At 60.5% G+C, this 113,015-nt stretch carries 107 protein-coding genes (2 of these 107 cut by a window edge); 61 read left to right on the top strand and 46 right to left on the bottom strand.

Translation table 11 applies throughout. The features are described from left to right. The 6 genes from EI291_RS09830 to EI291_RS09810 all read right to left on the bottom strand — a co-directional run. Positions 1-424: the 5' portion of a DUF1573 domain-containing protein gene (locus EI291_RS09830; RefSeq protein WP_125419645.1), read on the bottom strand. The gene continues 116 nt to the left of window position 1, outside the view; the window shows 424 of its 540 coding nt (coding positions 1-424); it begins with the start codon at positions 422-424; its stop codon lies beyond the left edge, outside the window. A gap of 190 nt (positions 425-614) precedes the next feature. Next, positions 615-2,039 carry an ATP-dependent DNA helicase gene (locus tag EI291_RS09825; RefSeq protein ID WP_125419644.1) on the bottom strand — a complete coding sequence of 475 codons (1,425 nt, stop codon included), beginning with the start codon at positions 2,037-2,039 and terminating at the stop codon, positions 615-617. Between the two features lie 64 nt (positions 2,040-2,103). Further along, the gene (locus tag EI291_RS22850; protein ID WP_170172589.1) at positions 2,104-2,244 is read right to left on the bottom strand and encodes a hypothetical protein; all 141 of its coding nucleotides are present in this window, start codon (positions 2,242-2,244) and stop codon (positions 2,104-2,106) included. Next, the gene (locus EI291_RS09820) at positions 2,245-2,652 is read right to left on the bottom strand and encodes a hypothetical protein (protein ID WP_125419643.1); all 408 of its coding nucleotides are present in this window, start codon (positions 2,650-2,652) and stop codon (positions 2,245-2,247) included. It lies immediately after the preceding gene. Between the two features lies 1 nt (position 2,653). Continuing rightward, positions 2,654-4,870: an ATP-binding protein gene (locus EI291_RS09815; protein ID WP_125419642.1), complete on the bottom strand. Its 2,217-nt coding sequence runs from the start codon at positions 4,868-4,870 to the stop codon at positions 2,654-2,656. Between the two features lie 84 nt (positions 4,871-4,954). Beyond that, positions 4,955-5,374: a PaaI family thioesterase gene (locus EI291_RS09810; RefSeq protein ID WP_125419641.1), complete on the bottom strand. Its 420-nt coding sequence runs from the start codon at positions 5,372-5,374 to the stop codon at positions 4,955-4,957. Between the two features lie 80 nt (positions 5,375-5,454). On the opposite strand from EI291_RS09810, the gene EI291_RS09805 reads away from it, so the two are divergent. From EI291_RS09805 to coaD, 4 genes are all read left to right on the top strand, one after another. Next, positions 5,455-6,069, top strand: coding sequence for a DUF4126 domain-containing protein (locus tag EI291_RS09805; RefSeq protein WP_125419640.1), 615 nt, complete (start codon positions 5,455-5,457; stop codon positions 6,067-6,069). Positions 6,070-6,119: 50 nt separating this feature from the next. Then, the gene (locus EI291_RS09800) at positions 6,120-6,626 is read left to right on the top strand and encodes an NUDIX domain-containing protein (RefSeq protein WP_125419639.1); all 507 of its coding nucleotides are present in this window, start codon (positions 6,120-6,122) and stop codon (positions 6,624-6,626) included. 89 nt (positions 6,627-6,715) lie between these two features. Beyond that, positions 6,716-7,600 carry a DUF3822 family protein gene (locus EI291_RS09795; RefSeq protein WP_125419638.1) on the top strand — a complete coding sequence of 295 codons (885 nt, stop codon included), beginning with the start codon at positions 6,716-6,718 and terminating at the stop codon, positions 7,598-7,600. A 155-nt stretch (positions 7,601-7,755) separates the two neighbouring features. Then, positions 7,756-8,226: a pantetheine-phosphate adenylyltransferase gene (coaD, locus tag EI291_RS09790; RefSeq protein ID WP_125419637.1), complete on the top strand. Its 471-nt coding sequence runs from the start codon at positions 7,756-7,758 to the stop codon at positions 8,224-8,226. A gap of 97 nt (positions 8,227-8,323) precedes the next feature. On the opposite strand, the gene EI291_RS09785 is transcribed toward coaD, so the two are convergent. Then, positions 8,324-8,806 (bottom strand): hypothetical protein, encoded by a 483-nt coding sequence (locus tag EI291_RS09785; protein ID WP_125419636.1) that lies wholly within the window; start codon positions 8,804-8,806, stop codon positions 8,324-8,326. 31 nt (positions 8,807-8,837) lie between these two features. Beyond that, a complete protein-coding gene (locus tag EI291_RS09780; RefSeq protein ID WP_125419635.1) occupies positions 8,838-9,539 on the bottom strand; it encodes an NUDIX hydrolase in 702 nt (233 codons plus the stop codon). Between the two features lie 246 nt (positions 9,540-9,785). Here EI291_RS09780 and EI291_RS09775 point away from each other — a divergent pair, with 246 nt between their 5' ends. Then, positions 9,786-10,280, top strand: coding sequence for a metallophosphoesterase family protein (locus tag EI291_RS09775; RefSeq protein ID WP_125419634.1), 495 nt, complete (start codon positions 9,786-9,788; stop codon positions 10,278-10,280). Positions 10,281-10,601: 321 nt separating this feature from the next. On the opposite strand, the gene EI291_RS22845 is transcribed toward EI291_RS09775, so the two are convergent. Then, a complete protein-coding gene (locus EI291_RS22845) occupies positions 10,602-10,772 on the bottom strand; it encodes a hypothetical protein (RefSeq protein WP_170172588.1) in 171 nt (56 codons plus the stop codon). 99 nt (positions 10,773-10,871) lie between these two features. Between EI291_RS22845 and EI291_RS09770 the strand changes: the two genes are divergently transcribed. From EI291_RS09770 to EI291_RS09750, 5 genes are all read left to right on the top strand, one after another. Further along, the gene (locus EI291_RS09770; protein WP_125419633.1) at positions 10,872-11,897 is read left to right on the top strand and encodes a threonine aldolase family protein; all 1,026 of its coding nucleotides are present in this window, start codon (positions 10,872-10,874) and stop codon (positions 11,895-11,897) included. A 201-nt stretch (positions 11,898-12,098) separates the two neighbouring features. Next, the gene (locus tag EI291_RS09765) at positions 12,099-13,361 is read left to right on the top strand and encodes a cation:proton antiporter (RefSeq protein WP_125419632.1); all 1,263 of its coding nucleotides are present in this window, start codon (positions 12,099-12,101) and stop codon (positions 13,359-13,361) included. An 89-nt stretch (positions 13,362-13,450) separates the two neighbouring features. Next, a complete protein-coding gene (locus EI291_RS09760) occupies positions 13,451-13,933 on the top strand; it encodes a GNAT family N-acetyltransferase (protein ID WP_125419631.1) in 483 nt (160 codons plus the stop codon). Further along, positions 13,930-14,592, top strand: coding sequence for a metallophosphoesterase (locus EI291_RS09755; protein ID WP_125419630.1), 663 nt, complete (start codon positions 13,930-13,932; stop codon positions 14,590-14,592). The genes EI291_RS09760 and EI291_RS09755 overlap by 4 nt, the downstream gene beginning before the upstream one ends. Before the next feature lie 12 nt (positions 14,593-14,604). Continuing rightward, positions 14,605-15,255, top strand: coding sequence for a DNA-3-methyladenine glycosylase family protein (locus EI291_RS09750; RefSeq protein ID WP_125419629.1), 651 nt, complete (start codon positions 14,605-14,607; stop codon positions 15,253-15,255). Positions 15,256-15,409: 154 nt separating this feature from the next. Here the strand turns inward: EI291_RS09750 and EI291_RS09745 are convergent, their stop codons facing one another. The 3 genes from EI291_RS09745 to EI291_RS09735 form a co-directional block, all read right to left on the bottom strand. Further along, entirely contained in the window at positions 15,410-15,619 is a 210-nt protein-coding gene (locus EI291_RS09745) for a hypothetical protein (protein WP_125419628.1), read from the bottom strand. 11 nt (positions 15,620-15,630) lie between these two features. After that, positions 15,631-15,888: a hypothetical protein gene (locus EI291_RS09740; protein ID WP_125419627.1), complete on the bottom strand. Its 258-nt coding sequence runs from the start codon at positions 15,886-15,888 to the stop codon at positions 15,631-15,633. Between the two features lie 157 nt (positions 15,889-16,045). Then, positions 16,046-16,969: a DUF58 domain-containing protein gene (locus tag EI291_RS09735; protein ID WP_125419626.1), complete on the bottom strand. Its 924-nt coding sequence runs from the start codon at positions 16,967-16,969 to the stop codon at positions 16,046-16,048. Positions 16,970-17,307: 338 nt separating this feature from the next. Between EI291_RS09735 and EI291_RS09730 the strand changes: the two genes are divergently transcribed. From EI291_RS09730 to EI291_RS09715, 4 genes are all read left to right on the top strand, one after another. Beyond that, positions 17,308-17,649 carry a DUF3276 family protein gene (locus tag EI291_RS09730; protein ID WP_125419625.1) on the top strand — a complete coding sequence of 114 codons (342 nt, stop codon included), beginning with the start codon at positions 17,308-17,310 and terminating at the stop codon, positions 17,647-17,649. A gap of 380 nt (positions 17,650-18,029) precedes the next feature. After that, a complete protein-coding gene (gene ychF / locus EI291_RS09725; protein WP_125419624.1) occupies positions 18,030-19,127 on the top strand; it encodes a redox-regulated ATPase YchF in 1,098 nt (365 codons plus the stop codon). A gap of 163 nt (positions 19,128-19,290) precedes the next feature. Beyond that, positions 19,291-19,500 carry an alkylphosphonate utilization protein gene (locus tag EI291_RS09720; RefSeq protein ID WP_125419623.1) on the top strand — a complete coding sequence of 70 codons (210 nt, stop codon included), beginning with the start codon at positions 19,291-19,293 and terminating at the stop codon, positions 19,498-19,500. A gap of 84 nt (positions 19,501-19,584) precedes the next feature. Continuing rightward, positions 19,585-20,208 carry a hypothetical protein gene (locus EI291_RS09715; RefSeq protein WP_125419622.1) on the top strand — a complete coding sequence of 208 codons (624 nt, stop codon included), beginning with the start codon at positions 19,585-19,587 and terminating at the stop codon, positions 20,206-20,208. On the opposite strand, the gene EI291_RS09710 is transcribed toward EI291_RS09715, so the two are convergent. Then, positions 20,209-21,648: a M48 family metalloprotease gene (locus tag EI291_RS09710; protein ID WP_125419621.1), complete on the bottom strand. Its 1,440-nt coding sequence runs from the start codon at positions 21,646-21,648 to the stop codon at positions 20,209-20,211. It lies immediately after the preceding gene. 97 nt (positions 21,649-21,745) lie between these two features. After that, on the bottom strand, positions 21,746-23,035 hold the full coding sequence (locus EI291_RS09705; RefSeq protein ID WP_125419620.1) for a cation:proton antiporter: 1,290 nt from the start codon (positions 23,033-23,035) through the stop codon (positions 21,746-21,748). Positions 23,036-23,243: 208 nt separating this feature from the next. Here EI291_RS09705 and EI291_RS09700 point away from each other — a divergent pair, with 208 nt between their 5' ends. Then, positions 23,244-24,194 (top strand): hypothetical protein, encoded by a 951-nt coding sequence (locus EI291_RS09700; protein WP_125419619.1) that lies wholly within the window; start codon positions 23,244-23,246, stop codon positions 24,192-24,194. A gap of 67 nt (positions 24,195-24,261) precedes the next feature. Here the strand turns inward: EI291_RS09700 and EI291_RS09695 are convergent, their stop codons facing one another. Beyond that, entirely contained in the window at positions 24,262-25,608 is a 1,347-nt protein-coding gene (locus EI291_RS09695; RefSeq protein WP_125419618.1) for a type IX secretion system plug protein, read from the bottom strand. A 251-nt stretch (positions 25,609-25,859) separates the two neighbouring features. Here EI291_RS09695 and EI291_RS09690 point away from each other — a divergent pair, with 251 nt between their 5' ends. Both EI291_RS09690 and EI291_RS09685 read left to right on the top strand, forming a co-directional pair. Beyond that, complete coding sequence (locus EI291_RS09690) at positions 25,860-26,219, top strand: VOC family protein (RefSeq protein WP_125419617.1); 360 nt, start codon at positions 25,860-25,862, stop codon at positions 26,217-26,219. Positions 26,220-26,237: 18 nt separating this feature from the next. Next, on the top strand, positions 26,238-26,696 hold the full coding sequence (locus tag EI291_RS09685) for a MarR family winged helix-turn-helix transcriptional regulator (protein ID WP_125419616.1): 459 nt from the start codon (positions 26,238-26,240) through the stop codon (positions 26,694-26,696). A gap of 133 nt (positions 26,697-26,829) precedes the next feature. Here EI291_RS09685 and katG read toward each other — a convergent pair whose 3' ends face one another. The 3 genes from katG to EI291_RS09670 form a co-directional block, all read right to left on the bottom strand. Then, the gene (gene katG, locus EI291_RS09680; protein ID WP_240635492.1) at positions 26,830-29,040 is read right to left on the bottom strand and encodes a catalase/peroxidase HPI; all 2,211 of its coding nucleotides are present in this window, start codon (positions 29,038-29,040) and stop codon (positions 26,830-26,832) included. Positions 29,041-29,506: 466 nt separating this feature from the next. Next, positions 29,507-31,417 carry a ribosomal protection-like ABC-F family protein gene (abc-f, locus tag EI291_RS09675; RefSeq protein WP_125419614.1) on the bottom strand — a complete coding sequence of 637 codons (1,911 nt, stop codon included), beginning with the start codon at positions 31,415-31,417 and terminating at the stop codon, positions 29,507-29,509. A gap of 47 nt (positions 31,418-31,464) precedes the next feature. Beyond that, positions 31,465-32,856, bottom strand: a complete 1,392-nt coding sequence (locus EI291_RS09670) for an RNA-binding domain-containing protein (RefSeq protein WP_125419613.1) — start codon at positions 32,854-32,856, stop codon at positions 31,465-31,467. 214 nt (positions 32,857-33,070) lie between these two features. Here EI291_RS09670 and EI291_RS09665 point away from each other — a divergent pair, with 214 nt between their 5' ends. Beyond that, on the top strand, positions 33,071-33,613 hold the full coding sequence (locus EI291_RS09665; protein WP_125419612.1) for a hypothetical protein: 543 nt from the start codon (positions 33,071-33,073) through the stop codon (positions 33,611-33,613). Positions 33,614-33,782: 169 nt separating this feature from the next. On the opposite strand, the gene EI291_RS09660 is transcribed toward EI291_RS09665, so the two are convergent. Beyond that, positions 33,783-35,423, bottom strand: coding sequence for an amidase (locus EI291_RS09660; RefSeq protein ID WP_125419611.1), 1,641 nt, complete (start codon positions 35,421-35,423; stop codon positions 33,783-33,785). Between the two features lie 226 nt (positions 35,424-35,649). Between EI291_RS09660 and EI291_RS09655 the strand changes: the two genes are divergently transcribed. Both EI291_RS09655 and EI291_RS09650 read left to right on the top strand, forming a co-directional pair. Continuing rightward, entirely contained in the window at positions 35,650-36,060 is a 411-nt protein-coding gene (locus EI291_RS09655) for a hypothetical protein (protein ID WP_125419610.1), read from the top strand. A gap of 87 nt (positions 36,061-36,147) precedes the next feature. After that, positions 36,148-37,158, top strand: coding sequence for an SMP-30/gluconolactonase/LRE family protein (locus EI291_RS09650; protein WP_125419609.1), 1,011 nt, complete (start codon positions 36,148-36,150; stop codon positions 37,156-37,158). Positions 37,159-37,236: 78 nt separating this feature from the next. Here EI291_RS09650 and EI291_RS09645 read toward each other — a convergent pair whose 3' ends face one another. After that, positions 37,237-39,387, bottom strand: a complete 2,151-nt coding sequence (locus tag EI291_RS09645) for an AsmA family protein (protein WP_125419608.1) — start codon at positions 39,385-39,387, stop codon at positions 37,237-37,239. A gap of 127 nt (positions 39,388-39,514) precedes the next feature. Here EI291_RS09645 and EI291_RS09640 point away from each other — a divergent pair, with 127 nt between their 5' ends. The 4 genes from EI291_RS09640 to EI291_RS09625 all read left to right on the top strand — a co-directional run bounded on the left by EI291_RS09640 (position 39,515) and on the right by EI291_RS09625 (position 41,865). Next, the gene (locus EI291_RS09640; protein WP_125419607.1) at positions 39,515-40,069 is read left to right on the top strand and encodes a DUF1572 family protein; all 555 of its coding nucleotides are present in this window, start codon (positions 39,515-39,517) and stop codon (positions 40,067-40,069) included. A gap of 24 nt (positions 40,070-40,093) precedes the next feature. After that, positions 40,094-40,672 (top strand): 2'-5' RNA ligase family protein, encoded by a 579-nt coding sequence (locus EI291_RS09635; protein ID WP_125419606.1) that lies wholly within the window; start codon positions 40,094-40,096, stop codon positions 40,670-40,672. A gap of 108 nt (positions 40,673-40,780) precedes the next feature. Continuing rightward, the gene (locus tag EI291_RS09630; RefSeq protein WP_125419605.1) at positions 40,781-41,242 is read left to right on the top strand and encodes a hypothetical protein; all 462 of its coding nucleotides are present in this window, start codon (positions 40,781-40,783) and stop codon (positions 41,240-41,242) included. Between the two features lie 149 nt (positions 41,243-41,391). Continuing rightward, on the top strand, positions 41,392-41,865 hold the full coding sequence (locus EI291_RS09625; protein WP_125419604.1) for a hypothetical protein: 474 nt from the start codon (positions 41,392-41,394) through the stop codon (positions 41,863-41,865). 91 nt (positions 41,866-41,956) lie between these two features. On the opposite strand, the gene EI291_RS09620 is transcribed toward EI291_RS09625, so the two are convergent. From EI291_RS09620 to EI291_RS09610, 3 genes are all read right to left on the bottom strand, one after another. After that, a complete protein-coding gene (locus EI291_RS09620; RefSeq protein ID WP_125419603.1) occupies positions 41,957-42,718 on the bottom strand; it encodes an SDR family oxidoreductase in 762 nt (253 codons plus the stop codon). A 74-nt stretch (positions 42,719-42,792) separates the two neighbouring features. Further along, entirely contained in the window at positions 42,793-43,212 is a 420-nt protein-coding gene (locus EI291_RS09615) for a helix-turn-helix domain-containing protein (protein ID WP_205701587.1), read from the bottom strand. A 19-nt stretch (positions 43,213-43,231) separates the two neighbouring features. Then, on the bottom strand, positions 43,232-43,693 hold the full coding sequence (locus EI291_RS09610) for a hypothetical protein (protein WP_125419602.1): 462 nt from the start codon (positions 43,691-43,693) through the stop codon (positions 43,232-43,234). Between the two features lie 217 nt (positions 43,694-43,910). On the opposite strand from EI291_RS09610, the gene EI291_RS09605 reads away from it, so the two are divergent. Beyond that, positions 43,911-44,963, top strand: a complete 1,053-nt coding sequence (locus EI291_RS09605) for an N-acetylmuramoyl-L-alanine amidase family protein (RefSeq protein ID WP_240635475.1) — start codon at positions 43,911-43,913, stop codon at positions 44,961-44,963. Between the two features lie 137 nt (positions 44,964-45,100). On the opposite strand, the gene EI291_RS09600 is transcribed toward EI291_RS09605, so the two are convergent. Next, complete coding sequence (locus EI291_RS09600) at positions 45,101-45,430, bottom strand: hypothetical protein (protein ID WP_125419600.1); 330 nt, start codon at positions 45,428-45,430, stop codon at positions 45,101-45,103. 133 nt (positions 45,431-45,563) lie between these two features. Here EI291_RS09600 and EI291_RS09595 point away from each other — a divergent pair, with 133 nt between their 5' ends. The 3 genes from EI291_RS09595 to EI291_RS09585 all read left to right on the top strand — a co-directional run bounded on the left by EI291_RS09595 (position 45,564) and on the right by EI291_RS09585 (position 48,080). Continuing rightward, positions 45,564-46,010: a DUF7878 domain-containing protein gene (locus EI291_RS09595; RefSeq protein ID WP_125419599.1), complete on the top strand. Its 447-nt coding sequence runs from the start codon at positions 45,564-45,566 to the stop codon at positions 46,008-46,010. A 129-nt stretch (positions 46,011-46,139) separates the two neighbouring features. Further along, positions 46,140-47,033: a DUF3667 domain-containing protein gene (locus tag EI291_RS09590; RefSeq protein WP_125419598.1), complete on the top strand. Its 894-nt coding sequence runs from the start codon at positions 46,140-46,142 to the stop codon at positions 47,031-47,033. Between the two features lie 207 nt (positions 47,034-47,240). After that, positions 47,241-48,080: an endonuclease/exonuclease/phosphatase family protein gene (locus EI291_RS09585; protein ID WP_125419597.1), complete on the top strand. Its 840-nt coding sequence runs from the start codon at positions 47,241-47,243 to the stop codon at positions 48,078-48,080. Positions 48,081-48,157: 77 nt separating this feature from the next. Here EI291_RS09585 and EI291_RS09580 read toward each other — a convergent pair whose 3' ends face one another. The 7 genes from EI291_RS09580 to EI291_RS09550 all read right to left on the bottom strand — a co-directional run bounded on the left by EI291_RS09580 (position 48,158) and on the right by EI291_RS09550 (position 58,317). Next, positions 48,158-49,129 carry a deoxyhypusine synthase family protein gene (locus tag EI291_RS09580; RefSeq protein ID WP_044016978.1) on the bottom strand — a complete coding sequence of 324 codons (972 nt, stop codon included), beginning with the start codon at positions 49,127-49,129 and terminating at the stop codon, positions 48,158-48,160. Between the two features lie 142 nt (positions 49,130-49,271). Further along, positions 49,272-49,808, bottom strand: a complete 537-nt coding sequence (gene hslV, locus EI291_RS09575) for an ATP-dependent protease subunit HslV (RefSeq protein WP_125419596.1) — start codon at positions 49,806-49,808, stop codon at positions 49,272-49,274. Positions 49,809-50,069: 261 nt separating this feature from the next. After that, the gene (locus tag EI291_RS09570; RefSeq protein ID WP_125419595.1) at positions 50,070-52,403 is read right to left on the bottom strand and encodes a S9 family peptidase; all 2,334 of its coding nucleotides are present in this window, start codon (positions 52,401-52,403) and stop codon (positions 50,070-50,072) included. A gap of 199 nt (positions 52,404-52,602) precedes the next feature. Then, positions 52,603-55,158 (bottom strand): TonB-dependent receptor, encoded by a 2,556-nt coding sequence (locus tag EI291_RS09565; RefSeq protein ID WP_125419594.1) that lies wholly within the window; start codon positions 55,156-55,158, stop codon positions 52,603-52,605. A 182-nt stretch (positions 55,159-55,340) separates the two neighbouring features. Next, on the bottom strand, positions 55,341-57,065 hold the full coding sequence (locus EI291_RS09560) for a pyruvate dehydrogenase complex dihydrolipoamide acetyltransferase (RefSeq protein ID WP_125419593.1): 1,725 nt from the start codon (positions 57,063-57,065) through the stop codon (positions 55,341-55,343). Between the two features lie 161 nt (positions 57,066-57,226). Next, complete coding sequence (locus tag EI291_RS09555) at positions 57,227-57,697, bottom strand: hypothetical protein (protein ID WP_125419592.1); 471 nt, start codon at positions 57,695-57,697, stop codon at positions 57,227-57,229. Continuing rightward, positions 57,694-58,317, bottom strand: coding sequence for a histidine phosphatase family protein (locus tag EI291_RS09550; protein ID WP_125419591.1), 624 nt, complete (start codon positions 58,315-58,317; stop codon positions 57,694-57,696). The genes EI291_RS09555 and EI291_RS09550 overlap by 4 nt, the downstream gene beginning before the upstream one ends. A gap of 206 nt (positions 58,318-58,523) precedes the next feature. On the opposite strand from EI291_RS09550, the gene EI291_RS09545 reads away from it, so the two are divergent. From EI291_RS09545 to EI291_RS09505, 9 genes are all read left to right on the top strand, one after another. Beyond that, positions 58,524-58,955, top strand: a complete 432-nt coding sequence (locus EI291_RS09545) for a hotdog fold thioesterase (protein WP_125419590.1) — start codon at positions 58,524-58,526, stop codon at positions 58,953-58,955. Next, positions 58,952-60,172 carry a chorismate-binding protein gene (locus tag EI291_RS09540; RefSeq protein WP_125419589.1) on the top strand — a complete coding sequence of 407 codons (1,221 nt, stop codon included), beginning with the start codon at positions 58,952-58,954 and terminating at the stop codon, positions 60,170-60,172. Before EI291_RS09545 ends, EI291_RS09540 begins: the two co-directional genes overlap by 4 nt. Before the next feature lie 59 nt (positions 60,173-60,231). Further along, the gene (gene menD, locus EI291_RS09535; RefSeq protein ID WP_125419588.1) at positions 60,232-62,160 is read left to right on the top strand and encodes a 2-succinyl-5-enolpyruvyl-6-hydroxy-3-cyclohexene-1-carboxylic-acid synthase; all 1,929 of its coding nucleotides are present in this window, start codon (positions 60,232-60,234) and stop codon (positions 62,158-62,160) included. A 16-nt stretch (positions 62,161-62,176) separates the two neighbouring features. Then, complete coding sequence (gene menB, locus EI291_RS09530; protein ID WP_125419587.1) at positions 62,177-63,001, top strand: 1,4-dihydroxy-2-naphthoyl-CoA synthase; 825 nt, start codon at positions 62,177-62,179, stop codon at positions 62,999-63,001. Positions 63,002-63,319: 318 nt separating this feature from the next. Beyond that, positions 63,320-64,138, top strand: coding sequence for an alpha/beta fold hydrolase (locus EI291_RS09525; RefSeq protein ID WP_125419586.1), 819 nt, complete (start codon positions 63,320-63,322; stop codon positions 64,136-64,138). 201 nt (positions 64,139-64,339) lie between these two features. Continuing rightward, a complete protein-coding gene (locus EI291_RS09520) occupies positions 64,340-64,714 on the top strand; it encodes a DUF6370 family protein (protein ID WP_205701586.1) in 375 nt (124 codons plus the stop codon). A gap of 186 nt (positions 64,715-64,900) precedes the next feature. Next, positions 64,901-65,677, top strand: a complete 777-nt coding sequence (locus tag EI291_RS09515) for a hypothetical protein (RefSeq protein ID WP_125419585.1) — start codon at positions 64,901-64,903, stop codon at positions 65,675-65,677. Positions 65,678-65,716: 39 nt separating this feature from the next. Next, entirely contained in the window at positions 65,717-67,453 is a 1,737-nt protein-coding gene (locus EI291_RS09510) for a type 1 glutamine amidotransferase family protein (RefSeq protein ID WP_125419584.1), read from the top strand. A gap of 152 nt (positions 67,454-67,605) precedes the next feature. Continuing rightward, positions 67,606-68,061: a DUF305 domain-containing protein gene (locus tag EI291_RS09505; RefSeq protein ID WP_125419583.1), complete on the top strand. Its 456-nt coding sequence runs from the start codon at positions 67,606-67,608 to the stop codon at positions 68,059-68,061. A gap of 81 nt (positions 68,062-68,142) precedes the next feature. Here the strand turns inward: EI291_RS09505 and EI291_RS09500 are convergent, their stop codons facing one another. Beyond that, the gene (locus EI291_RS09500; RefSeq protein WP_125419582.1) at positions 68,143-68,361 is read right to left on the bottom strand and encodes a hypothetical protein; all 219 of its coding nucleotides are present in this window, start codon (positions 68,359-68,361) and stop codon (positions 68,143-68,145) included. Between the two features lie 154 nt (positions 68,362-68,515). Between EI291_RS09500 and EI291_RS09495 the strand changes: the two genes are divergently transcribed. The 3 genes from EI291_RS09495 to EI291_RS09485 all read left to right on the top strand — a co-directional run bounded on the left by EI291_RS09495 (position 68,516) and on the right by EI291_RS09485 (position 72,573). Then, complete coding sequence (locus EI291_RS09495) at positions 68,516-69,631, top strand: AMP-binding protein (RefSeq protein WP_125419581.1); 1,116 nt, start codon at positions 68,516-68,518, stop codon at positions 69,629-69,631. Between the two features lie 245 nt (positions 69,632-69,876). Continuing rightward, complete coding sequence (locus EI291_RS09490; protein WP_205701585.1) at positions 69,877-72,057, top strand: dipeptidyl-peptidase 3 family protein; 2,181 nt, start codon at positions 69,877-69,879, stop codon at positions 72,055-72,057. Positions 72,058-72,138: 81 nt separating this feature from the next. Then, the gene (locus EI291_RS09485) at positions 72,139-72,573 is read left to right on the top strand and encodes a hypothetical protein (protein ID WP_125419580.1); all 435 of its coding nucleotides are present in this window, start codon (positions 72,139-72,141) and stop codon (positions 72,571-72,573) included. Positions 72,574-72,657: 84 nt separating this feature from the next. Here EI291_RS09485 and EI291_RS09480 read toward each other — a convergent pair whose 3' ends face one another. Further along, the gene (locus EI291_RS09480) at positions 72,658-73,338 is read right to left on the bottom strand and encodes a hypothetical protein (protein WP_125419579.1); all 681 of its coding nucleotides are present in this window, start codon (positions 73,336-73,338) and stop codon (positions 72,658-72,660) included. 168 nt (positions 73,339-73,506) lie between these two features. Between EI291_RS09480 and EI291_RS09475 the strand changes: the two genes are divergently transcribed. Then, a complete protein-coding gene (locus EI291_RS09475) occupies positions 73,507-73,968 on the top strand; it encodes an ABA4-like family protein (RefSeq protein WP_125419578.1) in 462 nt (153 codons plus the stop codon). 11 nt (positions 73,969-73,979) lie between these two features. Next, positions 73,980-74,816, top strand: a complete 837-nt coding sequence (locus EI291_RS09470; RefSeq protein ID WP_125419577.1) for a hypothetical protein — start codon at positions 73,980-73,982, stop codon at positions 74,814-74,816. A 236-nt stretch (positions 74,817-75,052) separates the two neighbouring features. Here EI291_RS09470 and EI291_RS09465 read toward each other — a convergent pair whose 3' ends face one another. Beyond that, positions 75,053-76,597: a hypothetical protein gene (locus tag EI291_RS09465; RefSeq protein WP_205701584.1), complete on the bottom strand. Its 1,545-nt coding sequence runs from the start codon at positions 76,595-76,597 to the stop codon at positions 75,053-75,055. A gap of 147 nt (positions 76,598-76,744) precedes the next feature. Here EI291_RS09465 and EI291_RS22620 point away from each other — a divergent pair, with 147 nt between their 5' ends. The 7 genes from EI291_RS22620 to ilvA all read left to right on the top strand — a co-directional run bounded on the left by EI291_RS22620 (position 76,745) and on the right by ilvA (position 85,192). Next, positions 76,745-76,933, top strand: a complete 189-nt coding sequence (locus EI291_RS22620) for a hypothetical protein (protein ID WP_148103399.1) — start codon at positions 76,745-76,747, stop codon at positions 76,931-76,933. A gap of 119 nt (positions 76,934-77,052) precedes the next feature. After that, the gene (locus tag EI291_RS09460; protein WP_125419576.1) at positions 77,053-77,955 is read left to right on the top strand and encodes a branched-chain amino acid transaminase; all 903 of its coding nucleotides are present in this window, start codon (positions 77,053-77,055) and stop codon (positions 77,953-77,955) included. Positions 77,956-78,262: 307 nt separating this feature from the next. Next, complete coding sequence (ilvD, locus tag EI291_RS09455) at positions 78,263-79,990, top strand: dihydroxy-acid dehydratase (protein WP_125419575.1); 1,728 nt, start codon at positions 78,263-78,265, stop codon at positions 79,988-79,990. After that, complete coding sequence (gene ilvB / locus EI291_RS09450) at positions 79,947-81,692, top strand: biosynthetic-type acetolactate synthase large subunit (protein ID WP_125419574.1); 1,746 nt, start codon at positions 79,947-79,949, stop codon at positions 81,690-81,692. Before ilvD ends, ilvB begins: the two co-directional genes overlap by 44 nt. Before the next feature lie 219 nt (positions 81,693-81,911). Continuing rightward, positions 81,912-82,502, top strand: coding sequence for an acetolactate synthase small subunit (ilvN, locus tag EI291_RS09445; RefSeq protein WP_231501302.1), 591 nt, complete (start codon positions 81,912-81,914; stop codon positions 82,500-82,502). A gap of 208 nt (positions 82,503-82,710) precedes the next feature. Further along, entirely contained in the window at positions 82,711-83,805 is a 1,095-nt protein-coding gene (gene ilvC / locus EI291_RS09440) for a ketol-acid reductoisomerase (RefSeq protein ID WP_125419572.1), read from the top strand. A 121-nt stretch (positions 83,806-83,926) separates the two neighbouring features. Next, complete coding sequence (gene ilvA / locus EI291_RS09435) at positions 83,927-85,192, top strand: threonine ammonia-lyase IlvA (protein ID WP_125419571.1); 1,266 nt, start codon at positions 83,927-83,929, stop codon at positions 85,190-85,192. Positions 85,193-85,369: 177 nt separating this feature from the next. Here the strand turns inward: ilvA and EI291_RS09430 are convergent, their stop codons facing one another. After that, positions 85,370-85,633, bottom strand: a complete 264-nt coding sequence (locus EI291_RS09430) for a hypothetical protein (protein ID WP_125419570.1) — start codon at positions 85,631-85,633, stop codon at positions 85,370-85,372. A 331-nt stretch (positions 85,634-85,964) separates the two neighbouring features. On the opposite strand from EI291_RS09430, the gene EI291_RS09425 reads away from it, so the two are divergent. The 8 genes from EI291_RS09425 (at position 85,965) to EI291_RS09390 (ending at position 94,716) form a co-directional block, all read left to right on the top strand. After that, on the top strand, positions 85,965-87,131 hold the full coding sequence (locus EI291_RS09425; protein WP_125419569.1) for a 2-isopropylmalate synthase: 1,167 nt from the start codon (positions 85,965-85,967) through the stop codon (positions 87,129-87,131). Between the two features lie 202 nt (positions 87,132-87,333). Continuing rightward, complete coding sequence (gene leuC, locus EI291_RS09420) at positions 87,334-88,746, top strand: 3-isopropylmalate dehydratase large subunit (protein WP_125419568.1); 1,413 nt, start codon at positions 87,334-87,336, stop codon at positions 88,744-88,746. A gap of 176 nt (positions 88,747-88,922) precedes the next feature. Further along, complete coding sequence (leuD, locus tag EI291_RS09415) at positions 88,923-89,522, top strand: 3-isopropylmalate dehydratase small subunit (protein WP_125419567.1); 600 nt, start codon at positions 88,923-88,925, stop codon at positions 89,520-89,522. Then, complete coding sequence (gene leuB, locus EI291_RS09410) at positions 89,510-90,634, top strand: 3-isopropylmalate dehydrogenase (RefSeq protein WP_125419566.1); 1,125 nt, start codon at positions 89,510-89,512, stop codon at positions 90,632-90,634. The genes leuD and leuB overlap by 13 nt, the downstream gene beginning before the upstream one ends. 581 nt (positions 90,635-91,215) lie before the next feature. Beyond that, positions 91,216-92,160, top strand: a complete 945-nt coding sequence (locus EI291_RS09405; RefSeq protein WP_170172587.1) for an alpha/beta fold hydrolase — start codon at positions 91,216-91,218, stop codon at positions 92,158-92,160. A 92-nt stretch (positions 92,161-92,252) separates the two neighbouring features. Continuing rightward, on the top strand, positions 92,253-92,765 hold the full coding sequence (locus EI291_RS09400) for a DUF2867 domain-containing protein (protein WP_125419564.1): 513 nt from the start codon (positions 92,253-92,255) through the stop codon (positions 92,763-92,765). Beyond that, positions 92,752-93,801, top strand: a complete 1,050-nt coding sequence (locus EI291_RS09395) for a sensor histidine kinase (protein ID WP_170172586.1) — start codon at positions 92,752-92,754, stop codon at positions 93,799-93,801. Before EI291_RS09400 ends, EI291_RS09395 begins: the two co-directional genes overlap by 14 nt. Positions 93,802-93,936: 135 nt before the next feature. After that, positions 93,937-94,716, top strand: a complete 780-nt coding sequence (locus EI291_RS09390) for a LytR/AlgR family response regulator transcription factor (protein ID WP_125419562.1) — start codon at positions 93,937-93,939, stop codon at positions 94,714-94,716. Here EI291_RS09390 and EI291_RS09385 read toward each other — a convergent pair. From EI291_RS09385 to EI291_RS09370, 4 genes are all read right to left on the bottom strand, one after another. Continuing rightward, positions 94,713-96,608, bottom strand: a complete 1,896-nt coding sequence (locus EI291_RS09385; protein WP_125419561.1) for a PAS domain-containing sensor histidine kinase — start codon at positions 96,606-96,608, stop codon at positions 94,713-94,715. The two genes, EI291_RS09390 and EI291_RS09385, sit on opposite strands and share 4 nt — an antisense overlap. Positions 96,609-96,761: 153 nt before the next feature. Beyond that, positions 96,762-97,556, bottom strand: a complete 795-nt coding sequence (locus EI291_RS09380) for a LytR/AlgR family response regulator transcription factor (protein WP_125419560.1) — start codon at positions 97,554-97,556, stop codon at positions 96,762-96,764. 68 nt (positions 97,557-97,624) lie between these two features. After that, positions 97,625-98,740, bottom strand: a complete 1,116-nt coding sequence (locus EI291_RS09375) for a sensor histidine kinase (protein ID WP_125419559.1) — start codon at positions 98,738-98,740, stop codon at positions 97,625-97,627. A gap of 81 nt (positions 98,741-98,821) precedes the next feature. Continuing rightward, positions 98,822-99,520 carry a hypothetical protein gene (locus tag EI291_RS09370; protein WP_125419558.1) on the bottom strand — a complete coding sequence of 233 codons (699 nt, stop codon included), beginning with the start codon at positions 99,518-99,520 and terminating at the stop codon, positions 98,822-98,824. Positions 99,521-99,724: 204 nt separating this feature from the next. Between EI291_RS09370 and EI291_RS09365 the strand changes: the two genes are divergently transcribed. Continuing rightward, a complete protein-coding gene (locus tag EI291_RS09365; RefSeq protein ID WP_125419557.1) occupies positions 99,725-101,704 on the top strand; it encodes a sensor histidine kinase in 1,980 nt (659 codons plus the stop codon). A 44-nt stretch (positions 101,705-101,748) separates the two neighbouring features. Here the strand turns inward: EI291_RS09365 and EI291_RS09360 are convergent, their stop codons facing one another. From EI291_RS09360 to EI291_RS09345, 4 genes are all read right to left on the bottom strand, one after another. Then, positions 101,749-103,941 carry a TonB-dependent receptor gene (locus EI291_RS09360; protein WP_170172585.1) on the bottom strand — a complete coding sequence of 731 codons (2,193 nt, stop codon included), beginning with the start codon at positions 103,939-103,941 and terminating at the stop codon, positions 101,749-101,751. Between the two features lie 121 nt (positions 103,942-104,062). After that, entirely contained in the window at positions 104,063-104,794 is a 732-nt protein-coding gene (locus EI291_RS09355; RefSeq protein WP_240635471.1) for a phosphodiester glycosidase family protein, read from the bottom strand. Continuing rightward, on the bottom strand, positions 104,794-105,345 hold the full coding sequence (locus tag EI291_RS09350; protein ID WP_125419555.1) for a 2OG-Fe(II) oxygenase: 552 nt from the start codon (positions 105,343-105,345) through the stop codon (positions 104,794-104,796). Before EI291_RS09350 ends, EI291_RS09355 begins: the two co-directional genes overlap by 1 nt. A 46-nt stretch (positions 105,346-105,391) precedes the next feature. Then, positions 105,392-107,395, bottom strand: a complete 2,004-nt coding sequence (locus EI291_RS09345) for a tetratricopeptide repeat-containing sensor histidine kinase (protein ID WP_148103398.1) — start codon at positions 107,393-107,395, stop codon at positions 105,392-105,394. Positions 107,396-107,537: 142 nt separating this feature from the next. Between EI291_RS09345 and EI291_RS09340 the strand changes: the two genes are divergently transcribed. Then, positions 107,538-108,038 carry a hypothetical protein gene (locus EI291_RS09340; protein WP_125419553.1) on the top strand — a complete coding sequence of 167 codons (501 nt, stop codon included), beginning with the start codon at positions 107,538-107,540 and terminating at the stop codon, positions 108,036-108,038. Here the strand turns inward: EI291_RS09340 and EI291_RS09335 are convergent. Then, complete coding sequence (locus tag EI291_RS09335; protein ID WP_205701583.1) at positions 107,992-108,432, bottom strand: ribosomal maturation YjgA family protein; 441 nt, start codon at positions 108,430-108,432, stop codon at positions 107,992-107,994. The two genes, EI291_RS09340 and EI291_RS09335, sit on opposite strands and share 47 nt — an antisense overlap. Before the next feature lie 143 nt (positions 108,433-108,575). Between EI291_RS09335 and EI291_RS09330 the strand changes: the two genes are divergently transcribed. Continuing rightward, on the top strand, positions 108,576-109,025 hold the full coding sequence (locus tag EI291_RS09330; RefSeq protein WP_125419552.1) for a GNAT family N-acetyltransferase: 450 nt from the start codon (positions 108,576-108,578) through the stop codon (positions 109,023-109,025). 56 nt (positions 109,026-109,081) lie between these two features. Here EI291_RS09330 and EI291_RS09325 read toward each other — a convergent pair whose 3' ends face one another. Together EI291_RS09325 and EI291_RS09320 are read right to left on the bottom strand one after the other, a co-directional pair. Beyond that, positions 109,082-110,653 (bottom strand): DUF6770 family protein, encoded by a 1,572-nt coding sequence (locus EI291_RS09325; RefSeq protein WP_125419551.1) that lies wholly within the window; start codon positions 110,651-110,653, stop codon positions 109,082-109,084. Between the two features lie 30 nt (positions 110,654-110,683). Continuing rightward, the gene (locus tag EI291_RS09320; protein ID WP_125419550.1) at positions 110,684-112,156 is read right to left on the bottom strand and encodes a M48 family metalloprotease; all 1,473 of its coding nucleotides are present in this window, start codon (positions 112,154-112,156) and stop codon (positions 110,684-110,686) included. Between the two features lie 297 nt (positions 112,157-112,453). Between EI291_RS09320 and EI291_RS09315 the strand changes: the two genes are divergently transcribed. After that, positions 112,454-113,015 carry the beginning of a PAS domain-containing protein gene (locus EI291_RS09315; protein WP_125419549.1) on the top strand. 740 nt of this gene lie beyond the right edge of the window, so the window shows 562 of its 1,302 coding nt (coding positions 1-562); its start codon is at positions 112,454-112,456; its stop codon lies off the right edge, out of view.

Here is a 113,015-nt window from a genome sequence, read left to right as displayed (position 1 = left end):
TAGCGCCGGCCTCTTTCACGTCACCCACCAGAGAAACCATGGCGTTGCCGCCTATAGAGTTCGATTCCACGGTCAGCACCTTGTTCTGCATCCCGAACTTGCCGGACGAGTTGAATTTGGCCGTGATGGTGCCGGATTTACCGGGCATCACCGGGTCGCGCGTCCATTCCGGGGTGGTGCAGCCGCAGCTTACGCCAATGTTGGAAATGATGAGCGGCTGAGTGCCTACGTTCTTGAATTTGAAGGTATGCTCCACTACATCACCAGTATGTACAGAACCGAAGTCATACTTCATTTCCTCAAACTGGATTTGCGGGCCGGCTACTTTGGTTTGGGCGTTGGCCGGTTGTACGGCGGCCGTTTGGGCCTGAGCCGCCAGGCCCATCACCGACAGCGAAAGGGCCAGAATAAGCGCTTTTTTCATAGGATGAATGCGTAAAATGCGTTTGGAAGGTAAGCAAAATTAGGCGTTTCAGCCGCCCAGCCAAGTTACGTGCCAGTTTTCACCCAGGCAGGTGAAGCCCGCGTGAAGTACAACACCAGAGCAGTCTGTTTGGGTTCTGTTCTTCACCGAAACTATCCTTCCTCTCACTGGTCGGAATACCAGCTTAGTTTTAATCCTCAGCCTCGTCGCCAATCAAATTCTTGTTGAAGTTGAGCAGGAACAGTTTTTCGGAGGAACGGGTAACGGCGGTATAGAGCCAGCGGGCAAACTCGGAGTTGACCATGTCTTCCTTCAGAAAGCCGTGGTCTACAAACACGGCCTGCCATTGGCCGCCCTGGGCTTTGTGGCAGGTAAGGGCATAGGCAAACTTCACCTGCAGCGCATTCAGATAGGGGTCTTTGCGCAGGGCGGCGGTCCGGTCTTTCTTGGTTTGCAGGTGGGCATAATCCTCGCTGATGGCATCATAGAGGGCTTTATTCCGGTCGGCAGGCAGGGCGGGGCTTTCGGTGTGCAGCGTGTCCAGCAGCAGCTTTATCTCCATGTCGGGTTCGTCGGGATAGTCCACCAGCCGCACGCGGGCATCGGCGAAGCGGAACCCGAACTCCTCGGTGGTGCGCAGAATTTTCACCACCTGCACAAAGTCGCCGTTGGCCAAAAACCCGATTTCAGAGTCTTTGGGAAGCCAGTAGTAGTTGTTGCGCACTACCATCAGGTAGTCGCCCGACTCTATTTCGTCTTCGGCCTCAAACAGGATGCGCCGGATGTACTGGTTGTACTGGTTGGCGTTCTTGTTGGAGCGGCAGATGATGGTGCTGTTTTCGTGGCCGAAGTTTTTGTAGGCCCAGCGCAGACCGTCCTCCAGCTTGTCGCCGCCCATCGAGAAAATATCGGGGTAGCCTTTGGTGAAAAACTGAATGTGCGGATGCTCTTCCCGCAGTTCCTCGCGCAGCACGGTGGCATTCATCAAAATGCCCGATGACTCAGCCTGGCGCATTACCTGGCGCAGCTCCACCGAGGCTACATCGGCCCGGAAACGGCCGCGCAGCAGCTCGGCATCCAGCGCGGGGCTGAGCAGCTGGCCCACCGGCGGCAGCTGGGCCGTGTCGCCGATAAGCAGCAGCCGGTTCGAAGGCTTCTCGAACACATAGTTCATCAAATCATCGAGCAGGCCGTTTTCCCCGAAAGCCTTTTCGTCGGAAATCATGGACGCCTCATCCACGATGAACAGCGTGTCCTGGGCGCGGTTGGGCTGGCGCTGAAACGACAGACCCTGAGCCGGCGAGCCGCTGGTTTGGCGGTAAATTTTCTTGTGGATGGTGCTGGCGGCCACACCCGAGTAGGTGCTCATCACTTTGGCGGCCCGGCCGGTGGGGGCCATCAGCACGTATTTGCGGCCCATCTGGTGCAGCCACTGTACCAGGGCGCTGACCACGGTGGTTTTGCCGGTACCGGCATAGCCGCGCAGCACAAACGCCTTCCGCCCCGGCAGCGCATCACCCAAAAATTTATCCAGCTGCTTGAACAGTGTGGCCTGGTCCTGGGTGGGCTCGTAGGGAAAATGGTCGCGGACGGAGGGAGTTCGAAGGGAGAGCATAAGCGGGATATTCGGCTACAACAAAGCTACGCCGGTTTAGGCTCCCAATAAGTCCGGACTGTTTTTATTCAGCAGTGACGGGCACGGCGTACGTGTACCGCTCCCACAACCGAAAGCCCTGCAGCAGAATCCGCCGTAGCACCTTCAACTCCTGCCGACGCCACCGGGGCTTCCACGGGTGCGTATGCGGCCCGCGAAAATCCATCTACCCTTTCTGGTTAAGCTGAATGATACCGTCGTTCAGATACAGCTTATCGAATACTCTATTCCGAATTGTACCTTCTTGGTTCCCCAGAAACGGCTTGTCAATGCCACTGCTCAAGTCATCGAACATATTCCACACCGTCAGAGTCTCCTTTAGCGGATTCTTTGCCGGGTGGCTTAGCCAGTTGAAGACATCATCCATTTTTTGCAGCAATGGCTCTTCCGGCACCAATTGCACACCCAGACAATCAGCTAACTGCCGCACTCCAGCCGGTGAAGTATATCGGGGCACCCGCCCGGCTTCATTGGCCCATAGCCCGTCGGCTTCCTCAGCAGTCCACCACAGCGAATACCAATCCTGCCCCTGCCAGCGGCACCAACTGATGTAGTAGTTGGCATCTGGCGGCATGCTATGTTACCGGCAGCGTGATAGTAAACTCGGTGCCCCGGCCTTCCGCCGATTCGACACTGATGGTACCGCCGTGGCCCTTTACAATGTCGTGCGACAGGGACAGGCCCAGGCCGGTGCCCTCGCCTAAGGGTTTGGTGGTGAAAAACGCCTCAAACACCTTACGGCGCACTTCCTCGGGCATACCGGTACCGTTATCCGACACGCGCAACTGCACCGCGCCGGGCAGCAGGCGGCTATCCACGCGCACCTGGGGGGCGTAATTGGCCTCGCCGGAGCGTTGGCGCTGCGTAACAGCATAGAAGGCGTTGGTGAACAGGTTCAGCAGTACCCGGCCCATATCGGGCGGTACCACGGGCACGGCGGGCAGGTCGGGGGCCAGGTTGGTTTCCACGCCTACCACGGCTGCCGACTCCTGCAACTCCTGGCTCTGGCGGGCCAGGTGCAGGTACTCCAGCACCAGGGCGTTGAGGTCGGTGGTAGCGCGCTGGCCCGTACCGGTGCGGGCGTGCTCCAGCATATCCTTGATGATGGCCGAAGCCCGCATGCCGTGCTGGCTGATTTCCTGCAGGTTCTGGCGCAGGCCCAGCAGGATTTCATGTTCCAGCCCCGGCTTATCGGGCTGGTGGTCCATATTGTCGACAAGCGTAGTGCTTACCTCCGCAAACCGCTTCATGAAGTTGAGCGGATTCTGTAGCTCGTGGGCAATACCAGCCGACACCTCGCCCACAAACGCCCATTTTTCGGACTGTACCAGCTGGTTTTGGGTCTGGCGGAGCTGGGCCAGGGTACGGCGGTTGATTTGCAACTGCCGGTACACCATCATACCCAGTGCCGAAATGAGTACCAGCGCCGCCAAGGCCACTGCCAACAGCTGGTTGCGCTGCCGGAGCCGTAGGGTCTGCAACTCCTTTTCCTGCCGCAGCCGGATAATCTGCTCATTTTGCTTTTGCTCTACCCGCTCGCCTTCGTACTGCGCCAGCAGGTTGCCGCCCTGCATCTTGTTCAGCGTATCCTGCAGGGCAAGGTAAACCAGGCTATACTGCTGGGCTTTGGCGGGCGTACCGTGCGCCGCCTCAAACCGTACCAGCTCCCGCAGATACTTGGGGCGCAGCATCTGGAAATTGGCCGCCGTAGCCAGGGCATAGGCTTTCTGCCAGTGTTTTTCAGCCTGCGCGTAGTTGGCCCGGGCAGTGTAGTAATTAGCCCAAGTAGCATCCAGCGCAAACTCACCGGGCCGGCCGGTAATGTCCATCTGCAGGGAATCAGACAAGTGCTGGACCCGGTTCAGCAGTGGCAGCGCTGCCGCCGCTTGTCCCCGGGCTATCAGCAGCTGACTCTGCAGGACCAGTGCGTAAGCAGTATAGATGCCGGAGTTCAATGAGTCGGCCCGGGCAGTTTGCAGGGCCTTCCGGATAAAGCGGGCAGCGGCCGGCAGGTTCCGCTGCTGCAGGTAGAGGTTGGCAACGGCGTGTTCAGAGTAAAAACGCTGCAGCCCGGCTATTTTCGATTTATCATTCCAGAGAGAAGCCTGCTGCAGATAATACAACGCCTTTTGGGGGTTGCCCCACTCGGCATAGGTACTGCCGGCCACCATCAGCTCGTTGCTGAAGAGGCGGCGGTTGAAGTGCTGCAGCAAATCGGCGGCGTGCAGGTAGTGGCTGATGGCCTGATTGTAGTCGCCCCGGTGCCGGTACGTGCCCCCCAGCACGAGGTAACAGGCCGCTTCATTCTCCACAGGGCCATGCACCCGGTATTGCTGCAGCTTACGGCTGAAGTAGGCGAAGCGCTTATTGGAGTCCCGCAGCTTGTTGTAAATGGGGGCCAGATCAATCAGCAGGGCTGGTATTGGCTGACCGGCTTCATCAAACAGCTCAATTGCCTGCTGCATGGCTGCCAGTGCCCCCGAATACTGTTCGCGCTGCCATAGCCGCAGGCCGGCCTGCAGCTCCTGGTATGGGGCAGCGGTATGCAGCTGCTGCGTATGGGTATTCAGGCGCAGCAATTCCGCTACCAGCTCCGTGGCCTGGGCCCGGCGGCTGGGCTCCGACAGCTCAGTGATGCGCAACAGATGCACCAGCGTCCGGACGCGGGCGGTATCCGTCGGCTGCTGTTTCAGCGAGTAGTACAGGGAATCATAGTCGGCATTCCAATACTGCTGCTGGGCCAGCAAAGGACCGGTCAGCAGCAGCAGCAGCAGCGTAATAATCCATTTCATAACAGGTAGCGGGAGCCGGCGGAAAGCCGTTCTGTAGTTTCAAGGTGAGAATAAATCGGCAAACTCCGGTGCCTGCCTGTTAAATCACCCGACGGTGGGCTCCAACACGGCCATAGTGGCCGTGGCTTTGGCAATCAGCAGAGTATCACACCACACTTCCGCCTCGCAGAAATGCAGGCGGCGGCCTGCTTTCAACACCCAGCCCACGGCCCGCAGCCGCTGCCCTACCCCCGGATGCAGGTAGCTGGTTTTGAGCTCCACGGTAACCACACCCGTACCCTCCGGCACCAGCGTAACGGCTGCAAACCCGGCCACCAGATCGGCCATAGTAGCCACTAGGCCGCCGTGCGCGAAGCCGCTGTGTTGCTGGTGCTGGTGCTCTAGTTGCAGTTCAGCTTCTACCCGGCCTTCGGTAATAGAGGTGAGGTCGGCCCCGATGTGGTGCATGAAATGCTGGCGGGTAAGCTTGCGGCGGATGCGGGTTTCAAGCGAGTCAGTGGTCATAGGGCCGCAAAGTTGTATATTTTAGCGAGTAGCCCCCTATCGGAAGGTGCCGCGTAGTTTCTGCCAACACTCCTGATCTTATGGAACACCTTGATTTTCTGCTGGCGGGCGCCCTGGGCCTGGCGCTGGCCGCGTGCAGTGGGTTTCGGGTATTTGTGCCATTGCTGGCGGCCTCCCTGGCTTACCGCACCGGCTACATCACACCGGCCCCAGGGTTTTCCTGGCTGGGTACGTGGCCAGCGGTGGCGGCATTGGGTACGGCAACGGTGGCCGAGATTCTGGGCTATTATATCCCGGTGATTGATAACGTACTGGACACTATTACCGGGCCGGCCTCCTTTATTGCCGGCACCATCCTGATGACCTCTGCCCTGCCCGATATGCCGCCGATGCTGCGCTGGGGGCTGGGCATTCTGGTAGGCGGCGGCACGGCCGGCATCATCCAGACGGGTACGTCTCTGCTACGGGCGGGCTCCACGGCTACCACGGCGGGCCTGGGCAACCCGGTGCTGGCTACGCTGGAAAACCTGCTGGCCATTGTGGGCTCGGTGCTGGGCCTGCTAGTGCCGGTACTGGTTGCGGCCCTGGCCATTGGCACTGTACTGTGGGTACTGAGCCGGCTACGGCGCTGGCGGCAGCGCCGGGCCGCCCGGCGCCAGGCTCATCTGGCCAGTCTCGGTACTACACCGGGCTAAGGTGCGTTTGAGGGGAAGCTTGTAGCTTTGGCCCCAGACGATTTTCACTTATGCCTTCCTCCAACCCTTCTGTTTCAGACCCGCTTCTGCAGGCATACGCCGGGGTGGCCCGCGTGCGGGTGTGCGGCCTGCTGGTGCAGGCTGGGGCCCTGCTGCTCACCGCGCACCGGGGCCTGCTGCCCAATAACCTACCCTTCTGGTCGCCGCCGGGCGGGGGGTGGCAGTTTGGCGAAACCCTGCAGCAGTGCCTGGAGCGCGAGTTTGCAGAAGAAACCGGCCTGACGGTGAAAACGGGCCGCTTCCTGCATCTGCATGAGTTCAGCGGGCCTGGTCTGCAGGCGCTGGAGCTGTTTTTTGAAGTACAGCCCACCCCTGCTACTGCCACCCCGCGCCTGGGCCACGACCCGGAGCACGGCCCCGATGCGCAGCTGCTCACGCACCTGGAATTTGTGAAGCCGCGGGATCTGGGCCGGCTGCTGCCAACCCAGGTGCACCCCGTCCTGCGCGACATCATCAGCACCGACGACGTATTCATTCCGCAGGTTCGGTTTCAGTAGGCGGGCTTTCGTACCTTTAGCGGCTGGGATGACCCGTTTCCGCGCTTCCCGCTTCCGAATTCCTTTCCGCCTTTTTGCTGTTGCTGCTTATGTCCACTGCCACTGTTACTGTGCCTCCGGTTGCCCTGCACCGCCTGCGCGATGAAACGCTGGACCTGGATAACCCGGCGGCTTACAACCTGTACCTCACGGCCGGCCCGGCCGGCCTGCGCCTGGGTGTAGCCGATGTGCGCCGCAATAAGTTCGTGGCCTTGGATGAGTACGCTACTCCCGAAGCCGATGCCTCCCTCTCGGCCCAGCTCCACGCCCTCGTAGCCGACCAGCACGACCTGCTCAGTCTTTCCGGCTGGAACCGCGTGCGACTGGCGGTGCAGAACCGGGCCTTCACGCTGCTGCCAGCCCCCCTGTTCCGCCCCGGCGACGAAACGGCGTACCTGCGTCTGCATCATGCCCTCCGGCCCCAGCAGGAAACAGTTCATTCCTACACCCACCCCAGCCTGGATATCACCAGCCTGTTTGCCGCCGATGCCCGTCTCAGCTCCTGGTTTGAGCGCCAGTATCCCAGCGGCCGGCTAGTGCATCAGTCCAGCGCCCTGCTCCAGGGCGTCACGCACCAGAGTGAGCAGGGCACGGCCCGGCGGGTGTACCTCAGCATCGGTCATCAGGAGGTGACCATTCTGGCGCTTCGGGGCAAGCAGCCGGAGTTTCTGAACATTTTTCCGTTCAGCACCCCCGAGGACCTGATTTACTACACCATTCTCGTGATGCAGGAGTTGCAGCTCAACCCCGACCAGGACCTGGTAGTAGTGTGGGGCGACCTGATGCACGACTCGGAGCTGTTTACCATTCTGCGCAAGTACATCCGCAACCTGCGCTTCGGCAACCGCCCCTTCGATCTGGGCTACAGCTACCGCCTCAACGACCTGTTCGAGTACCGCTATTTTGAGCTGTACGCACTGCACCTGTGCGAGTAAATTATGAGAGTTGAGGCATGAGAGCTGAATTGCCCACCTCCATACATCTGCGTTGCTAACAAGTTTGAATAGCCGACTTTATCCGCTGCCCAGCAGGCCACAGCCACTGTAGCTCCACTCTTTCATCTCTCATAACTCTTCATTCATCTCTATACATGAAGCGCATTGCCCTGTTTCCCGGCTCCTTCGACCCTTTCACGAACGGGCATCTGGACGTGGTCCGTCGGGGCACGGAGCTGTTTAATCAGGTGATTATTGCCATCGGCAACAATAGCAGCAAGCAGCGCTACCTGCCTGTGGAGCTGATGGTGCAGATGATTGAGGACGTGTTCCGGGATGATCCCCGGGTGACAGTGCAGGCCTACAAAGGCCTCACCGCCGATTTTGCCCGCGAAGTGGGCGCCCGGTTTCTGCTGCGGGGCCTGCGCAACACCACCGATTTTGAGTACGAAAACACCATTGCCCAAGCCAACCGCCACGTGAACCCCGAGTTGGAAACCGTGTTTCTGATTACTTCCCCAACTCTGGCCGCCATCAGCAGCACCATCATCCGCGAAATTCACCGCTTCGGGGGCAACGTGAATGATTTCGTTCCCTTCGCCCTCCCGGCCCCGGAGCCCCTATAGAATCAGGGAGACTTCCTCCGGTCTGGCAGGAAACAGAAAAAGCGTGACTACAGGCCATTCAGCCCTGCAGCCACACTTTTTCAGCATTTAACCATCTCTATTTCCGGGCAACTACGCGCATGCCCACAATTTCCCGGTTGTTTTTTGGGTTAGCCACCGGCAGTACCATGTAGCCGGGAGCCGTGAGACTCAGGTTGGCGTTACGCAGCAGTTCATCCTCATCGGAACCCACTACCACCAGGTCGCGCACTTTGCGGGTGCGGGCATTGAAAGTCGCCACTACGGTTGTCCCGTTTCGCTCGAAGGTGTTAATCCAGTCTTCGCCGTGCGTGGATTTCATCTGTTCCGAGGTGGGTTCCAGGCCTATTTTCTGATCCTTGGTTTCGCGGGGCGGCCCCAGCGTCCGGCGGACCTGGTCGATGTTGCGGCCCACCAGCGTAGGCACGTCCACGGCCGCTGCGCGCGACGCCTCCACGCTACCCGATACCGGGCTCGTGGACTCGGAGGCTGACTGTGAACCACTGCAGGCGGCTACGCCTGATACCAACAGCACAACGGAGAAGTAGCGAAACAGACGCATAAACGATGAAACGTGAAAGGGAACAGAAAACTTATTTAGTGGATTCCTGACTGGCCGGGGCCTGCCCGGCAATTTCGCGCAGATAGTGCCGCACTACCAGGGCAATGCTGGCGTACGACTCATCGAGCACCTTCAGCGCCTCCTGGGGCGACATCCAGCGTACCTCCTCAATGTACTCCTCGGCCTGGGGCTTCATCAGGGAGTCATCAAGGCAGCGCATGATATACCAGTTTGTTTTTTTCAGGATTTTGTTGCCGTTGTAGGCGTACGAATGCCAGGTACTAGGCAGCTTTTCGCCTAGCTCTATCTGAATATTGCACTCCTCCTCCACTTCCCGCAGAGCACCCAGGGCGGGGTCTTCCTCCTTTTTGAGCTTGCCTTTCGGCAAATCCCACTTGCCCAGCCGGAAAATCATCAGCACCTGACCATCCTTCACCACCAGGCCGCCGGCAGCTTTCACAATTTTAAACTGATCTTTCAGATGCAGGATCAGGCGCTTTTTCTTGCGGGCCAGTAGGGTCAAGGAAGTCAGCTTCTTGAGCTTTTTCACCTCCATCAGGCGCAACAGCCGATCCACGAATACGTCGGTTACGTCGCGTACCAGCACATCCCCAACCAAATCCTTGGAGATGAACTCATCCTCCGGATTCAGAATCAGGTCGTATTTGTGCTTAAATATTTTCTCGCTGTTCTTTTTGATAATCAGCGGAATATCGTTGATGAAGACGTTCATCGCGGGGTAATCTGGAGGGCAAAAAGGGACTACGGGCGGGGTGCTGCAAAACACAGCATATTTCTCCGGAATCGAAAGACCGGGGGCCGGGCAAGATACGGGATGCGCGCGGTTCAGTTGCTACCCCATGCTCCGCCACAAGGTAACCGCGTACTGGTTAGCCGATAAGAACCGTCATTAACTATTGAAGAAGGCCCCTACCGCCGCTGGCACCGATGTTCAACCACCGGCCACTACCTTCGCCGCATGAAAAAAATCGGCCTGCTATCGGATACCCACAGCTACCTCGATGACCGGATTCTGCACCATTTGCAGGGCTGCGACGAAATCTGGCACGCCGGCGACTTCGGCACGGCCGAAGTGATTGATGCGCTGGAAACCGTGGCTCCGCTGCGGGGCGTGTACGGCAACATCGACGGCCGCGACGTGCGCCTGACCCAGCCGCTGGTACAGGATTTCGAGTTGGAGGGCCTGCGCGTGCTCATCACGCATATTGGCGGCTACCCGGGCCACTACAGCCCCGCCGGCCGGGCCCTGGTGCAGGAGCGGCGGCCGGGCCTGTTCATCAGCGGCCACTCCCACATTCTTAAAGTCATGCCCGACCCGCGCCTGGGGCTGCTGCACCTCAACCCTGGTGCCGCCGGCCGCCACGGCTTCCACAAAGTGCGCACCCTGCTCCGCTTCGACGTCGCCGATGGCCGCGTGCAGAACCTGCAAGCCGTGGAGTTGGGGCCGAAGTGAGCGAGTGAGCGTCCGTCATTGCGAGCATGTGGCGCATCAAGCCAGTGTCGAAGCAATCCGTCCTTTTCCGGGCGCAAAACATTGACCTACTCAAAAGCTCTTGGCGTCCGTGCAGAAGTCAGGGGCTTTCTGCTTCTTTGAGGCTTGTCACCTTGAATAGGACGGATTGCTTCGGCCTCCGGCCTCGCAATGACGGCATGTTTCCTACATACAGCCCAATCAGCACAAAAAAAGAGCTTTCCCGGGGGCGGGAAAGCTCTTTTGGAAGTTCTGACTTAAAACCCACCGACACCGGGACGGGCAAGTCAGCGGGAAACGCGCTTAGGCAGCGGCTTCAGCTTTGGCGTCGCTCTTGTTGAAGCGCGACTTCAGCTCTTCGAGGTCCACGTTCTTCAGAACGGGGGTGAGGAGCAGTTGCTTGATGATGCGCTGCTTGTTGTTAGCGCGGGCAATGTTCTTGCGGTGCTTCCGCTTCAGACGGGTAACGCTCATTTTTCCGGGTCGGTTAAAGTCTTTCTGTAAATGAGGGGCAAAAGTAACGACTAAATTTGACACCGGGAAACCTTTCCCACTTTTCCCTTGCCAACTTCTATGACTACCTCCGTAATCGACCTGCGCTCAGATACCGTGACGCGCCCCACTCCGGCCATGCTGGAGGCCATGTTTCAGGCCCGCGTGGGCGACGACGTGTACGAAGAAGACCCGACAGTGCGCGCCCTGGAACAGGAAGCCGCCGACCGGTTCGGGCTGGAGGCCGGCCTGTTCTGCCCCAGCGGCACCATGACCAACCAGATTGCCATCAAGGCCCACACCGAGCCGCTGAGCGAGGTTATCTGCGAGCAGACTTCGCACATTTACCTCTGGGAAGTGGGCGGCATTGCCTTCCACTCGGGGGCCTCGGTGGCGCTGTTGCCCGGCAACCGGGGCCGCCTTACGGCCGCGCAGGTGGAAGCCGCCATCCGGCCCCAGAACGTGCACTACCCTACCACTAGCCTCATCAGCCTCGAAAACACCCATAACCGCGGCGGCGGCAGCTGCTACGAGCTGGCTGAAATCGGGGCCATTGCTGAGGTAGCCCAGCGCCACCGGATTCCGCTGCACCTGGATGGGGCCCGCATCTTCAACGCGTTGGTGGCGACCGGCCAGGATGCCCGCGAGTACGGCCGCCTATTCGATACCGTTTCGGTGTGCCTGAGCAAGGGGCTGGGCGCGCCGGTGGGCTCGGTACTGCTGGGCAGCCAAACGTTTATCCAGAAAACCAAGCGCATCCGCAAGGTGATGGGCGGGGGCATGCGTCAGGCCGGCTACCTGGCCGCCGCCGGTCTCTACGCCCTGCACCACCACGTGGACCGGCTGGCCGACGACCACCGCCGCGCCCGGCAGCTGGGCACCGCCCTGGCATCCCGTCCCTACGTGGCCGAGGTGCTGCCCGTGGAAACCAACCTGGTCATCTTCCGCCTCCACGACACCACGCCCGCCGACGGTTTCCTGGCCCACCTGGAGCAGCACGGCATCAAGGCGTCCTCGTTCGGCCCCCAGATGATCCGCTTCGTCACCCACCTCGACGTGGACGACGCCATGCTCACGCGCATCGAAGAGGCCCTGGCAGCGCTATAAGCCGATGCTTTGTCATCCTGAGCGGAGCGAAGGACCTTATCACGTTGTAACGAGTAGTTACTATGCGATAAGGTCCTTCGCTCCGCTCAGGATGACAAAGCATTGTCCCTGATCCACCCGGCCCCGACTTCCTAGTTTTTTCCAACGAAGCCGCTCATCCTTACGTCTGGGTACTATACCTTTTGCTGTTCTGCTGATCGAATGGAGCTATACAATACCTTGGCCCTACTACTGGTGCTGGCCGCTGCCTTTGGCTACATCAACCACCGTTTTTTGCGGCTACCGTCCACCATCGGGCTGATGGTGCTGGCGCTGGTTTCCTCGCTATTAGCCATTGGGCTGGGCCGATTGGGGGTGCCATGGGTACTTACCGCCAGCAAACTGGTGCGCGGCATTGATTTCCACACTATTCTGATGCAGGTGATGCTGAGCTTTCTGCTGTTTGCGGGGGCCATTCACGTGGATGTGCGCACCCTGGGCCGCGAGCGAGGGGCCGTGGCCGCCATGGCCACGGTGGGCACGCTGCTTTCCACCATCATCGTGGCCACGGCCGTGTACGTGGTGCTGCCGCTGCTCTACCAGCCCGTCGATTTTATCTACTGCCTGCTGTTTGGGGCGCTGATTTCGCCCACCGACCCCATTGCCGTGCTGGGCATTCTTAAGGAAGCCCGCATCGACAAAAGCCTCGAAATAAAAATCGTGGGCGAGTCCTTGTTCAACGACGGTATTGCGGTGGTGGTGTTCGTGAGCTTGTTTCAGATTGCCGAGTTCGGGGCCGAGCGGGCCACGGCTGCCGTTATCGGCGAGCTGTTTCTGCGCGAGGCCGTGGGCGGCATTGCGCTGGGCGTGGCGTTGGGCTACGCCGCCTTCTGGGCCCTTCGCACCATCGACCATTACCAAGTGGAAGTACTCATTACCCTGGCTTTGGTGATGGGCGGCACGGCACTGGCCGCGGCCCTGCACACCTCGGGGCCGCTGGCTATTGTGGTGGCCGGCCTGATTGTGGGCGACAAGGGCCGCAGCCTGGGCATGTCGGACCTCACCCGCGAGTACCTGGATAAATTCTGGGAAATTCTGGATGAGATTCTGAACGCGGTGCTGTTCGTGCTCATCGGGCTGGAAATGCTGGTGCTCGACATCAACCGCACGGTGCTGCTGGTGGGCACCCTGGCAATTGGCATCACGCTGGTGGCCCGGCTGGTATCGGTGGCGTTGCCCCTGAGCGTGCTGCGCCGCTACTACCACTTTGACCGGCCCACGCTGCGGGTGCTCACCTGGGGTGGCCTGCGCGGGGGCATTTCGGTGGCGCTGGCCCTTTCCCTGCCCGATTCCATGCCCCGCGACTTGATAGTTGGCATTACCTACGTGGTAGTCATTTTCAGTATCATCGTGCAGGGCCTAACCATCGGGCCGCTGGTGAAGCGGCTGGGCCTGAGTAGTCCGGAGCCAGACCCGGGGCACTAGTTTTCCGTTACAGACCGTCGGAGCCACCGGACGTTCCCGCTCCGGCAACTCCGGTAGCTCCGGGCTTCGGTCCACTTTCCGTATTTGCTATGCTCCACCTGCTACCCTACCACGCGGCCACCCACGAAGCGGCCGTGCTGGCCCTGTTTCACTCGAACGTGCCCCGCTACTTCACGGCCCCGGAGGAAGCCGACCTGCTGCGCTACCTGCGCACCGGCCTGCCCTACTTTGTGGCCGTGGAAACGCCGGATGAAGCCGCGGAGGAAGACCCAACCGGCACCGTAGTAGCTGCTGCCGGCTACGCCCTCGACGACGACCAGGTGGACCTGACCTGGGACCTGGTGCACGCCGGCCGCCACGGCCAGGGCCTGGGCCGGCTGCTCACCGAGTTCCGGCTGCAGGAAGCCGCCCGCCTGTTTCCGCACCAGCCCGTGCAGGTCGAAACTTCCCAGCTCACCGCCGGTTTCTACCAGAAACTAGGCTTCCGGCTGCTGGAAACCCAGCCCGATTACTGGGCTCCGGACCTCGACCTGTGCCGGTTGCAGTACGAACCGCTGGCCGCTACCCGATGAACCTGTTCGTACTAGGCGACGTGCACGGCTGCTACCACACGCTGCGGGAGCTGCTCACGCACTGGCAGCCCGCCACCGAGCTGCTGGTGCAGGTGGGGGACTTGGTGGACCGGGGCCGCTTCGCGCCGGAGTGCGTGCAGCTGGCTCGTGAGCTGGAAGCCGCCCACCCCGGCCGCACCGTGTGGCTCAAAGGCAACCACGAGCACGAGATGCTGCGCCACTTCGGCCCCAGCGGCCCCAACCCGCCCTGGCTGGAATGGGGCGGCCGCGCCACAGTGGATCAGTACCGGGGCCGCCCCCAGCTACTGCGCGAGCACCTAGCCTGGCTGGCCCAGCGGCCGTTGTGCTGGCAAAACGAGCACCTGCTCATCAGCCACGCCGGCTTTGCCAATACGCCCACGCCCCTCGACCCCGACAACCCCCAGGGCGTGCTCTGGCGGCGCGGCCCGCTGCACCGTCAGTCAACCCAGCGGCAAGTAGTGGGCCACACGCCTACGCCCGATGGCCAGACGCTCTTCGACCCCACCAGCAACACAGTGTACCTGGATACGGGTGCCTACACCGGCCAGTGCCTGACGGCCGTGCGCTTCTCCCCCACCGGCGAGCTGCTGGCCGAATTTTCGGTTCCCACGTCCCGCCTCGATATTGCGCTGGTTTAGCCCTTTCTGCACATGAGTACTTCGCCCGAGTCCGCCGCTTTACGCCACCTCGCCGCCGCCGACCCCGTACTGGCTCGCCTGATTGCCCAGGGTCATCCCATTCAGCCGGCGGCTCATGAAGATCTGTATCTGGCCCTGCTGCGCGCCATTGTAGGTCAGCAGATTTCCACCAAGGCTGCGGCCGCCATCTGGCGCAAGGTGCAGGCCCTGTTTCTGCCCGATGGCTACCCCGAGCCGGCCGCCCTGCTCCAGCTTACGGAGGAGGAGCTGCGCGCCGCGGGTATCTCGCGGCAGAAGGCGGGCTACCTGCGCGCCATTGCCGAATTTGCCCAGCGCGACCAACTCGACCACGCCCACCTCAGCCAGCTTTCCGACGACGAGTTCACCCGCCACCTCACCCAGATTAAAGGCGTGGGCCGCTGGACGGCCCAGATGCTCCAAATGTTCGCCCTCGACCAGCCCGACGTATTCCCGGAAGGCGACCTAGGCATTCAGAACGCCATGCGCCGCCACTATGGCCTCACCGAAACCGGCCGCGCCCTGCTGAAACGGATGACGGAGCTGGCCGAACCCTGGCGGCCCTACCGCACCCTAGCCAGCAAGTACCTCTGGCAATCGTTAGACAACACGCCGGATACTCCGCCTTCTCCTGAACCGGCTTAGGGCATGCCTTAGATTTTATGACAACGTATTTCCTGTCATGCTGAGCTTGCCGAAGCATCTCTACCGCTTCGTTGCAGTAGTAATCCAACGAAGCGGTAGAGATGCTTCGGCAAGCTCAGCATGACGTTCTACTTAGCCTTTCCGCTTGCCTACGCTAGTCGTTCCTCTCGCCATTGGCCTCGCGCCGGCGGGCGTCGCGGATACCCAGCCCGATGGCCACAAACGTGGACAGCAGCGGCACGCAGAACCCGAACAGCAGCCAGGGCCAGAATCGGCGGCCGTACATGTGGGCAATGTACACCGTCATCAGCGCCGACAGCGGGCAGACCATAATCAACAAAAACAGCAGGTCAGAAAAATCCATGCGGGCAAAAGTTAGCGGTAAAGCGGGTCGAGCTGGGCCAGCTGCGGGGCGGGCTCCCAGCCGGCCGGGCGCTGGCGCGGGTAAAACCAGGCGGCCCCGGCGGCCAGCCACTGCGCCCGAAACTGCCGGGCCGCCGCGGGCGTCGCGTCGTCGAAGCCAAAGGTAACGCCGCAGCAGCCGCAAGTGCTGAAATTAGGCTGCCGGTCGTCGGCTCCCCAAGGCGACTCGTCGTAATCCAGGCCGCACACGCGGCAAAACCAAAATGTCATCGTTCAGAAAATCAAGCTTTCATGCTTAGGTGTAGAGACGCAACATCTTGCGTCTCGTCGTTGAACGACCGACGTTGGGCCGTTCAACGAAGTAACATCAGCAACGACGAGACGCAAGATGTTGCGTCTCTACACTACACGGCCGGTGGGCAATGGCTCAGCCCCGCACCTTGCCGCGCTTTACCAGGTAGGCATACAGCACCTTATCGAACGGCTCCCGGATGTCTACCGGCACGAAGTCTATTTTGTACTGCCCGCAGCGTAAGGCCAGTTCGTGCTCATACTGCCGCATGGTGGCCTGATATTGCTCCCGGACCTGACTAGGCTGCAGCTTCACCTTCTGCCCGGTTTCCAGGTCCTCAAACAGATAGGGCCGGTCCTGGAAGTTGAAATCGGCCTCGGTGGTGCGGTCCATCACGTGAAACAGCAGCACCTCGTGGTGCTGGTGGCGCAGGTGCTGCAGCGCAGCCAGGGTTTCGGTCTGCTCCGCAGGAGCGCGGCCCAGCATGTCGGAAAACAGCACTACCAACGAGCGTTTCGGGATTTGCTGGGCAATGGTGTGGATGACGCCGGCCACGTTGGTACCCGCCCGGCCGGGCGCGGGGGCCCGCTCCAGGAGCTGCTGTAGCGTGAGCAGCAGGGTGTGGCGGTGGGTGCTGGTGGAGCGTACCGGCGTCTGCAGTTCCACCTCGTTGGCGAAGGTAACCAGGCCCACCGCGTCGCGCTGCTTTTGCAGCAGGGTGGTGAGGGCCGCCGCGCACAGCACCGAAAACCGCAGCTTGTCGTAGCCCGGGGCCGGGTAGTACATGCTAGGGCTCACGTCGAGCAGCAGGTGGCAGCGCAGGTTGGTTTCCTCCTCGTAGCGCTTCACAAACAGCTTATCGGTGCGGGCAAACACCTTCCAGTCGAGGTGGCGGGTACTCTCGCCGGGGTTGTAGAGGCGGTGCTCCGAAAACTCCACCGAAAACCCGTGGTAGGGCGACTGGTGCAGCCCCGTGATGAAGCCTTCTACCAGCTGGCGGGCCAGAAACTCCAGATTTTCAAAGGAACGGACGGCAGCTAAGTTCAGGGGTTGCGGCATGGCGGGGATGAGCGGCGGTGGCGCTTCCAAGATACAACGCAATTACCGCCTCCCTGGCGGCCTGCATTCTTCAACCAGGCAAATTCAAGAGCCTTTTTCCTATTTATTCAACTTCTTCTATCTACCATCCGATATATATAATCTACTCTAAGTACCATCTTTACCCAGTAAGTCGATTTACAATTTTTCGACTTATAACTGGTTTCTGCTACACTATTTCCATATTCGTCCCGGAATAGGAAAATACAGGCCTTAAAATTTTTATATCACCCTGAAACCGCCTATTTTGCGCTAAACTTTAACCATCTTGGAATAACAAAACTTTACTAGAAGGAACTGTGGAAGACCGTCACGACCAGGAAGAAATTTACTCCCAGCGCATTAAAGCCGGTAAGCGTACGTACTTTTTCGACGTGAAAGCTACCCGCGGCCAGGACTACTATCTGACCATTACGGAAAGCAAGCGCCGCCTGCGCGACGACGACACCTTTTCGTACGAGAAACACAAGATTTTCCTCTACAAGGAAGATTTTCTCAAGTTTGTAGATGCCCTGCAGGATGCGGTGGATTACGTACGCGAGGAGCTACTGACTCCCGAAGAGGTAGCTGAGCTGGACCGCCCCCGCCCCGCCTACGACGAGCGGGAAGGCAACTTCAACCGCGCCGACGACAATTACTAACCCCAAAACCCGGAAGTCTAGCGAAACACGTCCTACGTATCCGAGCTTTCTTGCTTCCCACCGCACGGCGCGCCCGGCTTTGGCCCAGGCGCGCCGTCGTGGTTTTGGGCCGGCTATAGCGCGTAATACTGACTCAGGAAGAGCAGCACACCCGCTGCCAAATAGAGCCCTATGCGCTGCAGCTTGCGGGCCGGAGAATGATGTTGACACATGCCGACCTAACAACGGCCGGGTGGGGTTCGGTTCAGCAACCGGGGCTTTAGCGGCGGCATCCGGCGGTCAGCCGTGCTTTCCTTGGAAAAGCCCCGTACCTTTGCGCCACGAATTGCGCGGCTAGCACGGCAATTCACCATTTTACTAACTCACTACTTCACCGTCATATGGGTCTCCGCTGCGGTATCGTGGGCCTGCCCAACGTGGGCAAATCCACGCTTTTCAACGCTCTTTCCAACGCCAAGGCCGAATCGGCCAACTACCCGTTCTGCACCATCGAGCCGAACGTGGGCGTGATTACCGTGCCCGATGAGCGCCTCCAGATTCTGGAAGCCCTGGTGAACCCCAAGCGCGTGCTGCCCACCATCATTGAGTTTGTAGACATTGCCGGGCTGGTGAAAGGGGCCTCCAAAGGTGAAGGCCTGGGCAACAAGTTCCTGGCCAACATCCGGGAAGTAGATGCCATCATCCACGTAACGCGCTGCTTCGACGACCCCAACATCGTACACGTAGCCGGCAGCGTAGATCCCGTATTCGATAAGGACGTAATCGACACGGAGCTGCAGATCAAAGACCTAGAGAGCATCGATAAGAAGCTGGCCAAGTCGGAGCGCTCCGCCAAAAACGGCGACGCCGTGGCCAAGAAGGAAGTAGCTGCCCTGCAGAAGTTCAAAGCAGCCCTCGAAGGCGGCCAGAACGCCCGCGCCGTGGAAGCCACGCCCGAAGAGCTGGAAGCCATTGCCGATCTGCAGCTGCTCACCATCAAGCCCGTGATTTACGTGGCCAACGTGGACGAGGCCAGCGCCACCACCGGTAACGCCCATACCCAGGCGCTGCAGGCCCACGTAGCCCAGGAAGGTGCTGAGGTAGTGCTGGTATCGGCCGCCATCGAGTCGCAGATTGCCGAGATGGAAGACCCCGAGGAAAAGGAGATGTTCCTGGCCGAGTACGGCCTCACCGAATCGGGCCTGAACCGCCTGATCCGCGCCTCCTACTCCCTGCTCAACCTGATTACCTACTTTACGGCCGGGGTGCAGGAAGTACGCGCCTGGACCATCCACAAGGGCGACAAAGCGCCCCAGGCCGCCGGCGTTATCCACTCCGATTTCGAGAAGGGCTTCATCCGGGCCGAGGTGATTAAGCTGGCTGACTACCAGGAGTACAAGACCGAGGTAAAAATCAAGGAAGCCGGCAAAATGGCCGTGGAAGGCAAGGAGTACGTGGTGCAGGACGGCGACATCATGCACTTCCGCTTCAACGTGTAGTTGAACATACCTGCCCGTCATGCTTGATCTGGCGTCCGCTTGCCGAAGCATCTCTACCGCTTCATTGCTATGCTTAGTGATTAGCCAGAGGTAGAGATGCTTCGACTACGCCTCCGGCTCCGCTCAGCATGACGTTCGTTCTACCTCTCCCCTCCCCAACCTCATGGACGTAAAAGACAGCAACGGCAACCTGCTCGCGGAAGGCGACTCGGTTACCATCACCAAAGACCTCAAGGTGAAAGGCATGGCCCAGGCCCTGAAGCGCGGTACGGTGGTCAAGAACATCCGCCTCACCAACTCGCCCGCCGAAATTGAAGGCCGGGCCGGTGGCAGTATGCTCGTCATCAAAACTGAGTTTGTGAAGAAAGCCTAACGCCGTTTTTTCCGCAACAGCCAGTACCTTAAGCGCCCCGGTCGAATGGTTCGGCCGGGGCGCTTTTTATGTTTAGTTTACCTTATGCAATATGATACTCTGCCTAAATGGCTAACAGAAATCTTGATTAACGGAACATCCACTTGGGACAAAGCAACTATTACGTCTTTCCCTTATTTATTGGAGCAAATCACGCTACATGATTCTGTATGGAGCTATACATTCATACCAGAAGTAGACCAATTGGTATTGGTTATCCAATTGGACTCTCACTGGAATAAGGATTTCTGTCATCAATTAGATAGTTGGCCCTACTTGGCAGTAGAAATAACTGAACCGCTGAATATCTGCTGTATTGCTACTGCAGAACCTGTAACAAATATTATAAGTGGCGCTGAATCTAATTCATTTGCTTATTCAAGTTTTGCAGAGTGGATTAGCACAGGAAAATCGTTGGGCATACTTCCGATGGATTACTATCAGTTGCCACAGAATACAGTTATACATCGAACAGAAATCGAAACAATTGGCGGTCATTTTTCCTGTATTCATCGGGAGGAAATCAGGGTTTTACTCTACTCCTCCGAGGGAAAACCGCTTTCTATTGATTTATCACGCAGAGAATCTGCATTTCATAAACCAACCACTTTGAAACCAAAAGAGCCGGGAGTATTGTCCCGGCTCTTCTATTGGCTTAAGTCTTTATAGTTACTTTCCCACTACCTTAAACAACTGTCCGCTGGTCATTTTATCAGTGGTTTTCATGCCGTTGAGGATGGCCAGCTCCTCATAGCGCTTGCTGGGGATGCCGTTGGCGGCGAGGGCCGAGGCCAGCGTCTGGCCGGCTTTGGCGGTACGGATGCGGACCCGCTCGGGCTGCTTGTTGAGCTTGGCGGCATCGGTGAGGCGCTTGTAGCCCTGGGCCGTGCGCTGAAACTGGGGCGCGTAGGTTTCGAAGGCTGCCGGTGAAGTGAGGCCCACGAAGGCATAGATACTTTGGCCATCCTGAATGAGGTAGCTGAGCGTGCGGGCGGTTATGCCCTGCTGGCCGGTCTGCTGATCCTGGCCCACCTGGTCGCCCTGGATGGCAATGGCGGGGAAGCCGTTGATGGTTGTTTTCTGGGCCTGGGGGCTTTGTAGGTTGAGCTGCTGGGCCAAGGCCTGAGCGGTTTCATCGAGGCCTTTGTTGCCGGCGGGCAGCAGGATGATAGCCGCCTTACCGTTGGGTTCGGCCATCTGGAACTGGCTGGGCGTGTTCTGGCTCTGCCAGCCCTGCGGAATCGGGAACTGGAATTTCAGGTCGGGGTGGTAGAACACGCTGTTTTCCACGTATCCTTCCCGGGGGTTGTCGCCATAGGCCAGCCCATCGATGAGGCGCAGGTACTGGTCCCGGTTGATGGATAGTTGGCGACCGGCTTGCTGCTCGGCCGTTACGGCCAGCTTTTTCACGCGCTGGTACCGGTCGGCGGAGTTGGGGTGGGTGCTGAGGAAGGTGGGCACGCCGGCCGCGCCGCTTTGCTGCTCGGTGCGGCTCAGGGTTAGGAAGAAGTCGGCCATGTGGGCCGGGTCGTAGCCGATTTTGCTGGAGTATTTCACGCCCAGCACGTCGGCCTCATTCTCGGCGTCGCGGCCGTACTTGAGCAGGCCCAGACCCACGCCCTGCTGTACCACGCCGCCCACCGACTGCATCACGCGCGGCGCAATCACCGAGCCCAGAATCATGCCGATGCCCGCAATGGTGGAGCGGGTCTGCTGCTTCTGGCCGTGACGGGCCGTAATGTGCCCGATTTCGTGGCCCAACACCCCGGAAAACTGCGCCTCATCATTGAAGTAGGCCAGAATACCGCGGGTAAAGTATACATGCCCATCGGGCGTGGCAAAGGCATTGATAATGGGCGAATCGACGACGGTAAAGCCTTTTACATCGGCCGGCCGGTCGGATACGCGGCCCATCTGCATCCCTTTCTGGTCAATGTAGTTCTGGAGCTTGGCATTATCGAGCAGGCCAAATTGGGCAATAACGGCGGGGTCGGGCTGGGCACCCTGCACGGGCAGCGCGGGCCGGACGGGGGCCGGCGAATCAGCCAGCGGAAACAGCAACGCCAGGGCCGTAGAGGCACCCAGCACGGAGGTGGTGAGGAGTTGCATGAGTGGGAACGATGAGAGAGTACAGAGGGAGTAACACGCCTGCAACGAACCTCATCGGTGGAAAGGTTACACCCCTACCCTATTCTCCGGCCGCTGGCTACGAGTGGGGCTGCCCGGTAGCCAGTTCCGGCTGTTCCTCCAGCTCGGCCGTGGTAGGACGGCCGTGCCTGCGGTCCAGCCAATCCATAACGGGTGTAGCCAGGGCCCCGTGCAGCACAATGGAAGTCAGCACAGTGAAGCCGGTAATAGCCCAGATCTGGCGGGCATCGGCAAAATGCGCTTCGTGGAAGGCGTAGCCTAGGTAGAAGAACGACCCGATGCCGCGCATGCCAAAAAAGGAAATAACCAGCCGCTCGGGCCAGGTAACCCGGCTGCGCCCCAGCGTGAGGATACCCCCCAACGGCCGGAGCACCAGCAGCAGAAACAGTCCCAGCGCCGCCCCCTGCCAGGTAAGCGGAGCCAGCAGCCCCCGGATAATAGCGCCCCCGAACAGCAGCAGAATCACCACGATAAACAGGCGCTCCAGCTGGTCAGTAAACTCGTGCATCTCGGTGTGGTACTCGTGGCTGCGCTCATGCGCGCGCAGAGTTACCGAGGCCACAAACACCGCCAGAAACCCGTAGCCGTGCAGCAGCTCAGTAACGCCGTAGGCCGTGAGGGTAACGGCCAAAGCCACGAAACCATACGCTTCGGGATTGATTTTGACGCGGCGCGGCAGATCAAAAATCAGGAACGACAGCGCCTTGCCGGCCAGCCAGCCGGCCAGCACGCCCATGCCCGTGCGGTACAGCACATCAAACACGGCCCAGTGCTGCAGCTGCGGCTCGATGTGCACGGAAGTGGCAGCCAGCAGTACCAAGGCCAAATGCACGAACGGAAACGCCAGACCATCATTCAGGCCGGCCTCCCCGGTCAGGGCGAAGCGCACGTTGTCTTCCCGGCCCTCACCGGGCTTGCCCACCTGCACGTCGCCGGCCAGTACGGGGTCGGTGGGGGCCAGCGTGGCGGCCAGCAGCACCGCCGAGGCCAATGATAGTCCGCCCAGCTTCCAGCTTACCACGCTGAAAATGCCGATGGTAATCACCATCAGCACCAGTACCAGCTGCAACGGAGCCCGCCAGCGCCACAGGGAAAATTTGCGGTCAATCTTGAGCCCCGTGCCCGTCAGGGCCACCGTCACGCAGATTTCGGTGAGGTGCATGGTGGTAGTAGAGTTGGCTACCGGGTCGGGGTTGGGCAGGCCCAGCGGCAGCCCGAATACCAGCATGCCCAGCCCGATAAACAGGATGGGATACGACAGCGGGTACTTTTTGAGCAGCGAGGGCAGCCAGGCCACGGCCAGAATGGCCACGCCCAGCACTACCAGAATAAGGTTGTAGTGCGTCATGCAACGAGGAGAAGGTCTTACTTACGCAGTTCGGTTCTGGCTGGTCATCCGCTACTTTTTGAAAGTACATGCCAATGTCAGCGTCAAGTGTACATAAATCAGTATTTACACCATTTATATATTTTATAATTATATAAAGTATATTTTGTATTATAGTTATTATTATCGTAATTGGTTTATCCAATATCTACCACTAAACCATTGTAGTATGAAGAACCTATTCTTTTCCGCCGCGTGTGTTCTGCCCGCGGGCCTGGTGCCCCTTATGGCTCAGGCCCAGAACAACCTGACCACCGTGCAGCAGGTGGGCGACAACAACCAGGCCCTCGATTATCAAACGGGTGACCAGAACAAAATATCCGTCCGGCAGACGGGGTACAGCAACACAGCCGGCGCGGCCCAGGCAGGCACGCTCAATACAGCCTCCCAAACTCAAACTGGTTACACGTACACGGCCGGCTCGTTGCAGTCGGGTAGCCGTAATTCCGTAACGCAAACGCAGAGCCAGTTGGGCCCATGGACGTATGGTCAGGCCACAGCCGTACAGATTGGTAACCGCAACACTATTTCACAAACGCAGGATGGTATAGCGAATGTTGCCGCCTCGCAGAATGGCAACAGCAACGAGGCCACCCAACGGCAGCGGGGCCGGGTGCTGACGGCTACTATCCAGCAAACCGGCAACAACAATATGGCTACGCAGGACCAGCTTGGCTCCGGCCAGGAAGCCTACCTGACCTCTACCGGCAACCGCAATACGTCCCTTCAGAAGCAGCGCGACCTGGGCCAACGGGCCACCGGCACCCAGACCGGCAACGATAACAGCCTGTTGCAGAATCAATCATCTGATGGCAATGTGGCCGTGGCTACGCAGGTGGGTAACCGCAATACGGCCGAGCAGCAGCAAGGCAGAAATATAGGCCAGGCCACTATTGAGCAGAACGGTAACAACAACCGCGCCTACCAAACCCAGAGTGGGCCTTTTACCTACCAAAACAAGGCCTACATCGACCAAGATAACGACCAAGGTTTGGCCATCCAGCAGCAAACTGGCATTCGGAATACGGCCGCTACCTACCAGGGCGGCTTCAACGAATCCAGCACGGTGGTACAGAATGGGTGGGACAATAATACCGTAGTCAAGCAGAACCACCCGTAGCACTCCCCTCCTGCCCTGAAACCAGCGCGGCACCACTATGTTAGTGGTGCCGCGCTGGTTTCAGGGGTTACGGTTGGCGCTGGTTCACATCCAGGCGCTGATAACCAATAAGCAGATCGGTACGAGTGCCAGGCGGACGGTAGTACACCAGCAGGTCGTACTGGTTTTCGGTTTCCTGGTGGCTGCCTTCCCACAGCACGCTGTTCGGACCCTGGGCCGTCCGGGTGGCGTAGATGTAGTTGTAATACCCCTGTTTCAGCAGCGCGTGGCCGGTGTACAGCTGATTGGGGGCGTCGTAGGTGAGCTTGAACTCATCTTTTAGCTGCCAGTCGGTGAGGGCGCCCAGCACGTATACGGGGCCGGGGGCCGGCTGCTCGCTGCGAAGCTGGAAGGTTACGTCGAGGTACTCGCCGTAGGTGTCGCCGTTGCCGTATTCGCGGCTCTCAATTACGCGCTGGCCGTTGATGTCGTCGTACTGGGAGTAGCGCTGGCCGTTGCGGATGGTTTCGGGCTGCAGCAGGGCGGTGCGGGGCGAGGCTTCGGCATCGAGGCGGGCCACCCCCACGCCCAGGCTCCGGAACGTGCGCAGGTCGAAAAACCGGAACTCGCTCAGGGCCGGAAAGGCGTTTTCGAAGTTGAAATACTGGTAGTCCAACTGCCGCTCGGCGTCGCGCACGAAGGTGGGCCGCAGGTTATAGTGCGCATTGTCCCAGCGGAAATTCTGACGCAGAATCACCTTCACTTCCTGGGCCGGATTGAGCAGGTTCATAGTGTAACGAATGCCAAAATCCACCTGCTGCAGGGTGTAGCGCTCCTGCCCGGCCACCGGAATGCCCTGCTTCATGGCAATCTGCACCGCCCCTTCCTCATACACCAGCACCCGCCGACTGAGCAGCGGCGTCCCACCCGGCCCCTGCACCAGCCACAGGTAGTTGCCCGAGAGCTTCACCCGCGGCATCTGCACCTGATAGTGGTAGTAGGGCACCTTGGTGTTGATGGAGGCCCGGTAGTTGGTAAGGTTCTGCTCGTTGATTTCCGACAGAAACTGCATATCGGTAAGCACCGAGGGCTGCCAGTTCAAATCACAGTGTACCAGCTTGGCCGTGAGGCGCTGCCCCTGCCCGCCCAGCACATCAAACTCCAGCACCGGCATGGCACCGCCGGCCAGTGCTACCACCGGCGGATTGAACACCTCGTTGGCCTGCCCGGTGGGCACGTAGCACTGCACCGTCTGCACGTTGGGGTCGTAGGTGGCGTCCTCGTAGCGCAGGGTTTTGTCGGCGTAGTACTCAGCGGGGCGCTGGCCGGGCGCAGTGGTGGCGGGCCGGCGGGCGGCGTTGGGGTCGGTGATGGGCGTACCCAGCGGCACGCAGGCCGTAGCCAGCAGCAACAGAAGCGGAGAGTAACGAGGCATAAGGGCGAATGTACGGGATGATACTTATCCTGAAGTGTTATTCCTTGTCCTGCCTTTCATCACTGCCCAGTTACATGCTGTAGAGTAGGTTCAAAACAGCATGTACACTATTGCAGCCGTTGAAAACCCAGGTGTTAGCCATTTTCTAAAGCCTGCTATGCTCAATTGAATGCACCAGCGCAATGGATACTTTTTTTTGCATATTGTTGTCGCATATACTATATTTACGACAACAATTTAACAACAACCTTATGATGACATTGACTTTTGCCTCACTGCAAGTGAGAGACCTGGAAGCATCGAAAGCTTTCTATTCTCAGAAATTGGGATTCGAAATTGAAAGCTTCAATCCACAAGCTTGTGTCTTCAAGTACAATAAGGGCCAAGCTAGCTTTGCTATACGCACACCTCTCGAGCCACTCGAGGGCAAAGAGTTGGGAGTTGGTGTAGCACTTTGGTTTGCCGTTGAAGAAGAGATTGACTCTCTGAGAGCAGAGCTTGCGACAAGAGGATTAACCGCGCTAGGCCCAATCATTGAAACTCCCTTCGGCCGGGCTTTTCACGCTCAGGATTTGGACGGCTACAAGCTTACATTTTTGAATGAGAAATAAGGGTTCAATGCCAGTACCATGCCTAGGGAGATTGAATTTCAGTTTAAAAGCCCGGATGAGAGCCCTGGCTATTTAGTTGGTCAGGTAACAATGCTATGGCAACGCAAGCAGAAGAAGGTGTTGGATCCTTTGCTATTGACCCAGACCCAGTTTGTTCTGCTAGCAGCCCTAGGATGGCTTGCTAAAACAAGTGAATACGTAACACAAATTGATATTGCCAATCAAAGCAATGCCGACAGAATGATGGTATCGAAGGTGCTGCGGACGTTAGAAGAAAAAGCGTTTCTAACGCGGCAAGAACATCCGTCCGATACCAGAGCCAAAATCATCACCCTGACTCAGGCAGGTTCAGAAGTTTTGCAGAAGGCGTTGACAGCTATTGAAAATGCTGATAGTGATTTTTTTAGCTCATTGCACGATTTGCCACAATTCAATCAAGCTCTGCTTACCTTGATCAAGCAGAACATGAACGAATAGAGTGCCGCACCTATCCTCAGTGAGCATGCGTATGTTATGCATTAGCTCTGTACACTATTTACGCAAACTGCCCCGCCCAAAGCGTAAAGCTTCGAGTGGGGCGGTTTGCTATTTATCTACCTGTTTGCCGGTTTTAGCGGTGCAGGTCGAAGCGGTCCAGGTTCATTACCTTGGTCCAGGCGGCCACGAAGTCGCGCAGGAACTTCTCGCCCGCATCGTGGGTGCCGTACACTTCGGCAATGGCGCGCAGCTCCGAGTTCGAGCCGAAGATGAGGTCGACGCGGGTACCGGTCCACTTCACTTCGCGGGTTTTGCGGTCCAGGCCTTCAAACAGCTCATCGGCCTCGGAGGTGGCGCGCCAAGTGGTGCCCAGGTCCAGCAGGTTCACGAAGTAGTCGTTGGTGAGCTGGCCGGGACGGTCGGTAAACACGCCGTGGCGCGAGCCGTCGTAGTTGGCATCGAGCACGCGCAGGCCGCCTACCAGCACCGTCATTTCGGGGGCCGTGAGGGTCAGCAGCTGGGCGCGGTCGATGAGCATGGCTTCGGCCACGGCCTCGTGGTGCTGGGCCAGGTAGTTGCGGAAGCCTTCGGCGCTGGGCTCCAGGGCCTCAAACGACTGGGCGTCGGTCTGCTCCTGCGTAGCATCCGTACGGCCAGGGGCGAAGGGCACCTCTACCGACTGACCCGCCGCGCGGGCCGCCAGCTCGATGCCGACACCACCACCCAGCACAATCAGGTCGGCCAGGGAAACCTGCTTGCCGCCGGTCTGGCTGGCGTTGAACTGCTGCTGAATGGCCGTGAGCTTATCCAGCACTTTGTCCAGCTCGGCGGGGTTGTTGGCGGTCCAGTATTTCTGCGGAATCAGGCGGATGCGGGCCCCGTTGGCACCGCCGCGCTTATCGGAGCCGCGGAACGTGGAGGCCGAGGCCCAGGCCGTGCGCACCAGCTCGGCCACCGTTAGGCCCGAGTTGGCCAGCGTGTTTTTCAGCGCGGCCACATCGGCCTCGTCAATCGGGGCGTAGTCGGCTTTCGGCAGCGGATCCTGCCAGATCAGCTCCTCGGCGGGCACCTCGGGGCCTACGTAGCGCGAGATGGGGCCCATGTCGCGGTGGGTGAGCTTAAACCAGGCGCGGCTGAAGGCATCGGCAAACTCCTCGGGGTTTTCTAGGAAGCGGCGCGAAATCTTCTCGTAGATGGGGTCTACGCGCAGGGCCAGGTCGGAAGTGAGCATGAACGGCGCGTGCTTCTTCTCGGGGTCGTGCGCGTCCGGAATCAGGCCTTCGCCGGCGTTGTTTTTGGGGCGCCACTGGTGGGCTCCGGCGGGGCTTTTGGTCAGCTCCCACTCAAACTCAAACAGAAACTTGAAGTAGTCGTGGCTCCACTGTGCGGGCGTGGAGGTCCAGGCACCTTCCAGGCCGCTGGTGATGGTGTCGCCGCCGTTGCCGGTACCGTAGGAGTTCTGCCAGCCCTGGCCCTGCTCGGCAATACCGGCGGCGGCGGGCTCGTGCTTCACGTACTTGGCGGGGTCGGCGGCACCGTGGGTTTTGCCGAAGGTGTGGCCGCCGGCAATCAGGGCCACGGTTTCCTCGTCGTTCATGGCCATGCGGGCGAAGGTTTCGCGGATGTCGCGGGCCGAGCCCATGGGGTCGGGGTTACCGTTGGGGCCTTCGGGGTTCACGTAGATGAGGCCCATCTGCACGGCCGCCAGCGGCTTTTCCAGCTGCCGGTCGCCGGAGTAGCGCAGGTCGCCGCCGAGCCACTCCTTCTCCGAGCCCCAGTAGATTTCGTCCAGCGGCTCCCACACGTCGGCGCGGCCACCGGAGTAGCCGAACGGCTTGAAGCCCATCGACTCCAAGGCGCAGTTGCCGGCCAGAATCATGAGGTCGGCCCAAGAAATCTGGCGGCCGTATTTCTGCTTCACGGGCCACAGCAGCAGGCGGGCCTTGTCGAGGTTGGCGTTGTCGGGCCAGCTGTTGAGCGGGGCGAAGCGCTGCATGCCCGAGCCGGCGCCACCGCGGCCGTCGGCAATGCGGTACGTGCCGGCCGAGTGCCAGGCCATGCGGATAAAGAACGGGCCGTAGTGGCCGTAGTCGGCGGGCCACCAGTCCTGGGAGGTGGTCATCAGCTCGAACAGGTCCTGCTTCACGGCGTTCAGGTCGAGCTTCTTGAACTCTTCCACGTAGTTGAAGTCCGGGTCCATCGGGTCCGACAGCGTGGAGTGCTGCCGCAGGATGTTGAGGCGGAGCTGATTGGGCCACCAGTCGCGGTTGCGGGTGCCGCTGCCGGCCACCTGCTTCAGCTCCCCGTTCAGGAAGGGACACTTCGCCACGGAAGTGTCGTTCATGAAGTACTCGGTGGTGTTGTTTTCGGGGGCGTGCCCCTTTTGTTCGTGCGCCATGGGTTGGGTTAGGATGGTTTTGAACGTACTGCTGAAAGACTCCGGTTATTTGCCGCCCGCCATCGGCGGGACTTTCCGTCCGGCCTTAAAACAGGCGTTTCGGTATCGGGCTCAAAAGTAAAGAACGCCTTCCAGATAAGAATCATTCTTATGTAGAAAGACAAAATATCGTTGTGAATGTTTGCCTGCAGGCGGTAAAAGGTCGCAGATTGTGGCTATATAGGTTGCGTGAGATTTGGCAGGAAGCCAGCATACCACTTTGCCCGAACCGTGCAATGAAGCGGTAGAGATGCTTCGTGGGGCTCAGGATGACGGACTTTTAGCCGACACGCCTTCTACCCCAGACACAAAAAAAAGCCCCGTCAGATGCCGAAGCATCTGACGGGGCTTTCTAGTTCGGGTAATCAGCCGACTACATTTCAGCCAGCATTTCCCACCGGTCGTTGAGCTGGGCCAGCTCCTTTTTCACCTGCTCAAACTTGAGGGTGGTATCCTTGAGCTGGGCGGCGTTCTGGTAGATCTGGGGGTCAGCCAGCTGGGCCTCGTACTGGGCCAGCTCCTTTTCCCGCTCGTCAATCTTCTTTTCCACTTCGGCCAGCTCCTTCAAGGCCTTTTTCTGGTCGGGCGAAGGGGTTTTGGCGGGCGCGGCTTCTACCTTCTTCTCCTCCTTCGGCAGGGGTTTGGGGGCCGAAGGTGAGGGCAGGCCGGCTTTCTTGGCAGCCTTCTCCCGGTCCTCCTGCCACTGCTCGTACTCGGCGTAGGTGCCGGGGTACTCCTTCAGCTGGTAGTCCTCAATGTACCAGATCTTGTTGGCCACGTTCTCTACGAAGAACCGGTCGTGGCTAATCACGATGTAGGTACCCTGGTACTGGTCGAGGGCCTGGATCAGGATGTTCACCGACTGCATGTCTAGGTGGTTGGTCGGTTCGTCGAGCAGCAGGAAGTTGGCCTCCGAAATCAGGGTTTTGGCCAGGGCCACGCGACTTTTCTCGCCGCCCGAAAGCACCTTGATTTTCTTGTACACCTCGTCGCCGGTGAACAGGAAGGAGCCCAGCACGGTGCGCAGCTCCATTTCGGTGCGCTTGGAGCCGGCCTCTACCATCTCCTGCAGAATCTCGTTTTCGATGCGCAGGCTTTCCAGCTGGTGCTGAGCGTAGAACGACATAATCACGTTGTGGCCCAGTTGGTGGTTGCCGTTGGTGGGGGCCTCCTGCCCCGCTACTAGCCGCATCAGCGTGGATTTGCCCTTGCCGTTGGCCCCGATGAGGGCAATTTTGTCGCCCCGCTCGATGTGCACGTGCGTGTCGCGGAAGATGATTTTCTCGCCGTACTTCTTGCCCACGTGCTCCATGCGCAGGATGTGGCGGCCGGGCGTCACGGTGAAGTTGAACTTGATGTTCACGCGGGCATCATCGGCGGCCACGTCCTCAATGCGCTCCAGCTTGTCGAGGGCCTTCACACGGCTCTGGGCCTGCTTGGCTTTCGAGGCTTTGGCCTTAAACCGCTCAATAAACCGCTCAGCCTGCCGGATCTGGGCCTGCTGGTTTTCGAACGCGCCCTTCTGAATGGCGTTGCGCTCCTCCTTTTCTTCGAGGTAGAAGGAGTAGTTGCCGGCGTAGGGAATCAGCTTGCCGCCGGTTACCTCCACGGTGGTGTTGGTGGTGCGGTCCAGGAATTCCCGGTCGTGGCTCACAATGATAACGGCCCCTTCGTAGCCGGCCAGGTAGTTCTCAATCCACTTGATGGAGGGCAAGTCCAAGTGGTTGGTCGGTTCGTCGAGCAGCAGCAGGGAGGGTTGCTGGAGCAGGATTTTGGCCAGCATCACGCGCATGCGCCAGCCCCCCGAGAACAACTTCAGGGGGCGCTGCAGCTCCTCGGTGGTAAAGCCCAGGCCTTCCAGGATTTCCTCGGTGCGGGCCTGCATGGTGTAGCCGCCCAGCGCTTCGAACCGTTCCTGCAGGTCGGCCAGTTTCTCCACCAAATCGTCGGTGTAGTTGGTTTCGAACTCCAGCAGTACCTCGTCAATCTTCTTCTGAATATCCAGCGCCTCGCCAAAGGCCTGCATGGCCACCACCAGAATGGACTCGTGCGAGTCGTACGAGAGCAAATCCTGGTTCAGGAAGCCCAGGCTCACGTCCTTGCTCATCGAGATGCTGCCGCCGTCGGGCTTGTACTCGCCCACCAGAATGCGCAGCAGCGTGGATTTGCCCCGGCCGTTCAGCCCGATCAGGCCAATCTTATCCTTAGGTTTGATGTGCAGGTTGGCCTTATCGTAGAGCGTACGGGAGCCGAAGTGAAAATCGAGGTCGGTAATGGAAATCATCCTACTTTGCGGGGCTTGAAGCCGCAAAGGTAGGACGTTTCTAGATTTTAATCTCTTTTCTTGATATAACGCAATTTCGCACGAGCTACATTTGGATCCTCAACTTCAATTCTATTTGCCTTTCTAAGGTTCTGAAGGATTCTTTTTATTTTATTCTCAGAACCCTCTCCTGTAATATTTCTTGCGACTTTATTAGAAACCCATTCATTATTCTCAAGATATGCCATTATTTGATCTTCATAAGATTTTAACTTTTCATGCGAAATAGTAACCAAAACATTGTTATCAATTTCCTCTATTATTGGTCTTACTAAGCCAATACTTTGCATTGCTTTAAAAGCAGTATTTAATCCTTCACCTAAATCATGATTTATAGGATTTGGAAGTTTATTAATTATACGAACAATATTAGGATTCCTAGAAAAGTGAGCATCCAATATATTATCAATAGTAACATTACCTGGCAATCTACCAGGTGACTTAATTTCAATTCTATCATCATATATAGTCACATGAATATCATCAGCTATACTATAGTCTCTGTGAAGTATAGCATTTACTAGTATTTCATGCACTGTTTCGACAGGATATGCAACCTCAACCTCACCTCCGTTAATCATGAATGTACTATTTTTAATAATTTCAAAAATTCTCTCTTCAGAATCTTTTGCCATTATTTCAATAGGACCATTTACAACATCTATACCAGACAGCTGTTGCCTTTTATAATCCTTGGAAGTAGTTTGCATTCTTATAATTTTAATACCACATTTAGTTGAAAGTATTTCCTGAGGCTGCTCATCGAAAAGCAGTGCAGCTGCAACAGTTATTTTGGATTTTTTTTCATCTTTTAAAAGTCTATTTCTTTTTAAAAATTTAATAGGATCTTGCAAACTATTAACGTTACTTAGATAATCTTGTAAAAATTTAGAGCTTGTAATATCTTCAATATCTACTCCCTCTACCCCTGTATCCTCGTACCGATAAAAACCTTTTGCATATGCTAACTTAACTATCTTCTCGCCTTTTATTTTAACAGATTGTGCATTTAATCTAACAAAACACTCTCCTTTAGAATTATAATGAACCTTATCAGATTTAGGAACAACAATATGCAATATATATTCTTGATTTAAGGTAATCAAGAATTCAGCCACAACTCCTTCAACAGCAGGTTCAGTATCTTGAAGCAGCTGATATAACATTTGATTAGCCTCCTCTGCATTAGAGAATCCATCCACTCTAAATAAATTTCCCTGAGATTTTAACTCCTCTATACCAATATATAAGTCTCCTCCATCAGAATTTGCAAAAGCAACAAAATGATTTTGCAATTTCCCTGCATCTATTCTTTTGCTTTTAAAATCCAGAATATAACTTTCTTTTTTAGAAAGTATTACATTTAGCTCCGCCTGACTCACAGAAATTTCCTCAAACATATTCTTATTTTTTTATTATTTAACAACAAATATATACCATATATTATTGATTGCAAATTTTTCACACAACCTCAAACACCCCCGCTCTGCCCATCTGCCGCTCCGGCAACGTGACTACCGGAAGCAGGCCGGGCATACACAACTTGCCGCGTAGCTGGTAGCGGCCGGTTCGCCCTGTATCTTGCGGGCTGAACCTCTCCCCTACTCCTGCCGCATGAACCGCCGCCTGCTTCCCGTTGCCCTGCTTCTTACTTTCGCCGCCTGCCGCTCCACGGAGCAGGAAGGCTCCGTGGCCGAATCCCGCGACCAGAACCTGACAGAGCTGGAGGGCGAGCAGTCGACCACCGAGAAAGTGGGTAATACAGGCCGGGGCCACGCCTACGTGCGCCGCTTCTACGAGCAGAAAGGCCGCTACTACGCCGTGCTCGACTACGTGCAGTTCCTGAAGGGCCCCGATGCCGTGGCCGCCGCCCAGCGCCGCGGCGACGCCATTGCAGAGGTGCAGAACGGCGACACGGTGTACTCGGTGCCCAACGACTACTACATCGTAAACGAAAATAAGAAGGAGCGCACCCTGCCGCTGCGTAACGGGGCCACGTTCCGGTTCTGGCAGAACGGGGGCAACGGGCTGGCACAACGTCCGCTGGCCCCGGCCCAGGTACTGGCCACCCCGCCCGCCTCGCTGAAATACGCGCCGTTTGTAGTGGAAACCCGGCAGGGCGAAGTAGTGAGCCTCACGGAACAGTTTGTGCCGTAGCCACCGACAGACCGGTCCGCCCCACAGCGACTATGCACCCAGGCGAGGCCTGGCCTTGATAACCCATGAAAATACCTGAAACGCGGCGTCCCGGAGAAATTGACTCTCGTTAGGACACCGCGTTTCAGGCGTTTTCGTGGGTTATGAGGTGTTACAAAAGCCGGTGATACTAGCCTACAAAGGGGGCTTTGAACTCCGGAGCCATACGCTTCTTTGACGCCTGCTCATAGGCGTAGGCCAGCGTCAGCAAGGGCCCTTCCTGGTAGGCTCCGCTCACGAAGGAGAGGCCTACTGGCAGGCCATGCACCTGCCCCATAGGCACCGTAATGTGCGGGTAGCCCGCCATAGCCGCCGGGGAGGAAAAGCCCGGTCCGCCGCCCGAGTCGCCGTTAATCAGGTCGATGCAGCGGGCGGGGGCGTTGGTTACAGCCACTATGCCATCCAGCTTTTCCTGGCGCAGTACACCATCCAGGGCGGCTTTAGCCCCGTCGTGCGACTTACGCAGGGCGGCCTGGTATTTAGGGCTGCTGAGGCCTTCCAGCTTGTTGGAATCTTCCAGGATTTCCTGCTGGAAGAATGGCATGGCCTTGGGCTTGTTTTCGGTGTTGAAGCGGATGACATCGGTGAGGGTTTTTACGCCGGCCCCGGCCGTGGCCAAGTACTTATTCACGCCGTCCTTGAACTCATAGAGCAGCACATCGTACTCGGCCTGGCCCAGCGGATCGGTGAGCTTTTCCACCTCCACCTCCACGATGATAGCTCCCTGGGCTTTGAGCACTTCCAGGGCGGCTTTCAGAAGCGGCACGGCATCGGAAGAGCCCGTAAGGTGGGCTTTTTCCACGCCCAGGCGCTTGCCTTTGAGGCCATCGGCCACCAGAAACTTCGTGTAGTCGGGCTGAATTTTGCCGGTGCTTTCCTTGGTTACGGCGTCCCGGGCATCCGCGCCGGCCAGCGCGCTCAGCAGCACGGCCGCGTCGCGGACGGTGCGGGTCATGGGGCCGGCCGTGTCCTGAGTGGCCGAAATAGGAATGATTCCCGCCCGGCTCCACAGGCCCACGGTGGGCTTCAGGCCCACCAGCCCGCAGCACGAGGCCGGCGACACGATGGAGCCGTCGGTTTCGGTGCCGATGGCCAGGGCGCAGAGGTTGGCCGCCGCCGCCGCACCCGAGCCGGAGCTGGAGCCGCTGGGCGTGCGGTCGAGGATGTAGGGGTTTTTGGTTTGACCGCCGCGGCTGCTCCAGCCGCTGGTGCTGCGCGTGGAGCGGAAGTTGGCCCACTCGCTCAGGTTGGTTTTGCCCAGTATAATGGCCCCGGCCGCCCGCAGCTTCTGCACAATAAAGGCATCCTGCGAGGCCTTGTGGCCGGCTAAAGCCAGGGAGCCAGCGGTAGTCTGCTGCTGGTCGGCGGTATCGATGTTGTCCTTAATCAGCACTGGAATGCCGTGCAAAGGGCCGCGCAGCTTGCCGTTTTTGCGCTCCTCATCCAGCTGATCGGCCAGTTTGAGGGCGTCGGGGTTGGTTTCCAGCACGGCGTGGAGTTTCGGGCCGGCTTTGTCAATCTGCTCGATGCGCTGCAGGTAGAGCTCCGTGATGCGGCGGGCCGTGAGCTGGCCGCTTTTCATTTTTTCCTGCAAATCGGCCACGGTGGCTTCGTGCAGTTCGAAGCTGGTATCGGGGCCGGCGGCTTCATCGGCGGCCGTAGTGGCGGGCTGGTCGGACTTATCGGGGGTAGTGGAGCAGGCGGCGAGGGAAACGGTGGAAAGGGCGAGGCCGGCGAGGGAGCCGTTGCGCAGAAAGAGTCGGCGGTTCATAGAAAGTGGGTTTGGCATTTCAAGGTACTGGAGAAGTAATCCAATAAAAAGCTTGCCCCGTAAGTACTTCAATCAGCCAAATACGTGTTGCTACGTATAATCAGCAGCGTTTAGCAGAATTATCAGACATCGAAGCAGCTATTTATCCGTAAGCTCATGCTTAATTACCCTTGTTTCGCTCTGCTGCTCTGCTTTTACCACCCACACTGCCTATAGTAGTTTATTCATGCAACTTGAACTTATCCTAGAACAACCAGGCATTAGCATCAGCTACGACCATGATTTGCAATGGCAGTATGTGAACTGGCAGGGCGTGCATGACTCTGCCTCGTCGAGGCAGGGGTGCCTGCTGATGCTGGAGGCCATGCGGCTGCGGCCCGCCGCCAAAATCCTGAACGACAACTCCAACATTACATACACCTCCGTTTACCTCACCGAGTGGAGCCTTAACTGGCTGCGGGAGATGCACACGGCGGGCCTGCGGTACCTGGCGTGGGTATACGCGCCGGTATTTCCGGAGCGGCAGGCCACGGAAGCCATTGTGCAGTACTTATCCAATCCTACCGTCGCCTCCTTTGATGATGTAGCCAACGCCTACAACTGGCTGCTGCGGCAGCATGTGTCGCCCGGGGTGTAGGGCGGGACCGCAGCGGCTGAATTATGCACTAACCCCGGCAGGCGAAGCGCACGTATCCGGATACGTATTCCATAACGCCCCCTGTTTATGCATTTCCCCACGCTGCCGGCCCGGACCGGCTTTTTTGTAGCTGCCGTTTCCGCAGCCTTGCTCGTTACGGCCTGCTCCGACGATGACGACACCGTCACTTCCACTCCCGCCCTGCCAGACGCCGTGGCCTTTACCCAGGCGGGATTGTATCCGGAAGGAGTGCAGTACGATGCCTCCCGCAGCCGCTTTCTGGTCAGCTCTCAAACCCGGGGGGCCGTGGGCCAGGTAACCGATGATGGCACCTACACGCAATTTGCCGATGACCCGGCGCTGATTTCTACCATCGGCATGCGTGTGGACGAGGGCCGTAACCGGCTGCTGGTGGCCGTGTCCGACCCCGGCTACAACACCACCCGCACCACCGCGGCTACCCAGCGCAAACTGGCCGGGCTGGCCATTTTCAACCTCACCTCCGGCCAGCGTACGACCTACGTTAACCTCGGCGGACTGCGGCCGACCCAGAACCATTTTGCCAATGATATTGCGGTGGATGACCAAGGCAATGCCTATATCACCGACAGCTTCTCGCCCATTATCTACAAAGTTGACGCCCAGGGTACAGCCACCATATTCCTGGAAAATACCCAACTGGCGGCTCCGGCTGGCATGTTCGGGCTGAACGGCATTGTCTATCATCCTGGCGGCTATCTGCTGGTAGCCAAATCCGATGAAGGCGCGCTGTTCAAAATTCCCCTCACCAATCCCACTGCTTTCACCAAAGTAACGCTGCCCCAGGCCCTCACCGGGGCCGATGGCCTGCTGCTTCAAGATAACATCACTTTGCAGGTAGTCACCAATGCCCAGGCCAAAGTGAACCGCTTGGTTTCGGCCGATGGCTGGACTTCCGCAACGGTATCGGGCATTTTCAGCACGCCGCCGCAATACCCCACCACCCTGGCCCGCCGCGAGGGCGCCGACAGCTACGTGCTTTACTCCAACCTGAATGCGCTGCAGGCCAACCAGAACCCACCGGTTTCGGTATTCACCATTGCCCGGGTAAAATTCTAGTTGAACCACATAGCCAGGCGCTACAAAGCGGTGCTAAGCCAATTCTGAATCGGCTTAGCACCGCTTTTTGGCGCCTAGCTATTCGGCTTCGCTGAGTTTTTTGGAGAGGATACGCGGCACACCGGCACTGTTGAGCAATCCGCTTACCAGCCCCTGCCGCCACAGTGAAAACACGGAATAGCGCCGCTCCCGATCCGAGAGGACAGTACCGGTTTCGAGGGCTTTACCTGGCTTCCGGGGGTTGTTGTCCCGGATTGCCAGCCCATTGATCAGCGTGGTTTCAATGCGGTGGAATACACCCGGCCGGTTCTGGCGGTTCAGGCGCTCCAGCTTCAGGTCGCTGTACCGGCCCCACATGGTGCCCCGGGCGGCAGTCTTATCCAGCGTCATCCGGAAGCGAATCTGCTGAATCTGGCCGCTCCGGAACCGCAAACCGCGCGTGGGTACCGTCATGGAGTTGAGAATAGCCAACGGGGCAGCCCCGAACGTGCCCCTGATGGTGTGGTAGCCACTAGGGTCCAGCAGGTTTGCCCGGAGTACCAGCCGGGCCCGGCATTGGTTCTGCAGCCAGCCGGTAGCTTCGCCGGTGAGGGGGTGCGCGGCATTCATGCGGGCGGGGTCGTTGCTGAGGTTGCGGAGCGTACCGCCGAACCGGGTAATCTGCATGGTGCCGGGCCCGGCCTGCCGGGGCGCACGGTAAATCATGGTAAGCGTGGCCTGACTGACCTGCAGCTGCCGCACGGCAAACCGGAACGGCACCCGGCCCAAAGCCTCGGGCGTTACCCTGGAAATAGCCGGGTTAATTGGAAAGCGTCCGTCGCTGCGGGTGCTGACGCGGGCGTTTCGGATGGCCAGCGTGGTTGCCCGCAGCTCGGCCCGGTTAATTGCAGCCGGGTAATCGAAGCCCATCAATTCCATCTCCGGCAGCCGGACCGATACGTGAGCGGCCTGGTGCCCTTTGCGACGGGCCAGCTCCACCACCGACATAGTGGGCAGCACCAACACGTCGGTAAGTTGCAGCTGACCGGCGCGGGTATCGGCCCGTAGCACCTGCCACGACAGGTGATAATACGGCGCGTTGAGCGTAGCCGTAGCCCGGCCGGTTTGCAGCTGCCACCGGCGGGCGTAGTACATGCCCACTGGCCGGCTTGGGTGCGGCAGTATCTGGATGGTTGTGCCCCGAAGCTGTACGTCGGCTACGGCCGGGGCCAGCTCGGTACCGGCTACGCGCACACTCCCGTCGCTGACGGCAATCGTCTGCAACCGGCACACCTGCAGGTAGAGTTTCAGCACTTCGTGCAGGCTGGGTGGTTTTTGGGCGGGCAGTGTAAAAGCCAGCCGGGGGGAGGTTACCTGCAGCGAATCGGCCTGAAACCGGCGGCGGGTCAGTTGAGCCCCATCCACCCCCGTCAGGGCCAGTCGGGGCACCGTCAGGCTTACCCGGATAACGGGGCTGCGCCGGGCCGTGATGGGCTGATGCGGATGAATAAGCAACGAATCCAGCAACAGCCGGCGCGCCGTGGAGGAAGCCCGTAGCTGCCGCAGCCCGATGGTGTGCCCGGGCACCTGCGCCAGCACGCCACGCACTACCGCCGCCACGCTGCCCGCGTAGCCAATACGGCCCGAATCAGCAGCCCCGGCCGCCCTCAGGCGGATATCCTGGCTTTCCAAGGAAGCATCCGCTACCTGCAGAACGGGCCGGGAGGCCGGCCCGTAGCGGACCCGCAGGTGCCGGATGCCAACCCGGCCAATACGCAGCCCCGCAACCGGCAGCCGCCGATACAGCGGCTCAGCTCCCACGCCGGCCGGCAGGCGGCTCAATTGTACTGTTGCTGAGTCAAGCGCAATACTATCCACGGGCACCTCGGAGCGGCGTAGCAAAGCTCCCCAGCTTACCCCGGCAATGCGGAGCCGGCGCACCGCCAGCTCCACGCGGGGCAGCTTCAGCGAGTCGGGTGTGGACGCCACGGTGCGCAGATGGATGTTCCGGGCCTCGGCTCCTAAGGGCCACAAGTGCGTGCGGAGCCGGCCGATTCGCAGCTGGTAGCGACCATGACTGACGGTGCGAACCTGCTGCTCGGCCGTGCGTTGCAGCCAGGGGTCGAGCCAGAACGTAAGACCGGCCCAGCCAAGTACTGCGAGTAGCAGAATGCCTATGACCAGCCAACGGCCCCAGTGGTGCCGTGGAGCAGAGGTAACGGTAAGAGCGGAGGCAGCAGCAGAGGGCACGGCACCGCTTACGCAGGCACCGCCGGTAAAGATTACCCGGCGGCATATTCCTGGCTTGAAGGCCAACCGGAATACGCGCATAACTCCTACCTTCGCTACCGTCGTTACTGCTCATATTTCCCTTTTTATGACGCTGCCCCTGCCTTCCAACGACCCAGCCGCTGCCGCGCTGGCTGCCATCAGCCATTCGTTTCACAGCTATAAAACTTTAGCCGACCGGGCCCTGGCCCAGCTCAGCCCGGCCGACTGGCTGGCGGCTCCCTCGGCTTACGGCAACAGCATAGCCGTTATTGTGCAACATATGGTGGGCAACCTCCGCTCCCGCTTCACCGACTTCCTGACCACTGACGGAGAGAAGCCGACCCGCAACCGTGACCAGGAGTTTGAGCAGCCCGCTACGGCCGCAGAACTGCCGGCACAGTGGGAAGCGGCCTGGCATATATTGTTTGAATTGCTCGACGGCCTGCAGCCCACCGATTTGCTGCGCACGGTGTACATCCGGGGGGAGGCGCACACGGTGCTGGGGGCCCTGCAACGGCAGGTGGCGCACTATGCCTACCACGTGGGCCAGATTGTGCAGCTGGCCCGGGAGCAGCGCGGCGCCGAGTGGCAAACGCTGAGCATTGCCCGGGGCCAGAGCGAAAACTTCAACGCACGTATGCAGGCGCAGGCCAACCAATAGCACGTGCTTACAGTTACTTATCCGATGCTTGCAATAACGTCTCTTCTGAATTCGCAGAACGCGGACCGGATCAACCGGCTCATTAAAAGCCTGGAAACTGAGTTTGGGCTGGATGATGTACAGGCCACGCCCGATCCGCACATTACCTACCAGCTGGCCGGAGTGCGCAAGCTTTCGGCTCTCAAGCAGGTAATCCGGGATGTGGCGCGCCACACGCAGCCGTTTGCGGCCCACACCACCGGCCTGGGCGTATTTCCGGGGCCCAACCCGGTGATTTACATTCCGGTGCTGCGTTCCGATGCGCTCAACCATCTGCACCGGCGTATTCTGCGGGCTACCGCCCCCCTGTGCCTGCGCACCGACAAGTTCAGCGGGCCCGACTGCTGGCTACCGCATATTTCCCTGGCCCTGCACGATACCACGCCCGAGCTGCTGGGCCCCGTGATGCAGTATCTCAATCAGCAGACCTTCAATCTGAAGCTCTCCATCAACAATCTGGCTATTCTGCGGCAGGAAGAGGAACAGTTTGTACCCGAGAAGATTTTCACCTTCGAAGGCCATAAGCATGAGCCGGTTCCCTCCCTGTTCAAAGCGGCCGGCTAGCAGCGGGCGGGGCCGGGTCCACCCCAGCTGCGGCCCCGCCCCGGCCAATAATCCGTAACCCCTGCTACCTTTACCGCCTCCTTTTCATCATCTCACCGTTTCTGTTTCATGTACCAAACTGTACTGCTGCTGCACTCCTGGACACGCTGGCTCGTCCTCCTCTTCGGCCTTATTGCTATTTTCCGGGCCTTTTCGGGCTGGCAGGGCCGCAAGCCGTTTGTGGGGGCCGATAATGGCATGGGTGCCGCCTTTGTAGGCTCCATGCACCTGCAGCTGCTGCTGGGTATTATTCTTTACTTCATCAGCCCGGTAGGGGTGAAAGCCTTTGAAACCGCCGGCAGCGCCGTAATGAAGGACCCCACCGGCCGCTTCTTTGCCGTAGAGCACTTGGTAGGCATGCTGTTGGCCGTAATTGCCGCCCAGGTGGGCCGCACGCTGTCCAAGAAAGCCACCGACCCGGTACTCAAGCACAAGAAGGCATTTACTTGGTTTTTAATTGCACTTATCCTTGTTTTGATTATGATTCCGTGGGGCATCTGGAATCCTGCGCGCCCCCTTTTCCACACATAATCTGGCATTAGCAATAGTTTCAGGGCATTTTTTCGCCTTGGGTAAAAAGGTCAGCCGGCGGCTGACCTTTTTTTGTTATTCCGTGATGTAGTCATCGGCAAATAGCTATATTGCCGCTGTTCTTTTACCCCACCTCACCATCTACACACGTGAACAAACTTCTCCCCTTCGGTTTGCTGCTTCTCATGGGTTGCGAACAGTCCGTGGCCCCCATCCGCCCTGTTACCAGTCAGCAGGGCTCCACGGCCGACCAAGCACTGGCCGCCACCTCCACCGACTCCTACATGCGCGGCTTTGCGCAGTATGAGCAGTGCCTGTGGGGCAACGGTATCTGTGCCGTAGCTGCCTCCCCCGATATGGAAACCGGCCGTAGCGGTCCGGCTCTGCGCACACCCCGCGTACGGCTCACGCTGCGCGGCCAGCGCCTCGACGTACAGTTCCTGACTCCCTTCGATCCGGCGGTTCGCGTGCTCACCATTCGCCCTAATGAGGAGTTTTTCGTGGCCCAGCCCGAAACCGACGCCCTCGGCGTGAATGCCCTCAAAATCAAGCGCGGCGCCTACCCCGTTGATGCTAACATGGGCCAGTATGGCGGTATGCATTTCAACGTGCAGGTGTTTTAAGCCAGCCGTTTAGTCCGCCCAAAACAAACCGGCCGGTCGTTTCCGCAAACAGGGAAACGACCGGCCGGTTTGTTTTGAGCTTTTATCGGGCTTAGATGCTTTGCCCGCCCGACACCTCAATGCGCTGAGCGTTAATCCAGCCGGCGTCCTCAGTGCAGAGGAAGGCCACTACCGGTCCGATGTCGGTGGGCAGACCTACCCGGCCTAGGGCTGTAAGCGAGGCAATGTATGCGTTTACCTCCTTGTTGTCGCGGGTGCGGCCCCCGCCGAAGTCGGTTTCAATGGCGCCGGGAGCCACTACATTTACCCGGATCCGGCGGCCCGCCAGTTCCTTGGCCTGGTAGCGGGTGAGGGTTTCCACGGCCGCCTTCATGCTGGCGTACGTAGCGGAGTTGGGAATAACGATGCGCGTGAGTCCGGAGGAAATGTTGATGATGCCGCCGCCGTCGTTGAGCAATGGCAGCGCCTGCTGGGTCAGGAAAAACGGTCCTTTGAAGTGAATGTTCAGCATGTCGTCAAACTGCTGTTCCGCCACCTGCTCGTAGGGCTGGTAGAGGCCCGTGCCGGCGTTGTTGATGAGAAAGTCGAACCGGTCGGTGCCGAAGGTGGTCTGCAGCGTGGCCGTTACCTGCTCAAAGAAACCGCCGAAGCTGCCAACATTCGAGGAATCGAGCTGCAGCGCGGCAGCTTTGCGGCCCAGGGCGTGCAGCTCGGCCACTACGGCTTCGGCTTCGTCCTTTTTGCTGTGGTAGGTCAGGATGACATCAAGGCCTTTCTGGGCCAGGTGCTGAGCCATGTTTTTGCCGAGGCCCCGGCTGCCGCCCGTTACCAGGGCTATTTTCGTGGTGTTCATGCTAAATCAGTGAGGGTGAATGATGGGGCAAAGTTCCGCCCCGGAAGCCGTGCGGCTCTGGTGAGTAGTTCAGATTAACTGGTGACAGTTTCCGAAGTTTCAGCCCGTTGCGCAGCCCACAGCGCCTCCCGATACTGCCGGGGCGTGATGCCCACGAAACGCTTGAAGAACTTGGTGAAGTTGGACGGGTCGTAGGTGAGCCGCGCGGCTACTTCCGCCACCGACTGCTGCGCATCGGCCAGCAGCTCCTTTGACACGGCTACCAGCTTGCGCTCATAAATAGCGCAGGGGGCTTCGTCGGTGGTGAGTTTGAGTGTGTTGCTGAGGTGGGTGGGATGAATACATAGCTGCCCGGCGAAGTCCCGGATTTCCAGGGCTTCCGTGGCCCGGCCGGCTACCAGGTCATCCACATGGGCATGCACCAGGCGGGTGAAGTCGGCGGTTATTTCGTGCTGGCGGGCCAGAATCTTCTTAGGAATGAGCATGGTTGGCATACGGCTGAGGAGAGATAGGTTAACCGTCGATACGAACAAAATACGGTTCAAAACTGCGCCACAGAATGGTAACCGTATGGTCCGGGTCATGGATGGTTTCGAAGGCAAGCTCCCACTCTACGGGCTGGCTTTCGGCAAGTGAGGGAATATCCAGCCCGACCGGCCAGAACTCGGCCTGAAAATCGTGCACCGTGAAGCCAGGTTTCCAGTGGCGCAACTCAGCCTCGATCAGCTTTTGAGCTGCATCGGTCAGCTGCAGATACCGGGCTTCGATGGCGTGCCAGAAGGCGCGCTGCGCAGCCGTTGGGCCGGTACTTGGTGCATCGAGCGTTATAGTGAGTGTATGTCCGGTGGGCCCGAAGGTGCGGGTGCCTTCAAAATAGCCCTGCCCTTTGCGGTGAGTGGCTATCCATTGCAGCCGGCCAAATTCTTCGTCCTGCACGTACACCGGCTTGCCGAACAGAAATTCCCGAATTTTCATGCGGCAGTTTAAGAGTTTCAGGAAAGATGTGCGGCCACCGAACCGGGCCCGAGTTTGCGAAACTGCCCCTGGCATTGCCCGTATCCCAAAGATTTACTGCTTTTTTGCATGCTGTTCCGTATCGGCCCAACAAGTATACGGCCGGTTATGTACGGCCGGCGTACTCGCGGCAGACCGCCCCGGGCGGCTTCTGTATCCTTTTAATCGTCCCTTTCTTTTGCGTACGGCTGTACTTTTCGCGTTCCTGCTTTGTCTGCTTACTGGGGCTACTTTCGGCCAGACCAAGCCCCGCAAGGCCGTGGCCCGGCGCGGCGACGGGGTACAGACGCTGCTGCAGCGCCACGGCCTGAACACGCGCCAGCAGCAACGGCAGTTCCGGCAGCTCAACCAGGGGCGGCTTACGAAGGCCGGTGGATTGGTAACCGGCCGCAGCTACGTGCTGCCGGCCGCCGCGCCCCGGGTGAAAGCCGCCGCATCTGGGGCTGGCAGCCTGCAAGCCACCAACCCCACCTCCCGCGGGAAAAGCACCCAGCCCCTGCTGCCAGCTGCTTTGTTCGGCCCCACTTACAGCCCGGTGCCGGTGCGCGACCGGGCCCTGCGCGGGGCGGTGTACTACCTCTCGCCCGGCCACGGCGGCCCCGACCCCGGAGCCATCGGTAAATACGGCTCCTTCAAGCTGGCCGAGGATGAGTACGCTTACGACGTGACCGTGCGCCTGGCCCGGGTACTGCTGGAGCACGGCGCCACGGTGTACGTGATGGTACAGGACCCCAACGACGGTATCCGGGACCAGAACGTGCTGCCCATGGACTACGACGAGCTGACCTACCCGCGCCAGGTGATTCCACTGAGCCAGTTGGGCCGGCTGCGCCAGCGCATCACGCAGGTCAACAAGCTCTACGCCCATCACAAAGGAGCTTATCAGCGCCTATTGAGCCTGCACGTGGACAGCCGCAGCGAAGGCCAGAACATCGACGTGTTCTTCTATCATCACGCCAACAGCCAGGCCGGGCTACGGCTGGCCAAGAACATCCATAAGGTGTTCACCAACCGCTACAAGCGCGCCCAGCCTAACCGCCCCTACTCCGGCAACGTGTCGGAGCGCGGCAGCCTCTACGAGGTGCGCACCAGCCATGCCCCGGCTGTATTTATGGAGTTGGGCAACATCCGCAACGCCAAGGACCAGCGCCGCTTCGTGGTAGCCGATAACCGCCAGGCCCTAGCTAACTGGATTTACGAAGGCCTGCTGGCCGATTATACCGGGCGGTGAGTTGTTAGTTGCCGGTTATCAGTTGTCAGCGGCCAGGATGGTCGTCATGTCAGGCGAAGACAGAGCCAAGGAATCCTGTCCTTTTCCTTCTGAAAATCCAACAACAAACAACTGAAAACGATCAACTAACAACTGAATTACGGGTTCATCAGCAGGTACAGCAGGTTGTGGTAGAGGATGCCCTGCTCGCCGTCGTGGATGCCGTCGAGGCCGGCGTCTTCCAGTAGCGCCTCCACTTCTTCGTAGTCCTGTAGGAAGTCGATTTCCACCTCTTCTTCGTCGGGGTGTTGGGTGTGCACGAGGTAGCGGCGGCGGGGCTCCAGGGTAATGTAGAGCTTGCGAAACCGCGTCTGAGCCACCAGCAGGGCATCGTAGGCAGCTATTTCGTCCTCGTCGAGGTGTACGTACACCGTAGTTTTCTCACTCTCGGGGGTGTGGTGCAGGAAGCTGGCGAGGTCGATGGGCATGGCGGCGGGCTGAGGGTGGAACGAGGCGAAGGTACGGGATGCAGAGGGCCGGCAGCGGGTTCCTGAGAAAAGTTTGAAGCCGTGAGCCCGCCGCAAGCGGTGCGGGAGGTAGCGGAGCTATAAGTTTACCAGTATGCTACACTATAAAGTTGCTGCCCTCTCCGTGTCATGCCCAGCGCAATACCTACACGAGCCTGACTTGGCTCGCAACAAGATGGGGTGTATTGTGGTGGCCTGTACCGAGGCTGATTTCGAGTTTTGGCAGGATAACGTATGCCTGCTTCGAGCCCCATACTGGAATGTAGGGCAATTGGCTGCGCAGCTGATTATGTGGCTGAAACCAGGATTTGCTACCGACTTTCAGTTTGACTGTATGGACTCAGAATCAAGAGAATTGTTCACCCTCCGGCATGCTGATTTAGGCTTCCAATTCTCCTCCGAATGGGGTGAATATGAGCAAGCGACTTATGTAGGCCGGGAAGAATTGATACAATTCATCCAGACATTCTCAGCAGATATCAGCACCAAGATGAAAGCAGATCTTGGTCTTGATGCCAGCTCGTTTCTGGAAGATTCGTAAGCAACTGAATTGTTACGCTACGCCCCCCTAAAAAGTCCGCCGCTGACGTTCAGCGGCGGACTTTTTATGTAGTATTCACTATTATTAATTCTTCAATCATCCAGCCACCTGTTCTCTGCCAGCCGCAGTATGTCCTCCGCTTCTCTTTCCCCTGAGTCTGTTGCCGTCCATCCTGCCGCTGCTTCCTTACACGAGCACCCTGCCCAGGCCTGCCTGAACTGCGGGCAGCCGGTGGACATCCGGTTTTGCGGGCAGTGCGGGCAGGACGCCCACCACACCCACCGCTTCACGATGGCCGACATGCCCCACGACGTGCTGCACAGCATCTGGCACATCGATAAAGGCATTCTGTACACGCTGCGCACGATGGTCCGGCGGCCCGGCCGCACTATCCGGGAGTATCTGGCCGGCAAGCGCGTCGACCACTTTCGGCCCCTGGCGCTGCTGTTTATGATAACGGGGCTATATGCACTGCTCTCGTCGGTGCTGCATATTCAGGTGCTGCCGCCCCGCGACCCGACCGTGCCTGAGGCAGTGTGGCAGATGCAGCAAGCCTCCACCGGCTTCATGATGAAGTACCTGAGCTGGTTTTACGTAGCCTCGGTGCCCATCTGGGCACTGTTTGCACGCTGGTTTCTGCGGCGTGGCGGCTACAACTACGCCGAGTGCCTGATTATCGCGGCCTTCATCACGGCTATCATGAACTTCTTCGCGGTGCTTTACCTGCCGGTGACCTACTGCTACAGCGGTACGCCCCAGATTGGTACCGCCAGTTTAGGACTCATGTTGCCAGTTTTTGGGTATGCTACTTGGGCGTACGGCAGCCTGCTGAAGCATACCGGCATGGGCTTGGCAGGCCGCCTCTGGCGCGGCTTCATGACCTACATGCTGGGCTATATTACCTGTATCGTGGTGGTGATCGTCATCACCTACGCCCTCAACTGGACGACGTTCAAACGGGCTATGCAGCAGCAGATGCAGCAACAGGCCAAAACTGCCAAGGTCACGCCCCGGCCGGAGTAGGCACCTGGCAACGCGCACAGAAAAGCCCGCCACTACATATCTGCGGCGGGCTTTTCTGTGCGCGTTGCCGAACGGCTTCCATGATGTGGAATTTGAACCACACCTTTGAAGCTGACGGCGGTACCGACGGACATTCCACCGCCCTTGTGTAACATAGCTTTCTGCTACTCCCATTCTGCCCGATTCTCTGCCAATACGCTGCTACCTATGGTTTCCATTCGATTGCTACTGCTGCTGACTATGGCATTGCTGAGCAGCTGCAAAAAGCTGTTCCCCGACTACAAAACCCGTACTTCTTATTTCCAGAATCCAGTGGGCACCGGTGCCCCCGACAGTCTGTTGACGTGCGTGACCTACAATGTGCAGCTAGGTTTCCGCGACGGCCAAGACCCCTGGGATGCGTCGCAGCAGGGCGGCTCGGCCGCGCAGCTCGATAGCATCGCGCAGGTGCTGAGGCGGGTGCAGCCGGATATCATCTGCCTTCAGGAGGTGCCCCGTAACCGCTCCAACTCCGCCACCCTAAACTTCACCGAGCAGTTGGCCGCGCGGCTGCACATGAACTACGCTTTCGGGGCCCACGGCCACAACGAGGCGCGGGGCGTGCAGCCTCCCAAGGGCGAGTGGGGCAATGCCATCCTGACCCGCTTCACCATCCGCAGCCTCGAAAACCACGAAAACGAATACGTCAGTAAATGGCGGCGGCGCAGCATTCTGGCTGCCGAAGTGCTGGTGGGCAGCCGGCCGGTGTGGGTGTATTCGCTTCACTTCGATCCACTGCCTACCGCTGCCGCCACGGCCGCCACGTATTTCCGGGAGCGGCGAAGTGAGGCGCAGCTTATCCTGGGCGACTTCAATCTGGATTCGGTTCCTGAGCTACTGCCCGCCGAGTACACCGATGTGCTGCACACCACTTCCCCACCCTTGCGAAGCATCGACCGGATCTATTTTTCGGCCGGGCGCTTCCAAACCCGGGAAGTAGGCGTTGCGCCCCGCAGCGTAGGCACCTCCGACCATCCGGCCGTGTACTGCCGCTTGGCGTGGCCATAAGAGCCGGCGCTTCCGGGAAAAAAAGGCCCGCCGCTGAACATCAGCGGCGGGCCTTTTTTCTGATCTGGCTGCTGCAATTACTGGCCCAGCACCATGGCAAACACCAGCGGCGCTACGATGGTAGCGTCCGATTCGATGATGAACTTGGGCGTATCCTGGCCCAGCTTACCCCAGGTGATTTTCTCGTTGGGCACGGCGCCGGAGTACGAGCCGTACGAAGTAGTGGAGTCCGAAATCTGGCAAAAGTAGCCCCACAGCGGCACCGAGGTGCGGCCCAGGTCCTGGTGCAGCATCGGTACCACGCAGATGGGGAAGTCGCCGGCAATACCGCCGCCAATCTGGAAGAAGCCCACTTTGCTTTCCTCGGTAGCCTGCTGGGTGTACCAGTCGGCCAGGTAAATCATGTACTCGATGCCAGTGCGCACGGTGTGCACGTTCTTGATGTCGCCCGAAATCACGTGGCCGGCGAAGATGTTACCCAGCGTGCTGTCTTCCCAACCGGGGCAGATGATGGGCAGGTTTTTCTCGGCGGCGGCCAGCATCCAGCTGTCTTTGGGGTCAATCTGGTAGTACTGCTCCAACTCACCCGACTTCAGAATCTGATAGAAGAACTCGTGGGGGAAATACTGCTCGCCGGCCTTGTCGGCCTTTTCCCAGAACTTCAGTACCGAGTGCTCGAGGCGGCGCATGGCTTCCTCTTCGGGGATGCAGGTGTCGGTTACACGGTTCATGTGGCGCTCCAGCAGGGCCTGCTCGTCGGCGGGGGTCAGGTCGCGGTAGTTGGGCACCCGCTCGTAGAAGTCGTGGGCAACCAGGTTGAAGATGTCCTCCTCCAGGTTGGCACCCGTGCAGCTGATGATCTGCACCTTATCCTGGCGGATGAGCTCGGCCAGTTGGATGCCCATTTCGGCGGTGCTCATGGCGCCGGCCAGGGTAATCATCATCTTACCGCCCTCGGCCAGGTGCTTGTTGTAGCCCTCGGCGGCGTCAATCAGCGCGGCGGCGTTGAAGTGGCGGTAGTGGTGCTTGAGGAAGTTGGTGATTTGCATGTTAGTGCTTGGTGCTTAGTGCCTGGTGCTTAGCAGCGTTTACTACTGGCAGCCTGAGCGGTACGAAAAAAATCAACTGAGTGGAGCTTAGCTACTCGCCGCCTACTGCCTAAGCACTAAGCACCAAGCACTAAGCACTACCCTATACAGGCTCCTCAATCATGAGGTTGTGGTTGGTGTAGATGCAGATGTCGGCGGCAATGTGCAGGGCTTCTTCCACCATCTGGCGGGCCGTGAGGTGGGGGGCGTGCTTTTTCAGGGCCAAAGCGGCGGCCTGGGCGTACATGGCCCCCGAGCCGATGGCGGCCACGTCGGAATCGGGCTCCAGCACGTCGCCGGTGCCGGCAATGATGAGCAGCTCGTCCTTATCGGCCACTACCATCATGGCTTCCAGCTTGCGCAGGTACTGGTCTTTGCGCCACTCCTTGGCCAGCTCAATAGCCGCGCGGCGCAGCTGCCCGCCGTAGCCGCCCAGCTTCTCTTCAAACTTATCGAGCAGCATGAAGGCATCGGCGGTGGAGCCGGCAAAACCAGTCACCACTTTGCCGTCGTGGAGTTGGCGCACCTTGCGCACGTTGCTCTTGGCCACGTGCTTGTCCATGGTGGCCTGGCCGTCGGCCCCGAGGGCAATCTGGCCGTTGTGGCGTACGCCCAGAACGGTAGTGGAACGAATTCTCATGGCGAAATCAGAAACTAGACGGGTGGTTTTTCAACAGGAAGGCGCAAAGCTACGGGAATCCGGCCGCAACGCCCAGCCGGAGCCGATACTGGAGCTATGCTGAATGAAGCTAAAAAGCTAGTTCCCATCCATGGAAAGGAGGGGCTAGGGGTGGTTGACCTTGCGTCAGAGCGGATTTTAGAGTTAGTTCTAGCAACCGTTCAACGCATCAACCACCCCTAACCCCTCCTTTCCAAGGAGGGGAACTAGCTTCTAGCTTCCTTACTGCGCCGCAATGCGAGGGTCGGGAACGGGCTTTATTTCGTAGTTCAGCGGGGCTTCAGCCCCGGCGAGGTTCTGCACGAAATAGTCCCAGCGGCGCCGCATCATGTAGAATGAGCTGGCCCCGTAGCTGTGCACGGCCTGCGGAAATACTACCAGGTCGTAGCTTTTGTTGGCTTTGGTGAGGGCATCCACCACCAGCCACGTGTTGTAAGGCGGCACATTGTCGTCCATGAGGCCGTGGGCCAGCATGAGCTTGCCCTGCAGGTTTTTGGCGTAGGGGGCGTTGGCCTGGTTGTCGTAGTTGGTAGTACCGTCGGCGTTGGGCTTGAGCAGACCGATGTAGCGCTCCGCCCAGTCGTCCTCGTAGTTGCGGTTTTCGTGGTTGCCCGATTCCGAGATGCCCACCTTGAAGAACTCGGGGTAGCGGAACATGGCCGCGGCCGTGGCGTAGCCCCCGCCCGAGTGTCCCCAGATGCCTACCCGGTTCACGTCCATGTACGGGTACTTCTGGGCCAGCTGCTTAATACCGGAAATCTGGTCCGACAGGGTGTTTTCGGCCATGTTGCCGTAGCAGGCATCATGGTAGCTCTTGGAGCGCAGCGGGTTGCAACTGCCCTCAATCACCACTACCACAAAGCCCAGCTCGGCCAAGGCCTGATGGTCGGAGCGGGCCGCCGAGAAGGCCCAGCTGCCTACGCCCCCACCCTGCGGGCCAGGGTAGATGTAGTCGATAACCGGGTACTTTTTGCCCGCGTCCAGGTTAGCAGGCGTGAACATCAGCCCATAGAGGTCGGTCTGGCCGTCGGCGGCTTTTACGGTGATGGACGTGGGGGCTTTCCAGCCGGTGGCCGTAAGGCGGGAAATATCGGTTTTCTCCAGGGTGGACACCAGCTTGCCATCGGCGGCGCGCAGCACCGTCTGGCCGGGCTTATTGGGCTGGGAGTAGGTGTCGATGAAGTACTGACCCGAGGGCGAGAGGGTCACCTGGTGGTTGCCGGGCTCGGGCGTGAGCAGCTTCAGGTTTTTACCATCCAGCCCGATGCGGTAGAGGTGGGTGAAGTAGGGGTTGCCGGGCTCCCGCCCGTCGGCCAGAAAGTACAGCTCCCGCTTCTGCTCATCCACGCGCAGCAGCTTCGTTACTACCCAGTTGCCTTTGGTAATCTGGCGCTTCACCTTGCCGGTGCCGGCATCGTAGAGGTACAGGTGGCCCCAGTTGTCGCGCTCCGAATACCAGATAATTTCCTTGCTTTTGGGCAGGTAGCGCCAGTTGATAGCGCCCTGGCCCGACTCATACTGCGTGGCCACGGTTTCGGTGAATACCTCGCGCACGGTGCCGGTGGTGGCGTCGGCAATGCGGAATTTCTCCTCCTTATGGTCGCGGGAAGTCGAGACGAAAGCCAGCTCCCGGGTGTCAGGGCTCCAGTCCACGTCGTCGAAGGTGCCGCTGCTGGAAATGTCGTCGGAGAGAGTGCCGCGGTGCGGGTCGGGAGCCACCTGGAAGCGCACCACTTTGGCCGGATTCACCTCCACTACCACCCGCTCAATCATGGCAATATCCTTGTCGCCGGGTAGCGGGTATTTCCAGCTGTCGAGGCGGGGATGGCCGATGTTGGTGCTTACCAGGTACATGCTGCCCACGTTGCGCTGGTCCTGGCGGAAAGTGGCAATCTTGCGCGAGTCGGGCGACCAGCGCAGCACCGGTTTGTCGCTGTGGGTCCAGCCGGCGTTATCGGTGGCGTAGCCGTAGTCCCGGGCACCGTCGGTGGTAAGCTGGGTGAGTTGGTTGGTCTGGGTGTCGCGCACCCACAGATTATCGTCCTTGATGAAAGCGGCCAGCTTCCCGTTCGGCGACTCCACCTCGTTGCCGACATTAACGTAGGGTCTGGCCGGAGCCGCGTCGGGCGTCAACTGCCCGCTTAGCACATCGTATTTCCAGGCTTTCCCGGCGGCGGCAAAGGCAATGTTCTTCTCGTCGGGTGAGTACGTGAGGCTGCGGATGGGCAGGCGGCCGGCCTCGTAGGTTTTGCCGCTGGCCGAGGACAGCGCGGCGGCCAGCTTGGCCTGGTCGAAGGCAGTGGTGCGGGTTTTACGGGTGGGGTTTACCAGCACGTACTCGCTGCCTTTGGGCGTGAGCACCCGGTACCAAAACCGGTCGTTGCTGAGCCAATTGGGCTGACCGGCGCTGCCGTCTATCAGGGCGGAGGTGTTGTAGCCGAGGAAACGCTCGGCCCGGGCGTAATCCTGGGCCGTGAGAACGGGCCGCTGCTGGGCCAGGGCGGCGGGCGAAGCCAGCACTGCCGCGGCCGAAAAGGCCAGTAAATACGTATGCATTGTGTTGATGGAAGGGTGGAACAACCGCTTATTTCCGGCGGGAGCGGAAGGTAGCACACATTCGGCGCACCGCCTATTGGTCGGGTTTACACACGTAAGGCTGCATCCTCCGCAGTCCCCACAACCATTCAGCCCGTCATGCCGACCAAAGTTGGAGCATAACGGGCTGAAGTAGTGTGATGATTCTCTCAACTGCCTATCAGAACCGGGCCTGCAGCTTAGCAAAATAGAACCGGCCGTTGGCGCCCATCTGCACGGGGTCCCAGGCTCCACCGGTTTCTGTGAGCTGGGGGTCGAACAGCGTGGGGTAGCGGTTGAACAGGTTGGCGCTGCCTACAATCAGCTGCAGGTGGTTGGTGAGGGCGTAGTTCAGGGTCAGGTCGGTGGTGATGCGCGGGTCATACTTCATCGGGTCGCCGTTCCAGTCGATGAGCGTAATCTTGTCAAAGCGTACAAACCGCACCAGCGCCCCAAAGCGGCCCAGCTGATAATCAAACGTAAGGTTGATTTTGGAAGGCGGCGCCGAGGCTTTCACGAAGGCCTGCTCCCGGGCACCGAAGAACTCCTCCTCCCGGCCCGTGAGGCGGCCCGAGGTCCGTACCCGGTCGATTTTGAGGTGGTTGAAGTTGGCCGCCACGGTGGAGTTCAGCCGGCCCTCGCCCAGCGTAGCCGTATGGCTCAGCACCACATCCAGCCCCAAAGAGCGAGTGTCGGCGGCGTTGGCGAAGAACTGAGCCTGGTCCACGTTCAGCGCCTGCAGGTCGGGGCCAATAACCGGGTCGTCGGAGGAGAACTGGCTGGTGAGTACTACCCGGTCCTTCACCTTGATGTAGTAGCCATCCAGCGTGAGGCTGAGCGAGGAACCAATGCGGCTGGTAAGGCCCACGTTGGCGCTGCTGGAGGTTTCCTGCTTCAGGCTCGGAATGCCCAGTTTCTGGGTTACGGCGCTGTTGTTGCGGGCCAGCAGCACTTCCACCGGCGTGCCGTTCACAAAGTTGGTGAAGGTGGAGTTGAAGTTGATCTGGGCCAACGAGGGGGCCCGGAACCCGGTGCTGAACGTGCCGCGCAGGGTCAGGAATTCGGTGAGGTTGTAGCGGGTGGCGGCTTTGTAGTTGAGGGTGCTGCCGAAGTCAGAATAATGCTCGTAGCGCAGCGCCCCGGCCAGCAGCCAGCGCTGGGTTACGCTCAGCTCGGCATCGGCATAAGCGGCCACGTTGTCCCGGTGGGCTTTAATAGCATCGGTGGGCTGAAAGCCGGGGAAGCCCTGGGAGCCACCGGTAGCGGCGGGGTCGTAGTTGCGGTACGAGGCTTCCTCACCAGCAAATAAGGAGTACCACTCGCGCCGGGCTTCGGCACCCACGGCCAAGTTCAGGCCCTGCAGCACGGTTTTGTAGTTGCGCGTAAGGCCCAGGTTCACCACGTCCTGCTGCAGCTGGAAGCCGCCGGCGTAGAACCTGGTGGGCGAGCTGGCCCCCAGTGAAGCATTCAGCGTGTTTTTCACCCCGTACTCGAAGCGGTTGGAGCCGAAGTTGTTGCTCAGATCCAGCTCCCAGCCGCCCAGTTGGGTGCGCAGGCCTACCACGCCGGAAGCGTCCCAGATGTCACTGGTGATGATGGGGTCGAAGCCGTTGGGGTAAATGGCGGGCACGTTCCGGTCGTCGTCGGCGAAGCGGGTCCAGGCGTAGGCGTCGCCCTTGCGCTTATTGCCGCCCCCAAACACGTACACGTACGACTTTTCGCTGAGCGCAAACCGGGAGTTCAGGTACGCCGACACGTTCCGGATTTGCGGGTCGCCGTACTCGCGGCGGGCCAGCCCATCGGGGCCCGCGGGCACGTTGGCCCGCTGGGTGTGCTGGCGCTGGTTGAAGTCGAGGGTGGCATTCACGAAGCTGCCCTTGCTGCCCAGGCCCACGCCATAGTTCACGTTGGCGTTGAAGTTGCCCCCGTCGAACATCTGGTTGTCGAAGCGGTACTTGGCTTCGTAGGCGCCGTAATTCACGTTGGCCGTCAGCTCCTTCACCGAGCTTTTCAGCACAATGTTAATCACGCCGGCAATGGCGTCGGAGCCGTACTGGGCCGCCGCTCCGTCGCGCAGAATCTCAATCCGCTCGATGCTGGCGGCGGGAATCACATTCAGGTCGGTGCCGGTGTTGCCCCGGCCGCGGGTGCCAAACAGGTTCACCAGCGCCGACTGATGCTGACGCTTGCCGTTCACGAGCACCAGCGTCTGGTCGGGGCCGAGGCCGCGCAGGGTGGCCGGGTCCACGTGGTCGGCCCCGTCGGAGCCAGTCTGGCGGTTGGAGTTGAACGAGGGCGCCACAAACTGCAGCAGCTGATTTACATCGAGTTGGCCGGTTTTGGTCGTTACCTCGCGCAGATCAATTACATCCACCGGGGAAGGCGAATCGGTAACGGAGCGGTTCTGGCTGCGCGAGCCCACCACTTGCACCTCCCCGAGGCCGGTGGAGGCATCGGCCAGGCTCACTTTGATTTCGCCGCCGCTGGCTGTAACTTCCTGAGAGGCATACCCAATAGAACTGACCTGCAGGCGGGGACTGGCCGTACGGGCTTTCAGGGTGAATCGGCCGTCGTTGCCGGTAGCAGTGCCGTTGTTTGTTCCCTTCTCTACTACGGTAGCCCCAATTACGGGCTTGCCGGCGCTATCCAGTATCTGCCCGGTAAGCGTTTGGCCCTGGGCAAAGGCCATAGAGGTGCTTACGACGCACAGCGTCAGAGCTAGTAATGGCTGTTTCATATATCTGCTGATTGGTGAAAGGGGACACAAACCGCAGAGTCGCCGGCGCAAGCTCCGCTGCTGGTAAGTATAGGCGTTTTCTCCTGAAATCCGCCTTTCCCGGCACCAACTCGCGCAATGGGCAACAAAAAAGCCAGCCCCCGGCGAGGGGCTGGCTTTCGGAGGTAAGCAAAGCGTCAGGCTCAGATGAGCATGCGCATGGGGTCTTCCAGCAGGGCTTTCAGCGTCTGGAGGAAGGCGGCACCGGTAGCACCGTCCACCACGCGGTGGTCGCAGCTTAGGGTTACCTTCATCACGTTGCCGATGGCCAGCTGACCGTCTTTTACTACGGCCGTCTGCTTGATGCCGCCCACGGCCAGGATGCAAGCATCCGGGGGGTTGATGATGGCCGTGAATTCCTCAATGCCGAACATGCCCAGGTTCGAGATGGTGAAGGTGCTGCCTTCCCACTCGGCGGGCTGGAGTTTCTTGCTCTTGGCTTTACCGGCCAGCTCTTTCACCTCAGTAGCAATGCTGCTGAGGCCTTTACCATCGGCGTTGCGCACCACCGGCACCAGCAGGCCTTCGTCCACGGCTACGGCCACGCCAATGTTCACCACCTTGTTCTGGCGGATTTTATCGCCGAGCCACGAGGAGTTTACGGCGGGGTGCTGCTTCAGGGCAACGGCGGCAGCTTTGATAACCATGTCGTTGAAGCTGAGCTTCACCGGCGACAGGGCGTTGAGCTGGGTACGCACTTCCATGGCCCGGTCCATCAGGATTTCCATGGTCAGGTAGAAGTGCGGGGCCGTAAACAGGCTTTCTGAGAGGCGGCGGGCAATAACCTTGCGCATCTGCGATACGGGCGTGTCGGTGTAGGTGCCGTCGGCGGGCTGAGCAGCGGGTGCGGCCGGGGTAGCAGCGGCCGGGGCCGGAGCAGCAGCCGGAGCGGCCTGCGGTGCCGGAGCCGCGGCGGGCTGGGCTACCGAAGCTGCGGCAGCGGCCGGAGCAGCAGCAGGCGCGGCTTCCAGGTCGCGGGATACAATGCGGCCGTTCTCGCCCGAGCCTTTGATGGTGCTCAGGTCGATGCCTTTATCCTTGGCAATACTCTTGGCCAGGGGCGAGGCGAAAATACGACCACCGTTCTGAGCCGGAGCAGCCGCTTCGGCCGGCGCGGGGGCCGAGGTGGTAGCAGCAGCCGGAGCAGCTTCAGCCGCGGCCGGAGCCGCGCTGCCGCCCGACTGACCGCCGAGCAGAGCCTGTACGTCGGCACCTTCTTCACCGATGATGGCCAGCACGCCGTCTACCGGAATGGCTTCGCCTTCTTTCGGGCCGATGTAGAGCAGGGTGCCATCCTCGTAGTTATCCAGCTCCATGGTCGCCTTATCGGTTTCCACTTCGGCCAAGATGTCGCCGGATTTCACTTTGTCGCCTACTTTCTTGAGCCAGGCGGCAATGGTACCTTCCGTCATCGTGTCGCTCATTTTGGGCATCCGGATGATGGTGGCTTTTTTGCCGTTGCCGGCCGGCGCAGCCGGCGCAGCGGGGGCCGGAGCCGGCGCGGGAGTAGCCTTGGGAGCTTCGGGAGCCGGAGCAGGTGCGGGAGCCGGGGCAGCTTCGGCTTTGGGCGCTTCGACCGGAGCGGCCGCGACAGCACCGCCACCGTTGAGCAGGGCCGAAATATCCTCACCTTCCTTACCCACAATAGCCAACAGGCCATCTACGGGTACTGCGTCGCCTTCTTTCGGGCCAATATGGAGAAGAGTGCCGTCCTCGTAGTTTTCGAGTTCCATCGTGGCTTTGTCGGTTTCAACTTCCGCCAGAATGTCCCCGGATTTTACTTTGTCGCCTACTTTTTTGAGCCACGAAGCAATGACCCCTTCGGTCATCGTGTCGCTCATCTTGGGCATTTTTATGAGTTCGGCCATCGGTATCGTCGTTGGATTGAGTGGGTCAAAATTAGCCCGAAAATTCGGGGCTGCAAACGAAAGCCTTTCTTCGAAAATCAGCGGCAAAACAGCGAATTTTCGCCTGCACACATTCCTGGATTCGCATCCGCTCGTTATTCGGGTTGGAGAGTCCGCATGGCTTATCTCACCGTTACGGGTACCGTCCACATTTCGCTCGGGCACTGGCTACGGCTGGCTGCAGGGTCAGGAACCATTTTCAGCTGCCGAACCAGGCTGAAGGTAAGTTTACTGAGTTCCCGCCGCTGGGTTGCCGTTAAGTGCTGGCAATCGGGGGCATAGGGCTTCCCCGTCCGTTTCCATTTCAGCCGCGCGCACGCCACCGTCATACCCCGGAAAGTTAGCGTGGAATCGACGGTGAACTTCACGAATACCTTCCCGACCAGGCGGGCATGGGTGATGGACAGCGGAAGCTGACCGGGGTTTGCCGGCTTAAAACAATTGGGAGGGAAGTAGCATATCAAAGGCACTTCTGCTTCTGTTGTGTCCTTTACTTTCGCCTGCCCTTTCGGTACGGCACGTGCCTGGCCGTAACCAGCAGCCGACTGCAGCACCAGAAAACCGCTCAGGGCCACCAGCCGCAGCGTACTCATATCACCTCCTGCAGGTGGCGCACGTCGAGGAAGCTGCGGACCGTGAACAGGGAGCCGGTGTAGTCGAGTTGGTAGAGGCAGAGGTTGTGGTGCTCGAAGCTGTCCATCTGGCTCAGGGGGTAGCCCAGCAGCTGGCACAACAGCACCCGCATGGCCCGGCCGTGCATGCACACCAGCACGGTTTCCTCGTGGGTGCGGGCGGTCAGCAGCTCAATTACGGGGCGCTGGCGGGCGGCTACTTCCTCCGGACTTTCGCCGCCCTGCAGGCGGGAGGCGGTGCGGCCGGCCCGCCAGTCCTGCAGCACGGTGTGGTACTCCTCGTCTTCCTCGGGCGTGATGCGCGTGCCTTCGCGGGTGCCCCAGCTAATCTCGTTGAGGCCGGCGTGCTGCTCGTGGGGCAAGCCTAAGTCCAGAAACCCCTGCACCGACTGGTGGGTGCGCTGCAGCAGGGACGTGTACACTTTATCGAAAGGCACGTGGCGGTAGGCCGCAAAAAAGCGGGCCGCCTGCCGGTGGCCGGCCTCGTTCAGCGAAGAATCGACGCCGCTGCCCTGCACAATGCCGCGCACGTTGAAATCCGTCTGCCCGTGGCGAATGAGGTAGATTTTTTTGACGCTCATTTCCCGCTGCTTTTGCTGGTTACGCCGTTAAAGTACGGGCTTTTCGCGTACTCGGATGCACCGATTGTTGAGCTACCGGGCTGCAACCTGCATAAGGTACCGTACCTTTTCGCCCCGAAACGGTTGTATACCGTACCTCCCCTTGAAACTTTATCAGGTTGCCGCCCCTACCCTACCGGCCGGCACCGCTGTTCTTTCCGCCCGCTATGACGCTGGAGCAAATCAACCACTGGGTGACTAAACGCCCCACCCTGGCCGACGCCCTCGGCATTGAACTCACCGCCCTCACCGACGACTATTTGGAAGGCCGCATGCCCGTGGATGGCCGCACCCATCAGCCCATGGGTCTGCTGCACGGCGGGGCCTCCGTGGCCCTGGCCGAAACCCTGGGCAGCGTAGGGGCCGCCACTAAAATCGACCCCACCAAACAAGCCTGCGTGGGCCTCGAAATCAACGCCAACCACCTGAAAGGCGTGCGCGACGGCCACGTGATTGGCCGGGCCACGCCGCTGCACGTGGGCCGCAGCACGCAGGTGTGGGAAATCCGAATTACCCACGAAGAAACCGGGGCGCTGGTGTGCATCAGCCGCATTACCATGGCCGTCATCGACCTGCCCCAAGCCAAACCGCAGGCATGAGTTCGTTGCAGCGGATATCCTGGCAGCCCCAATTGCCCGTGCCCGACCGGCTGCGGCGACTGGTGGCGCTGGCCCTCACCAGCGGCCGGCCCGTGGCCCTGTGGCGGCTGCCCAATGCCGAGCACGCGCGTTTGTGCCTGTGCCTGAACGTGGATTCGGCCTTTGCAGGGCTGCCGCCGGCCTTGGAGCCGACTGCCCCCGCGGGCTTTGCGTTTTTTCCCTTCCGGGACTCCGACCACAATCCGCCGCTGTTCCTGCCCGCCGACTTGTTTTTTGACTTGGCCCGGCCCGAGGAAATTCAGGTAAGCGCCGCCGCCGCCGCCCGCCTGCCGGAGTTGCGCCAGCGGTTTGCCGCCCTCGCGGATGCCGAGGCGCTGCCCTGGCACGTAAGTCGGCAACCAGTGCCTGCCACCGCCACCCGCGAGGAGTATGAAGCACTGGTAGCGGCCGGCGTAGCGGCAATTGAGACGGGCACGGTGCGCAAGGTAGTTTCCAGCCGGGCCGTGCGGCAGCCGCTGCCAGCTGGGTTTGATGCCTTGTCCGCCTTCGAGGATTTACAAACCCGCTACCCCAACGCCTTCGTTTCGTTGGTGAGTGCGCCGGGCGTGGGCACCTGGCTGGGCGCAACGCCCGAGGTGCTGGCCGAAGTAGATGAGCACCATGTGTTCCGGACGATGGCGCTGGCCGGCACCCAGCCCCTGCTGCCCGGCATGAAACCCGCCACCGCCCGCTGGGCCGGCAAAGACCTGGAGGAACACGCCATGGTGGCCCGCTACATTGTCAACTGCTTTAAGCAGCTGCGTTTGCGGGAGTACGATGAGCAGGGCCCGCGCACCGTAACGGCCGGGCAGTTGCTGCACCTGCGCACCGATTTTGCCGTGCAGCTAAACGAGGTACCCTTCCCTACCCTCGGCACCGATATGCTGCGGCTGCTGCATCCTACCCCCGCCGTGGCCGGCATGCCCAAGCAGCCAGCCCTGGATTTTTTGCGCCACCACGAGGGCTACGACCGGGCCTACTACGCCGGCTTCCTGGGGCCCGTGAACCTGCCCGACGCCGGGGTGGCCCGCCTGTATGTAAACCTGCGGTGTCTGCAGCTGCGGCCCCAGGAAGCCATTCTCTACGCGGGCACCGGCCTCACCATCGACTCAGAGCCAGCCCGGGAGTGGCAGGAAACCGAGTTGAAGCTACGTACCATCGGAGCCATTTTAGCCTAATCTTCCCTCTTACAGCCTCGGGCAACGCCGTCCCGCCTAAGGTTCACGTATTTCGCTGTATGTCTTCCCTGCAAGCCGTTCACAACATTCCCGAAATCTGCGCCCGGCTGGGTATTACTGATGTGGTATTGTCGCCGGGCAGCCGGTGTGCGCCGCTGACCATTGCCTTTGCCCGCCACCCCGACATTCAGGTGCGCACCGTGCCCGATGAGCGCGCCGCCGCCTTTATCGGGCTGGGGCTGGCCCAGGCGCAACGGCGGGCCGTGGCGCTGGTGTGCACGTCCGGTACGGCTGGCCTGAACTACGCCCCGGCTGTGGCCGAAGCCTATTTCCAGCAGATTCCGCTGGTAGTGTTTACCGCCGACCGCCCCCCGGAGTGGATAGACCAGCTCGACGGGCAAACCATCCGCCAGGCCGATTTGTACGGGGCCCACGCCAAAGGCTCGTTCACCTTCCCCGCCGACACGACTCATCCCGATGCGCAGTGGCACGCCGCCCGCCTTATATCAGAAGCCATTGGCTTAGCCGAACAGTTTCCGGCTGGTCCGGTGCAAATCAACGTACCGCTGCGGGAGCCGTTTTACCCCAAACAAGGCGAGGAACTGCAGTTCGGGCCGGTGCGCGTAACGCGGGAGTTGCCGGGCCGCTCGCTGCTACCCGCTGCCCAACTGCAGGAGCTGCGCGACGCCATCCGGAACACCAGCCGCGTACTGGTGGTGGCCGGCCAGCACCGCTACAATGCCGATTTGCTGCTGGCGGTGCGGCAGTTTGCGGCCGCTTACCAGGTACCGGTGGTGGGTGATTTGATTGCCAACCTGCACCTGCCCGCCGCCGCCGGCTACGACCAGCGCAATGCCCCCCTGGGCCGCCAGGACGTGTTTATGGCCGTGCCGGAAGCGGGTCTGAAGGAGGCGCTGAAACCGGAGCTGCTTATCACCTTCGGTCAGTCACTTATTTCAAAGGCCCTCAAGCTGTACCTGCGCGGTGCCAAGCCGGCCGAACACTGGCACATTCAGCCCGCCGGGGCCGTAGCCGACACCTTCCAGTCGCTGACCAAAATTGTGCGCATGGAACCGGCTGATTTCTTCGCGGAGTTAAGCTCAGATTCTCACGTTACTTCTCAGCAAGAGCACGTTGCTGGTTCAATTCCAGTTGAACCCACAAATTCCGCAGAGCCGCAGGGATTCGACTCCAATCGGGGCCACGCCACCTCGCAGGATGCCACCCGCGTAGCACCCCGCCCACAGCCGCTGGGCGAGCCGGTTCGCCTGACGTGGGCCTCCGCTGATGCGGATGCTCCGGCCAAAGTCGCGTACCTGCGCCCCTGGCAGGCCGCCGAAAACTGGGCCACCGGCTTTCTGCGGGAGTTTATGCAGCAGCCAAATCAGCCTTTTAACGAGTTTACGGCCATTTACCGAGCCTTGCAGCAGCTACCCGACCATACAGCTTTGCACCTGGCCAACAGCATGGCCGTGCGCTACGCCAACATTCTGGGCGTACCGGCGGGCCGCATAGTAGAGGTGTTTGCCAACCGGGGCACCAGTGGCATTGATGGCTGCACCAGCACGGCCGTGGGCGCGGCCCTGGCCCAACCCAATCGGCCCGTGGTACTGCTCACCGGCGACGTGGCGTTTTTCTACGACCGAAACGCCTTCTGGCACAACTACCCCACGCCCAACCTGAAGGTAATTCTGTTTAATAACCACGCGGGCGGCATTTTCCGGCTCATTGATGGTCCCCGCCAGCAGCCGGAGCTGGAGGAGTTTTTTGAAACCCGCCAGCCCCTCACAGCCGAGAATACCGCCCGCGACTTTAAGCTGCGCTACCTGTCGGTTTCCACATTTACTGAACTAGAGTCGGCGCTACCGGTTTTCTTTGCAGCTGAATCCGGCGCGGCGCTGCTCGAAATAACCACCGACAGTCCCACCAACGCCGAATTCTTTGAACAGTACCGCGCGGCGGTACGCTCATCATTTTCCACTCCATAAGGTAACTGCCCCTCTCATGGCCGAACAACTTACCTGGACCCCGATCAAGGAGTTCCGCGAAATTCTCTTCACCCAGCACGGCGGCATCGCCAAAATCAGCATCAACCGCCCCCAGGTGCACAATGCCTTCACGCCCCTCACGGTGCAGGAGATGATTGAGGCGATGGACATCTGCCGCAACCGCACCGATATCGGCGTGATTATCCTGACCGGCGAGGGTGGCAAAGCCTTCTGCTCGGGCGGCGACCAGAGCGTGCGGGGCCACGGCGGCTACGTGGGCGAGGACACTGTGCCTCGCCTGAACGTGCTGGACCTGCAGAAGATGATTCGCTCCATCCCAAAGCCCGTAATTGCCATGGTGGCCGGTTGGGCCATCGGGGGCGGCCACGTGCTGCACGTGGTGTGCGACCTGAGCATTGCCGCCGAAAACGCCCGCTTCGGCCAGACCGGCCCCAAAGTAGGCTCGTTTGACGGCGGCTTCGGAGCCTCGTACCTGGCCCGCGTGGTAGGTCAGAAGAAGGCCCGCGAAATCTGGTTCCTCTGCGACCAGTACGACGCCCAGGAAGCCCTCGATATGGGCTTGGTAAATAAAGTGGTACCGCTGGACAAGCTGGAAGAAACCACCGTGGCCTGGTGTCACAAAATTCTGGAGAAAAGCCCGCTGGCGCTGCGGATGCTCAAATCCAGCTTCAACGCCGAGCTGGATGGGCAGGCTGGTATTCAGGAGCTGGCCGGCAACGCTACGCTGCTGTACTACCTCTCGGAAGAAGCCAAAGAGGGCAAAAACGCCTTTATCGAGAAGCGCAAGCCGGATTTCGACAAGTATCCCAAGTTCCCGTAATCGGTTTGCAACATCAGTCAGCAAGAAGGTCTGCTTTTACTAAAAGCAGGCCTTTTTGCTTTTTAAATACACCATAGAGGCAAAAAATTACTATCCATCAGAGATGTACAGTGTACGTCCTTGGTGCCTAGTGCCAGATATGGCTCTGTGCCAGCAGAAAATGGCTTAAATGCTACTATCCTCCCACATTGAGAAAGCAGGACTTTATTGGGAACAACTTGCTATTTAATTGTATTATAAGCAGTTTATGATTTCTAGATTGGAACTGCTGGATTATCTGGGTTGCTTTTTCGGATAATGCTTAGATACACGATACGCATGGATATCCTTCAACGCCACTATGTTTCAACTTACGGAGCCGGGAAGCAGCCGCTGATGTTTGCGCACGGTTTCGGGACTGATCAGCATAGCTGGCAGTATGTGGCACCTTCTTTTGCATCACAGTATCAGGTAGTGTTGTTTGATTTAGTCGGAGCGGGCCGCTCAGACCGGAGCGCCTATGATTTTTCCCGCTACCACACGTTGGATGGCTACGCAGCGGACCTGATTACTTTATTGCGCGCTCTTGATCTGCCGAAGGTGATGTACGTAGGGCATTCCGTGAGCGGTATGATTGGAGTGCTGGCAGCTATTCAGGCACCCGAGCTGTTCGAGCGGCTCGTACTATTAGCAGCGTCTCCCTGTTACGTAAACGACGGAGATTATCCGGGCGGCTTTGACCCGGCTGACTTAGAGGAACTCCTCGGTTTTCTGAACCTTGATTACCGGGCCTGGTCGCGGGCCATTGTACCTTCCCTGATTGGCGGCGATATGCGCCCGGGGCTGCTGGATGAGTTGCTGGCCAGCTTCATGAGCGTGGACCCGGCCGTGGCCCGGCAGTTTGCGCATGCCGCATTCTTGTCTGATTACCGCTCGGCTTTACCCAACCTACAGGTACCGGCCCTCATTGTGCAATGCGCGCAGGACTCAGTAGCACCTGCAGCAGTAGGCCGCTATCTGCATTCTAAACTAGCTGACAGTACGCTGGATATCATTGATACAATTGGGCACTATCCTCATCTGAATGCGCCCGTAGCCACCATTGCGGCCCTACACCGCTACTTCGGTACCTACCGGCACTCTATGCCGCAGGCTTGAATTGATTATCACCCTTACAGGACACGTCGGGAAGCAGATGCTTGCACGTACGTTTCCGTAATGACGAGTGCAGTTTGGTTCGGGATTTATATTCATGGATGACCCAAGGGACAGTTTTTTAGCTCAACAAAACCGCCTTTCGAGCATGTGTGCGTACCTTGCTCCTGCCGCAGCATAATATATTTGGGCGGCGCTTCGGCTATGAAAAAACTGCTGCTACTGCTGTTAAGCATCGTTACCACGGCTGCTGCTCACGCCCAAACCGCACCAGCTACGGCTTCCAGCGCCATCAGCTCTACACCAGTTCCGAACCCGGCCCAGCCGGTGCAGGTGGTGCAAGCCTCGTGCGGGCAGTGCCGCCTGGGTCTGCCCGGCAAAAGCTGCGACCTGGCCGTGCGCATTGCCGGTAAGGCCTACTTTGTGGATGGCACTACCATCGACTCCCACGGCGACGCCCACGCCAAGGACGGTTTCTGCCAAGCCATCCGGCAGGCCGAAGTTCAGGGCCAGGTAGTAAATAACCGATTTGTGGCCACCTATTTCCGGCTGCTGCCGGAAACGAAAAAAGCGCAGTAACCGGCCCGTTGTCATCTGGCTTTCCGCGGAGTTCCGCCAGTAGGTCCCACCCGAAACAGGGCAGGCCTGCCGGCGGAGCTCCGCGCTTTTATTGGCTGGGTCGTAAGTTTAGTCTCTCCCGATTACTTACTCCAATCCGCTTGCCCATGCGCCCTCAAATTGTATTCCTCATCCTGAGCCTGTTGTTTGCATCTGCCTTACAAGTTGCTGTTCGTAGTAGTTGCTGCACCGGCCGCCAAGGATGTTCCGAACTACAAAGTACGGGGGCGGGTACTCCGCATTCAGGGCAAAGCTCCGGCAGCCAGCCTTAAGTTCACGGTGGGTCTGGCCGGCAACCCCCAAGTGGTCAGCTTTGCCGGCACCGCCTGGAGCGCCTGGGTACCCTCCACGCGCGCAGGTATTGAGCAGGCCCTGGCCACGTACAACAACGCCAATAACTCGTTCTGGCAGGTAGCCACGGGCCTGGGCATTACCCCGCCAGCCAGTACCAGTACCTCCTTCCCCGACCTCACGGTACAGGTGCAAAGCGCCATCGGAGGCGGCGAAACCTCGACCACGCCCGCCGAGCTGTTCGGACCAGGCATCGGGCTGATGCTGTGGCGCGGCACTGACCAGAAAATCCACATTGATACGTTTACCGGTCACGGCCGCCGCGTGTACGACCAGGCTCTGAAAGCGGCATTTCTGCCGGAGCAGGAGCGGCCGAAGAAAATTCTGTTTGGGGAGCGGTACATCGGCTCCGATAATGACTACCTGAGCTGGCGTGAGGGTATCCGTCGGCTGTGTGGATTGGGCTTTAATGTTTTACACCCGGTTCCGGCCAACCTCACCAGCACTGTGCGGGCGGCCGGCATCCAAAAAATATGGGGGGCCGTGTACAACCCGCCGGGCTATGCCTTCAACTTCGGGCCACAGCGCCACGCCGAGTTTGTAAAGTTTGTGCAGGACCAGGTAAATCCGTAGCTGGCGGCCGGCTGGAAGAAGGAGGAAATTGGATTCTGGGTGACCAGTGATGAGCCCGGCTGGTACTACCCCGCCCGCTACAACGAGTTTAACAAGGACCCAAATGCCCTGGCCGCTTTCCACGGCTACCTGCAGGCCCGGGGCCTCACCCCCGCCAGTCTGGGCAAAACCTCCTGGAGCGAAGTGCAGCTGATTGGCCGGCAGCAATACCACGACTTACCCTCGCGGCGGCTGTTTTACTGGTCTAACCGGTTTACCCCCTGGGCCTCGGCCCGTTTTTTTGGCGAAGTAGCCCGAGCCTACGAAGAGGTAATCCGCCCCCAGGTGCCGGTGCTGGTCAACTTCAACAACTTTATGGGACTGGCCTACCAGCCGGGCCCCATTGGCAACAACGACCAGGGCCAGGACCCTAACGCCGCCATGGGTCAGCACGACTGGCTGGAGTTTGGCCGGGAACGGGGCACTACTGCCATTGCCACGGAAGACTGGTTCGGGGATGATATGGCACCCCAGTGGTCCTTTTATGCGTCGCGGCTGCGGGCGGCCGCCGAGCTGGGGCAGGTAGGCATGGGCTCCTTGGTGATTCCGCGCGTCTCGGGGCAGCGGCCGGGGGGCATGGCCCAGAAGCTGCTGGCGCAGGTGGGCCACGGGGCCAAAACCATCCAGTTCTTCACCTACGGCCCGGAGTATAACTTTCCGGGCAACTGCTACTCCGAAAACCTGCCAGTATTTGCGCCGCTGGCCCGCGGCATGCAGATGGTTGCCAAAGCGGAAGATCTGCTCTACCCAGGCCGCATGAAACCCTCGCCGGTGGCTATTCTGACGCCCCAAAGCTCCCCACTCTGGGACTTGGAGGAATTCCCGCATCCGCCGCGCATCATCGATGCCACTAACCCGTACCTGGATGCCGGCCGCATGGGCTACATGGTGGAAATGCACGGCCTGTTTCTGGCACTGCAGCACAGTGCCGTGCCGGTGCAGTTTGTTGACGAGCAGAAGCTGACGGAGCCGGATTTCCAGGCCACCAAAGTGCTGTACGTAACCGCGCCCGATTTGCCGCAGGAATCAACCGAAGCCGTATTGCGCTGGGTGCAGGCGGGCGGCACCCTGGTAACGGTGGCCGGCGCCATGGAGTTTGACCGGTATCATCAGCCCCTGCCCACGGCCCTGCAGGCGGCGGGCGTTACCCCGGCGGCGGCCCTGCGGCTGCCCGCCTTCCAGTACGCCGATGCCAAACCCATCGGCCAGCTTATGCTGGATAACACCGCCCTGACGGTATTCGGGGAGCGGGAAAAGCTGACGGTAGCCAGTGCCGCGGAGGCATCAGCGCGTACGCTTTACCGGTTTGAAGATGGTACGCCAGCTCTTACGGAGCGGACCGTTGGCCAGGGAAAAATTCTGCGGTTTGCCTGCTACCCCGGTCTTTCCTACCGGCACTCGGCTACCGGCAGCACGGGCGGGCTGGCCAGTGGCTTCGCGGCCGGGTGGCGGCAGCTGATTACGCAGCCGGTTCAGCCGGTAGCCGCCGCGCTGCCCGTGAAAGTCAGCAAGCCTCTGATTGAGGCCCCGGCCCTTTACAGCGTCGGCGGCGTGGCCGTAACCCTACTCAACTGGAGCGGCACGGCACAGCAGGTGGATGTTACCGTAGCAGCCGACCGCACGGTACGCCGGGTACAGTCGGCGCAGCGGGGCGTGCTCCGGTTTCAGCAAATCGGCGGGCAGCTCACGGTTTCGCTGCCGCTGGGCGACGTGGATGTGCTGCAGGTGTATTACTAAGCAGTGCTTCAACCTTATAAGCACCAGCGGCAGAAACCCGGCCAGATTATACAAAATACGGCTGCACGAGGGGTAATAACAGGGGATTGTGAAGCTCACCTACAGAGCCCGTCGTATAAATATAGATACAGCTCCCTCACCCCCTTTTGCGCATGAACACCCCTCACAAACCTTACCGCCGTTTCTTCCTGACCCTGGCTTTATCGTTCGGGATTATGTACTGTGTGATGTACCTGAACACGTATGCGCTGGACCACGTGTACCCGAGTCTCACACGGCTTTATATGACGGTGTTAATGATTACGCCTATGGCCGTTATTATGCTGGGCTCAATGCACCATATGTACCAGAATATCCGCCTCAACATGCTTATTGTGGGTGGTAGTACGGCTGTATTTGCCCTGGCCCTGCTGATGGTCCGCAGCCAGACGCTGGTTGATGATCGACGCTGGATGCAGGCCATGATTCCGCATCATTCCATTGCTATCCTCACCAGTGAGCGGGCCACCATCAAAGCCCCCGAGGTACGCCAGTTGGCGGACTCCATCATTAGTACCCAGAAGCGTGAAATAGGTGAGATGAAGCGTTTACTTAGCCGGTTAAAATAACCTTGATGTAGCAAGTGCCTCAACACCTGATAAAGCAGGCGCTGAGGCACTTGTTGTAACGCTGTACGCGCTGGCGCTTATCTAGAATATGGAGCCATAAGCCTCGCATCCGGCGCACCAGCCGAAGAAATTGCGCAGCCGCTCACTTTTGGCGCGTTTCTTCAGCAGCTTGCGGGCCCGGCGGGCCGTATCCGTAACGGGGCTGGCGGCCGGAGCGGTTACCTCGTTGCGAAACGTGATGTAGCGCCTGAACACGTAGGTCTTGACCAGGGCAAACGGACTTGGTGCGGTGGAAAGCATGGCGTTTGGAGATTGGTGACTGGCTTAATATACATCTTTAACTCCTTCGAAGTCAAGAAGCTCCCGGTTTTCTCTCCGATACCAAAGGAGTTTTCGGTGTGCAGATGGTTGTTCCGGCACCTATCTTGCCGCGCTTTCCTCTCCGCATTCTTCTATGGCTGCCGCTACCGACCTCCTGCCCGATTCTCTGCTGCTCAATGGCCGCGAATTTCGCTACGCCGATATTCAGCAGTACCCCGCCCGCGCCCCCCGCGACCTGAACGGCTACGAGGCCCGGGTGCTGGATTTCGTGCGGCAGTGGCTGAACGGGGCCCAGGAGTTCGGGCTGCGCACCTCCGGCTCCACCGGCCAGCCTCAGCTGATTCAGCTGAAGCGGCGGCAGCTGGAAGCCTCGGCCAGCCGCACCGGCGACTATTTCGACCTAGGCCCCGGCGACCGGATGCTGGTGTGCTTGAACTGCGAGTTTGTGGGTGGGCTGATGATGCTGGTGCGCGGCCTGGAGCGGCGTATGCACCTGACCATTGTGGAGCCCCACGCCGATCCGCTGGCCCTGGTACCGGCCACAGCGGACTTCGACTTTACCTCCTTTGTGCCGCTGCAGCTACGGGCGGTGCTGGCGGCCGGCCACGCCGCGCGCCTGAACCGCATGAAGGGCATTCTGGTCGGCGGCGCGGCCGTGGAACGCAGTCTGGAAAAGGAAATTCAGCAGCTGCGGGTGCCGGTGTACGTGACGTATGGTATGACGGAAACCGCCTCGCACATTGCCCTGCGCCGCCTCAATGGCCCCGCCGTGCAGCCCACCTACCAGGTGCTGCCGGGCATTACGGTGGGCCAGGATGCGCGCGGCTGCCTCACGGTGCGCGCCGACGTCACGGAAAACCAGCTCATCACCACCAACGACCGGATTGCGCTGGCCGCCGATGGCCGCAGCTTCGAGTGGCTGGGCCGGGCCGACTTCGTGATCAACACGGGTGGCGTGAAGGTGCAGGCGGAAAAGGTGGAACTGGTCCTGGAAGTGGCCCTTACGGAGCTGAACCTGGGCCGGCGGGCCTTTGTGGCGGGCCGCCCCGATAAACGCCTGGGTGAACAGGTAACCGCTTTTCTGGAAGGCGCGAAGCTTTCTACCAGCCAGCAGGAACAATTACTGAGCTTGCTGCGTCAGCGCCTGGATAAGTACGAGGTACCCCGCGAGCTGGTGGCCGTGCCCGAGTTCCGCACCACGGCTTCGGGCAAGCTGGACCGCCTCAGCACCCTGCGCACCGTGAAGTGAGGAGAGGTAACGGGTTAGGCTGTGTCTGAAAAGTCGTTTTTCAGACACAGCTTAGTACATCATTCCGAGCTAAGACGCAGCTGTAGTCGAGGAATCCCGCGTGCTGATGTTGCAATAGTAATCCAACGTCAGTACGCAGGATTCCTCAAAATGGCGTTCGGGTTTACCCGGCCGGGATTCCATTCGCTCATTAGGTATGTGAAAATATCCGTTGATTTGTGCAAGTTCTACCCTGCCCGTTTTCAATGAATCATACCCGTGTATCGGCGGCTTTGCTGCTGCTGGCTCAACTGGGTGGCGGTTGCGCCGGCTCTTCCGGCACCACTACCACGCCCACTTCGGCCGTTAACTCAGCTACTACCACAGCCGTGCAACAACTAGAAACGGCTGCCGCCGCTGATGCCGCCGCGCCGGTCACTCCGCCGGTACCTGCCACGCCTCCTTTCCAGGTGGTAATGGAGCAGTTTGCCGACCTGCGCATTCTGCGCTACCAGGTGCCGGGCTTTGAAACCCTGGAGCCCCGCCAGAAAGAGCTGCTGTACTACCTGTACGAAGCCGCCCTGAGCGGGCGCGACATCATCTACGACCAAAACTATAAGCACAACCTGCGTGTGCGCCGCACCTTGGAGGCCGTCTGGAAAGCTAATGAGGAGCGCCGTACCGCCAGCACCAATCAGCAGCAGATTGAGCAGGCCACTGAGTTTGCCACCTATGCCAAGCGCGTGTGGTTTTCCAACGGCATTCATCACCATTACAGCACCCGCAAGTTTGTACCGGAATGCACGCCGGCCTACTTCAAAGAGCTGATTTTTGCCACCGACTCCAAGCAGTTGCCGCTGGAGCCGGGCGAGTCGGTCACGAAGTTCTTGGCCACAATGACGCCCATTCTGTTCGACCCGAACGTGGCACCCAAGCGGGTAAACCAGGAGGCGGGCAAGGATCTGGTGAAGACCTCAGCCAACAACTTTTATGAGGGCCTGACGCAAACCGAGGTGGAGGCGTACTACAAGAAGCGCATCAACGCCAAGGACCCGCAGCCCATTTCCTACGGCCTCAACTCCAAGCTGGTAAAGGACAAGCAGAACCGCATCACGGAGCGCACCTGGCGCACGGAGGGCATGTACGGCCGGGCCCTGAGCAAAGTGGTTTACTGGCTGCAGAAAGCCGCCGCCGTGGCCGATACCCCCGAGCAGCAGCTGGCCCTGCAGAAGCTCATCGAGTTTTACCAGACCGGCGACCTGCGGAAGTGGGACGAGTACAACATTGCCTGGGTACACGATACGAAAAGCCGCACCGATGTGGTAAACGGCTTTATTGAGGTGTACGGCGACCCGCTGGGCTACCGCGCCAGCTACGAGTCGGTGGTGTCGTTCAAGGACCTGGAGGCCACCAAGCGCATTCAGGCCATTGGGGATGAGGCGCAGTGGTTCGAGGACAACTCCCCCATCAAGCCTGAGCACAAGAAGAAAAACGTCATTGGCATTACGGCCAAGGTGATTACCACGGTAGTAGAAGCCGGCGACGCGGCTCCTAACACACCTATCGGTATCAACCTGCCCAATGCCAGCTGGATCCGGAAGGAGCACGGCTCCAAATCGGTAAACCTGGGCAACATTGTGGATGCCTACGGTGCCGCCGACGCCGGCGGGATGCTGGATGAGTTTGCCTTCGACGACGCCGAGAAGCAGCGCGCCCGCCAGTATGCCGGCCTGGCCGGCAAGCTCCACACCGATATGCACGAGGTAATCGGGCATGCCTCGGGGCAGCTGAACAAGGGCGTGGGCACGCCCAAGGAAACGCTGAAAAGCTACGCTTCGGCCTTGGAAGAAGCCCGCGCCGACTTGGTGGCGTTGTACTACCTACCCGACGCCAAACTGACCCAGCTAGGCGTGCTGCCCGCCGGCGGCGAGGTAGCCAAGGCCGAATACGACAACTACATCCGCAACGGCCTGATGACCCAGCTGGTGCGCCTGCAGCTGGGCGAAACCGTGGAGGAAGCCCACATGCGCAACCGCCAGATGGTAGCCAAATGGGCCTTTGAGAAGGGCCGGAAGGACAACGTAATTGAGCGCCTCACCCGCGACGGCAAAACCTACTTCCGGGTAAACGACTACGAGAAGCTGCGCGGCCTGTTCGGGCAGTTGCTACGCGAGCTGCAGCGCATCACCAGCGAAGGGGATTACGCGGCTGGCAAAGCCCTCATCGAAACCTACGGCGTGAAGGTGGACCCCGCGCTGCACAAGGAAGTGCTGGCCCGCTACCAGAAGCTGAACATTGCCCCGTATGCCGGTTTCATTCAGCCCCGGCTGGTGCCCGTGGTGAAAGATGGCAAAATCACGGATGTGAAGCTGGAATACCCCACTGACTTCTCGCAGCAGATGCTGGACTATGGCCGTCAGTACCGACTGCTGCCCAACTATAACTAGACCGGCGGGTTGTACATTCTCCTGACCGGGGTGTACAACCCGCTTTCTTTGCGCACTTTTCGCCCCCAACCACTCACCACCATGAAAAAGATCTTCGCCACGTTGCTGCTGGCCGCCGGGCTGGCAGGCGGTACTACCCAGGCCCGCGCCCAGTCCACCCCGCCCCCGCGCCCGGCCGCGCCGGAACCGGTTCGCTACGAGTTCTGTGAGCTGATGCGCACGGGCTTCGTGAACGTGGGCAAGCCCGAGAAAGAGAAGTCCGGCGACATTTACGTGGACTTCGGCTACGGCTATGAGAAGCTGGGCGGCTCGGAACAGGTAGTGCGCGAGGCCGGCAAAATTCAGGTATTCGCCACCACCATCAGCGCCATCAACTACATGGGTAGCCGGGGTTGGGAAATTGTGCAGATTCTGGAGCAGCCCATCAACTACAGTAAAGGAGAGCCCAGCGAATATGTGCGCCGCTACGTGCTGCGCCGGCCGTTATCGGCCAAGGGTATTGCCGCACCGCGGTAAAGCATTTCTCAGGTTATCAACCCCAAAAAGGAGGTAGGTCCACAAAGTCGAAACACCGACGTGTGGATTTACCTCCTTTTAAATTTAGTGCTGATCCAGTCCGCGCTGCGAAAACAGCCGCTCGTGGCCGCGCACTACTTTGATGAAGTCGCCGAGAAACAGCTTGACGCGGCCGAAAAAGATGTAGCCGCTGATCTGGTCTTCGGGCTTTTCGCCGGAGGCGAATACCTGCCGGTACCCGGTGCCCGCCCCCAGCCCAACCCACCGAAATACGCGGTAGTGGGCCGCCACGGAGGGCTCTACCATGTAGAGCACCTGCCGGTTGGTACGCAGCACGCCCCCGTCCGGGAAGTAGTATTTGGTGTAGTAGTTACCAAGGCCCAGTTGCAGCGGGGCGCTCAGCTCCCAGCGCCGGTTGCCGATGAACACGTACTCGCCATAGGCAGCCAGGTACCGAAACCGCACTTCGTCGCGGGTACCGGCCGGAAACTCCAGCGGCTGCGGAATGCGGGTGGGCACGCCGCCTGAGAGGCGGTACACGCCCAGACCCGCCCGCCAGCGTCCGCGCCATTCAATGCCGCCTTTCAGCCCATTGATGCCCACCACTTTGCCGTTAAGAATGGAGAACCGCTGGTCAAACTGAAATACTGCCCGCCGGTGCGACTGCCGCACGAAGGTGCTGTCATCGGTGCCAGTCGCAGCTGGGCCAGCCAGGGCTGCGGCCGGGGCCACAATCAGCCCCAACCCAACCAATACAGTACGCAAACAAGCAGCTTCCACGGCCCAAAGGTACGGGCAGGCGCGGCAGTAGTTGCTGTTTCGCCCCCGGCAGAGCACCGTTTCAGCTTGCCACAACGGCGCTTCACCGGGTTTTGTGCGGGCCGATTACGGGGTTTCGTGCATGTTTACAGCACCAAACCAACCACGCGGCGCATGACCCTCACTCCTGATTTTCTGTTTTCCCTAGCCAACCCCGTGGCCTTGCTGGGCTGGGCCCTGCTGGTGCTGGCTCCGCGCTGGCGCATAACCCAACGGCTGGTACTCAGCGGTGCGCTGCCCCTGGTGCTGGCCGGCTGCTACGCCTTGCTCATCGGCAGCCACTACCTGGGGGCGCACGCTCAGGAAGGTGGCTTCAGCACCCTTGCCGACGTGGCCGCACTGTTCCGCAACCCCTGGGCGCTGCTGGCGGGCTGGGTGCATTACCTGTGTTTTGATCTGTGCCTGGGCATCTGGGAAAGCCGGGATGCCCGGCAGCGCGGCGTGCCGCACCTGCTGCTGGTGCCCTGCCTACTGCTCACGTTTCTGTTCGGGCCGGTGGGGCTGCTGCTGTATGCCCTGGTGCGGCGCTTCTACGGCCGCGAGGCCACAGTCTCTGCTTCGGTTCTTCCTTATTAATACTTCTTATCATGTCGGCTACCCTACCCCTGCCCACGGCTGCGCTGGCGGCGTTGATGCCCGTTTCTACCTGGTTGCGCGTGCTGCACCGCGCCAACCCCGTGCTGGCCTGGAGCGGCTGGCTGCACGTGGGGCTGCTGCTACTGGCACTGGTCATGCTGTTTCTGGATCAGCGCCTGATAACGGGTGTTCCTGCCTGGGTGAAGCCGGCCAAATTCGCCCTTTCCGGCCTGCTCTACCTCTGGACGCTGGGCTGGCTGCTGGCCGACCTGCCGGCCCCGGCCAGCGGGGCCGTGCGCCTCGTCAGCATAGCGGCGGCCCTGAGCATGGTGGTGGAAATGGCCTGCATCTTCGTGCAGGCGGCCCGGGGCACTACCTCGCACTACAACACCACTTCTGCCTTCGACGGGCTGGTATTTGGGCTGATGGGCACGTTTATTTTGGTAAATACCCTGGCTACCATCTGGGCCGTGTACCTGGTGTGGCACTACCAGCCCCACGGCCCGGCGGGCTACGTGTGGGGCGTGCGGCTGGGGCTGCTGGTGTTTCTGGTGGGCTCGGTGCTGGGCGGCGTCATGATCCGGCTGGGCCAGCACACCGTGGGTGCCCCCGACGGCGGCCCCGGCCTGCCCGGCCTCGGCTGGAGCACCCGCGCCGGCGACCTGCGCCTGGCCCATTTCCTGGGTATGCACGCCTTGCAGGCGCTACCGCTCCTGGGCTGGGCCCTCAGCCACTGGCAGCCCCGCCACGCCGGCCTGCTCACTTGGGTAGGCACGGCCGTGTACGTAAGTGCCGTTACCGCCCTGTTCATCCAAGCCATGCGCGGGATGCCGCTAGTGCGGTGGTGAAGTTGAAAGAACGTCATTCCGAGCGGAGCGAGGAATCTCGCGTGCTGACGTTGCCAAACTAACCGTCATGCTGAGCTTGCCGAAGCATCTTTACCGCTTCGTTGGGTTTACCATTGCAACTTCAGCACGCGAGATGCTTCAGCACGCGAGATGCTTCAGCACGCGAGATGCTTCAGCACGCGAGATGCTTCGGCAAGCTCAGCATGACGTTCTTTCAATTTCACAACTTCACCATTTCACTTCAACCGGCTGAACTTGCGGCGAATAATGTCCTGCACGGGCACATTTTCGATTTTGCTTTCCAGCCAGGAAATAATGTCGAGGTACAGGAAGGGCCGCCGCTCATAGGGGTTTTCGGCAATGCGGATCAGCTGGTCTTTCAGCTTGATAAACGCATCCTTGAGCTGGAAGGGAGCAATGCCGCCCAGGTTGCGCAGAAACCGAAAAATAGCCTCCTGCATTTGCTGCTGGTCGTTCATCTTGCCCAGGAAGCGGTACACGGAGCGAATCTGGTACTCCAGGGCTTCGTCGCGGCCGGCTTCGTAGTGGGCAATCAGGTTGAGGATGCGGGCAAAGCACTGGATGTCCTCGCGCAGGCTGGATTCCTTAAACTGGATGACTTTCTCCAGGTACTCAATGGCCTGCTCGGGCTTGCCGCTGCCGAAGTACAGGCTGGCAATTTTGTAGTAGAATACCAGCCGTCGATGCAGGTCGAGCTGCAGGCGGAACCGGTCCAGGTTTTCCAGCAGCTCGGGCACCAGCTGCAGGCCGGCCGTAAACTCGCCCCGCATGAAGTAGCCGTTGAGCCGGTTGGTGTACAGGTACAGGAACAGCAGCGCGTCGAGGTTGGGGTTGCTGCGCCGGTCGGGGTCGGCGGCGTAGGCTTCCAGCTGGCCCAATACCTCCGCAAACCGACTGTAGTACAGCATGTTGTAGGTAGTCACCAGCACGTTGTGCACGCCTTTGAGGTAGAGCATGGGCTGCTGCTCGCACATGAGCTGGTTGTGGGCAAACAAATCCACCCACTTCTGGGCGTAGCGGTAGCACTGCCGGAAGTTCTGGGTGATGGTGTAGTACCACACGTGGGCCTGGTAGTAGTACAGCTGCTCGAAAAAGCTGGCCTCGCGCGGGTCCAGCGGCGGCAGATCCTGGCGGAAATAGGCCGTTATCTTCTCATAATCCTGCTGGTTACGGGTATGCCCGATTTTGAGGTAGCGCCCGTACATGCGCAGCGCCAGGTTCGACAGGGCATGCTCCCGGCCTACGTGCGCCACGGTATCGGTGGCTTCGTCGGATAACTGCCGGGCCCGGCCCCGGATGCTGCGCGTGATGTACTGGCCTTCGATGAGCTTCTCAAACTCCAGGGCTAGCAGCACAATATGGCGCATTTCGGCCTGTAGCGCCGTGGCTTTCACTTTTTCCAGCATGCGCAGGCTGTGCTGGTAGAGGCCCCGGTTGTAGAGCACCCGGGCGAAATCCAGCTGCTCGTGCAGCTGAATATCGAGGTTGTGGCCGGCGTGGTACATGCGCAAACTGGAGAGCAGCTGCCGGTACAGGTTCGCCTTGAGATTGGCTACTTGTACTTTTTTGATGGCCGGCACCTGGGCTAGCACCCGCTCCTCATCGTAGCGTTCCTGCCCGTCGAGGGCATCGAAAAGCTGCAGAAACTTCAGACCCTCGGTGGAGCCCTGGCGGTTGGCAAACAGGCGGAAGTGCCGCTTTTCAGTGCGGGTCAGCGACTTAATCAGCTGGAAAACCGGGTCGGTACTTTCGTTGGGCATTGTACTAGACTAAAACACAATAAACTGTTATACAACTACTTATTTCTAAAAAATCATTTTTTAGAAATAGTACACCCGGCGGAAAAAAGTTTTTGAACGCCTGCCCGACGATGGTACTTGCCGGCATCATTCAGCCGTAAAGATGCCATGTCAGCGCAATTCTCCACCTCCTGGGCCACACTATTTTCCAACCTCGCCCAAGCCGGCTGGCGCGCCACCATGTTGAGCGCGGCCCCGGCAGGCTGCGCCGTGCACCGCTGCTACGCCCTGGCCCGAATAGAATCAAACCAAGTCCCGGCTCGTCTGGGTCTGACCTTTCCCTTCCTGCTCCGCTAACTCCGGCAGGCGGCCGTGCGGACCGCGGGGGGCAAGAGCAGGGCCGCCAGCCGGTCCTGACTTCCCCCCCGGCCGGCCGGCCTTGTGGTGCTTCGTTCTTACTCCCGTTTTCGTTGCTCATGTATTATTCCGCTGACACCGTTGCCTTCCTGGATGGCGAATTTGTTCCGGCCGCGCAGGCTACCTGCGGCGTGTATGCCCAGTCGTTGCACTACGGCTACGCCGTGTTTGAGGGCATTCGGGCCTACAGCACGCCGGCCGGGCCGCGCATTTTCAAGGCCGAGGAGCATTTTGAGCGCCTGCACTACTCCTGCCGGGCCATCGGGCTGCCGCTGGCGTACTCGGTGGAGGAGCTCACCCGCATCAGCTACGAGGTGCTGGAGCGCAACGACCTGACCGACGCCTACATCCGGCCGCTGGTGTTTGCCGGCGCGCCCAACATGAGCCTGAAGGCGGCCAGCACCAGCAACGTGCTGGTAGCCGTTTGGGAATGGGGCAAGTACCTCGGCGACCAAAGCCTGCGCCTCACCGTCTCGCCCTACGAGCGGCCCAACCCCAAGGCCGTGCCCATTGAGGCAAAGGTGGCGGGGCACTACGTTAATTCCATCATTGCCAGCACCGAGGCCAAAGGCCGGGGCTACGACGAGGCCCTGCTGCTGGACATGCACGGCCACGTCGCCGAAGGTCCCGGGGCCAATTTCTTCTTTGAGCGCGACGGGGAGCTGGTTACGCCCCCAGCCGGCAGCATCCTGCGCGGCATCACCCGCAACACCATCATCGACTTAGCCCGTGAGGCCGGCATCACCGTCACGGAGCGTTTTTTCGGCCCCGAGGAACTGCGCACCGCCGAAGCCGCCTTCATGACCGGCACCGCCGCCGAGGTTATCGGCGTGGCCTCGATAGATGACGTGGTGTTCGAGCGCCCCTTCCAGCAAACTATCGGCGGCATGCTGGCCCAGCACTATCAGGCGCTGGTCACGGGCCAGTCGGTTAGAACGGAGAGGTTAGAGGTGAGAGCCTAGAACTGAGAGCTTAGAATCCAGAAGTAAGAACCTAGAAACTAGCGTTTTCGACACCAAAGCAACTGATCCATCCTCTTTACACACAACATCAGCAACGCCGAGACGCGAAGTGTCGCGTCTCTACAACCACCAACCCGTCTGCCTACCCCACCAATCGTCTGGCTTCCCCTCTCCCCCTGGAGAGGGGGCCGGGGGGTGAGGCAACCCGCCCGAACGAAGCGGTAGAGCTGCTTCCCAAGGCTCAGCATGACGTGCTGGCAACATTCAGCACATTTTACACATCAGCACATTCTGCACATTCCCCCGCATGGCCCTCAACAAATACAGCCGCATTTACACCCAGGATGACAGTCTGCCGGCCTCGCAGGCCATGCTGATTGGCTCCGGCATTGCGGAGGCCGATTTGCGCAAGCCGTTCGTGGGCATCTGCTCCACGGGCTTCGAGGGCAACACCTGCAACATGCACCTCAACCAGCTGGCCGACGCGGTGAAGCAGGGCGTGCAGGAGCAGGACTTGGTGGGCCTGCGCTTCAACACCATCGGCATCAGTGACGGCATCACCAACGGCACGCCGGGCATGCGCTACTCGCTGGTGTCGCGGGAAATCATTGCCGATTCCATTGAGGCCATGGCCGGGGCCCACAACTACGACGCCCTGGCCTGCGTGGTGGGTTGCGACAAAAACATGCCCGGGGCCCTCATTGCCATGGCCCGCCTCAACCGCCCCAGCCTGATGGTGTACGGCGGTACCATCCGGGGCGGCACGTTCAAGGGGCAGCAGCTCAACATTGTGTCGTGCTTTGAGGCCTACGGGCAGAAACTACAGGGCCGGATTTCGGACGAGGACTACCGCGGCATCATCCGCAACGCCTGCCCGGGCCCGGGAGCCTGCGGGGGCATGTACACGGCCAACACTTTGGCCGCCGCCATCGAAACGCTGGGTCTGAGCGTGCCCTACTCCTCGTCGTCCCCGGCCGAAAGCGCCGAGAAGCAGCAGGAGTGCCGCAGCACCGGCGCGTACCTGCGCCGCCTGCTGGAGCTGGACCTCAAGCCCCGCGACATTCTGGTGCGCGAGGCTTTCGAAAACGCCATGGTGGTGACTACCGTGCTGGGCGGCTCCACCAACGCCGTGCTGCACCTCATAGCCATTGCCCACGCCGCCGGCGTGCAGCTCACGCTCGAAGATTTCCAGGCCGTGAGCGACCGGACGCCGGTGCTGGCCGACCTGAAACCCAGCGGCAAGTACCTGATGGAGGACCTCTCGGCCCGAGGCGGGGTGCCGGCCGTGCTCAAAACCCTGCTCAACGCCGGCCTGCTCCATGGGGATTTGCTGACCGTAACGGGCCGCACCCTGGCCGAAAACCTGGCCGACGTGGCCCCGCTGGGTCCCGACCAGGACATTCTGCGCCCCGCCAGCAACCCCATCAAGCCCGATGGCCACATTCAGATTCTGTACGGCAACCTGGCTCCCCGGGGCGCGGTGGCCAAGATTACCGGTAAGGAAGGCACCCGCTTCGCCGGCCCGGCCATCGTGTTCGACTCGGAAGAGGAGCTAAACGAGGGCATTGTGCAGGGCCTGATTCAGCCGGGCCACGTAGTCGTCATTCGGTACGTGGGGCCCAAGGGTGGGCCGGGCATGCCCGAGATGCTCAAGCCCACGTCGGCCATCATCGGGGCCGGGCTGGGCGACAAGGTGGCCCTGCTAACCGACGGCCGCTTTTCGGGCGGCACCCACGGCTTCGTCATCGGCCACGTGAGCCCCGAGGCCTACGACGGCGGCCCGCTGGCCCTGGTGGAAAACGACGACTGGATTACGCTGGACGCCGCCGCCAATACCATGAACGTGGCCCTGAGCGACGAGCTGCTGGCCCTGCGCCGCCAGCAGTGGCAGCAGCCCGCGCCCCCGGTCAGCCAGGGCGTGCTGCTGAAATACATCCGCACCGTGAGCGACGCCAGCCACGGCTGCATCACCGACTTAGCCGACCACCGCCATGTTCCCGAACCCGCAGCTTCAGTCCGCGCCAGCCTCGCCTGAGGCCCTGGCCGCCCCGCAGGTATCCGGGGCCGTGGCCCTGTTGCAGGGCCTAGTGGCCGAGGGCGTGGACACGATTTTTGGCTACCCCGGCGGGGCCATCATCCCCATTTACGATGCCCTGTATGATTTTCAGGAGCAACTGAACCACGTGCTGGTACGCCACGAGCAGGGCGGTATTCACGCCGCCCAGGGCTATGCCCGCGCCTCGGGCCGGGTGGGCGTGGTGTTTGCCACCAGCGGCCCCGGTGCTACCAACCTGGTCACCGGCCTGGCTGACGCCCAGATTGACTCCACCCCACTGGTGTGCATCACGGGGCAGGTATTTGCGCATTTGCTGGGCACCGACGCCTTCCAGGAAACCGACATTCTGAACATCACCACGCCCGTTACCAAGTGGAACCACCAGATAACGGACGCCCGGGATATTCCGGCGGCGCTGGCCAAAGCCTTCTACATTGCCCGCAGCGGCCGGCCCGGCCCGGTTCTGCTCGACATCACCAAAAACGCCCAGCTGCAGCTGTTCGAGCACGCCGGCTACGAGCCCTGCACCCACATCCGCAGCTACCGGCCCCGGCCCGTGGTGCGCCCCGAGTACGTGCAGCGCGCCGCCGACCTCATCAACCAAGCCCAGCGCCCGTTGGTACTCTGGGGCCAGGGCGTGCTGCTGGGTCAGGCCGAGGACGAGTTCCGGGAATTCATCGAGAAAAGCGGGATTCCGGCGGCTTGGACGATTCTGGGGGCCGGGGCCCTGCCCACCGGCCACCCGCTGAACGTGGGCATGCTGGGCATGCACGGCAACTACGGCCCCAACGTCCTGACCAACGAGTGCGACGTGCTCGTGGCCATCGGCATGCGCTTCGACGACCGGGTAACGGGCCGCCTCGACAAATACGCCCGTCAGGCCCAGATCATCCACCTCGACATCGACCCCACCGAAATCGACAAGAACGTGACGGCCACCGTGCCGGTGTGGGGCGACTGCAAGGAAACCCTGCCCCTGCTCACGCAGCTGGTAGCCGCCCGCCAACACCCCGCGTGGCGCCAACGCTTCCGCGACCATGACGCCGAAGAAGTGGCCGCCGTGATTCAGGACGAGCTGTTCCCGACCCAGGACGAGCTGACCATGGGCGAGGTGATTCACCAGCTCAACGAGCTGACCCTGGGCGAGGCCATCATTGTAACGGACGTGGGCCAGCACCAGATGGTGGCCTGCCGCTACGCCCGCCTCAACCACCCGCGCCTGAGCATTACCAGCGGCGGGCTGGGCACCATGGGCTTTGCCCTGCCGGCCGCCATCGGGGCCCGCTACGGCGCGCCGCATCGCACGGTGGTGGCCGTCATCGGCGACGGGGGCATTCAGATGACGATTCAGGAGCTGGGCACCATCATGCAAACCGGCATCGAGGTAAAAATTCTGCTGCTCAACAACCAGTTCCTGGGCATGGTGCGGCAGTGGCAGGAGCTGTTCCACGAGCGGCGATACTCCGCCGTGGAAATTGCCAGCCCCGATTACGTGACGGTAGCCAACGGCTACGGCATTGCTGCCCGCCGCGTGGAGCACCGCCCCGACCTGCAACCCGCCCTGCGCCAGCTGCTCACTCACCCCGGCTCTTTCCTGCTGGAAGTGCGCGTGACCCGCGAAAACAACATTTTCCCGATGGTACCTCAGGGCTGCGGCGTGGGCGAAATCCGCTTAAAGTAACGCGTCATTGCGAGGAGGCACGACGAAGCAATCCTTCCTTCTCGCAGCGCCTCACCTCGAACCAAGACAAGCCCTGACCGGAGCTGCTGATGAAAGTCTTTGGACCAAGTCGGAGCTTTTGCCCTTGAAAAGGAAGGATTGCTTCGCTCCGCTCGCAATGACACGCTGTTCGCAATGCTGCGCGGGTTGTCTGCCTCACCTCTCATGCTTCACCGCCTCATGTCCAAGCAAGAATACAACATCACGGCGTACACCGAGAACCAGGTGGGACTACTTAACCGGTTGGCCATCATCTTCTCGCGGCGCAAAATCAACATCGAGAGCCTGAACACCTCACCTTCGGAGATTGAGGGGATTCACCGCTTCAACATTGTGGTGCACGAGTCGGAGGAGGTGGTGCGCAAGATTGCCCGCCAGATGGAAAAGCAGGTGGAGGTGCTGAAGGTGTACTTCAACCCCAACGAGGAAGTCATCTGGCAGGAAATGGCCCTCTACAAAGTGCCCACCGACGTCATTGCCGAGCGGGCACTGGTGGAGCGGCTGCTGCGCGAGCACGGGGCCCGGGTGGTGCTCATCCGCAAGGATTACACGGTGTTTGAAACCACCGGCCACCGCGAGGAAACCGACAAGCTGCTGGCCGTGCTGCATCCCTACGGCCTCATCGAGTTTGTGCGCTCGGCCCGCATTGCCATCATCAAAACCAGCCAGGGCTTCCACCACAAGCTGCGCGAGTTCGAGCGCCAGCAGCCCGGCGAAGAAGTGAGCGAAAACGAGTTCCTCGACCGCCGCGACAAGGTGTTTTCGATGTGACCCCACCAGAACGTCATTCCGAGCAGCGCGAGGAATCTCGCGTGCTGACGTTGCAAAGCTAGCCGCTCCGTAGCCCAGGGTTTAAACCCTGGGCTAGTGAATCACCCGAACGAAGCGGGAGAGATGCTTCGGCTTCGCTCAGCATGACAGTCCTTTCAGAACTGACAACCAGCAACAAACAACTACCAACCCTAAACCCAACTCCATCATGGCAACCATCAACTTTGGCGGCGTAGAAGAACACGTTGTAACCCGCGAGGAATTTCCGTTGGAAAAGGCCCGCACCATTCTGCAAAGCGAGACAATTGCCGTGCTGGGCTACGGCGTGCAGGGTCCCGGCCAGGCCCTGAACCTGCGCGACAACGGCTTCCGCGTGATTGTGGGGCAGCGGCCCGATTCGGCTTCGTGGCGCAAGGCGGAGGCCGATGGCTGGGTGGCCGGCGAAACGCTGTTCGGCCTGGAAGAAGCGGCCGAGCGGGGCACCATCCTGGCCAACCTCCTCTCCGATGCCGGCCAGATTGCCGTGTGGCCCACGCTCAAGCCCCACCTCACGGCCGGCAAAACCCTGTACTTCTCCCACGGCTTCGGCATCACCTTCAACGACCAGACGGGCATCATCCCGCCCGCCGACGTGGACGTGGTGCTGGTAGCGCCCAAGGGCAGCGGCACGAGTCTGCGCCGGCTGTTTATGGCCGGGGGCGGGCTGAACTCGTCATTTGCCGTGTACCAGGATGCCACCGGCCACGCCTACGAGAAGGCCGTGGCGCTGGGCATCGGGGTGGGCTCGGGCTACCTGTTCGAAACCGATTTTCGCAAGGAAGTGTACTCCGACCTCACCGGCGAGCGGGGCGTGCTGATGGGCGCGCTGGCCGGCATCATCGAAGCCCAGTACCAGGTGCTGCGCCAGCGCGGCCACTCGCCCTCCGAGGCCTTCAACGAAACCGTGGAGGAGCTCACCCAGAGCCTGGTGCCGCTGGTGGGCGAAAACGGCATGGACTGGATGTTCAGCAACTGCTCCGTCACGGCCCAGCGCGGCGCCCTGGATTGGAAAGGCCGCTTCCGCGAGGCCACCCTACCCGTGCTCAACGAGCTGTACGACAGCGTGGCCTCAGGCCAAGAAGCCGCCCGCACCATTCAGCGCGGCTCTACGCCCGGCTACCGCCAAGAGCTGGAAGCCGAGCTGAAGGAAGTGCGCGACTCGGAGCTGTGGCAGACCGGTGCTACCGTGCGCGAGCTACGCTCCCGCGCCGCCGAAAAAGTAGAACAGGAAGAAGCCTATGCCCTCACGGCCGACGGTAACTAACGACAATCTGCCTGAACTGTTATTCCGAGCAACGCGAGGAATCTGGTGTACTGCTTCGAGCGAGCAACTCAGATTCCTCGCGTTGCTCGGAATGACAGTTTTTGGCGCTACCATCGTACTTATGGAACCAGCCACCCTCACCCCTGCCCTGCCGCTGCCCTTGGTGGAGCAGGCGGCCCGCACGCTGCAGGGCGTCATCAGTCCCACGCTGCTGCAGCACAATCTGGGGCTTTCGGCGGCCTATGGGGCCACTATTTATCTGAAGCGGGAGGATTTGCAGGTGGTGCGCTCCTACAAGATTCGGGGGGCGTACAACAAGATGGCGGGGCTGCCGGCCGATGAGGCCACCCGGCCGGTGGTGTGCGCCTCGGCCGGCAACCACGCCCAGGGTGTGGCCTACGCCTGCCAGCTGCTGGGCCGGCGCGGCTACATCTTCATGCCCGCCGCCACCCCCGCCCAGAAGGTGGACAAAGTGCGCCTGTTCGGGCGCGACCAGGTGGAAATTGTGCTGACCGGGGCCACGTTTGATGATTCGTCGAGGGCGGCGCAGGAGTTTTGCCAGCAGCGCCAGGGCGTGTACGTGCACCCGTTCGATGATGCGGCCGTGGTGGCCGGGCAGGCCACCGTGGGCCTGGAAATCCTCCGCGACGCCCCCGCGCCCATCGACTTCGTGTTTATGCCCATCGGGGGCGGGGGGCTGGCGGCGGGCGTGAGCAGCGTGTTCCGGCAGCTCAGCCCCGCCACCCGGCTGGTGGGCGTGCAGCCCCTGGGCGCGCCCTCCATGCACCGCGCCATCCAGACGGGGCAGCGGCAGCCGCTGGAGCACATCGAGAGCTTCGTGGATGGGGCCGCCGTGAAGTGCCCCGGCGAGCTGACATTTGCCATCTGTCGGGAGCTGCTGGATGAGGTGGCGCTGGTGCCCGAGGGCCAGGTGTGCGAGGACCTGTTGCGCATGTACAACGAGGAAGGCATTGTGCTGGAGCCAGCCGGCACACTCAGTCTCTCGGTGCTGCATCAGTACGCCGCCCAGATCCGGGGCAAAACGGTGGTGTGCATCCTCAGCGGCTCCAACAACGACATCACCCGCATGGAGGACATCAAGGAGCGGGCCCTGCGCCACCAGGGCCGCAAGCACTATTTCCTGGTTACCTTCAACCAGAAGCCCGGGGCCCTGCGCCGCTTCGTGAACCACGTGCTGCGCGAGGACGACGACATCATCCAGTTTCAGTACATTAAGAAGAACAACAAGGAAAAAGGCCCCGTTTTCGTCGGCCTGGAAGTGCAGCGCCCCCACGACATTGCCGAAATCCAACAGCGCATGGTAGCCGAAGGGTTTTCGTATGAGTATCTAAACGGGAAGCAGGATTTTCTAAGCTTGTTGGTGTAAATCGTCTGTCATCCTGAGCTTGCGAAGAATCTTTTCACGGTAGCATCACATTCGTTCTATCGGAATTTCTCGCAGAGGTTCGCCGTGCACAGTCAGGTTCTCCACAGCGAACCTAAATCGTGTCTTTGCAAAACGTCTTAAAAGGTTTCAGCCACCGCTTTTGGCTGAGATGCCAAGTCACGGATTAGTTTCTGCTGATAACTCCAGCAGCTCTTTTTCTACTTGCGGGTTCTCACAAACTGCCCTTATCTGGTTCGAAAGCTGTTGGCGGAATATCTCGGAAGTGTTGGCATGCTTCGTCAGATACAGGTCGTGCAAAATATTCTGTATGGTATACCAGATGCCGTCCGTCATCGTGCTTTCCGAGTTTTTCAATCTGGCCCAAGCGTCAATATCTCCTGCATAGTATCGGTACGTTTGGATATGCTCGGCTGTAATCATGGCATTCGGGTAGTTGTATTGATGAATGTCCCAAAATAGTCTGATTCACGTTGGTATACGCTAGCAGATGTAGAGACGCGACACTTCGCGTCTGCCCGTTGCCGACGTTTCAGAATCCATACAATGCCGCTCGTTCAACGCTGAGACGCGAAGTGTCGCGTCTCTACGGCAGTTGGCCTTTGTAAGCCACCTAGCGACTATGCCCTATCTATCAGCAACTTACAGCCACACCAGCAACTTTTTGAAATAGTAGGCGTGCCGAAAACCGGTTTCGGGGGGCCGGGGCTGGGGGTGTACTTGGGGCTTTCCTTCTGCCACGAAGTCATTGCCCATGTCTACCGAGAAAGTCCACATCTTCGATACTACCCTGCGCGACGGGGAGCAAGTGCCCGGCTGCAAACTGAACCGGGACGAGAAACTGCTCATTGCCCGGCAGCTGGAGCTACTCGGCGTGGATGTAATTGAGGCCGGCTTCCCGGTTTCCAGCCCCGGCGACTTTGCGGCGGTGGCGGCCATTGCGGCCCAGACGCGCGAGGCTACCGTCTGCGGCCTTTCCCGGGCCGTGGAAAACGACATTCGCACGGCGGCCGAGGCCCTGAAAGCGGCCCGCTACCCGCGCATTCATACCGGCATTGGCACTTCGGAGTCGCACATCCGCTACAAGCTGCTAAGCACGCCCGAGCAGGTGCTGGAGCGGGCGGTGGCGGCCGTGAAGCTGGCCAAGTCGTTTGTGGAGGACGTGGAATTTTACGCCGAGGACGCCGGCCGCACCGACAACGAGTTTCTGGCCCGCGTGTGCGAAGCCGCCATCCGGGCCGGGGCCACCGTACTCAACATCCCCGATACCACCGGCTACTGCCTCCCGGCCGAGTACGGGGCCAAAATCAAGTACCTGGCCGACCACGTGCGCGGCATTGAGCGGGTGCGCCTCTCCACCCACTGCCACAACGATTTGGGCATGGCCACGGCCAACTCCATTGCGGGCGTGCTGGGCGGGGCCCGGCAGGTGGAATGCACCATCAACGGGGTGGGCGAGCGGGCCGGCAACACGGCCCTCGAAGAAGCCGTGATGGTGCTCCGCCAGCACCCCTACCTCAACTTCAGCACCGGCATCAACACCAGGCTGCTGGCCGAAACCTCGGCCATGGTATCGCACCTGATGAGCATGCCGGTGCAGCCCAACAAGGCCATTGTGGGCGCCAACGCCTTTGCCCACTCCAGCGGCATTCACCAGGACGGCGTGATTAAGCACCGCGAAACCTACGAAATCATCGACCCGCGCGAGGTGGGCATGCCCGATTCCAGCATTGTGCTCACCGCCCGCTCGGGCCGCGCCGCGTTGGCCTACCGCCTCCAGAAAATCGGCTACGACTTCGACCGCGTGGCCCTCAACAAAGCCTACACCCATTTCCTCGTCCTGGCCGACCGTCAAAAGGAGGTCGTGGACGAGGATTTGCGCGTGATGGTGGAGCAGCAACAGCTGGTAACGGCGGGTTGATTCGCCCTCTGGACAAGCTGTAGAGACGCAATATTTTGCGTCTCGCCGTTGAACGACCAGGTAATGAACAACTTGTATACACTAGACATAACAACGTCAGCAACGAGGAGACGCAAAATATTGCGTCTCTACAACCAGCATCAACGCAAGAGACAGATTAGTGCCTTTGCTCCCACTACCCTAACCACCCCACCCCTCTCTCATGCCTCACACCTTATTTGATAAAATCTGGGATGCGCACGTGGTGCGTGCGGTGGCCGGCGGGCTGTCGGTGCTCTACATCGACAAGCACCTGATTCACGAGGTAACCAGCCCCCAGGCGTTTGACGAGCTGACGGCCCGGGGCCTGACGCTGCGCCGGCCCGGGCAGATGCTGGCCACCGCCGACCACAACGTGCCCACCCGCCACCAGGACCAGCCCATTCAGGACCCGCTCAGCCGCTCGCAGGTGGAAAAGCTCACCGAAAACTGCGCCCGGCACGGCGTGGAGCTGTACGGTCTGGGCCACCCCTACCAGGGTATTGTGCACGTGATTGGGCCCGAGCTGGGCGTGACGCAGCCCGGCCTCACCATTGTGTGCGGCGACTCCCACACCTCCACCCACGGCGCGTTCGGGGCCATTGCGTTTGGCATCGGCACCAGCCAGGTGGCGCAGGTAATGGCTTCGCAGTGTTTGCTGCTCGATAAGCCCAAGCGCATGCGCATTACCGTGGATGGGGAGCTGCTGCCGGGCGTGTCGGCCAAGGATGTGATTCTGCACGTAATTGCCCAACTGGGCACGGGCGGGGCCACGGGCTACTTTGTGGAATACGCCGGCAGCGCCATCCGCAGCCTGAGCATGGAGGGCCGCATGACGGTGTGCAACATGAGCATCGAAATGGGAGCCCGTGGCGGCCTCATTGCCCCCGATGCCACCACCTTCGAATACCTGCACGGCCGCCCCTTCGCGCCCCAGGGCGAGGCCTGGGACCGGGCCGTGGCCTACTGGCAAACCCTGTTTTCGGACGAGGCCGCGCAGTTCGACGCCGAGCACCGCTTCGAGGCCTCGGCCATCCGGCCCATGATAACCTTCGGCACCAACCCCGGTATGGGCATGCCGCTGGCCGCCCACATTCCGGCCCCGGCCGCGGCGGCCGAAGCACCGAGCTTTGAGAAGTCGCTGCGGTACATGGGTTTTGCGGCCGGCGAGTCGCTGCTGGGCAAGGAAATCAGCCACGTGTTTATTGGTAGCTGCACCAACTCCCGCATCGAGGATTTGCGCACGGTGGCGGCCTACGTGCGGGGCAAGCGCAAAGCGCCCCACGTGGAGGCCATCATCGTGCCCGGCTCCAAGCAGGTGGAGCAGCAGGCCATTGCCGAGGGCCTCGACCAGGTGCTGGCCGCCGCCGGCTTCGAGCTGCGCGAGCCGGGCTGCAGCGCCTGCCTGGCCATGAACGAGGACAAAATTCCAGCCGGCGCCTACTGCGTATCCACTTCTAACCGCAACTTCGAGGGCCGCCAGGGGCCCGGCGCCCGCACGCTGCTGGCCTCCCCCCTGGTAGCCGCCATCACCGCCGTGGAAGGCCGGCTGGTAGATGTGGCGGAGTACGTGCTCGAGTACGCGAACCAAGACTAGTGCTAAAACTAGCTCCCCTCCTTGGAAAGGAGGGGTTGGGGGTGGTTGACCCACGCTTGAACGACAACTACTTCTACTTTTTAGCTCTAAAAAATCAACCACCCCCAACCCCTCCTTTCCAAGGAGGGGAGCTAGTTCTAAAAACAGCTTATCAACCCCTCTCTCACCCCACCCACATGGAAAAATTCGCCACCCTGCGCTCCGGTGTGGTTCCGTTGCCCATCGAAAACGTGGACACCGACCAGATTATCCCGGCGCGCTTCCTGAAAGCCACTACCCGCGAAGGGTTCGGCCGGAACCTATTTGCCGACTGGCGCTACGCCGCCGACGGCCAGCCCAAACCGGATTTTGTGATGAATGATGCCCGCTACCAGGGCCACCAGATACTGCTGGCGGGCCAGAACTTCGGGTGCGGCTCCAGCCGGGAGCACGCCGCCTGGGCCCTGTATGACGCCGGTTTTCGAGTGGTTATCAGCAGCTACTTCGCCGATATTTTCCGGGGCAACGCCCTCAATACCGGCCTGCTGCCGCTGCAGGTAACGCCCGCGGAGCTGCAGGAGCTGTTTGCCCTGGTGGCGCAGGATGCCCAGGCCGAGCTGACGGTAGACCTGCCCAGCCAGACGCTGCAGGTGCCGGGCCGCCCCGAGCCGATGCACTTCGAGCTGGACGCCTACAAGAAAGAATGCCTCATCAACGGCTACGACGACATTGATTTTCTCCTGAGCCAGGAATCGGCCATTACCACCTTCGAGCAGCAACGGACATGGATATTTTAAGCAAACGCATTGTGGTGTTGCCCGGTGATGGTATCGGGCCGGAGGTATGTGGGGAAGCCGTGCGCGTGCTGCACGCCGTGGCCGACCGGTTCGGGCACGCCTTTCACTTCGACTACCAGCTGATGGGGGCCTGCGCCATCGACGCCACCGGCGCGCCCCTGCCCGACGCCACCCTGGCCGCCTGCCACCAGGCCGACGCCGTGCTGCTGGGGGCCATCGGCGACCCAAAATACGACAACAACCCCGCCGCCCCGGTGCGCCCCGAGCAGGGCCTGCTGCGTCTGCGCAAGGAGCTGGGCCTGTACGCCAACATTCGCCCCGTTACGGCCTACGACCAGCTGCTGGAGCACTCCCCGCTGAAAGCCGAGCGGATTCAGGGCACCGATATCCTCATCTTCCGGGAGCTGACGGGCGGGGTATATTTCGGCGAAAAGGGCCGCTTTGATGATGGTAACTCGGCCTACGACAACTGCACCTACTCGCGGGCGGAGATTGAGCGGATTGCCCACCGCGCCTTCCGGGCCGCCGAAACCCGTCGCCACAAGCTCACGCTGGTAGACAAGGCCAACGTGCTGGAAACCTCCCGCCTCTGGCGCGAAACCGTGCAGCAGCTGGCCCCGCAGTACCCCAGCGTGGCCCTCGACTACCTGTTCGTGGACAACGCCGCCATGCAGATTATCCTGAACCCGCGGCAGTTCGACGTGATTCTGACCGAAAACATGTTCGGCGACATCATCTCCGACGAAGCCTCGGTTATTGCCGGCTCGCTGGGGCTGCTGCCCTCGGCCTCGGTGGGCGACGCGGCGGCCTTGTTCGAGCCCATTCACGGTTCCTACCCGCAGGCCAAGGGCAAGGGCATTGCCAACCCCATTGCCACCATCCTGTCGGCGGCCATGCTGCTGGACCACTTCGGGCTGCCGGAAGAAGCCGACACCGTGCGCGACGCCGTGCAGCACGCCCTCGACCAGCAGGTAGTGACGCCCGAGCTGAACCCTGCCACCCGCTACACCACCGAGCAGGTGGGCAGCTTCATTGCCTACGCCGTGCTGGACATTGCCGACTGCGAGATGCACCGCAACAACATCCGCCTGGGCATGAGCACGATTATCTAAGTGGATGGAGGAACGGCTGAATGATTGAATGGCTTTTGAAAAAACGCCAGAACGTCATGCTGAGCTTGCCGAAGCATCTCTACCGCTTCGCTGCAGTAGTAATTCAACGAAGCGGTAGAGATGCTTCGGCAAGCTCAGCATGACGTTCTGGCGTTTTTTCAAACAGCCTACCTATTCCCAGGTGAGAGGGGGAACGTTGGGCGGCCCTAACCACCGGGCCGCCCAACACACTTCCGGGGTTTGGAACGGTTGGCTACTCGACCGGGCAAAGGCTGCTGCAACAGTCGCCGGGCTGGGTGCAGTGGCCGCCGGCAACCGTTCCGGACCCCGTGAAGCCCCCGCATCCGGAACCTGCCTTGCACCGGAGAGGGGTGCCAAAGGCCCGGCTGCCGGCTCAAAGAGCCGGCAGCCGGGCCTTTTTTGGTGGTATCGTTTACCGGTTCACCCGGGCGACTGGTACGCTTCACCTGGGCGGCTGGTACGCTTCGCCCTGATTGTGCCAGGAGATACGACGGTGAAAGCGGATGTTTGAATCAGTTAACGGCTTACCTCTGACTCTTCCATCCTCTACCGCTACTCGCATGCTCCGCTTCCTCAACTCCGCCGTCCGTACTCCTTTTTTCCTGCTGGCCCTGATGCTGTTGGCCGGTACCGCCCGCGCCCAGAGACAACCAATAGTAGCTGCCGGCCCCCGCACCCTGCTTACTTCCGATTCGGTGAAGCTATTTGTGCAGGTAGCGGGCAGGGGTACGCCCTGCCTGTTTGTGCACGGCGGGCCGGGGGCGGGTAGCTACTCGTTTGAGAAGCTGGGCGGCAACCGCCTCGAAGATAAGCTGCAGATGGTGTACCTGGACCAGCGCGGCAGTGGCCGCTCGGGCAGCAGCCGCACCAAAAACTACTCGATGGCCCGCATGGTGCAGGATCTGGAAGAAGTGCGCCAGCAGCTGGGCGTACAGAAATGGGTGGTCATGGCCCACTCCTTCGGCGGCACCATTGCCACCGCTTACGCCCAGAAATACCCCCAGCGGGTGCAGGCCCTGGTGCTCACCAACGCCGTGCTGAACCCGGTGGCCGGGCTGGATAGCATGGTGGCCTACGGTAGCCGCCTGCTGCCCGCCGCCGCCCGCCCCGCCCCCGGCCTGCCCGCCATGCAGCGGTTTGGCATGGTGATGGGTGCGCTGCAACAGCAGAAGCTGGCCGGCCAGCTGCAATTCTCGCACGACTCGCTGGCCGCCCGGGCCATGCGCGCCAGCCGCGCCGTACCCGCCAACTCCGACTTTGCCCAGCAGGTATTCAGCGGCCGCCTGGCTGATTACGGTCAGGATTACGCCCCCGCCACCGCCCAACTCACCATGCCCGCGCTGATAATCCTGGGCAAAGACGACCGGACGACGGGTGCTACGGCCGCCACCTTCCGTTTCCCGCACCAGCAGATAGTTACGCTGCCCGGTAAGCACAACTCCTTCCAGGAGCAGCCCGACCGGTTCCGGCAGGTCGTAACCGACTTCGTGCAGAAGAACCGGTAAGCTTCACCACAATGCAGCGCCCTAGCTGCATAAAACGAATACCGGGCGCGCCCGCACATGTTGTTGCCATCCACTTTATTTTTCTATAGCCGATGTCGTATCCTGCCTCCGCCCGCCTGCTTGCTGCGGCCCTACCCGCCCCGCACTACCACGATACGTACCGCCTGCCGGTAACGGCCGCTCTGCCGGCTTCGGAGGCTGCCCGCCTGCTGTTTGGGCCCGACTTGGCTCCGGGCTGGGTGCGCCACCTGTTGGCCCTGCGCAACACCCTGGCTTCCTGGGTAGGCTTACGGTCTACGCTTCGGCCCGGGCCCGCACCCGATCAGCTGGCACCCGGCGGACAGCTGGGGCCTTTTCGGATATATGCCGTGCAGCCCACGGAGGTTCTGCTGGGCCTCGACGACCGGCACCTCAACTTCCGGGTGGCCGTGCTGACGGCCGAGCCCCACACCGTGGCCCTGACCACCGCCGTACAGTTTCACAACTGGGCCGGGCGCGTATATTTCGCCGGAATTGCCCCGTTTCACCGGGCCGTGGTGCGGGCACTGTTGCGCCGGGCCCGGCCCCGCTTCATGGCCCCGTATGCCTCCCATGCCGTTTCGTGACCGTCTGCTGCTGCTCTGGGGCATTCCCATCGGCTCTTTGCTGGTGCTGCTGCCCCGCGGGCTGCTGCAGGTGCGGTCGGTACCTGAGTTTCTGGCGGCCTGGGCAGTTTCTTTAAGCTTCACTACCGTATTCTGGTTATCGGGCCGGGCCCTGTGGGCCATCCTGTTCCGGCGGTTTCCGGGCATGCACCAAACGCGGCAGCGGCTGTGGCTGCTCGCCAGCATCAATACCACCACTACGGCGGTGGTAACGGTGGTGCTGCTGTCTATTTCGGCCAGGTTGCGCGGCATTCACCTGCCGGTTTCGGTATGGGTTACCGAGTTTGGCCTGAACATGGTACCCACCATCATTGTGCAGCTCATCTACGAAAGCTGGAACTACTTCCGGCAGTGGGCCGACAACGTGCGCCGCGCCGAGCAGCTGCAGAGTGCCAGCACCCGCAGCCAGCTGGAAGCTTTGCAAAGCCAGCTCGACCCGCACTTCCTGTTCAACTCGCTCAACACCCTCTCGGCCCTCATCGAGCCCGACAACGAGCCCGCCCAGGATTTTGTGGAGCAGCTTTCGGATGTGTACCGTTACGTGCTGCTGGCCCGCGACCAGCCCACCGTGCCACTCAGCGAGGAACTGGCCTTCGTGGAAACCTACCTGGCCCTGCACAAAGCCCGCTTCCGCGACAATCTGCGGGTGCGCTGGCAGGTGCCGGCCGCGGCCCACGCCGCCCGGGTAGCGCCCCTGAGCGTGCAGCTGCTGGTGGAAAACGCCCTGAAGCACAACGTGACCTCCCGGGAACACCCGCTGGAGCTGGAACTCTCGGCCGACCCGGTCACCGGCTACTTCACCGTGCGCAACACCCTGCGCCCCCGCACTGCCGGCCTCGCCCCCGGCACCGGCACCGGTCTGCGCAACGTGCGCCACCGCTACGAGCTGCTGCAGGCCCCGCAGCCGGTGGCGGTAACGCAGGAAGCCGGCTGGTTTCAGGTGCAATTGCCGCTGCTGGTTCCCGACGAAAAACGGCAGCTCCACGCCAGCCCGTAGCGCGAAGCCTTTGCTTCGCGTGTCCGTTGCCCGTCCGGGCCGCACCGAGAATACGCTTACTACCTAACTTACCGCCGAACGTCTGGCGTTCGGCCGTGCGCGAAGCAAAGGCTTCGCGCTACACTCCATATACCAATGAAAGTCCTCCTGCTCGAAGACGAATATCCGGCCGCGGAGCGGCTGCAACGGCTGCTGCACCAAGCCGCGCCCGAGGCCCAGGTGCTGGCCGTGCTGGATAGCGTGGCCGGGGCCCTGCAATGGCTGGACGCGCACCCCGCCCCCGACCTGATTCTGTCGGATATCCAGCTGGCCGATGGGCTGAGCCTAGAGGTGTTTGAGCAGACGGTGGTGCGCAGCCCGGTCATTTTCACCACGGCCTATGATGCCTACGCCATCCGGGCCTTCAAGGCCAACAGCGTGGACTACCTGCTGAAACCCGTGAAGCTGGCCGAGCTGACGGCGGCCCTCACCAAGTTGCAGGAATGGCGCACCCCAACCGCCACCCCACCCGTCCCCGACGATACCGCCCAGCGCCTGGAGCGCCTGCTCGACGCCCTGCCCCGGCCGGAGCGGCAGTTCAAAACCCGGTTTCTGGTGCGCAGCGGCGAGCAGCTGCTGCCGCTGGCCGCCACCCAGGCCGCCTGGTTCCAGAGCCGCCACGAAACCACCACCCTCTGCACCCTCGACGGCCGCCGCTTCGTGGTGGAGTACACCCTGGAACAGCTCGAAAGCCTGCTCGACCCCGCCCAGTTCTTCCGCCTCAACCGCCAGCTCCTGGCCCAGCTGCCCGCCGTGCAGCGCCTGCATCCGCACTTCAACGGTAAGCTGCTGGTGGACCTCCACCCCGCCCCCAGCGACGAAGTGCTGGTGAGCCGCGAGAAAGCTGGGGCGGTGAAGAGCTGGCTGGAGGGCTAAGCAAGCAGGCTTACCAGGGTCTGCAGCAGTATTTCTTCCTCGAATGGCTTGGAGATGCAGGCGTTCATACCGGCCGCCAGATACTGCTGGGTATCTTCCTCAAAGGCATTGGCCGTGAGAGCCACAATGGGCACATGCGCCCGCCGTGGGTCGGGCAGGGCCCGAATGGCGGCTGTGGCTTCCACCCCGTTCATGCCGGGCAGCTGAATGTCCATCAATACAATATCGTACTGCTGCTGGGTGGCGGCAGCCACACCCGCCGGACCGTCTTCGGCCTCATCCAGCTCCACCCCCCATTCTTCCAGCAGCATGCGGGCCACCAGCCGGTTAATGTCGTTGTCTTCCACCAGCAGGATGCGTTTATTCTGCAGCAGGTGCTGCCCGGTACCGGCCGCCGTTGGGGTGAGCAGCGGGGCCTTGGTGGCGCGGGGCAGCGTCAGCTGGAAAGAGAAGGTGCTACCCTTGCCCAGCTCGCTTTCCAGCTTCAGCTGCCCGCCCATCTTCTCCACCAGTGCCCGACTTATCGTCAGGCCCAGGCCGGTGCCCCCAAACTGGCGCGTTGTATCGGCGTAAGCCTGCGTGAACGACTCAAAAATGCGCTCCTGCTTATCGGGGGCAATGCCCACGCCGGTGTCGCTGACCCGAAACTCAATGGTCAGAAAATCATCGGTTTCGGCCACCTGATACGCCCCGGCGTGGATGCTGCCCCCGGCGGGGGTGAACTTGATGGCGTTGCTGATCAGATTCAGCATAATCTGGTTGATGCGGAAGGAGTCGCCGATAACCTGCGGATGCGGACAGGTTTCGCGCAGGCGGTTACCGCCCACGGTCAGGCCCTTCTCAATGGCCTGCAACGCCAGCGGCTGCGAGGCCTGGAACATGGCCTCACACAGGTCGAAGGCCTCGGGGGCCAGCTCTAGCTTACCCGACGTAATCTTGGCCATGTCCAGCACATCATTGATGACTTCCAGCAGGTGGCGGCCCGAGCTGCGAATAATACCCAGCAGCTCCTGTTGGCGGGTTGTGAGGTCAGTTTTGGCCAGCTGGCCGGCAATGCCCAGCACCCCGTTCAGAGGCGTGCGGATTTCGTGGCTCATATTGGCCAGGAAGTTGGCCCGGGCCTGCGCCGCCGCCTCGGCTTCCTCCCGGGCCTGCTTGAGCTCCGTTACGTCGGTACTGATACCCAGCACGTGGGGCTCGCCATTGGCCCACGTCAGAGGGCGCTTTACCGTGTGTACCCACCGCTCTTCGCCCCAGGGTAGCAGCAGCTTTTGATCTATCACCAGCTCCTGCCCGGTACTGAGCACCTGGGCATCGGTGGCGGCGTAGCTGGCCATGTTCAGGGCCTGCTGCTCCGCAACGGCAGGCACGGGTTTAGCGGCCGTCAGCCGGGCCAGCGCATCCTGGGTAGCCTGGTTGGTGTACATGTAGTGACCGGACGGGTCGCGCACGTACACCATGCTGGGCAGCGAGTTAAGCACCTGCTCGGTGAATATCTGCTGGGCGCTCCGCTCTTTTTCAGCCTGCACCCGTTCCGTAATATCTACAACGTACAAAAGCACGCTGGCAGCCTCCTTATCCGGCACCAGACACACGGTAAAGGCACGGCCCAGTACGCTTTCTTCCCGCTTCTGCTGCTCCCCCGAGGAGAGAGCCTCCTGCAGCCACCTAATCGTCTGCGCCCCCATCAGGTCGGCGGCCTCGGGGCCCAGTTCGTGGCGCAGGCGCAGGGCTGCGGGGTTGGCGTACAGCTGTTGCCCATCGGCGGTCAGCCGAAAAATCGGGTTGGGGTTCTGCGCCGGAACACTGGCCAGCATCCGGGCCTGCGCCAACTCCTGCTCCAGGCGCAGCAATTCGGCATGAGCAGCAGCTAGGGTTGTGGGCAATTCCATGGCGTGGATACGTCGGTTCTAAGTGGCAGAAAAGCAGGCGGCCGCCACAACGGCCGGCACACGCTACCACAAAGATGATACGCAAACCGCAGTAAATACCCATCGGCCGGCTAATACCTGACCGGCAGGAGCCAGGGCGCGGCCCCTGCGCACCTACCTATCCAGCCAGGCCTTGAAGGTGGCTACCTTCTCGCGGCTGACCAACACCGTGTCGTTGTCGGGGGCGGCGGGCTTGAGGATGGTTTGCAGGCGGGAGTTGGTGTAATGGATGATGTCCTGAATGGATTCGGCGTGGGCCAGGTAGGCGCGGTTGAGGCGGAAGAACTCCAGCGGGTCCAGCAGCTGCTCCAGCTGCTCCAGGGTATAATCGACCACGAAGCGGCGGCCTTCCCGGGTGTGCAGCAGCGTCACTTTTTCCAGGCTGGCGAAATACGCAATCTGCTCCACCGGAATAGCCTTCAGATGCTCCCCCACCCGCACCACAAACCGGGTTTTATACTCCTTGGCGGGCTGGGCCTGCCGCAGGATCTGGGCGAGCAGCGCGGCATCCAGCTGGGGCGCGGTGGTCTGCTGCTGGCGGCGCAGCTTGTCCAGGGCCGCCGTCAATTCTTCGGGGTCGATGGGTTTGAGCAGGTAGTCCACGCTGTTCACCTTGAAGGCGCGCAGGGCGTACTTATCGTAGGCGGTGGTGAAGATGACGGGACTGGTAATGTTGAGCCGCTCGAACAGCTCGAAGCTCAGGCCGTCGGCCAGATGAATATCCAGGAACAGCACATCGGGCGGGTTGGACTGCAGGCGCTGCAGCAGCTCCACGGCTTCCGCTACCGACTCGGCCTGCCCGACCACGGCAACCGGCTGGGGCTGCTTTTGCAGCAGGCCCGCCAGGCGGGCAGCAGCCAGGGGTTCATCTTCGATAAGGACAGCGCGAAGCGGAGCAGAGAGAGTCATGCTGCGAATGTAGGCGGAAGTTATGGCCTCCGAAACGGCTCTGCGTGAAAACCTGGCGCGGCGGCAGCTTAGCGCAGCTCCAGCAGCGGCAACACCACGGTAAACTCGGCCGCCGACTCCTCTATCAGCACCGGCCGGGGCGTGAGGTAGGCGTAGCGGGCCTGCAGGTTTTTCAGCCCCACGCCGGCCGATTCGCCTTCGGCCAGGCGGCGGGCCTGGCGGGAGTTGCGCACCGTGAGGGTGCGGGCATCCTCATCGAGGGTGAGCGTGATGCGCAGGGGGTTACGCTGGGACGTGGCGTTGTGCTTGATGGCGTTTTCCAGCAGCAGCTGCAGCGCCAGCGGGGGCACCAACCAGCTGTCCAGCTGGGCCGCAGCCGGGAAGTGGCGCTCCACCTGCAGCCCCTCGCCCAGGCGGGTGCGCTGCAGAAACAGATAGGCCTCACCAAATTTCAGCTCTTCGGCCAGCGTCACCACTTCCTGGTCCTGCGAGTCGAGTACGTAGCGGTACACCTGACTGAGTTGCCGGATAAAGCGGGAAGCACGGACCGGGTCGTTTTCCTCCACCAATGAGGTAAGCGCATTGAGAGAGTTGAACAGAAAATGCGGATCCAGCTGGCGGCGGAGGCTGTCGGCCTGGGCCTGGGCATTTTCCTTTTCCAGCCGCTCAGCCCGCACCGAGGCTTCGCGCCATTCCAGCAGAAACGAGCGACTGTGCAGAAACAGCGAAATCACCACGGTTATCAGCAGCGGCATCAGAAACTGCTTCCACACCTGGGGCCGCAGCAGCACACTCAAGGGCTCGTGCCAGAACAGCAGCATGGAACCGGCGGAAATCAGCAGGATGACGGCCAGGGATGCCACCAAAGAAAACCCCACTGATACCAGAAACCGCCGCATGGGCTGGGCCCGCCAGTCTACGTGCCGGTTCAGCCACTCCTGAGGGTAGCTGTTCACCAGCCACAGCCCCACCGTATAGCACCAGGAGTGCGCAAAATTGATGGCGAGTTTCCGGGGGTTCTGGACGCAGGCGGGACAGGAACTCAGAGTTACCAGCAGGGCCAGCAGCGTCATGATGAGCAAGGTGCGCCACCACGTCAGGCGGCTGCTGATGTAGCGCCGACCCAGGGCTACATTGTCCGGATGCACGGCGGGGGGCAGCGCCCCGGCAGAAATTCCACTCATATACCAGCAAGATAAGAAGGCCGCAGCAGAGCCCGCACCAGCCGCTGGTACACGGCGCAGTGCGGGCCCCGCCGGGACAGGTTAGTGCGTGCCGGCCGTTTGACTGTAGGCAGCCAGGCGGCCCTTCAGCTGCCGCTCGCCCCAGTTGGGCGACAGGGCGGTGGCGGGCTTGAAGGTGGCAAAGCGGGCCTGGGCTTCGTCGTAGAGCGGTTTGGCGGCCTCGGCACCACCGCCAAACTGCTCGGGCGTGAAGTACACGTTGTTGCCCATTACCAGGTATAGGCGTGGGTTGGCCGGGTTCAGTTTTTTGGCCTGGCTGAGGCACAGCCCAACCTGACTGCCGTAGGTGGCAAAGCGCGTCATCGGCGACACCATCATACGGCCCTGCCCGATGTAGGCTTGTAGCACCAGCAGCTCCGATTCGTCGCCGCCCAGCTTACGGGCCTCTTTCAGGGCGGCATCGGCTTGGTCGAGGTATTTGTCTTTGCTGTCGTCACCTTCTTGGGTGACAAAGCACGTTACCACGCGGGCGTAGGCCTGGTAGTAGCGGGGCAGCCAGTCCTGGGGAGCCACGGCGGCGGCGCGCTCCAGCTTGCCATACACCAGCTTCAGCTGAGCCGGGTCGCCGGTGCTCATCAGCTCCTGAATGGTAGCGCCCAGCTGGGCAGCGTAGGCATCGGAGGCGGTAGTGGCTGCCGGAGTAGCTGCTTGGGCCGGAGCCTGGGCGGTGGCGGCGAAGGAAGCGGCAACGAGGGCAAGGGTAAGCAGGGTCGTTTTCATGGCAGTAAGGGAGTTTGTGGTGGTTGATGCTTCAAAGGTGCCACGCGGCCAGGGCTGTTGAAACTTGCTCTTACCGAAGCGTCGGATTACCCGGATGAAGCGTCGGAGCGGGGGCCTGATCAGTTCTTCGTAAAACCCATTAGAAGTAAAAAACCAGTTCCTTTGTGGCTGCTACGTTTGCAGTCTACACGACCAACCTGCCCCATGTCTACTGCTTCTGAGCCGATGCTGCCCGCCGATGTAGCACAACCCACGGGGTTCCTGCACGCCCTGCTCACGATGTCGCTGACGGCCGTGGCTGTTTTGCAGCCGCGTTATAAGACCGATCAACCTGATATCCAGGATTTCGACTGGGTATACCTGAATGCGGCCGGGCAGCAGATGCTGCGGCAGCCCGAGCGGCCTGCCGCGTCGCTGCTGACGCTATTTCCCACCGCCCAGGCCGACGGAGTATTTACCAAATGCTGTCGGGCCTATGAAACCAGCGAGCTGCAGCGTCACCAGACCAATTACCAGGCCGATGGCCTCGACGGCTATTTCCAGCTGGTTGCGCAACGCTACGAGAATGTGCTGATCGTCAACTTCACCGATACCAACGACCAGCCGCGCTCAGCCGTGGAGCAGGCCCTGCGCGAAAGTCAGGCCCGGGAGCAGGAGGCCAGCACCAGGCAGCGGGGGCAGCTGCGCCGGGATGTGCTGAAGGTGTTTCAGCAGGCCCCGCTGGCCGTGCTAGTAATGCGCGGGCCCACCCATATTGTGGATTACATCAACGACCATGCCCACAAGCTGATTGAGGGGCAGCAGGTGCTGGGGCAGCCGCTGGGCGAAGCCCTGCCCGACTTGCAGGCCCAGGGCTTCGTTGCCTTGCTCGACCAGGTGTACCAGAGCGGGGAAACTCAGCATGGGGAGGAAGTTCTGCTGCTCTCAACCCAACCCGACGGGCAGCCGCCGCGGCCCTACTACTTTACCTTTACGTACCAGGCGTATGAGGAAGAAGGCCAACGGGCGGGCGTGGCGCTGTTTGCCACCGAGGTAAGCGCACAGGTGGCCGCGCGCCTGGTTACGGAGGCCGGGGCCAAACGTCTGCGCCTGCTCACCGATGCCCTGCCCGTGCTCATTGGCTACGTGGATCAGGAGCGGCGCTACCAGTTTACCAATGAGGCGTACCGGGCCTGGTTTCATCAGGCACCGGCCGACCTGCTGGGCCGTCACGTGTGGGATGTAGTGGGCGAAAAAGCCTACGCCACGGCCGCGGGATACATTGACCGGGCCCTGGCCGGGGAGCGAGTCAGCTTTGAGGCTACCATGCACTACCGCCCCGATTTCAGCCGCCACATTCGCACCGATTTTATTCCGGATATGCAGAATGAAACGGTGAAGGGGTTTTATTCGCTGGTGACGGATGTAACGGAGCAAGTGGAAGCACGCCGGCAGGTGGAAGCCCTCAACCAGGAGCTTCTTGCCCGCAACCAGGCTATTGAGGCCAGCAACCTCAAGCTCACCCAAGCCAATGCCGACTTGGATACGTTCATCTACTCTGCCTCCCACGATTTGCGCATGCCCGTGGCCAACATTGAGGGTCTGATTTCTGCGCTCCGGCAGGAGTTGCTTGATGAGCCCGTTATTAAGCGCGACGTAGAGCATATTCTGACCATGATGGACACCGCCGTAACCCGCTTCCAGGCAACCATCGGGCACATCACCGACATTGTGCATCAGCAGAACAGCAACCAAGGCCGGCAGTTGCTGGACCTGGCGGCCCTGGTGGAAGACGTGCGCCTGGACCTGGCGCCTCTGTTAGCAGAAGCCCAGGCTGAGCTATTGGTGGATGTGACGAGTTGCCCCACCCTACACAGCTCTCCCAAAGATGTGCGCAGCATTGTGTTCAATCTGCTCAGCAACGCCCTGAAATACCGCTCCGCCAGCCGGCCTGCCCGCGTGCAGCTGTGGGCTACCTGCGAGGCCTCGTGGCTGGAGTTACGTGTGCAGGACAATGGTCTGGGACTGACCCCGGAACAGCAAAGCAAGCTGTTTGGCCTGTTCACGCGCCTGCACGACCATGTGGAGGGCTCCGGCGTGGGGCTCTACTCCATTAAGCGGCTGGTAGAAAACCGGGGCGGCAGTATTGGGGTGGAAAGCACCCTGGATGTGGGCTCCACGTTCCGGGTGCGGCTACCGCTATAGTCCCGCCCGGCCACGACGAAGGCGCGGGCCCTTCTCTTATGCATCTACTCTGGGGCGCTGTTCAGGTCGGCGGGCTTGTTTTTGTTGATGGAGATGAACACGCCCAGAAACAGCATGCGCGGGGCGGCGGGTGTTACGGCGGTGCGGCCCAGGGTACCATCGGTGGCGGGCTGGGTGGCGTAGCGGTACCCATACACATTGTTGCGGCCCAGCACGTTGCTCACCGAGGCGTACACGATGGTGTACTGCCCCCGAAGGCGGGTAAGGTAACTCACATTCAGACTCACATCTTGGTAGCTGGGCAGGCGGCCCTGGTTATAGCCGGGCTGGGCAGGATTGTGGTAGCGGCGGGGGCTGCCGTAGCTGGCCGTAAAGCCGACCTGGGTGTGGGCTCTGGCAATCCAGTATTTGCCCACCAGGCTCAGGTTGTGGCGCGCCGCAAAGGTGGGCACAGCCAGTACGGGGTCCTGCCGGGCCTGGCGGCGGGTGTCGAGCAGGCCGTAGCTAACCCAATAATCGGTGTTTTTGAGGGTTTTCCGGTCGCGCCAGTACACATCCAGGCCGCGGGCGTAGCCGGTCCCGGTGCTTTGGTAGGCTTGCGGGTTGAGGGGTTGAGAGGCGTCGAAAACAGTGAGGTGACGGTAGGTTTTGTGGTACGCCTCGAGGCGCAGCGTGCGGTTGTCGTGGCTGTACTGGTAGCTGAGCAGCGCGTGGCGGGCCCGCTCGAAGCGCAGCTGCCGGCTTACCCGCAGCAGGTCGTTGGCGGGCGTTTGGTAGAACAGGCCGTATGCGCCCGATACGGTGCCGTACGCGCCGGCCTGCCAGGCCAGCGCCAGGCGCGGGGCAGCATTCCACTCACCCAGCACCCGGGAATATTCAGCCCGGCCGCCTACCCGGGCCACTACCCGGTCGGTGAGGTTAATATCCGCTTCGGCAAACGTGGCGGCGCGCTGCTCCCGGAACCGGCCAGCCTGCCAAGCAGGTGCCCCAGCGGCACTTTGGTAGGTGCGCCGGTAGTGCTGGGCCAGCAGCTCCGTACCCAGCTTCAGGCTCCAGCGGCTGCCGGCCGAGTCGTTCGTGAGCACCAGTCGGGCTACGGCGCTTTCTTCCAGCTCCCGCAGGCGGGCATCATCGGGGCGTACCTGGTTGTCGTCGCGGGTGAGGGCGGCACCGGTGTTCAGGCTCCAGCCCCGCCGCAACGGGCTCCGGAAGCTGGCGTTAAGATAGCCGTTGCCGTTGCGCAGACCCACGGTTTGCTCGGTAGTCAGCGTGGCATCGGGCTGGCGCAAAGCAAGGCGTTGCTGCTGCCATACGCCGTATAGCTTCAGCATACCCGCCTGCCCGGTGCGGTGGCGCAGGCTCACGGAGCTGCCCAACGCCTGCGGTGCCTGCTGCCAGCCAAAGCTCTGCGGTACCAATCCGTAATAGGGCTGCAGATTAGTATAGTCGGCCGTTACGGCGAGGGAGGTCCGCTCCCAGCGCTGCACCCGGCTCAGACTCCCGCCCACCGACATCAGGCTCACGCCGGTCTGGGTTTCGGGGGCCAGGTCGGTGGTATTCAGCAGCACTACGGCACTGAGCGCCTGCCCGTACTCGGCGGAGTAGCCCCCGGTGCTGAACACGGTGCCTTTGAATAAAAAAGGCGAAAAGCGGCCCCGGGCCGGCACGCTGGGCACTGTGCCGCCGTAGGGGGTTTGCACGGGCAGCCCATCGAGGTACGTTTTGGTTTCGCCGGCGGCCCCGCCCCGCACAAACAGCTTGCCTTCGTCGCCCACGCGGGTGGTGCCGGGCAGCGTGTTCAGGGCCCCGGCTACATCACCCAGCGCCCCGGCGGTGGTTACGATATCGAGGGGACGCAGAACGGCGCTGCGCTTTTCGTCGCTGGCCTCGAAAGCCCCGGCCGTAATGGTCACGCCGCCCAGCTGATGGTGGTCGGTGCGCAGTACCAGACGCAGCGGCTCGGGACCGGCCGGCAGGCTGAGCGGCACGGTAAGCGTCTGAAAACCCAAGAGGCTCAACTGCAGCGTGGCCGCGCCGGTCTGGCTGGTTTCGAAGCGGAAAGCCCCCAGCGAGTCGGTGGCAGCCCCGTCAAACGTACCCGGCACAAACACGTTTACGCCGGGCAGGGGCTGGTTTCGCTCGTCGCGCACGGTGCCGTGGAGCCGGCTGACGGTTTGGGCACGGGCGAAGGTGAAGCTGGTAAACAGGAGGAGCAGGAGGCAGAGCAGGCGTTTCATAGCGGCAGCGGCGAAGTGATACCCGAAACTGCCACACTGCCACCGCCGCTGAAACTTGCCGTTACCGAAGCGTCGGATCAGTGGGATGAAGCGTCGCCTGACTCCCATTACCGGATCTGCCTTACTCCGTCACGACAATCATCACCCCAAAATCCCCGTCGGTCTGCCGCCAGCCCTGAGCCGGTAGGTACGCCCTCGATACAAACCCATCCAGGTACAGCGCGTTGCGGCATCCCCGCGCCTGGAAATACCGGGCCAGCTCATAAAACGTCACCTTCTCCCGTGATAGTACCAGCAGCACGCGGCCATCGGGCAGCACCCCTACCCCGTTGCGGATCTGGCGGTTGCGGGAACCGGCCCGGAAGGCCGGGTGCAGTTGGCCATTCAGCACCAGCATCGGCCCCGATTGGGTGGCGTACCGCACCTGCTGCACTGAGGCAAAAGAATCAGTGGAGCACACGCCGGCCAAGCGCTGCCGGGTGAGGTAGAACACGCCGTTGGGCCGGAGGTAGAAGTTGCCCACGCCCCTGCTCGTGTCCAGCGGAGTCAGCTCCCGGCCATTTTCGATGTACAGCCCCACGGGCACATTGCCGGCGTGGTACATGCCGCCATTACCGGCAAACTGCAGCGGTTGGCCCCGTTGTGTCAGCCAGCTATGCAGGCGGCCCAGGCTGCGGAAGGGCTTGCCGGCGTCATCCTGCCAGTACAGGGCCACCGTCTGCCGCTGCGGGTCGGCGGTGTAGGTGAGGAAGCGGACAGCGGCTGGTTGCTTCGGCTTATCAGGCGAAGTGCAGGCGCTGAGCAGGCCTAACAGTGCTGCCTGTATTACACAGCCGACCAGTTTACTACCCACTAAACAGCTTGAGTACGATACATTACATCAGTGCGCAGCACATACTTTACCCCTTGTGTTACCTCGCTGCCGGCATGATACAGGTTATGCAGGAATATCAATGCCATTCCTTGCCTGGGCTGTATGTGTAGCTTCTGAAAAGTAGTATCGCCGCCTTGAAAATTATCGTTGAGGTAAATCATGAAAGTGTAGTAACTGGCTTCCGTCTCGCTACGGATGTAGCTTTCGTCAAAGTGTCCTTTGAACTGATGCCCCCGCTGGTAGCGGTAAAACCGAAACAGCTCGTTTAGCCCCACGGCCCGGCTGTTGCCGAGTTGGGCCGGCAGAAACGGCTGCGCCTTGTCCCATAGCGTCTGGGCTAGCTCCTCATTTTTATAAAATGCCCGGTTGTTGTTCCGCACGCCCGTGTGCACCCGGCTACCGCTGGCCGTATTTACTTTGGCCAACTCATACCCGATAGTTTCGCTTAACACTAAGTAGTCCAGGCATTCCTTGCGCGTGAGAAAATCCTCTATCGTGAATATGGAATCGGTGATTCGTGTCAGTTTCATCTAGAAAATATAGTTAAAATAGAAAAGGGGAAATGCTACGCATTAGCTACCCCGGCAGCGTCAGCCGGAACTCGGTGCCTTCCTCCGGACCAGATTCCACTTGCAGCGTGCCCTGGTGGCCGTTCACCACAATATCGTGCGCCAAGGAGAGGCCCAGCCCGGTGCCTTCGCCCACGGGCTTGGTGGTGAAGAAGGGCTCGAAAATGCGCTGCTGTACCTCTGCGCTCATGCCGGCTCCGTTGTCGCGCACCCACAGCTGCAGCGGCCCGTCGGGCAGGCGGCGGCTGCCGATTTCCACGGTGGGCACGTAGGCCGGACCTGCACTGAGCTGGCGCTGGCGCACGGCGTACAGGGCGTTGGTGCACAGGTTCAGCAGCACCCGCCCCAGGTCCTGGGCTACCACGGCGACTTCGGGCAGCGCGGGCGCAAACTTCGTCTGCAGCTCCGCCTCAAACCCCGGAAACTGCTGCTGCACGGCCTCATAGGCCAACCGCAGATTTTCCTGGGCCAGCTGGTTGAGGTTGGTGAGCTGCCGGGGCTGCTGGCCGGTGCGGGCGTGCTCCAGCATGCCTTTGATAATGGCCGTAGCCCGCTGCCCGTGCTGGCTGATGTTCTGTAGATTCTGTTTCAGGCCATCCAGAATTTCCCGCTCCAAGCGGCCGTCGCGGGCCAGTTGCTGGGCCCCGTTGATTTCGTCAACCAGCGTAGTGCTTACCTCAGCAAAACGCTTCACAAAGCTCAACGGATTCTGCAGCTCGTGCGCCACGCCGGCTGTCAGCTCACCCAGAAACGCCATTTTCTCGCGCTGCACCAGCATCAGCTGCGCTTCCTTCAGCTCCGCCAGGGAAGTTTGCAGGGCCGTGTTGGTACGCTGCTGCTGCCGGTCGTGGCGCACCAGCAGGGCCAGCAGCAGCAGCAGCCCGGCCACGCCGGCCAGTAAGCCATACGTCTGATACCGGTTGCGCAGCGCCTGCTGGTCAGCGGCAGCCTGTTGCTGCTGCTGGCGGTCCAGGTAGTTCACGTTTTGCAGGCGCATCACTTTCTCCTGCCCGAAGAGCGTATCCTTCATGGCCACCAGCTCTTTCTGATAGCGAAAGGCGCTGTCTAGCTGCCGGCGCTGCTCAAACTCCTGCGTTAAAATCACGCTGGCATTGAGCACGCCCCGCAGGAAGCCGTTGGCGCGGGCGGCCTGCACACCCAGTCGGGCGTAGTAAATGCTGGAATCGGGCTGCTGCAGCTGCTGGTATAAAGCGGCCATGCCCAAGTAAGAAAAGTTCAGACTGCGCAGATGCCGCCGCCGCTTCGACTCGGCCACGCTGCGGCGGTAGTAGCTCAATGCTTCCGGAAAGCGGGCCTGTTTGCGGGCCACATTGCCCAGCCCGTACAGGATGTAGTTGGTAGATGAGTGCAGCCGCTGCGCCAGGGCATACGCCCGGTCCTGGTAGTAGGCAGCCGAATCCACCTGGTTGTACAGGTCGTAGGCCAGCCCGATGTTGCTCAGGTCCACTACAATGCGGCGCTCATCGTGCAGCAGGCTGTCCAGCCGCAACCCCTGAAAATAGTACGAGAGGCCCAGTTGCCGGTCGCGCAGGTACACGTAAATAATGCCGATGCTGCGCATGTTCTGCGACTGAAGCGCCGTGTCGCCCACTTGCTCGGCCAGGCGCAACGACGTCTGGAATAGCTCCAGGGCGCGGGCCAGATTACTTTCGCGCAACGCCGCGCCCAGGCGGTTCAGCGCGGCCCCTTCGCCCCGGTGGTTGTGGGTGCGCCGGGCCAGCGCCAGGGCCTTACGGGAATACGCCGCCGCCGCTTCCGTATCGGAGGCCCACAGCTGGTCGCTGATGCGGCACAGCAGCTGCACGCGGCTGCTATCCGACTGCGGAAGGCGCTCCAGCGCCTGCAGGCTGTCGAGGGTGGAATGCCAGAGCGGCTTGCGGGTCTGGGCCACCGAGAGCATGGGTAGTACCAGCAGCACCAGCAGCAACCGGAGGCGGCCGAAGTTCAGAAAAGCAATAGGAAACAGGTTGGGCACGGTACTACAGTTCACGACTGTCAGTCGGTGCAGGGCAGACAGCTGAACAGTCTGCAAATATTCATCAAAAAACCTGAATCATTGCGGCTACTGTTCAGCCGGCTTTTTCTGTGCAACGGCCTGTATATTTGGACTCCACCGGCTTGCCCTCGTATTCATGCTCCGCTTTTTTACCCGCCCTGCGGCGGCCTCGCCTGCGCAGGTTGATCCATTACTGGCCTTTGTGCAGGAAATCGGCCTTGCGGTGCGGGAAGCGCCGCTCCGGCAGCTCACATTTCTGCCGGGCCTGCTTATTGCGGAAGGCCAGCTGGTAGTTGACCGTCGCCGGCTGCTGTATGCCGGAGATATTCTGCACGAAGCAGGCCATCTGGCCGTAACCACAGCCGCCGAGCGGCCCACGCTGGGCGGCAACATCACCGAAAACAACCCGGAGAAAGAAGGTGAGGAAATGGCCGTCCTGGCCTGGACCTATGCTGCTTGCCACCATCTGAACCTGTCGCCGGCCGTGGTATTTCATCCGGCGGGCTACAAGGGCCAGAGCGAGTGGCTGATTCAGCAGTTTGAGAGTGGCAGCTACCTGGGGCTGCCCCTGCTGGTGTGGATGGGCCTGACTACCCAATCCGATTTTCCCCGGATGCACCGGTGGCTGCGGGCGTAGCTGAGCGGAACCACCTCTCCGCTGCCAGCTCCAGCAGCACGCCGGCCAGTACGCCCACGGCGTAGCACAGCAGGTCGCTCCACAGAAAGCCGTGGCCCAGCACCAGCGCGCCCAGCGTAGTAGCCCGGATGGCCTGCAGCCATGCCGGGTGCCACAGCTGGCTGATTTCGATAACTACGGCAAAGCAGAGGGCCACGGCACCCGTGCGCCAGCTGCTCCAGCGGGGCCGCAGCAAGCCAACCAGCCAGTACACCAGCAACGCCCATAGCGCATCACCGGCATAACTGGCCACAAACGGCGGCAGCCACCCACCAAACCGCCGCGAAGCCAGGCCCAGCCCCATGGTACCTGCCAGCAGCAATGTGTACAAGCCAAACGACCGGGGAGCACGCATACGCAGAAGGTAAAGGGAGTTTTAGACAAGAATACGATGCGTACCTCACACTCGCACCGCTACCGGGCGGTCATTCAGTGGCCGGCGTTGTACTTTTGGGCCGGCTGCCCCTATTGCAGCACGCGCCTGTTTTCCTTCACCTCATGACGCTGACCTGGATTCTCAAGCCTTTCGCCAACCTCACGCTCACGGAGCTGTACGCGCTGCTGCAACTGCGCTCCGAGGTGTTTGTGGTGGAACAAACCTGCCCGTTTCAGGATATTGACGGATTGGATCAGGCCGCGCACCATTTGCTGGGGCTTACTCCCACTGGCGAGTTGGCGGCTTATACCCGGCTGTTTGCGGCGGGCATCACCTACCCGGAGGCCAGTATCGGGCGGGTGGTAGTGAGCCCGCGCTACCGGCGCTACGGCCTGGGCCGGGAGCTGCTGCACCAGTCCATTGCCGCCGTGAGTCAGCAATTTGGCCCTCAGCCCATTCAGATTGGGGCGCAGCTGTACCTGCAGGCATTTTACGAAGGTTTCGGGTTCCGGCAGGTGGGCGACGGGTACCTAGAAGATGATATTCCGCACATTCACATGGTGCGGGCATAACGCCAAAAAGCCCGATGCGCGGGCACCGGGCTTTTTTAAGTCAGAAATCAGGGTTCTCAGATGTTCAGCTTCACCAGCTTCATGCCCAGCTGGTTTTGCTTTTTGAGGTAGTCCACCATCATCACGTAGCCGGGCTTGGCCGGGTACACAAAGGAATTGGTGGCCGTGCTGGTACCATCAATCTTGTCGAGGGTGAACTGCCCGTTTGCGCCAAAAGCAATGTTGCCCACAATTTTCTTGGTGGCTTCGCCCTTCTCTTTGTCGTAGTTGATGTACACCACGTTGAAGAGTGAGTTGCTGCTGTTGCGCTGCAGGAACTGGTAGTCAAAATCCCCCTGCGACTTAATTACCTGCCCAATCAGGCCAGCCCCCATCATGCCCACGCCGGGCGGCAGCATGGCCTTGGAGCGGTCCTTGGCATAGAACTTCACAGTCGAGAGTGAGTAGTCGGGGTTCAGCACGAAGATGAGCATGTTGCCAATCTGCCCGTTGGTGGGACTGGCCTTGCCCCCCAGCGCCAGGGCGGCAATACCCAGGCCATCGGCTACTACCTTGTACTGTTCGGCCACAATGTACATCGTGCCATCGGCGCCCTTCACAATGGAGTGCGTGAAGTTCACAAAGCCATCTTCCATACTGGCTTTGGCCTCGGCCGGCAGAGCGGCTTTCACCTCTTTCTGCCAGCTGTAGGGCTTGGCCCCCAGCAATTTTCCGGCTTCTGTAAACCGCTTGATGTATAAGCCCTGGCTTTTGTTCACGAACGGCTTATCATCGAGCTTGTAATATTCGCCCACGGCCACAAACTCACGCTTCTCCACATCGAACGAGAAGGAGCTGAGCGAGAGTTGCTCGGTTTTGCTGGTTTCCACGGGCGCTTCCATCACCTTTTTGCCGGTGTTCACGTCAATGGCGACCATGTAGGAGTTGAATTTCTTCGACATCAGCCCGTCGCGGCGCAGCACGGTGCCTACCAGGTACTTATCGGTCACTTCCCGAATAACGAAGCTCTCGTAGTATTTCGACTTGGGGTCGGAAGTTAGCCGCCACTTGGGGTTCAGATTGTTGTCGTACATCTGCAGCGCGTAGCCTTTCATCAGGCCATCGTAGCTGTTGCGCACGAAGCCCTTGTCGGCAATGGGCGTGAGTGTGAGGCCACCCATTGTGTTTTCGGTGTTGCCGTCGCTGCGCACCATCTGGTTAATCATCATTTTATCCCCCTTCGAGAGGTCTTCAATGACTTTCGTGCCCAGCTTTTTGAGGCTGGTATCGTAGGTTTCGATTTCCAGCGTACCCTCCTTAAAGTTGCAGAAGTATAACCCGAAAGCCGTGCCGTTGAAGGAGTTCTGCAGCAGCGTGTACCGGCCGGAAGGCTTCTGAATGGTAATATTCGACACCTTATTCAGGTCCTGATCAAAAAAGTCGAGGTGATAATTGTCGTTTTTGCGGTCGGCTTTGTCGGCGCGGGCGTACAGGATGTAGCCCTTCACTTCATTACCGGAATAGATGGGCGAAATACCGGAGCGCGGCATGCTCTTGACACCGTCCAGCGTCTGGGTCTGGGCGCTGGCAGCAGCCGCCAGCGAGAAGGTCAGCACGGCCGTGAGCAGCGTGCGTTTTAACTGAAACATACGGGAGTAAAAGGGTAAAATGGAGAGAGATTAACGGGTTTTTCGGCCGGTGGCAGCCGGTGCGGGAAATAGAAGCGTAGTGAACCGGCCCGCGCGGAATCGGGCCTGATATTGCTGCCGAAGCGCCGTGGCCTGGGGCTGGTCGGCGGCCAGCATGGCGGCGGCGTAGCGGGCGGCCAAGGTAAACTCATCGTCGGCCGGGGCTGGGGCCAGCTGCGCGAAACAGGCGCTCAGCTGTTTATACTCGGTGGTGCGCAGCCCATACAGCACCGTGAGGAGCTGGTTGAAATTAGCCGGATTGTGCTCCGACATATTGGACACCACCTCCGTGAAGCGGTGGTCAAGCTGGTAGTGCTGCAACTCGTACAAGCTCAGCAGCACCATGGAGCGCAGGTAGGCATTCTGCGGGTCGGAGCGCAGCTGCTGCAGGGCGTCAAACAGAGCGTGGTCGTAGCAGTCGGTATCAAACCAGCTTTGCACCACTTCCAGCCGACTGATGCTGCGCAAACGGGCAAACTCGGGCGTTACAGGCTGGGTCCCCTCGGCAATCTGGCCGGCCGTTAGCTCGCGCAGGTAGCGCATGCGCTTGGCACAATCGGGGTGCGACTTAAGGGTATCGGTGGTTTGCAGTACGGTTTTTTCGGGCGTCTTCACCGTGAAGATGGACTGCGGCCGGGCGGGGGCCGCCTCGAAGGTTTTGGGAAACTCGGCGCAGCTGAAATAGCGGCCCAGCTCCAGCGGCTCCTTCACCACGGGCTCGTCGATGTGGTCCAGCAGCTCCAGGGCCCGATAGGCCTGCGGGGCCTCGTAGGTGGTGCGCTTTAGTAATACGTAGCCCAGTGAATCGGCCTGCCGCTCGTGGCGGCGCTGGTGGTAGCTGCCGTCCAGAGAAAGGCCCATCACCAGATCCTTCATGCGGGAGTTGATATTATACTCCGCCTGAATAATGCGGCGCACCTGCCGCCGCATCTCGCGGCTGTGCAGGGTAGTCAGCCGTTCCTGAATACTGGTTTCCATGTGTCGGCACTGGATGTGCGCCAGCTCATGGCAGAGCACAAAGGCCAGCTGACTTTCATTTTCCAGGCCGGGCAGCAGCCCCACATTCAGAATGACGGTGCCATTGCCCACGGCGTAGGCATTGGCCTGCGGGTTGCGCGTGAGCACCAGCCGGGCCGAAGCCACCTGCGGGTTGGCCTGCTGAATCTGCCGGAACACGCGCTGCACCATAGCATTCAGCTCCGCATCGAGCAGGGCCGAGTGCCGGATGGCGTTGTATACTTCCGAAGATGTCTCGCGCACAATGCGCTTATAATGCTCCCGGTACTCGCTGTTGCCGGTTTTGGCCGCACCCAGGTGCGCCTGAATAGCCGTGCGGTGCGCTACCGCCAGTTGGTAGGCCTGCGTGGTATCCGCCGAGTAGTAGGGAGTGTAGGTAGTTTGCTGGGCAGCGGCCGTACCTGCCTGCAGGCATAGCCATAGTACTCCAATAAGAACACGAATCATACAACTGAAACCTGTGCGGTTTCCGGGTTGATAGCAATTATGAGAGCGTTAAAACTACTGGGTGCACCGGAAAAAAACCACTGCTGGTTCAGCTATATTTTTTTCACTTCCGTATGCAGGAAGTTGCACAGTCAATATTAGCCGACCGACGGCGTGGTGAACAAGTGGAAACGTGATACCTAGTACTCCAATTTTATACCCAGCAGGCCGGCCGATACGATTACTGTGGTTTTGTCAAGTACTTTTGGTCCGGCTAGCCGACAGTCCTCCGATTTCTCTGTTTTCAGCTTTCTACCCATGCCCACCTCTGCCTTCCCAGTCGACTATCAACGGCTGTTTCATGCGCTGCCCGATAACTTTCTGCTGATTGCCCCCAATGCAGAGGCAACTATCGTGGATAACACGGACAGCCACGTGGCCGTGTCGTTGAAAAGCCGTGAAGAAGCGGTAGGCAAGCCGTTTTTTGAGGCATATCCGGCTACCGACGAGGAGTCGGCGCGCATCATCCGCGAGTCGCATGAGCACGTGCGCCGGCATCGGGAGCCCCACACGATGCCCCTTATCCGCTACGATCTGGAAAAGATTACGAATACGGGCGTTGAGCTGGAAGAGCTGTACTGGGAGGCCACGCACTATCCGGTGCTTGATGCCAACGGAGAACTGGAGTTTATTCTGCAGCGCACTCAGGACGTGACGGAGCGCTATTTCTCCGAGCAGCGCAACCGCCAGATGCAGCAGGCCCTGAATGAGCAGCACGAGCGCACACGCTTCATTCTGGAATCTTTGCCGGTGATGATCTGGACGGCCCAGCCCGATGGTGGTCGGGACTTTTTCAACTCCCGCTGGCTGCAGTTTACCG

Origin of the sequence: Hymenobacter rigui (genome assembly GCF_003944715.1) — a bacterium.
Classification (GTDB): Bacteria; Bacteroidota; Bacteroidia; order Cytophagales; family Hymenobacteraceae; genus Hymenobacter; species Hymenobacter rigui.
Note: the sequence above shows the minus strand (reverse complement) of the source record. Positions and strands in the feature narration are given on the sequence as shown.

Excerpts from the sequence above, each read along its gene's own strand:
- EI291_RS09825 (WP_125419644.1), bottom strand. The coding sequence starts at position 2,039 with ATGCTCTCCCTTCGAACTCCCTCCGTCCGCGACCATTTTCCCTACGAG.
- EI291_RS22850 (WP_170172589.1), bottom strand. The coding sequence starts at position 2,244 with ATGGATTTTCGCGGGCCGCATACGCACCCGTGGAAGCCCCGGTGGCGT.
- EI291_RS09820 (WP_125419643.1), bottom strand. The coding sequence starts at position 2,652 with ATGCCGCCAGATGCCAACTACTACATCAGTTGGTGCCGCTGGCAGGGG.
- EI291_RS09815 (WP_125419642.1), bottom strand. The coding sequence starts at position 4,870 with ATGAAATGGATTATTACGCTGCTGCTGCTGCTGCTGACCGGTCCTTTG.
- EI291_RS09810 (WP_125419641.1), bottom strand. The coding sequence starts at position 5,374 with ATGACCACTGACTCGCTTGAAACCCGCATCCGCCGCAAGCTTACCCGC.
- EI291_RS09805 (WP_125419640.1), top strand. The coding sequence starts at position 5,455 with ATGGAACACCTTGATTTTCTGCTGGCGGGCGCCCTGGGCCTGGCGCTG.
- EI291_RS09800 (WP_125419639.1), top strand. The coding sequence starts at position 6,120 with ATGCCTTCCTCCAACCCTTCTGTTTCAGACCCGCTTCTGCAGGCATAC.
- EI291_RS09795 (WP_125419638.1), top strand. The coding sequence starts at position 6,716 with ATGTCCACTGCCACTGTTACTGTGCCTCCGGTTGCCCTGCACCGCCTG.
- coaD (WP_125419637.1), top strand. The coding sequence starts at position 7,756 with ATGAAGCGCATTGCCCTGTTTCCCGGCTCCTTCGACCCTTTCACGAAC.
- EI291_RS09785 (WP_125419636.1), bottom strand. The coding sequence starts at position 8,806 with ATGCGTCTGTTTCGCTACTTCTCCGTTGTGCTGTTGGTATCAGGCGTA.
- EI291_RS09780 (WP_125419635.1), bottom strand. The coding sequence starts at position 9,539 with ATGAACGTCTTCATCAACGATATTCCGCTGATTATCAAAAAGAACAGC.
- EI291_RS09775 (WP_125419634.1), top strand. The coding sequence starts at position 9,786 with ATGAAAAAAATCGGCCTGCTATCGGATACCCACAGCTACCTCGATGAC.
- EI291_RS22845 (WP_170172588.1), bottom strand. The coding sequence starts at position 10,772 with ATGAGCGTTACCCGTCTGAAGCGGAAGCACCGCAAGAACATTGCCCGC.
- EI291_RS09770 (WP_125419633.1), top strand. The coding sequence starts at position 10,872 with ATGACTACCTCCGTAATCGACCTGCGCTCAGATACCGTGACGCGCCCC.
- EI291_RS09765 (WP_125419632.1), top strand. The coding sequence starts at position 12,099 with ATGGAGCTATACAATACCTTGGCCCTACTACTGGTGCTGGCCGCTGCC.
- EI291_RS09760 (WP_125419631.1), top strand. The coding sequence starts at position 13,451 with ATGCTCCACCTGCTACCCTACCACGCGGCCACCCACGAAGCGGCCGTG.
- EI291_RS09755 (WP_125419630.1), top strand. The coding sequence starts at position 13,930 with ATGAACCTGTTCGTACTAGGCGACGTGCACGGCTGCTACCACACGCTG.
- EI291_RS09750 (WP_125419629.1), top strand. The coding sequence starts at position 14,605 with ATGAGTACTTCGCCCGAGTCCGCCGCTTTACGCCACCTCGCCGCCGCC.
- EI291_RS09745 (WP_125419628.1), bottom strand. The coding sequence starts at position 15,619 with ATGGATTTTTCTGACCTGCTGTTTTTGTTGATTATGGTCTGCCCGCTG.
- EI291_RS09740 (WP_125419627.1), bottom strand. The coding sequence starts at position 15,888 with ATGACATTTTGGTTTTGCCGCGTGTGCGGCCTGGATTACGACGAGTCG.
- EI291_RS09735 (WP_125419626.1), bottom strand. The coding sequence starts at position 16,969 with ATGCCGCAACCCCTGAACTTAGCTGCCGTCCGTTCCTTTGAAAATCTG.
- ychF (WP_125419624.1), top strand. The coding sequence starts at position 18,030 with ATGGGTCTCCGCTGCGGTATCGTGGGCCTGCCCAACGTGGGCAAATCC.
- EI291_RS09720 (WP_125419623.1), top strand. The coding sequence starts at position 19,291 with ATGGACGTAAAAGACAGCAACGGCAACCTGCTCGCGGAAGGCGACTCG.
- EI291_RS09715 (WP_125419622.1), top strand. The coding sequence starts at position 19,585 with ATGCAATATGATACTCTGCCTAAATGGCTAACAGAAATCTTGATTAAC.
- EI291_RS09710 (WP_125419621.1), bottom strand. The coding sequence starts at position 21,648 with ATGCAACTCCTCACCACCTCCGTGCTGGGTGCCTCTACGGCCCTGGCG.
- EI291_RS09705 (WP_125419620.1), bottom strand. The coding sequence starts at position 23,035 with ATGACGCACTACAACCTTATTCTGGTAGTGCTGGGCGTGGCCATTCTG.
- EI291_RS09700 (WP_125419619.1), top strand. The coding sequence starts at position 23,244 with ATGAAGAACCTATTCTTTTCCGCCGCGTGTGTTCTGCCCGCGGGCCTG.
- EI291_RS09695 (WP_125419618.1), bottom strand. The coding sequence starts at position 25,608 with ATGCCTCGTTACTCTCCGCTTCTGTTGCTGCTGGCTACGGCCTGCGTG.
- EI291_RS09690 (WP_125419617.1), top strand. The coding sequence starts at position 25,860 with ATGATGACATTGACTTTTGCCTCACTGCAAGTGAGAGACCTGGAAGCA.
- EI291_RS09685 (WP_125419616.1), top strand. The coding sequence starts at position 26,238 with ATGCCTAGGGAGATTGAATTTCAGTTTAAAAGCCCGGATGAGAGCCCT.
- katG (WP_240635492.1), bottom strand. The coding sequence starts at position 29,040 with ATGAACGACACTTCCGTGGCGAAGTGTCCCTTCCTGAACGGGGAGCTG.
- abc-f (WP_125419614.1), bottom strand. The coding sequence starts at position 31,417 with ATGATTTCCATTACCGACCTCGATTTTCACTTCGGCTCCCGTACGCTC.
- EI291_RS09670 (WP_125419613.1), bottom strand. The coding sequence starts at position 32,856 with ATGTTTGAGGAAATTTCTGTGAGTCAGGCGGAGCTAAATGTAATACTT.
- EI291_RS09665 (WP_125419612.1), top strand. The coding sequence starts at position 33,071 with ATGAACCGCCGCCTGCTTCCCGTTGCCCTGCTTCTTACTTTCGCCGCC.
- EI291_RS09660 (WP_125419611.1), bottom strand. The coding sequence starts at position 35,423 with ATGAACCGCCGACTCTTTCTGCGCAACGGCTCCCTCGCCGGCCTCGCC.
- EI291_RS09655 (WP_125419610.1), top strand. The coding sequence starts at position 35,650 with ATGCAACTTGAACTTATCCTAGAACAACCAGGCATTAGCATCAGCTAC.
- EI291_RS09650 (WP_125419609.1), top strand. The coding sequence starts at position 36,148 with ATGCATTTCCCCACGCTGCCGGCCCGGACCGGCTTTTTTGTAGCTGCC.
- EI291_RS09640 (WP_125419607.1), top strand. The coding sequence starts at position 39,515 with ATGACGCTGCCCCTGCCTTCCAACGACCCAGCCGCTGCCGCGCTGGCT.
- EI291_RS09635 (WP_125419606.1), top strand. The coding sequence starts at position 40,094 with ATGCTTGCAATAACGTCTCTTCTGAATTCGCAGAACGCGGACCGGATC.
- EI291_RS09630 (WP_125419605.1), top strand. The coding sequence starts at position 40,781 with ATGTACCAAACTGTACTGCTGCTGCACTCCTGGACACGCTGGCTCGTC.
- EI291_RS09620 (WP_125419603.1), bottom strand. The coding sequence starts at position 42,718 with ATGAACACCACGAAAATAGCCCTGGTAACGGGCGGCAGCCGGGGCCTC.
- EI291_RS09615 (WP_205701587.1), bottom strand. The coding sequence starts at position 43,212 with ATGCCAACCATGCTCATTCCTAAGAAGATTCTGGCCCGCCAGCACGAA.
- EI291_RS09610 (WP_125419602.1), bottom strand. The coding sequence starts at position 43,693 with ATGAAAATTCGGGAATTTCTGTTCGGCAAGCCGGTGTACGTGCAGGAC.
- EI291_RS09600 (WP_125419600.1), bottom strand. The coding sequence starts at position 45,430 with ATGCCCATCGACCTCGCCAGCTTCCTGCACCACACCCCCGAGAGTGAG.
- EI291_RS09595 (WP_125419599.1), top strand. The coding sequence starts at position 45,564 with ATGCTACACTATAAAGTTGCTGCCCTCTCCGTGTCATGCCCAGCGCAA.
- EI291_RS09590 (WP_125419598.1), top strand. The coding sequence starts at position 46,140 with ATGTCCTCCGCTTCTCTTTCCCCTGAGTCTGTTGCCGTCCATCCTGCC.
- EI291_RS09585 (WP_125419597.1), top strand. The coding sequence starts at position 47,241 with ATGGTTTCCATTCGATTGCTACTGCTGCTGACTATGGCATTGCTGAGC.
- EI291_RS09580 (WP_044016978.1), bottom strand. The coding sequence starts at position 49,129 with ATGCAAATCACCAACTTCCTCAAGCACCACTACCGCCACTTCAACGCC.
- hslV (WP_125419596.1), bottom strand. The coding sequence starts at position 49,808 with ATGAGAATTCGTTCCACTACCGTTCTGGGCGTACGCCACAACGGCCAG.
- EI291_RS09570 (WP_125419595.1), bottom strand. The coding sequence starts at position 52,403 with ATGCATACGTATTTACTGGCCTTTTCGGCCGCGGCAGTGCTGGCTTCG.
- EI291_RS09565 (WP_125419594.1), bottom strand. The coding sequence starts at position 55,158 with ATGAAACAGCCATTACTAGCTCTGACGCTGTGCGTCGTAAGCACCTCT.
- EI291_RS09560 (WP_125419593.1), bottom strand. The coding sequence starts at position 57,065 with ATGGCCGAACTCATAAAAATGCCCAAGATGAGCGACACGATGACCGAA.
- EI291_RS09555 (WP_125419592.1), bottom strand. The coding sequence starts at position 57,697 with ATGAGTACGCTGCGGCTGGTGGCCCTGAGCGGTTTTCTGGTGCTGCAG.
- EI291_RS09550 (WP_125419591.1), bottom strand. The coding sequence starts at position 58,317 with ATGAGCGTCAAAAAAATCTACCTCATTCGCCACGGGCAGACGGATTTC.
- EI291_RS09545 (WP_125419590.1), top strand. The coding sequence starts at position 58,524 with ATGACGCTGGAGCAAATCAACCACTGGGTGACTAAACGCCCCACCCTG.
- EI291_RS09540 (WP_125419589.1), top strand. The coding sequence starts at position 58,952 with ATGAGTTCGTTGCAGCGGATATCCTGGCAGCCCCAATTGCCCGTGCCC.
- menD (WP_125419588.1), top strand. The coding sequence starts at position 60,232 with ATGTCTTCCCTGCAAGCCGTTCACAACATTCCCGAAATCTGCGCCCGG.
- menB (WP_125419587.1), top strand. The coding sequence starts at position 62,177 with ATGGCCGAACAACTTACCTGGACCCCGATCAAGGAGTTCCGCGAAATT.
- EI291_RS09525 (WP_125419586.1), top strand. The coding sequence starts at position 63,320 with ATGGATATCCTTCAACGCCACTATGTTTCAACTTACGGAGCCGGGAAG.
- EI291_RS09520 (WP_205701586.1), top strand. The coding sequence starts at position 64,340 with ATGAAAAAACTGCTGCTACTGCTGTTAAGCATCGTTACCACGGCTGCT.
- EI291_RS09505 (WP_125419583.1), top strand. The coding sequence starts at position 67,606 with ATGAACACCCCTCACAAACCTTACCGCCGTTTCTTCCTGACCCTGGCT.
- EI291_RS09500 (WP_125419582.1), bottom strand. The coding sequence starts at position 68,361 with ATGCTTTCCACCGCACCAAGTCCGTTTGCCCTGGTCAAGACCTACGTG.
- EI291_RS09495 (WP_125419581.1), top strand. The coding sequence starts at position 68,516 with ATGGCTGCCGCTACCGACCTCCTGCCCGATTCTCTGCTGCTCAATGGC.
- EI291_RS09490 (WP_205701585.1), top strand. The coding sequence starts at position 69,877 with ATGAATCATACCCGTGTATCGGCGGCTTTGCTGCTGCTGGCTCAACTG.
- EI291_RS09485 (WP_125419580.1), top strand. The coding sequence starts at position 72,139 with ATGAAAAAGATCTTCGCCACGTTGCTGCTGGCCGCCGGGCTGGCAGGC.
- EI291_RS09475 (WP_125419578.1), top strand. The coding sequence starts at position 73,507 with ATGACCCTCACTCCTGATTTTCTGTTTTCCCTAGCCAACCCCGTGGCC.
- EI291_RS09470 (WP_125419577.1), top strand. The coding sequence starts at position 73,980 with ATGTCGGCTACCCTACCCCTGCCCACGGCTGCGCTGGCGGCGTTGATG.
- EI291_RS09465 (WP_205701584.1), bottom strand. The coding sequence starts at position 76,597 with ATGCCCAACGAAAGTACCGACCCGGTTTTCCAGCTGATTAAGTCGCTG.
- EI291_RS22620 (WP_148103399.1), top strand. The coding sequence starts at position 76,745 with ATGTCAGCGCAATTCTCCACCTCCTGGGCCACACTATTTTCCAACCTC.
- EI291_RS09460 (WP_125419576.1), top strand. The coding sequence starts at position 77,053 with ATGTATTATTCCGCTGACACCGTTGCCTTCCTGGATGGCGAATTTGTT.
- ilvD (WP_125419575.1), top strand. The coding sequence starts at position 78,263 with ATGGCCCTCAACAAATACAGCCGCATTTACACCCAGGATGACAGTCTG.
- ilvB (WP_125419574.1), top strand. The coding sequence starts at position 79,947 with ATGTTCCCGAACCCGCAGCTTCAGTCCGCGCCAGCCTCGCCTGAGGCC.
- ilvN (WP_231501302.1), top strand. The coding sequence starts at position 81,912 with ATGTCCAAGCAAGAATACAACATCACGGCGTACACCGAGAACCAGGTG.
- ilvC (WP_125419572.1), top strand. The coding sequence starts at position 82,711 with ATGGCAACCATCAACTTTGGCGGCGTAGAAGAACACGTTGTAACCCGC.
- ilvA (WP_125419571.1), top strand. The coding sequence starts at position 83,927 with ATGGAACCAGCCACCCTCACCCCTGCCCTGCCGCTGCCCTTGGTGGAG.
- EI291_RS09430 (WP_125419570.1), bottom strand. The coding sequence starts at position 85,633 with ATGATTACAGCCGAGCATATCCAAACGTACCGATACTATGCAGGAGAT.
- EI291_RS09425 (WP_125419569.1), top strand. The coding sequence starts at position 85,965 with ATGTCTACCGAGAAAGTCCACATCTTCGATACTACCCTGCGCGACGGG.
- leuC (WP_125419568.1), top strand. The coding sequence starts at position 87,334 with ATGCCTCACACCTTATTTGATAAAATCTGGGATGCGCACGTGGTGCGT.
- leuD (WP_125419567.1), top strand. The coding sequence starts at position 88,923 with ATGGAAAAATTCGCCACCCTGCGCTCCGGTGTGGTTCCGTTGCCCATC.
- leuB (WP_125419566.1), top strand. The coding sequence starts at position 89,510 with ATGGATATTTTAAGCAAACGCATTGTGGTGTTGCCCGGTGATGGTATC.
- EI291_RS09405 (WP_170172587.1), top strand. The coding sequence starts at position 91,216 with ATGCTCCGCTTCCTCAACTCCGCCGTCCGTACTCCTTTTTTCCTGCTG.
- EI291_RS09400 (WP_125419564.1), top strand. The coding sequence starts at position 92,253 with ATGTCGTATCCTGCCTCCGCCCGCCTGCTTGCTGCGGCCCTACCCGCC.
- EI291_RS09395 (WP_170172586.1), top strand. The coding sequence starts at position 92,752 with ATGCCGTTTCGTGACCGTCTGCTGCTGCTCTGGGGCATTCCCATCGGC.
- EI291_RS09390 (WP_125419562.1), top strand. The coding sequence starts at position 93,937 with ATGAAAGTCCTCCTGCTCGAAGACGAATATCCGGCCGCGGAGCGGCTG.
- EI291_RS09385 (WP_125419561.1), bottom strand. The coding sequence starts at position 96,608 with ATGGAATTGCCCACAACCCTAGCTGCTGCTCATGCCGAATTGCTGCGC.
- EI291_RS09380 (WP_125419560.1), bottom strand. The coding sequence starts at position 97,556 with ATGACTCTCTCTGCTCCGCTTCGCGCTGTCCTTATCGAAGATGAACCC.
- EI291_RS09375 (WP_125419559.1), bottom strand. The coding sequence starts at position 98,740 with ATGAGTGGAATTTCTGCCGGGGCGCTGCCCCCCGCCGTGCATCCGGAC.
- EI291_RS09370 (WP_125419558.1), bottom strand. The coding sequence starts at position 99,520 with ATGAAAACGACCCTGCTTACCCTTGCCCTCGTTGCCGCTTCCTTCGCC.
- EI291_RS09365 (WP_125419557.1), top strand. The coding sequence starts at position 99,725 with ATGTCTACTGCTTCTGAGCCGATGCTGCCCGCCGATGTAGCACAACCC.
- EI291_RS09360 (WP_170172585.1), bottom strand. The coding sequence starts at position 103,941 with ATGAAACGCCTGCTCTGCCTCCTGCTCCTCCTGTTTACCAGCTTCACC.
- EI291_RS09350 (WP_125419555.1), bottom strand. The coding sequence starts at position 105,345 with ATGAAACTGACACGAATCACCGATTCCATATTCACGATAGAGGATTTT.
- EI291_RS09340 (WP_125419553.1), top strand. The coding sequence starts at position 107,538 with ATGCTCCGCTTTTTTACCCGCCCTGCGGCGGCCTCGCCTGCGCAGGTT.
- EI291_RS09335 (WP_205701583.1), bottom strand. The coding sequence starts at position 108,432 with ATGCGTGCTCCCCGGTCGTTTGGCTTGTACACATTGCTGCTGGCAGGT.
- EI291_RS09330 (WP_125419552.1), top strand. The coding sequence starts at position 108,576 with ATGACGCTGACCTGGATTCTCAAGCCTTTCGCCAACCTCACGCTCACG.
- EI291_RS09325 (WP_125419551.1), bottom strand. The coding sequence starts at position 110,653 with ATGTTTCAGTTAAAACGCACGCTGCTCACGGCCGTGCTGACCTTCTCG.
- EI291_RS09320 (WP_125419550.1), bottom strand. The coding sequence starts at position 112,156 with ATGATTCGTGTTCTTATTGGAGTACTATGGCTATGCCTGCAGGCAGGT.